Here is a 113,883-nt window from a genome sequence, read left to right as displayed (position 1 = left end):
ACTGTTCCCGGTGCGTTGGGACGGTTTCGGGGCGCCGGACCGGGCATGATCACCTACCGGGTCCGCCTCCCGGACCGGGTGGAAGTGCCGGGAGTGCCGGATTCGTACGGCAGACTTGGGGTGCGAAGACCGAGGCGAAGGATGGGTATGCCGATCACACCTGCCACCACGACGCACAGCTCGTCCGATGGCACCACAGAGGCGATCTTGCTGGAACTGGTCGACGAGAAGGGTGTGACGATCGGCACGGCGGAGAAGCTCGCCGCCCATCAGCCGCCGGGGCAGCTGCACCGCGCGTTCTCCGTGTTCCTCTTCGACGAGCAGGGGCGGCTGCTGCTCCAGCAGCGCGCGCTGGGCAAGTACCACTCCCCCGGTGTGTGGTCCAACACCTGCTGCGGCCACCCCTACCCCGGCGAGGCGCCGTTCGCGGCGGCGGCCCGGCGCACCTTCGAGGAGCTGGGCGTGTCGCCGTCGCTGCTGGCGGAGGCGGGCACCGTCCGCTACAACCACCCGGACCCGGCCTCGGGCCTGGTCGAGCAGGAGTACAACCACCTGTTCGTCGGCCTGGTGCAGGCGCCGCTCGCGCCGGATGCGGAGGAGGTCGGGGCGACCGCCTTCGTGACGGCGGCCGAGCTCGCGGAGCGGCACGCCCGGGACACCTTCTCGGCCTGGTTCATGACCGTGCTGGACGCGGCCCGTCCGGCGGTCAGGGAGCTGACGGGCGCGTCGGCCGGCTGGTGAGGACACCGACCGGCGCGATGACGTTCGGCGGCCGGGCGGCGGCACCGGAGCACTCCGGCTGCCGGCCCGGCCGTATGCCGTTCCGGCAGCTCGGCCGTTTCGGCAGCTCAGGCGCCGGCCAAACGTTTCAGCGCCACACCCGTAGCCGTAGCCGTCGGCTGAACGTTTCCGCAGCCCGCGCGGCCGACCAGCGGCCCGGCGGTGCGCCGCCGTACCTCACGGCAGCCCGGCCGGTTTGAGCGGCAGGGCGGCCCAGATGACCTTGCCGCCGCTCGCCGTGTGCTCCACGTCGACCACCCCGCCCGCCTCCCGGGCCACCTCGCGGACCAGGAGCAGCCCCCGGCCGCCGGTCCGGCCGTGGTCGGCCTCCAGGGCGGTCGGCCGGTAGGGATGGTTGTCCTCCACGGACACCCGCACCCACTCGGCCCCGACGGCGACCTCCACGGCCAGCATCGGCGAGAGCAGCACCGCGTGCCGGACCGCGTTGGTGACCAGTTCGGAGACGATGAGCAGCAACCCGTGGAGCACGTCGTCGCAGACCGGTACGCCCTGGCGCAGCAGCAGGTCCCGTACGGCGTGCCGGGCCTGCGGGACCGAGGAGTCCTCGGCGGCGGCGGTGAACCGCCAGACGCCCTCGTAGGGCAGTGGGTCGGGCGGCGGCCCTGCGGCCCCCGCCGGGCGCGGGCCGTCCCCGCGCCCGTGGTCGTCCATCGTCCGGTCGCCGCCTTCGCGCTCGATTGTCACCACACGTCGAGTGTTGATAACGATCGGCTCCGCTCCACGGAACTGAACACAAGTCAGCCGGTATCGGACGCTTTCTGACCGCCTGGGTATGACGAGGTCATGTGTGGGACCGTTCCTGTCGCCGGAACCGCCGATTCGCGAACTATTCGGGTTGTACGGGTTAGACGTGCGGCTTCTCCGAGACGAGACCGACGACGCGCCGGCCGCCGTAGCCGGTGGCGATCAGGCCGAGGCCGTCGAAGAGCAGCGCGAGCGAGATGAAGGTGCCGATGACGTACTGGCTGCTGCCCGGCCAGGAGCCGAGGACCAGGATCCCGAGCATCAGGTCGAAGGCGCCGAGCAGCAGGGTCAGGCCGAACTGGGGGCCGCGCACCACCAGGCTGCCGACAAGCCGGAAGAACCCGCCCGACAGGAAGAGCAGCGCGGCGAACATGGTGAGCGCGGCGGCTGCCGCGTGGGGCAGCCGGATGACGACGATGCCGGCCGCGACGTTCAGGCCGGCGACGACGACGCCGAGCCAGAAGTAGCTGCTCCCGCGGGCCTGGATCGCGTGCAGCAGGCCGATGATGCCGCCGATCAGCAGCAGCCAGCCGAACAGCAGCATCGAGGTCAGCGTGGCGACGCCGGTGTAGACGAGCCCGACGAGTCCGGCGAGCACGAGGATCACACCGAGCGCCGCGAGCATGCCGAAACTGCGGTGCAGGCTCGTCGCCCTGTTCTTCGCCGCCCCGTCCCGGGGCTTGCCGGACCTGGCCATCGCCACCTCCTCGATAGCCCCCTTTGTGTCGCTTATTCATTTATGTCCCCTCTGTGCGGGGTGTCGTAACTCACCGGGCCCGTCGTGATCACCACGGGTGGCGGGCCGATAGCATCCGGCGCATGGAGCCCCAGCTGTCGCACCAGGTCGCCGACTCCGTCGCCACCGTCGTCATATGCCATCCGGCGAAGCGCAACGCCATGACGGCCGCGATGTGGCGGGCGCTGCCGCCGCTCCTGGCCGAGCTGGCGGGCGATCCGGGAGTGCGGGCGCTGGTGCTGACCGGGGCGGGCGGGACCTTCTGCGCGGGCGCGGACATCTCCACGCTCCGGGAGTCCCGGGAGGAGGCGCAGGGGCTGGCGGTGGCAGCCGAGGAGGCACTGGCCGCGTTCCCCAAGCCGACCCTCGCGGCCGTGCGCGGTCACTGCGTGGGCGGTGGATCCCAGCTCGCGGCGGCCTGCGATCTGCGGCTGGCGGAAGAGGGCGCGCTGTTCGGCGTGACGCCCGCGAAGCTCGGCATCGTCTACGCGGCGTCCTCGACCCGCCGGCTGGTCTCGCTGGTGGGTCCGGCCACCGCCAAGTACCTGCTGTTCAGCGGCGAGTTGATCGACGCGCAGCGGGCATTGCGCACCGGGCTCGTGGACGAGGTGCTGCCGGAGGGCGAACTGGACAAGCGGGTCACCGAGCTGACCCGGATCCTGGTGTCGCGCTCGCAGCTGACGCAGGCCGCCGCGAAGGAGTTCGCCGACGGCCGCACCGACCGGGACGCCTACTGGGCCGGACAGGCGCGCGGCAACGGCGACACCACGGAGGGCGTCGCCGCGTTCCTGGAGCGCAGGCAGCCGCACTTCACCTGGACCGTGCCCGGCACGTCCGTGTCCGGCTGAACCGGCTGCCGGTACGGAACGGCACGCGGCACGCGGCGACGCGGCGCGGCCCTGATCCCCGGTTGTCGGTGCCACCTGCCACAATTGCGGCGCAAGCTGACGTGGAGAAGGCGGTACGGGATCGTGACGACACCCGAGTCCCTCGAAGTAGGGTCCATCGAAGGCAGGATCGCCGAGGAACTCGGCGTACGGGAGCGGCAGGTGAAGGCCGCGGTGGAGCTGCTCGACGGCGGCTCGACGGTGCCCTTCATCGCCCGCTACCGCAAGGAAGCGACCGAGATGCTCGACGACGCGCAGCTGCGCACGATCGAGGAGCGGCTGCGCTACCTGCGGGAGCTGGAGGAGCGGCGGACCGCCGTCCTGGAGTCGGTGCGCGAGCAGGGCAAGCTCACCGAGGAGCTGGAGGCCCGGATCCGCGGCGCCGAGACCAAGGCGCGCCTGGAGGACATCTACCTCCCGTACAAGCCGAAGCGGCGCACCAAGGCGCAGATCGCGCGCGAGGCGGGCCTGGAGCCGCTCGCGGAGGGGCTGCTGGGCGACCCGACGGTGGAGCCGCTGGCCGCTGCCGCCGCCTTCGTCGACGCCGACAAGGGCGTGGCCGATCCGCAGGGCGCACTGGAGGGCGCGCGGGCCATCCTGACCGAGCGGTTCTCGGAGGACGCCGACCTCATCGGCGAGCTGCGCGAGCGCATGTGGGTGCGCGGTCGGCTGGCCGCCAAGGTGCGGGAGGGCAAGGAGGAGGCGGGCGCCAAGTTCGCCGACTACTTCGACTTCGCCGAGCCCTTCACCGAGCTGCCCTCGCACCGGATCCTGGCGATGCTGCGCGGCGAGAAGGAGGAGGTCCTCGACCTCGTCCTGGAGCCGGAGGAGCCCGCCGAGTCCGCACCGGTCCCGTCGTCGTACGAGGGGATCGTCGCCTCGAAGTTCGGCATCGCCGACCGGGGGCGTCCCGCCGACAAGTGGCTGACGGACACGGTCCGCTGGGCCTGGCGCACCCGGATCCTGGTCCATCTCGGCATCGACCTGCGGATGAGGCTGCGTACGGCCGCCGAGGACGAGGCGGTCGACGTCTTCGCCGCGAACCTGCGCGACCTGCTGCTCGCCGCCCCGGCGGGTACGCGCGCGACGCTGGGACTGGATCCCGGTTTCCGTACCGGCGTGAAGGTGGCCGTGGTCGACGCGACGGGCAAGGCGGTGGCGACCGACGTCATCTATCCGCACGTCCCGGCCAACAAGTGGGACGAGGCCCTCGCGAAGCTGGCCCGGCTGGCGAAGGAGCACGCGGTCGAGCTGGTCGCGATCGGCAACGGCACGGCGTCCCGGGAGACCGACAAGCTCGCCGGTGAACTGATCTCCAAGCACCCGGAGTTGAAGCTCACCAAGGTGATGGTGTCCGAGGCGGGCGCGTCCGTGTACTCGGCGTCGCAGTACGCCTCGCAGGAGCTGCCCGGCATGGACGTGTCGCTGCGCGGCGCGGTGTCCATCGCCCGCCGGCTCCAGGACCCGCTGGCCGAGCTGGTGAAGATCGACCCGAAGTCGATCGGTGTCGGCCAGTACCAGCACGACCTGTCCGAGGTGAAGCTGTCCCGCTCGCTGGACGCGGTCGTCGAGGACTGTGTGAACGGCGTCGGCGTGGACGTCAACACCGCGTCCGTGCCGCTGCTTTCGCGGGTGTCGGGCATCTCCTCCGGGCTCGCCGAGAACATCGTGTCGCACCGGGACGCCAACGGACCCTTCAGGTCGCGCTCCGAGCTGAAGAAGGTGTCCCGGCTGGGCCCGAAGGCGTACGAGCAGTGCGCGGGCTTCCTGCGCATCCGGGGCGGCGACGACCCGCTGGACTCGTCCAGCGTGCACCCGGAGGCGTACCCGGTGGTGCGGCGCATGGTGAAGACGTCCGGGCAGGAGGTGGCCGCCCTCATCGGCAACACGGGCGTGCTGCGCTCGCTGCGGCCCGCCGACTTCGTGGACGACAGCTTCGGTCTGCCGACCGTCACGGACATCCTGAAGGAGCTGGAGAAGCCGGGACGCGACCCGCGGCCCGCCTTCAAGACGGCCACCTTCAAGGAGGGGGTGGAGAAGATCTCCGACCTGTCCGCGGGGATGGTGCTGGAGGGCGTGGTGACGAACGTGGCCGCGTTCGGGGCGTTCGTGGACATCGGTGTGCACCAGGACGGGCTGGTGCACGTCTCGGCGATGTCGAAGACGTTCGTCAAGGACCCGCGCGACGTCGTGAAGCCCGGTGACATCGTCAAGGTGAAGGTCCTCGACGTGGACATCCCGCGCAAGCGGATCGCGCTGACGCTGCGCCTGGACGACGAGGCCGCGGGCGCCTCCGGCCAGGGGCAGGGGGGCCAGGGACAGGGCCGCCAGCAGCGTGGTGGCGGGGGCCGGCCGCCCCAGCAGCGCCAAGGCCAGGGGCAGGGGCAGGGGCAGGGGCAGGGGCAGCGTCAGGGCCGCGGTGGCGACCGGGGCGGGCGTCAGGCGCCGCCGCCGGCCAACAGCGCGATGGCCGACGCGTTGCGGCGGGCCGGGCTGCTGGATCCGAAGAAGCGCTGAGAGACGGGGTCCGGGCCGGGCGAGTCGCGTCGTCCGGCCCGGGCGCGCAAAAGCGCGTGCCCGAAGGTCACTTGATTGCCAGACTCACGCCATGGCCATCACTGATCCCAAGCACGACCTCCGGATATACCTCCAGGACGCCCGCGACGTCCTTCTGTGGAAGCTGGAGGGCCTGTCCGAGTACGACGTCCGGCGCCCCCTGACCCCGACGGGGACCAATCTGCTGGGGCTGGTCAAGCATCTCTCCGGCGCCGAAGCCCTGTACTTCGGGGCGACCTACGGGCGGCCCTTCGACGGGACGCCCCTGTGGATCACCGGGGACGCGGAACCCAACGCCGACCTGTGGGCCCGGCCGGACGAGAGCCGGCAGGACATCGTCGGCCTGTACCGCGCGGCCTGCGCGCACTCCGACGAGACCATCGCCGCACTGCCGCTGGACGCGGTCGGCCGGATCCCCGGAGACAGAGGCAGCGAGGTCACGCTGCACAACAGCCTCACCCACATGATCGCCGAGACCCAGCGGCACGCCGGACACGCCGACATCGTGCGGGAGTTGATCGACGGCACGACGGGGCAGCGCCCGGACGGCACCAACATGGCCCCCGGGGACCGGGCCGCCTGGGCGGCGCACCGGGAGCGGGTGGAGCGGGCCGCCAAGGAGGCTTGACGGAAACGTTGGCCGGGAGAACGGTCGGATCACTACTATTCGATCGGTTTCGGCCTCTGCCCTGATTCCGGGCGGACAACTCACCTTTATGGGGACACATGTTCAGACGTTCCGCCGTCGCCGCCCTGTCGGGCGCGCTGGCCCTCTCCGCCCTCACCGTGACGGCCGCCCGGGCCGATTCCGGTGAAGGAGACACCCAGGTCCTGCTGGCCGTCGTCAACGGCGGCCAGCCGGTCGTGCTGGGCGCCATGACGAAGAAGACGGTCACGCTCAGCATCAGCGCGAGCGACGACTCGGGGATCAAGGACGCCTACGGCTGGCTCTGGCACGGCTCGTGGGACAACCCCGACGGCGCCGCCGGTCCCGGATCCGACACTCCGCTGACCTGCACCCCGGTCTCCGGAAGCACCACCACCTCCACCTGCACCGCCGACATCGTCATCGACCCGAACGCGATGCTGATCAACGCCAACGCGGGTACCTGGAACATCTGGACGTCCGTGGACGCCAACGACTTCAACTACGTCAACAAGGAGAGCGCGGGCACCTTCCTGATGAAGCGTGCCGCCAGGCTGACCGCCGACGCCACCCCCGAGCCGGTGGCCAAGGGTGGCGTCCTCACCGTCAAGGGCGCGCTGACCCGCGCCAACTGGGGCAAGGGCGGCACCTACAGCGGCTACGCCGGCCAGCCGGTGAAGCTGCAGTTCCGCAAGGCCGGCAGCACGACGTACACCACCGTGAAGACGGTGACCAGCGGCACCGACGGCGCCCTCACGGCCACCACGACGGCCACCCAGGACGGCTACTGGCGCTGGAGCTTCGCCGGCACCAGCACGACCGGCCCGGCCAAGGCCTCCGGCGACTACGTCGATGTGACGGGGGTCTAGGTCCTGTCGGCCTAGCGTTCGGTCAGCTTGCCGTCCGCCACCTCCAGGCGCCTGGTCACCCGGACCGCGTCCAGCATCCGCCGGTCGTGGGTGACCAGGAGGAGCGTGCCCTCGTAGGAGTCGAGGGCGGACTCCAGCTGCTCGATGGCCGGCAGGTCGAGATGGTTCGTCGGCTCGTCCAGGACGAGGAGGTTCACGCCCCGGCCCTGGAGCAGCGCCAGGGCCGCGCGGGTGCGTTCGCCCGGGGAGAGGGTCGCGGCCGGGCGCAGCACGTGGTCGGACTTCAGGCCGAACTTGGCCAGGAGAGTGCGGACCTCGACCGGCTCGGTGTCGGGGACGTCCGCGCAGAACGCGTCGAGCAGGGTCTCGGGGCCGTGGAAGAGCTTGCGGGCCTGGTCGACCTCGCCGACCAGGACGCCCGAGCCGAGGGCCGCGTGCCCGGAGTCGAGCGGGACGCGGCCGAGCAGCGCGCCCAGCAGGGTGGACTTGCCGGCGCCGTTGGCCCCGGTGACGGCGACCCGGTCCGCCCAGTCGATCTGCAGGGACACCGGGCCGAAGGTGAAGTCGCCGCGCCGGACCTCGGCGTCGCGCAGGGTCGCCACGACCGCGCCCGAGCGCGGGGCCGCCGCGATCTCCATGTGCAGCTCCCACTCCTTGCGCGGCTCCTCGACCACCTCCAGGCGCTCGATCATGCGCTGGGTCTGCCGGGCCTTGGCGGCCTGCTTCTCGCTGGCCTCGCTGCGGAACTTGCGGCCGATCTTGTCGTTGTCGTTGTTCGCCTTGCGCCGGGCGTTCTTCACGCCCTTGTCCATCCAGGAGCGCTGCATCTGCGCGCGGTCCTGGAGGGCGGACTTCTTGTCGGCGTACTCCTCGAACTCATCGCGGGCGTGCCTGCGTGCGACGTCCCGTTCCTCCAGGTAGGCCTCGTAGCCGCCGCCGTAGAGGTTGATCTGCCGCTGGGCGAGGTCGAGTTCGAGGACCTTGGTGACCGTGCGGGTGAGGAACTCGCGGTCGTGGCTGACGACGACCGTGCCCGCGCGCAGGCCGGTGACGAAGCGTTCCAGGCGCTCCAGGCCGTCCAGGTCGAGGTCGTTGGTGGGCTCGTCCAGGAGGAAGACGTCGTAGCGGGAGAGCAGGAGGGAGGCGAGGCCGGCGCGGGCCGCCTGGCCGCCGGAGAGGGCGGTCATCGGCTGGTCCAGGTCCACGGCGAGGCCGAGGGAGTCGGCGACCTCCTCGGCGCGCTCCTCCAGGTCGGCGCCGCCCAGGTTCAGCCAGCGCTCCAGGCTGACCGCGTAGGCGTCGTCGGCGCCGGGTGCGCCGTCCACCAGGGCCTGGGTCGCCTCGTCCATGACCCGCTGGGCCTCGGCCACGCCCGTGCGGCGGGCGAGGAAGTTCCGGACGGTCTCCCCCGGCCTGCGCTCCGGCTCCTGTGGCAGGTGGCCGACGGTCGCGGTCGGCGGGGAGAGCCTGAGCTCGCCCTGCTCGGGCGCGGTGAGCCCGGCGAGCAGGCGCAGCAGGGTGGACTTTCCCGCGCCGTTGGCGCCGACCAGCCCGATCACGTCGCCGGGCGCGACGACGAGGTCCAGCCCGGTGAAGAGGGAGCGGTCGCCGTGTCCGGCGGCGAGATTCTTGGCGACGAGAGTGGCAGTCATCAGAACGCCGATCCTAATGGGCCGCGGGAGTGCCGCTCAGCCGGATTTCCCCCGGTCACCGGTGGCTCTATCGTCCTGACATGGACAGCGAGTCGCGTGACGAAGTGATCGTGGTCGGGGGCGGGGTCGCCGGGCTGACGACGGCCGTGGTGCTGGCCGAGTCCGGGCGGCGGGTCCGCGTGTGGGCGCGGGAGCCCGCCGAGCGCACGACCTCGGCGGTCGCGGGCGGCCTGTGGTGGCCTTACCGCATCGAGCCCGAGCCGCTGGTCGGAGCATGGGCGCTGGCGTCCCTCGCGGTGTACGAGGAGCTGGCGGGCCGTCCCGAGGAGACGGGCGTCCGGCTGGTCGAGGGCGTGCACCGGGGAACGCGGCTCGACGAGCTGGGCGACTGGGCCGGCCGGGTGCCCGGGCTGCGGAAGACGGCCGACGGGCTGGCGGCGCGGCTGCCGCTCATCGACATGCCGGTCCATCTGGCGTGGCTGCGGGAGCGGCTGGCCAAGGCGGGAAGCACGGTCGAGGAGCGTACGGTGACGGATCTTGCCGCCGTGCCCGCGCCCGTCGTGGTCAACTGCACAGGGCTGGGCGCCCGCTCACTCGTGCCCGATCCCGCGGTGCGGCCGGTGCGCGGGCAGCTGGTCGTGGTGGAGAACCCGGGGATCACGACCTGGTACACGTCCGTCGAGCACGTCTCGGCCGCCTCCACCTACTTCATGCCGCAGCCGTACGGGCTGCTCCTGGGCGGTACGGCGGAGGACGACGCCTGGTCGCTGGAGCCGGACCCGGACACGGCCGCCGCGATCGTCGCCCGCTGCGCGGCCGTCCGGCCGGAGATCGCCGGGGCGCGGGTGCTGGCCCACCGGGTGGGGCTGCGGCCGGCCCGCGACGCGGTACGGCTGGAACGGCAGCCCCTGCCGGGCGGCGGGGTGCTGGTGCACAACTACGGGCACGGCGGGGCCGGGGTCACCGTGGCGTGGGGCTGCGCCCGTGAGGCGGCCGGGCTGGTGGACCCGGCCGCCTGAGGGTCAGCCCTGCGGGAGGTGCAGGGCGGTGTGCGGGGCGCGGACGCCGGCCCGGGTCCCCGGCTCGGGAGCGGCGGACGGCGTGCTGCCGGAGGTGGCGCGCTCGAACGCGGGCGCGCCGCCGACCAGCGGCAGGCCGGCCGTCGTACGGGACAGGTCCAGGGTCAGGGTCGGCCGGGTGGACGGAGGATCGATCAGGTCCTTGTCCGTGCCGGCGACGATCAGCGCCAGGCGGTGGCCCTTGGGGACGACGTGGTCGGTGGCCGCCAGGTCCAGGGTGATGGTGTACGCCTTGCCCGGGACGAGCGGGACGCCGTGGCCGAGCGAGGCGTAGTGGCCGAGGTCGGCCCAGCCGCGGCTGAACACCGTGGAGTCGACCTCGGCCGTCTTCGCGCGGGTCTCCTTGAAGCAGGCGCTGTCGCCGGCCGTGCTCTCGCCCCAGCAGGTGCGGTCGGTGAGCGTCGTGATGCCCTCGGCGGCGTCGGCGTAGTCGCGGATGGTGTCCGGGCCGAGGTCCACCAGGACGGCCGACAGGTGGGCCGAGGCGGTGGTCGGGGTGGCGGTCACGGTCACCCGGGCGGAGCCGGACAGGCGCAGGTCGCGGGTGAGCGGCGCGGTGAGGAAGCCGGCCTTCTCCGGGGTGGACGTGGTCAGGTGCGCGGCCCAGTCGGTCTCGCTCAGTCCCGGGTCGTCGGTGAAGGTCTCGGTGCCGGCGGCCGTGCGCGTGCCGAGTGTGCCGACGCCCGCGCCGGTCCCGGGGGCCGGGTGCAGGGTGGTGGTGCGGGTGGTGTGCGGCGGCCAGGCCGTCGAGGTGACCCAGTGGTCGGGGTGGCGTTCGATGTCGGCCATCGGCCGGCGGTCGATGCCGTTGTCGTAGCCGAGGAGTTCGTGGTCGAACCAGCGGTGCAGGGTGTCGACCCAGGCGCCGCGCCGGTAGTCGAAGGGGTCGACGTGGCCGGTCTGGGAGAGCCAGATCTTGCGGTGCACGCCGTGCTTCGCGAGGGCGTCCCACCACTGGCCGAAGTGCTTGGTACGGACGTTGAGGTCCTGCATGCCGTGCACGACGAACACGCTCGCGCGCACCTTGGCCGCGTCCTTGACGTAGTCGCGCTCGGTCCACAGCGGGGTCCAGTCGCCGGAGCGCGGGGAGCCGTCGGCGAGTTGCTTCTGTACGGCCGCGCAGTGGGCCTGCGCGTCGTCGCTCTCGACGTAGCCGGCCAGTTCGTCGGGGCCGCCGTCGTAGAGCGGGGCGCCCTGGGCGAAGTAGTAGTCGTACCAGGAGGAGATCGCGCTGATCGGCACGACGGTCTTCAGGCCCCTGACGCCGGTGGCGGCGACACCGTTGGCGATCGTGCCGTCCCAGCTCTTGCCGATCATGCCCGTTCTGCCGTTGGTCCAGCTCGCCTTGACGGCCGTAGAGCCGGTGCGGCTCGTGTACGCCTTCGCGCGGCCGTTCAGCCAGTCGACGACGGCCTTCGCGGACTGGATGTCGGAGCGTCCGCCGACGTCGACGCAGCCGTCGGAGCGGTTGGTGCCGGCGAGGTCGACGCCGACGAAGGCGTAGCCGCGCGGCACGAAGTAGTTGTCGTAGAACAGCGGCATCTGGACGACGTGGCCGTCCGCGTCGTACGTCTTCAGCTGGTGCTCGTTGCCGCGCCCGCAGCAGGAGTAGTACGGGCTGGCGTCCATGATGACCGGCACCTTGCGGCCCTGCCGGGCGGGTTCGGCGGGCCGGACGATGTCGGCGGCGACGCGGTCGGACCGCCCGTCGCCGTCGGCGTCGAGGCCGGTGTCCACCCACACGGACTCGCGGACGGCGTCCGCGTACGAGTAAATGGGCCGGCTCTCGCGGGGCGCGGCCTGGGCGGAGGCGTGGCCGGCGGCCTGGGCCGAGGCCGGGGTGAGGAGTGCGGCGGTCAGGGTGGCGACGGCCGCGGTCGCGAGCGTTCTCCAGATCGTGAAGCGCGTGCTTATCGGCATGCGCGGACGGTACCCCGGCCAACTCCCGTACAGAAGAGGCCAAACGGAGTCCCAAAGTGTTCATGTCGGCTGAATGGCGTTCGTGTGACAAGCGAGGCCATGGACAAGGCAGGGGCCACAGGGACTGAATAGGCTCCGAACAGACTTCCTGTCCCAGACGACTTGGAGCTGACACGTGCACCGCAGAATCTTCGCGCCGGGCGCACTCGCGGCGGCCTCCCTCCTGCTGGCGATCCCGGCATCGGCCGCGAGCTACGCCCCCGGCGCACCGGGCATCGGCGACCCCTACTACCCGTACTACGGAAACGGCGGCTACGACGTCTCCCACTACGATCTGAGGCTGCGTTACCAGCCGCAGACGGACGAGCTGCAGGGCACGGCGACGATCCTGGCGAAGACCACCGAGGACCTGTCCAGCTTCGACCTGGACTTCCTGCTGGACGTGAGCGAGGTGCGGGTCAACGGCACTAAGGCGTCCTTCGCCACCTCGGGCCAGCACGAACTCGTCGTCACGCCGAAGACGCCGCTCAACAAGGGCCAGGCCATCACCGTGGTGGTCCGCTACAGCGGGGTGCCGTCCACGAAGAGCGCGTACGGCTTCACCACCTGGCACCGCACGCCGGACGGCGCGGTCGCCGCCGACGAGCCCGAGGCCGCCTGGTGGTGGTTCCCGAGCAACGACCACCCGAGCGACAAGGCCAGCTACGACGTCTCCGTCTCCGTCCCGGACGGCACCCAGGCCCTCTCCAACGGCACGCTCCAGTCGACGAGTTCGCGGCTCGGCTGGACCCGCTACAACTGGCGGCAGAACAAGCCGCAGGCGACCTATCTCGCCACCCTCGCGGTCGGCAAGTTCGACATCACCACGAGCACCTCCGAGGGCGGGGTGCCGGTCATCAACGCCTACAGCCAGGACCTCGGCGACAACGACGGGGCCGCGCGGGCGAGCGTGGAGCGCACCGGGGAGCTCGTGGACTGGCTGAGCGGCTACTTCGGGCCGTATCCGTTCAGCACGGCCGGGGGGTACGTGCCGAACACCACCACCGGGTACGCGCTGGAGACGCAGACCCGCGTCTACTACAGCCCGCGGCAGTTCGCGAACGGCGCCAACACCTCGGTGGTCGTGCACGAACTGGCCCACCAGTGGTACGGCGACGACGTGTCGCTGAAGGGCTGGAAGGACATCTGGATCAACGAGGGCTTCGCACGGTACGCGCAGTGGCTGTGGTCGGAGCACGAGGGCGAGGGCACCACGCAGGAACTCGCCGACTACGTGTACGCCTCGCACCCGGCCGACGACCCGTTCTGGACGGTCAAGCCCGGTGACCCGGGCCCGGACGACCAGTTCGAGCTGCCCGTCTACGACCGGGGCGCGCTCGCCATCCAGGCGCTGCGCAACGAGGTCGGCGACGACGCGTTCTTCGCCATCCTGAAGGGCTGGCCGAAGGAGCACGCGTACGGCAACGCGTCGGTGGCCGACTTCCGCGCGTACGCCGAGCAGGTCTCCGGCAAGTCGCTGTCGGCGCTGTTCGACACCTGGCTGTTCCAGCCGTCGAAGCCGGCCGCGCCCGCGGCACGCGCGGCGTCCCTCGTGAAGGCGGGTACGTCCGTCGCCCAGCCGAAGTCGTGGAAGCAGATCGAGGCGACGAACGACATCCACGGGCACTGATCCCCGGGGGCCTCACCGGCTCGGTTCGGCCGCCCGCTCGACCGGCCCGTCCCGGCCTGCCGCCTCCGTGCGGGTGGCCGGGACGGTGCAGGCGCACCCCCCGCGATCGCGCCGTACAGCGCGCACCGCGCGGGCGGGGCGCCCGTCCGGGCCGACGAGGTTCACCGCACGCTTGGTCCCGGCCGGCTGCGGGGTCATCCCCCGCCCTCCCCGTGGTCGTACACCGTGACTGCGATCCCGCGCTTCACCAGCCGTTCGGTGACGAGCGGCTCGATGCGGGACCACTTGCCGCCCGCCAGACCGCAGCCTATGCGGGGCATGTGCACGGACGCGCCGAGTTCGATCACTTCGTCGGCGAGCCGGGCAAGCGCGGAGTCGATGGCCTCGTAGCGCACGGGGACGCCGCTGCTGCGCGCCATCCGGATGCCGCGCTGGCCGATCATGTTCGCGACCCACACGTCCGGGGCGACCTTGACGAGCCGGACCGCGCCCAGGCCGAAGTCGTTCTTGGCGCGGTCGCGGTGCCAGGCGCGGTACGCCGCCTCGGGCTCCGGCCAGCGCCGCGAGAGCGCCAGGACGAAGCCCTTCCCCCAGCCGCCGAGGTCGTTGCAGACGTGGGCGATCACCTTGGCGCCCTTGACAGACGGAACGGTGGCGTCACCCCGGACATACGAGATCTCCGACATGACGCCACCGTAGGCGATGCCACTGACAGTGGCAGTGAGCTGCTACTTCGTGAGCTGCGACAGTTCCTCGTCGGTGCTCTGGTTGACCCGGCGGCGTACCGCGAACCAGCCGGCGACCAGCAGGACGGCGAGGACCGGGATCAGCATGAGGGTCTTGCGCCCGACCTCCGGGTCGTTCCACATCATGCCGAGGCAGAACAGCAGGAAGGCGATCGTGACGATCTCCGTGTACGGGCTGCCCTTGAGCCGGAAGTGCGGCCGGGTGACCAGGCCGGCCTTGGCGCGCCGGACGAAGATCATGTGGCAGAGCATGATGATCACCCAGGTGCTGATGATGCCGAGCGAGGCGACCTCCAGCACGATCTCGAAGGCCTGGCTGGGCATCAGGTAGTTCAGGCCGACGCCGAGCACGCAGACCGCGCAGGTCAGCAGGATGCCGCCGTAGGGGACCTGGTTGCGGTTCATCCGGGCGGTGAACTTCGGCGCGGAGCCGGACATCGCCATGGAGCGCAGGATGCGGCCGGTGGAGTACAGGCCGGAGTTCAGCGAGGACATGGCGGCGGTGAGGACCACCAGGTTCATCACGTCACCGGCGCCGGAGACGCCGATCTTGGACAGGACCGTCACGAACGGGCTCTCGCCGGCCTGGTAGACCGAACCGGGCAGCAGCAGGGCGAGCAGGACGACCGAGCCGACGTAGAACAGGCCCACGCGCCACATGATCGAGTTCACCGCGCGCGGGACGACCTTCTCCGGCTCGGCGGTCTCGCCGGCGGCGACACCGACCAGCTCCAGCGCCGCGTACGCGAAGATCACGCCCTGCATGACCAGGACGACCGGCATCACGCCGTGCGGGAAGAGCCCGCCGTGGTCGGTGATCATGTTCAGGCCGGGAGTGTGGCCGCCGACCTTGTGCTGGGTGGCGACCAGGAAGATGCCGATCAGCATGAAGCCGACGATGGTGGCGACCTTGATGATCGCGAACCAGAACTCCAGCTCACCGAAGATCTTCACGGAGATCAGGTTCACGGCCAGGACCACCGCGAGGGCGATCAGCGCGAGCACCCACTGGGGGACGCTCGTGAACATGCTCCAGTAGTGCGTGTAGAGCGCGATCGCGGTGATGTCGGCGATGCCGGTCGTCGACCAGTTCAGGAAGTACATCCAGCCGGCGACGTAGGCGCCCTTCTCCCCGAGGAACTCGCGCGCGTAGGACACGAAGGAACCGGAGGACGGCCGGTACAGGACCAGCTCGCCGAGGGCCCGGACGACGAAGAAGGCGAAGACGCCGCAGACCAGGTAGGCCAGCGCGAGGGCGGGGCCCGCGTTGTGCAGCCGGCCGCCGGCGCCCAGGAGGAGGCCGGTACCGATGGCGCCGCCGATGGCGATCATGTTGACGTGGCGGGCCTTGAGGTCCTTGCTGTAACCGGCGTCGCCCGCGTCCGCGGGCTTCGCGGTCGCCTGGGGGGAGGCCACGGCCTGTGCCGTGTCCAGGGCGTCCTTGCTCAAAGGTGGTACCACTTTCCTGGTGCGCCCGGACCTCGTGGGCCCGGGTGTCCGTATGTTCTCGGCCCGCACCACCCTGGTGAGTCGCGGTACAGACCAAGCCAGCAGCTTCCCAGAGAGCGCGCCGGATATACGGTGGTCCAGGTCACAGAGCGTTACTTCTCACACGACCTCCCCCGGGTTTCACACTTTTGGTGAGACAGCGATACTGCTGCACATGACGACCGACGCGACGACCGGTACCGAGGAGCCCGCCCTCACCATCGACGAGCTGGCCGCGCAGGCGGGCGTCACGGTCCGCACCGTCCGCTTCTACGGCAGCAAGGGGCTGCTTCCGCCGCCGGTGATCGGTCCGCGGCGGGTGGGGCACTACGGTCCCGGGCACGTGGCGCGGCTGGCCCTCATCGAGGAGCTTCAGCAGCAGGGCATGACCCTGGCGGCCATCGAGCGGTACCTGCGGCAGCTGCCGTCGGACCTCACCCCGCACGACCTGGCCATCCACCGCGCGGTGGTCGCGTCCTGGGCGCCGGACGCGGTGGAGACGGTGTCCCTGCGGGAGCTGGAGCGGCGGGCGGGACGGCCCCTCGCCGCCGAAGACCTGGAGCGGCTGGCGGCGATGAACGTCCTCGTGTCAGGAGACGGGGACGAGGACGAGGTCCGCGTCGACGCCGGGCTGCTCCGCCTCGGTCTCCAGCTCCTCGACGTACCGCTGTCGCAGGAGGCGATCCTCGCGGCGCGCAAGGTGCTCGTGGAGCACTCGCGCGCCGCGGCTCACGAACTGGCCCAGCTCTTCCGCGGCGAGGTGGCGGAGCGTGACGCCCGGGACGTGAAGTCCCTGTCGGCGCACATGCACCCCCTGGTGGTGCAGGCGCTGCTGACGACGTTCCAGCGCTCGCTGCGGGAAGAGCTGAGCGAGTGGCTCACCGGGTCAGGAGCGGGCTGAGTCGCTGAAGGGCTCCCCCTTCTCGGCCTTCTGCACCAGCAGCGCGGGCGGCGTGAACCGCTCGCCGTAGCGCTCGGCGAGTTCCCGCGCGCGGGCCACGAATCCGGGCAGGCCACCTTCGTAGCCATTGATGTACTGGAGCACACCGCCGGTCCAGCCCGGGAAGCCGATGCCGAAGATCGAGCCGATGTTGGCGTCGGCAACGGAGGTCAGGACGCCCTCTTCGAGGAGCCGTACGGTGTCGAGCGCCTCGGCGAAGAGCATCCGCTCCTGCATGTCCCGGAACGGGATCTCGTACCCGGGCTTGGTGAAGTGCTCGCGCAGCCCCGGCCACAGCCCGGCCCGCTTGCCGTCCTCGGCGTAGTCGTAGAAGCCGGCGCCGCCGCTGCGGCCCGGGCGGCCGAACTCGTCGACCATGCGGTCGATGATCGTATCCGCCGGGTGCGCGGTCCAGGTGCCGCCCGCCTCCTCGACGGCCCGCCGGGTCTCGCCCCGGATCTTGCGCGGGAGGGTGAGGGTCAGCTCGTCCATGAGGGAGAGGACCTTCGCCGGGTAGCCGGCCTGGGCGGCGGCCTGCTCCACGGAGGCGGGCTCGATGCCCTCGCCGACCATGGCGACGCCCTCGTTGATGAAGTGGCCGATCACCCGGGAGGTGAAGAAGCCGCGCGAGTCGTTGACGACGATCGGCGTCTTGTTGATCTGCCGGACCAGGTCGAAGGCGCGCGCGAGCGCCTCGTCGCCGGTGCGCTCGCCCTTGATGATCTCGACGAGCGGCATCTTGTCGACGGGCGAGAAGAAGTGCAGTCCGATGAAGTCGGCCTGGCGTTCCACGCCTTCGGCGAGGGTGGTGATGGGGAGCGTGGAGGTGTTGGAGCACAGCAGCGCGTCGGGGTCGACGACGGACTCGATCTCCTGGAAGACCTTGTGCTTGAGGGAGGTGTCCTCGAAAACGGCCTCGATGACCGCGTCGCAGCCCGCGAGGTCGGACGCGTCCCCGGTGGGCGTGATGCGGGCGAGCAGCGCGTCGGCCTTCTCCTGGGTGGTACGGCCCTTGGCGACGGCCTTGGCGCACAGCTTCTCGGAGTAACCCTTGCCCTTGGCGGCGGCCTCCGCGGAGACGTCCTTGAGGACGACGTCGATGCCCGCGCGGGCGCACGAGTAGGCGATGCCCGCGCCCATCATGCCGGCGCCGAGCACGGCGACCTTGCGGACCGGGCGGGGCTCGATGCCCTTGGGCCGGTTGGCGCCGGAGTTGACGGCCTGGAGGTCGAAGAAGAACGCCTGGATCATGTTCTTCGAGGTCTGCCCGGCGGCCAGCTCCACGAAGTAGCGGGCCTCGATGACCTGGGCGGTCTCGAAGTCGACCTGGGCGCCCTCGACGGCCGCGGCGAGGATGTTGCGCGGGGCCGGGTAGGGGGCGCCGTTCGTCTGCTTGCGCAGGGTGGCCGGGAAGGCCGGCAGGTTGGCGGCGAACTTCGGGTTGGCGGGCGTGCCGCCGGGGATCTTGTAGCCGGGCTTGTCCCAGGGCTGCTGCGACTCGGGGTTGGCGTCGATGAAGGCGCGCGCCTTGGCCAGCAGTTCCTCGGGCGTGGCGGCGACCTCGTGGACGAGGCCGTTCTCCTGGGCGCGCCGGGCGTTGTACTGCTGGCCCTGGAGGAGCACCTTCAGCAGGGCGTCCGTGATGCCCAGCAGCCGTACGGTGCGGACGACTCCGCCGCCGCCGGGGAGCAGGCCGAGGGTGACCTCCGGGCAGCCGATCTTGGTGCCGGAGGTGTCGAGGGCGACCCGGTGATGGCAGGCGAGGGCCAGTTCGAAGCCGCCGCCCAGGGCGGCGCCGTTGATCGCGGCGACGACCGGCTTGCCGAGGGTCTCGATGCGGCGCAGGTTGCGCTTGATGGCGAGGCCGCCGTCGAACAGGTCCTGGGCGGTCTCGGGGGTGACCCGGATCAGGTCGCGCAGGTCGCCGCCCGCGAAGAAGGTCTTCTTCGCGGAGGTGAAGATGATGCCGCGGACGGTCTCCTGCTCCGCCTCCAGGCGGTCGGTGATCGCGGCGAGGGAGTCGCGGAACGCCTGGTTCATGGTGTTCGCGGACTGGTTGGGGTCGTCCAGGACGAGGGTGACGACACCGGTGTCGTCCTGCTCCCAGCGGATGGTGGTGCTCTCGGTCATGTCTTCGTCTCCGTTGAAGTCTGAAGTCTCGTGGTTCCGCGGGGAGTTCAGATGCGCTCGACGATGGTGGCGATGCCCATGCCACCGCCCACGCACAGGGTGGCGAGGCCGTAGCGCTTGTCCTGGCGCTCCAGCTCGTCGATGAGCGAGCCGAGGATCATCGCGCCGGTCGCGCCCAGCGGGTGGCCGAGGGCGATGGCGCCGCCGTTGACGTTGACCTTGTCCAGGCTGAGGCCCATGTCCTCCACGAAGCGCAGCACGACCGCGGCGAACGCCTCGTTGATCTCGACCAGGTCGATGTCGTCGATGGTCAGCCCGGCCTTGGCGAGCGCCTTGCGGGTGGCGGGGGCGGGACCGGTGAGCATGATGGTGGGCTCGGAGCCGGAGACGGCGGCGGAGACGATCCGCGCGCGCGGGGTGAGGCCGTAGCGCTCGCCGACCTCCTTGGAGCCGATCGCGACCAGCGAGGCACCGTCCACGATGCCGGAGGAGTTGCCCGCGTGGTGGACGTGGTCGATCTTCTCCACCCAGTGGTACTTCTGCAGCGCGACGGCGTCGAAGCCGCCCAGCTCGCCGATGTCCGCGAACGACGGCTTCAGCTTGGCGAGGGAGTCGGCGGTGGTGCCGGGGCGCAGGTGCTCGTCGTGGTCGAGGACGACCAGGCCGCTGCGGTCCTTGACGGGGACGACGGAGCGGTCGAAGCGGCCCTCCTTCCAGGCGGTCGCGGCGCGCTCCTGGGACAGGGCGGCGTACTCGTCGACATCCCGGCGGGTGAAGCCCCCGATGGTGGCGATCAGGTCGGCGCCGATGCCCTGCGGCACGAAGTTGACGGCGAGGTTCGTCATCGGGTCGTTGAACCAGGCGCCGCCATCAGAGGCCATGGGCACGCGGGACATGGACTCCACGCCGCCGGCCAGGACCAGGTCCTCCCAGCCCGAACGGACCTTGACGGCCGCCAGGTTGACGGCCTCCAGGCCGGAGGCACAGAAGCGGTTCTCCTGGACGCCGGCGACGGTGTCCGGCAGGCCCGCGGCGATCGCGGCGATCCGGGCGATGTCGGAGCCCTGGTCGCCGACCGGGCCGACGACACCGAGCACGATGTCGTCGATCGCGGCCGGGTCGAGGCCCGGGAAGCGGTCCCGGAGCTCGTGGATGAGGCCGACGACCAGGTCGATGGGCTTCGTGCCGTGCAGGGCGCCGTTCGCCTTGCCGCGGCCACGCGGGGTGCGGATCGCGTCGTACACGTACGCTTCGGTGCTCACGGAGGTGCCTTTCGGGAGGGTGGGTGCCGGGCGGATCAGTGGGTGTGCGGGGCTGCGGGGTCCTCGTTCGCCAGTTCCGGTATTCCCCAGTCCCGCGCCACCGTCTCCTCGTCGGCGCCCGGCAGGGCCGGGCCGGTGCGGACGGTGGTCGGGGTCGCCGAGAAGCGGGGGGCGGGGGCCGGCTGGGTGAGGCCGCCGTGGTCGGTGAAGGTGCCGCGCGCGGCCAGGTGCGGGTGGTGCGGGGCCTCGCCCAGGGACAGCACGGGGGCCACGCAGGCGTCCGAGCCCTCGAAGACGGCCGTCCACTCGTCCCGGGTGCGGCACTTGAAACGGGCGGCGACGCGCTCGCGCACTTCACCCCAGCGGGTCCAGTCGTGGTGCGCCGGGGCCAGGTCGTCCAGGTCCATCAGGCGCACGAACTCCGCGTAGAACTGCCCCTCCAGGGCGCCGACCGCCATGTACCGGCCGTCGGCGGTCTCGTAGGTGCCGTAGTACGGGCAGCCGCCGTCCAGGAGGTTGGCGCCGCGCCGGTCCTGCCAGGAGCCGGCGGCCAGCATGCCGTGGATCATCGCGGACAGGTGCGCGGTGCCGTCCACGATGGCCGCGTCCACGACCTGCCCGGCGCCGGTCGCGCGCGCGTGGTGCAGCGCGGCGAGGACGCCGACGACCAGGTAGAGGGAGCCGCCCGCGTAGTCGCCGAGCAGGTTGACGGGAACGGCCGGGGGCTCGTCCGGGCGGCCGATCATGCCGAGGGTGCCGGTCAGGGCGATGTACGCCACGTCGTGCCCGGCGCGGTCGGCGAGGGGGCCTTCCTGGCCCCAGCCGGTCATCCGGCCGTAGACCAGACGGGGGTTGCGGGCGTGGCAGGCGTCGGGGCCGACGCCGAGGCGCTCGGCCACGCCGGGGCGGTAGCCCTCGATGAGGATGTCGGCCCGTTCGGCGAGATCCAGGACGCGCGCGGGGCCGTCCGGTGCCTTGAGGTCGACGATCACGGAGCGCTTGTTGCGGTTCGTCACGTCGTGCGCGGGGTCGATCCCGAGGCCCGGGCCGCCCGGACGGTCCACGCGCACCACGTCGGCGCCCAGGTCGGCGAGGAGCATGGCGGCGAACGGGCCCGGCCCGATGCCGGCCAGCTCCACCACGCGCACGCCGCTGAGCGGGCCGTCGCCCGTCGTGCTCGGCGCCCCTGGCGTCTTTGCCGTGGTCATGCCGTTCAGCCCCCAAACGCGTGTGACACAACTGATGTAACACCGGTGATGCTAAGAACGCGTTCCACCGGACACAAGCCCTAACGAGCAAGCGCTTAGCCAAGTGCCCGGGAAGTGCCTCCGTCGGGTCCGGGGTGGCCGTCCGGCTCCGCACACCTCACGCTAACCTCGGCCACCGACAACGGCGCGGACCGCACGACCAAGGGGTGTCATGAGCAGGCTGAAAAGGACGGACCGTCCCTACGACCTCGTGCTCTTCGGAGCCACCGGCTTCGTCGGCACGCTCACGGCCGAGTACCTCGCGGACCACGCCCCCGAGGGGCTGCGCTGGGCGATCGCGGGCCGTGACGAGCGCAAGCTGGAGCAGCTGCGCGACCGGCTGCCGGGCGGCTCCGGCATCGGGGTGCTGCGGGCCGACGTCGCCGAACCGGCCACCCTGCGCGCCCTCGCCGGGCACGCGCGCGTGGTGGCCACGACCGTGGGGCCGTACATCCTCTACGGCGAGGAACTGGTCGCCGCCTGCGCGGACGCCGGCACCGACTACCTCGATCTGACCGGCGAGCCGGAGTTCGTGGACCTGATGTACGTCCGGCACGACGCACGCGCGCGGGAGACGGGCGCCCGGCTGCTGCACGCCTGCGGCTTCGACTCGGTCCCGCACGACCTGGGCGCGTACTTCACGGTCCAGCAGCTGCCGGAGGGGGTGCCGCTGACCGTGGACGGGTACGTCACCGCCGACGCGGCCTTCTCCGGCGGCACCCTGGCCTCCGCGCTGAACCAGTTCGCGCGCGGGCGGCAGATGGCCGCCGCCGCGCGCGACCGCCGCCGGCACGAGCCGCGCCTGATGGGACGCCGGGCCTCGGCTCCGGCGGGCACGCCGAAGTTCGCCAAGGAGATCGGCGCGTGGGCGCTGCCGCTGCCCACCGTCGACCCGCAGATCGTGCGCCGCTCGGCGGCGGCCCTGGACCGGTACGGCCCGGACTTCCGGTACCGGCACTACGCCGCCGTCCGGCACCTGCCGGTCGCCCTGGGCGGGGTCGCGGCCGTCGGCACGGTGGCGGTGGCAGCACAACTGCCGCCAGCCCGGCGCTGGTTGTCGGACCGGCTCCGGCCCGGGGACGGCCCGAGCGCCGAGAAGCGGGCGAAGAGCTGGTTCACGGTGCGCTTCGTCGGCGAGGGCGGCGGCCGGCGCGTGTTCACGGAGGTCGCGGGCGGCGACCCCGGCTACGACGAGACGGCGAAGATGTTCGCCGAGGCGGCCCTCGCCCTGCTCTGCGACGATCTCCCGCCCACGGCCGGCCAGGTCACCACGGCACAGGCCATGGGCGACGCGCTGACCCGGCGGCTGCGCGCGGCGGGCATCACCTTCCGGGTGGCCGCGACGCACTGACGGCCTGGCGTGTCAGGAGGCCGGCGCCTGGCGCGTCGCCGCCTCCTGAAGCGCCCGCCGGCACAGGGCGTCCGCCCTGCGGGTGGTCTCCGGCAGCCGGTAGCGCGGGGTCAGCGCGAGGGTGTGCGCCAGGGCGTTGCCGAGGCTCACGCGGTGGCCGACGGAGACGAAGACCGGCTTGATGCCGTCCTGGGTGCGCAGGGCGCGGCCGACCTCCTCGGTGCCCGCGAGGAGCGGCGTGGAGCTGCCCCGCGCGGGGTCCGGGTCGTCGTAGGTGAAGGTGAACGGGTTCTTGGCGACGCCGATGGTGGGCAGGCCGGTGAGCACGCCGAGGTGGCTGGCGAGGCCGAAACGGCGCGGGTGGGCCAGGCCGTAGCCGTCGCACACGACGAGGCCGGGCGGGCAGGGCAGCGCGTCCAGGGCGGCCCGGACGGTGGGGAGTTCACGGAAGGCGAGGAGTCCGGGCACGTACGGGAAGGACACCCGGCCGACGGCCGTCGCCTCGGCCACGACCTCCAGGGTCGCCGCGTCCAGCACCACGGCCGCCGCGGCGACGAGGTCGCGCTCGTCGTCGTAGGCGACGTCCACGCCCGTGACCCGGCCCGCCCCGGGCGGCGGTCCCGGCTCGTCGAGCACCACCCGCCCGCGCAGTCCGTCCTGTACGGCGCGGGCCTCTTCCTCGGTCGCGGGCCAGCCCGCGGGTACGCGTACGGTCGTCATGGTGGGCCCGACTGTACGGCCCACGACGGCGCGCGGGGCCCTGGGGGTAGTCTCGTGATCATGTTCGTACTGGAGCTGACCTACACCGCGCCGCTCGACGCCGTGGACGCCGTGCTGCCGGACCATATGACGTGGCTGGAAGAGCAGTACGAGAACGGCTTCTTCCTCGCCTCGGGGCGCAAGAACCCCCGCGACGGCGGGGTGATCCTGGCCGTCGCGGAGGACCGGGCCCGCATCGAGGAGCTCGTCGCGGGCGACCCGTTCGTCGCCGCCGGAGTGTGCGCGTACCGCGTCACGGAGTTCATCGCCACGAAGACGGCCGCCGAGCTGGCACACCACCGGCAGACGCTGGTCTGAGCCCGGCGGGTTCAGCCCTTCTTCGCGTTCAGCGCGCGCTGCAGCTGGGCCTTGTTCATGTCGGAGCGGCCCTCGATGCCGCGCTGCCTGGCCTCGTTGTACAGCTGGTCGTAGGTCGGGCCTCCGGAGCCCTTGCCGGACCTCTGGCCGCCACGCCTGCCGGAGGACATGTCCTGGGTCGAGCTGCGGCTGGCGGTCTTGGCCTCGCCGGAGCGGGCGCGTTCCTTGTTGACCGTCCGGGCCGCGATCTCCTTGGCCCGTTCGGCGCTCTCGCCCCGCTCCTCGGCGCTCTCCTTGATGTGTTCGTACTGGCGCTCCCGTTTGGCGCTGGAACCCGCGGGCATGACCGCTCGCTTCCTTTCGCTGCCTCGTTCTCGTGGTGCGACAGCGGACGAGTACCCGCGGGGCTCGGTCTCAGCGTTCCAGCCGGGCCACTCGCCCCCGCTCGCCCGCCGCCCAGCAGCTCAGGTCGGTTGTGCAGGTGACGGTGTCGTAGGAGCCGGTGTCGATCGTGCGCCAGCTCCGGCCGCCGTCGGTGGTCAGGTCGGTGCCGGTGGGGCCGACGGCGAGCGCGGTGGTGCGGCTGTGCGGGAGCCAGGCGGCGCCGGAGCGGTAGGCGGGCGGGGGTGCGGCGGCGGGCTGCCAGCTGCGACCGCCGTCGGCGCTGACCGCGGCGGCCTGCGGCGAGGGCTGGTCGGCGCGGTAGTCGCCGCCGACGGCGAGGCCGTGGGTGCGGTCGCGGAAGGCGAGCGCGAAGACGCCGCGCGCCGGGTCGCCGGCCGGGACCGGTGTGTCGGCGGCCGTCCAGGTCAGTCCGCGGTCGGCGGAGTGCAGCACGCGCGCGTGGGCGCCGCCGCCGGTGGCCAGCCATGCGTCCGCCGGGCCGGAGGTGACCAGGCACTGGCCGCTGGCCGCGAAGCCCGCCTCGCCGTCCAGGGCGGCCGGCATGCCGTCGGCGGGCAGGACACGCCAGGTGCGCCCGCCGTCGCCGGTCGACAGGATGCGGAACCTGCCGTCCACCGGGTCGCTCACGGCGAGGCCGTGACGGCGGTCGAAGAAGGCTACGCAGTCGTAGAACGCCCGCGGGTCGGTGTTGCGGAAGGACTCCGTCCAGGTCGCTCCGCCGTCGTCGGTGCGGTAGACCCGGGACGCCTCGCCCTCGCCGATGGCCAGCACCACCGCGCGGCGCGCGTCGAACGCCTGGACGTCGCGGAACTGGAGGTCCGCCGCACCTGGCGGAGAGACGTTCCGCCAGCTCGCCCCGCCGTCCGTGGTGCGCAGCACCGTGCCGCCGGTGCCGGCCAGCCAGGCGGTGTCCCGGTCGATGGCGGACAGCCCCCGGAAACGTACCTGCGGCGCGCCGCTGTCCTTCGGCGCCCAGTGCACGCCCTCGTGGCCGGGTGGCCCGGCCGCGGCGGCCGGACCCGTCAGCGCGGCCAGCACCGCCCCGCACGCCGCCCCCGCCGCCACCAGTCTGTTCGCCCGTCCCCTGCGTCGCGTGCTCCCCAAGCGCCTCATGGCGGGCGAAGCTAGCCCACTCCCCCGGCGCCGTCCAGAGCCCCGGCCGCCCCAACTGCCGCGCCCGGCACGGCAGGACAGCCGAGTCGCTTCCGTGCATGAAAACGGTGACCGAGGTCACTCGTCCTGTACGCACGGATCCGGGGATTCCGTCGTCTCATCCAGTACCAGGCCTCACCCGCCCGGAAGCAGTCCAGCCGTCACAAGGGAGCAAGGCGTTGTCCACCGTCATCGAGCAGCCAGTAGAGGCCCGCCTTGTCGCCGCCGCGCCGCGCATGTCACACATTCCGGCCACGCTGTGCTACGACCGGCGCGACCCGTTCGCCGTCCGGATGACGTTCCCGGCGCCGGCCACCCTGGAGGGCGTCGACGTCTGCTGGACCTTCTCCCGGGAACTGCTCGCCGCCGGGCTGGAGGGCCCCGAGGGGCACGGGGACGTCCGGGTGCGGCCGTACGGCTACGACCGCACGGTGCTGGAGTTCCACGCCCCCGAGGGCACCGCGGTCGTGCATGTGCGCTCGGGTGAGATCCGGCGGTTCCTGGAGGCGGCCGGCGCGCTGGTGCCGGTCGGTCTGGAGCACCTCCAGTTCGACCTCGACCGCGATCTGGCCGAGCTGATGCGGGACGCCTGCTGAGAGCCCTTGGGAGCCGGGATCAATTGCGTTGACACCCCTCCCGGCCCCTCCTACGGTGTACATCGGTCCTGTTGCCGTCGATTGGAGAAGGACGTTGCTCGTCTGAGGTCCCGAGACACCGCGTTCACACCGGTGAGGTGTGCGTGGCGTACGACCTCGGCGTCCGAGCCGTCCCCCGACGGGCACAGGCCCTTTTTCATGGCCCTTTTGGCCTGATGTGCCGGCCAACCCGTGCCTCCGGTCCCCGGTTCCCGCCTCGCGGTGTCTCGACACGCACCCGCCCAGACCGCACCCAGCAACCGCGAGGCCTCCATGTCTACTTCGTCTGCTTCCTCTGCGTCCCTCTCCGCCACGTCCCTGTCCTTCGCCTGGCCCGACGGCACGCCCGTCTTCGACGGCCTCGACATCGCCTTCGGACCCGGCAGGACCGGGCTCGTCGGCGTCAACGGGTCGGGGAAGTCAACCCTGTTGAAGCTGCTCGCCGGGGAACTCACCCCCGTCGACGGCACGGTCAAGGCGGCCGGCGAGATCGGCTGCCTCCCGCAGAACGTCACCCTCGACACCGCGCTCCGCGTCGACGAGGCACTCGGCATCGCCGCCCGGCGGGCCGCGCTGCACGCCATCGAGGCGGGCGACGTCGCCGAGGAGCACTTCGAGACGGTCGGCGACGACTGGGACGTCGAGGAGCGCGCCCTGGTCACCCTCGGCGAGCTCGGCCTCGGCCACATCGGCCTGGACCGCACCGTCGGCGAGGTGTCCGGCGGCGAGTCGGTGCTGCTGCGCCTGGCCGCGCTGCTGCTGCGCCGCCCCGACGCGCTGCTCCTCGACGAACCCACCAACAACCTCGACCTGTACGCGCGCCGGCGGCTGTACGCGGCCGTCGCCTCCTGGCCGGGCGTGCTGATCGTGGTCAGCCACGACCGCGAACTCCTCGACCTGGTCGACCAGATCGCGGAACTGCGCACCGGCGAGGTCACCTGGTACGGCGGCAACTTCTCGGCCTACGAGGACGCCCTCGCCGTCGAACAGGAGGCAGCCGAACGGATGGTGCGCGTCGCCGAGGCGGACCTGCGCAAGCAGAAACGCGAACTGGCCGATGCCCAGGTCAAGTTGGCCCGCCGCAAGCGGTACGGGCAGAAGATGTGGGACAACAAGCGCGAGCCGAAGATCGTCATGGGCGAGCGCAAACGCCAGGCCCAGGTCGCGGCCGGCAAGCACCGCATCATGCACGAGGAGAAGCTCGCCGAGGCCAGGGAACGGCTGGACGAGGCGGCGGAGGCCGTACGGGACGACGACGAGATCCGCGTCGACCTGCCGTACACCGCCGTACCGCCCGGCCGGCAGGTGCTCACTCTGGAGAACCTGGAGTTGGCCCACGGGGCGCGCGTGGACGGGGTGTTCGACCTGCGCGGTCCGGAGCGGATCGCGCTGATCGGCCGCAACGGCGCCGGCAAGACCACGCTGCTGCGGACCGTCGCCGGGCAGCTGGCACCGACGGCCGGCGAGGCGACGGCCCACGTCCCGCTGCGGTTCCTGCCCCAGCGGCTCGATGTGCTGGACGACGAACTGACCGTCGCCCAGAACGTCGCCCGGTTCGCGCCGGGCGCCACCAACAACCGGATCCGGGCGCGCCTGGCCCGCTTCCTGTTCCGGGGCACCCGCGCCGACCAGCAGGCGGCCACGCTCTCCGGCGGCGAGCGCTTCCGCGCCGCCCTGGCCGCGCTGATGCTGGCCGAGCCCGCGCCCCAGTTGCTGTTGCTGGACGAGCCGACGAACAACCTGGACATGGCGAGCGTGCGGCAGCTGACCAGCGCCCTGGAGTCGTACGCGGGCGCCCTGATCGTGGCCAGCCACGATCTGCCGTTCCTGGAGTCGGCCGGCATCACGCGCTGGCTGCTGATGGAGGAGGGAGAACTGAGGGAGGTCACGCCCGAGACGATCGCGAGCCTCGAGTAGCCGTATGCGGGCAGGAGTCCGGGCAGGGCGTGGACATGGCTCATCTCAGGAGGGCCACAGCCTGACAACGAGGGTTTTGCCCTGGCCCGGGCGCCCTGCATGATGGCGGACCAGCGGCGCAACACGGGCGCCGTGGCCGTACCACCGATTCGAAAGGCCCCTCGTGCCCAGCAAGAAGGCCCTCGTCCGCCGCCCCGGCCCCCGCCTCGCCGAAGGCCTGGTGACGCACATCGAGCGGGAGAAGGTCGACGTCGAACTCGCCGTCGAGCAGTGGGAGGCGTACGTCGAGGCGCTGCGCGAGCACGACTGGCAGACGATCGAGGTCGAGCCGGAGGACGACTGCCCGGACTCGGTGTTCGTCGAGGACACCGTCGTCATGTACAAGAACGTCGCGCTGATCACCCGGCCCGGCGCGCAGTCCCGGCGGGCGGAGACCGCCGGCGTCGAGGAGGCGGTGGCCAGCCTCGGCTGCTCGGTGAACTGGATCTGGGAGCCGGGCACGCTCGACGGCGGTGACGTCCTGAAGGTCGGCGACACCGTCTACGTCGGCCGGGGCGGGCGCACCAACGCGGAGGGCGTGCGGCAGGTGCGGGCCGCGTTCGAGCCGCTGGGCGCGCGCGTGGTGGCCGTACCGGTGAGCAAGGTGCTGCACCTGAAGTCGGCGGTGACCGCGCTGCCCGACGGGACGGTCATCGGGCACATCCCGAAGGTCGACCGGCCGTCGCTGTTCCCGGGGTTCCTGTCGGTGCCGGAGGAGTCCGGCGCGCACGTGGTGCTGCTCGGCGGTCACAAGCTCCTGATGGCGTCGAGCGCCCCGAAGACGGCGGAGCTGCTGACCGACCTCGGCCACGAGGTGGTCACCGTGGACATCGGTGAGTTCGAGAAACTGGAGGGGTGTGTGACCTGCCTCTCGGTGCGCATGCGCGAGTTGTACTCCTGACCGGGTGATCGTGTCGCCCGTACAGCCCCGGGACCTGCGGGTCCCGGGGCTGTTCTGCATACCCGCAGGCACCTCGCTTGACCGGCCTGATCAGCGATCTTTACGACACCCTTAACCTACGGCTTCGTAACCTACGGATTCGTAGCCTACGATCACGTAGGTTTCCCGGCCCCGCTCGCCGGACCACCCCCTTGCTCCCCCTTAGCACGGCGTCCCCCTGGAGTTCCTGTGACGATCACCTCCCCTCACCTCGGCAGCCCGTCCGTCTGGACCGACGCGCGGCTGCTGTACGCGCTGGAGGAAGTGGTCGAGAAGGAGCTGAACCGGCATCTGAAGGTCGCCAAGGACTGGATGCCGCACGAGTACGTGCCGTGGAGCGACGCCCGCAACTTCCCCGGCCTGTTCGAGGACGGGGAGGCCTGGGCCAAGGACCAGTCCAAGGTGACGGAGATCGGCCGCATCGCCCTCGTGGTCAACCTGCTCACCGAGGACAACCTGCCGAGCTACCACCACGAGATCGCCACGCTCTTCGGCCGCGACGGCGCCTGGGGCACCTGGGTGCACCGCTGGACGGCCGAGGAGGGCCGTCACGGCATCGTCATGCGCGACTACCTGCTCGCCTCGCGCGCGGTGGACCCGGACAAGCTGGAGCAGTTCCGGATGTCGCACATGAGCGAGGGCTTCGAGTCCGACAACCGGCACTCGATGCTCCACTCGATCGCGTACGTCGCCTTCCAGGAGCTGGCGACCCGGATCTCGCACCGCAACACCGGCCACCAGTCCGGCGACCCGGTCTGCGACCGCATGCTGTCCCGCATCGCGACCGACGAGAACCTGCACATGGTCTTCTACCGCAACCTGCTGAAGGCCGCCTTCGAACTCGCCCCCGACCTCACCATGCAGGCGGTGCGGGACGTCGTGGTCAACTTCCGCATGCCCGGCCACGGCATCCCCGGCTTCGAGCGGGCCGCCGCGCAGATGGCCATCGGCGAGGTGTACAACCTGCGCATCCACCACGACGACGTGCTGCAGCCGGTGCTGCGCCACCTGAAGGTCATGGACATCGACGGCCTCGGGCCGGAGGGCCTCCAGGCCCAGGAGGAGCTGGGACTGTTCATGGGCGGCCTCGACGCGGAGGCCCTGAAGTTCGACGAGCGGCTGGCCGCCCGCAAGGCCCGGATGGCGGCACGCGCGGGCGCCTGACGCCCTTCAAGCCCGGCGCGCCTCGGACCCGGGGCGCGCCTCAGTGCGAGGCGCGCCTGAGGGCGAGGCGTTCCTTCTCGGACAGGCCGCCCCACACGCCGAAGCGTTCGTCGTTGGCCAGGGCGTAATCCAGACAGGCCGAGCGCAGCTCGCACATGCCGCAGATGCGCTTCGCCTCGCGCACCGAGCTGCCGGGCTCGGGGAAGAAGAAGTCCGCCCCGGTCTGCGCGCACAGGGCCTGGGCCTGCCAGGCGGAGTCGGCCGGGATGATCGTGTCGATGTGCATGGCCAGGATCCTGCCGGGCGGCGAAAAACGTTCGATCAACGCCGCATCAACGGCGCCGTTGAGGGCCTCCGGCCGCCCCGATCATCCACCGCGGGAACACGAGCGCGCACGGCGGCGCGCGGAACCGTGTGAAAACAGGGAGAACGCGGCCGGTTTCTCTGGGTGACGGCGGGCGCCGCTCCGGCGGGCGGTGTGCTCCGGCGGCGATTGTCAGTGGGCGGTGCCAGACTCGGCTGTGCAGAGAACGGGATCCCTTCCAAGGAGGGCGAGAATGCTCACCACCCGTTTCGTCAACGGCGCCCCGAACTGGCTCGACATCGGCACTCCCGACATCGACGGCGCCCGCACCTTCTACGGCGGCCTCTTCGGCTGGCAGTTCCAGTCGGCGGGACCGGACGCCGGCGGTTACGGCTTCTTCCAGCTGGACGGCAGGACGGTGGCCGGCGGTGTGCAGACCGGCCCCGAGCAGGGCCCTGGGGCCTGGACGGTGTACTTCCAGAGCGAGGACGCGCAGGCCGCGGCCAAGGCGGCCGAACAGGCCCACGGGAGCGTGCTGTTCCAGCCCATGGACGTGATGGGCGAGGGACACATGGCCCTCCTCGCCGACCAGGCCGGCGGGCGGTTCGGGATCTGGCAGCCGGGCCGGACCAAGGGTGTGGACGCGGCGAACGAGCCCGGCGCGCTGTGCTGGGTCGAGCTGTACACGCCGGACGTCGCGGCGGCTGCCGCCTTCTACCAGCGGGTACTCGGCCTGGAGACCTCGGCGGTGCCCTTCCCCGGCGGCACGTACACGTGCGTCAACCCGGGCGGCGGCGGGGCCGAGTCGATGTTCGGCGGGATGGTCCCGCTGGCCGACGACCCGGCGGAGGCGGAGGGCGGCCCGTACTGGCTGCCGTACTTCGAGGTCGAGGACACGGACGCCGTGGTGGCGAAGGCACAGCAGCTCGGCGGAACGGTCTGGGTGCCGGCGACGACGCTGGCGGGCGTGGGCCGCATGGCCAGGCTCGCCGACCCCTCCGGCATCCGCTTCGCGGTGATCAAGAGCGAGGCCCCGCAGGGCTGAACCCCGTCCCCGGCGGCGCTCCGGTGGCGGATGGGGCCGTTTGTCAGCAACGGTCCCGGGAACCCGGGCGGCATGGCTGGTCAGAGCGGCGGATCCCGGACATCCGCACCCTGCCGCTCGCTGGAACATGCGGGGTGGAGCATGCGACTTTCCTTCCTCGAACCCCTGTACAAGCAGCCGGGTCCCTTCGCGTCGGTCTATCTGGACACCTCCCGCGACAGCCTGATCGAGGATCCCGACGCCGCCATAGAACTGCGCTGGCGGCGCCTGCGGGACGCCCTGGCGTCCGAGGGCGCCGATCAGGACTCCCTCACCGCGGCGGCGTCGGCCGTGGGCCGCGACACCGACGTCCCCGGCACCCATGGGCAGGCGGTGTTCACCGCGCACGGCCGGCTGGCCCTGCTGGACGAGCTGCCCGTCCCGCCCGCACGGGACCGCGCGCACTTCGGCACGCTGCCGGACACCTTGCCGCTGGTCGTCCAGCACTCCCCCGGGATCCCTTATGTTGCGGCGTACGTCCACTACAGCGGCCGGCACTCCACGGACGCCCCGGGCATCGTGCGGATCGAGGCCGAGGTCGGCGTGTGGCCCCTGACCAAGGTCGCACCGGGACACCGCCTCGAGGAGGAGATCCCGGTGACCGACTGGCTGAACGCCGCCGAGGTGATCGGCCAGGAGCTGGAGGGCCACGCGCGGCGCATCAACGCCGAGGCGGTCGTCGTGGCCGGGGACGTGTGGGCGCGCGGCATCCTCGTCCGGCGGCTTCCCGTCACCCTGCGCGGGCAGGTCACCACCGTCGAGGGCGCCGGTGAGTCCGAGCCTCGCCGGGCGCTGCTGGAGCACCGGCTCGAAGACCTCTTCAGCGGGCGCATGGCCGCGCACGACCGGTCCCTGCTGGCCGCCTTCCTCGCCCAGCGCGCCCACGACGGAGCGTCGGCCGAGGGCCTCGCCGCGGCCGTGTCAGCCCTGCAACGCAGCCAGGTCAAAGCCCTGTTCCTCAACAACCACCCCGAGTCGCGGCTCCGGCTGTGGAGCGGCCCCGAACCCAGCCAACTCGCCCTCACGGCACATGAGTTGCGCTCCTACGGCATCGAGGACGTCCGCGAGGAGCGTGCCGACGCGGTCCTCACGCGTGCCCTGGTCGGCACCCGGGCCGAACTCGTCCTCGTACCCGAGCGGCAGTTGAGACTGCACGAGGGCGTGGGCGTACTGCTCCGCTACACCGAAGCCGAACCCCCGGTGTGACCACGGCACTTCGGACAGGGCCTAGGCAGAAGCACGTCGTATCAGCAGGGTCGGCAGGATCACACCGCCGGACTCCCCGCCGGCGGTGTCCGTCGTGTCGGCCGTGGGCTCGCCACGCAGCAGGAGGCGGGCCATCAGGCGGCCCATCTCCTCGATGTCCTGACGGACCGTGGTCAGCGGCGGGTCGGCCTGCTCCGCGAGCGGCAGCATGTCGTCGAACCCGATCACGGCCACGTCCTCGGGGACCCGCCGGCCGCTCTCCCGCAGCACGCGCAGCGCGCCGAGCGCCGTGAGGTCGTTGGCGGCGAACACCGCGTCCGTGTCCGGGCAGCGGTCGAGGAGTTCCCGCATGGCACGCTCACCGCCGGCCGGCGTGAAGTCGCTCTCGGCCACGAGTCGCGGATCACCGTCCCCGACGACATCCCGGTAGCCGTCGAGCCGGTCCACCGCCGAGGTCTGGTCCAGGGCGCCGGTGATGTGCGCGATCCGTCTGCGCCCGAGCCCGACGAGATGCCGTACGGCCTGCCGGGCGCCGCCCCGGTTGTCACTGTCGACGTACACCGCGTCCCGGGTGCCGTCGCTCCAGCCGGGCCGCCCGCCGAAGACGGTGGGGACGCCCGCGTCCTGGATCAGGCCGGGCAGCGGGTCGTCCAGGTGCAGGGAGAAGACGAGCGCGCCGTCCACATGCCCGCCGGCGAGATAGCGGGCCACGCGCGCGTGGTCGTCCCGGCCCTCGGTCAGCAGCAGCACCAACTGGTTGTCGTGGGCCGTCAGTTCCTTGCTGATGCCGCGCAGTTGCAGCGCGAAGAAGGGATCGGCGAAGACGCGGGTCTCGGGTTCGGCGATGACGACGGCGACGGCGTCGTGCCGCTTGGTGACGAGGCTGCGTGCCGCCTGGTTGGGGACGTACCCGAGTTCGTCCACGGCCCGCCGGACCCGCTCCACCAGGGACTCCCGCACCCCGTCCCCGCCGTTGACGACCCGCGACACGGTCGCCCGGGACACCCCGGCCCGCGCGGCCACGGCCTCCAGCGTGGGACGCGACACTGCCTCGGACACGGCGGGACTCCTCGGGACTCCTCAGCGGCGGCTGGCGGTCAGGATAACCGCACGGGGAAATCCACAGGCCCGCACGGAGAAATCCACAGGCCCGGCCCGTTGTCAGTGGCGTGCGGCATCCTGTGATCAGTGGCGGAACGCGCGCCATGGACCACGGGGAGGACAGGATGTTCAGGGGGATCGACGACGTCGACTGGGCGTCGATGGGGCATGCCTACACGGATTCGGCGACCGATGTGCCGGAGCTGCTGTGGGAGTTGGCGTCGGACGACCCGGAGCGCCGGGAGATCGCCCTGGACGGCATGTACGGCGCGGTGCACCACCAGGGCGACGTGTACGACAGCACGGTCGCCTGTGTCCCGTTCCTGTTCGAACTGATCGCGAATCCGGCGGTCGGCGACCGGGGTGCCGTGATCGGGCTGCTGTGCAGCTTCGCCCATGCGTCGGACGACGATGAGCTGGACGAGGCCGAGGAGTTCACCGAGTTCGACGAGGACGAACACGAGGAGTGGCTGCGGCACTTCTTCGTGGCGCGTGACCTGATCCGCGAGCGAGCCGGAGTCTTCCTCGATCTGCTCGGGGATCCGGATCCCGGGGTGCGAGCCGCCGTGCCCGGTGCGCTGGCGCGGCTGCACCCGGACCCGGTGCGCGTGTTCGCGGCCCTGTGCGAGCGCGCGCACGCGGAGACCGACCCCGAGGCCACCCGGTCCCTGGCGCGCGCCCTGGGCGCACTGGCCGTGCGGCACCCCGCCGAACTGGGCACCGAGGCGGTCGAGGTGCTGAAGGAACTCGTGTCCGGCACGCCCGATCCGCAGCTGCGGATGACGGCACTGACCCTGCTGGCGCGCTGCGCGCCCGCCGAACTGCCGCCGGACACCGCGGAGATCGCCCTGGACATGATGCGGCTCGCCCGGGAGGCGGACGAGCTGGGCCCGCCGCCCGCCGCCCCCGAACGCCCGCGTACCGACACCCTGATCTCCCACGTGCGCGAGCTGCACGCCGAGCATCGCCGCAGCCTCGACCTGGACGACGCCGCGGAGCTGCTCGAAGAGCTGCACACAAACTTGCGCGATCGCGTCGACGTGCGCTTCCCGCTCCTCGTCGGCCAGTTGCAAAGCCCCAGCCCGCGCGAGCGCAGGCATGCCGTCGAGATGGCGGGACGGCTGCTCACCGGATGGCGGGCTCCCGACGACGAGCCGCTGCTGGCGCTGGCCCGACTGCTCGCCGACGACGATCTGCGACTGCAGAAGGCGGCGCTCTCGGAACTGCGGTATCTGGCACCGGCGGCACACCGCGTGTCCGAGGGACTGGTGGCGTACGTCGAGGACTGGGAGGGCCGCCCGCTGGAGCCCGGCACGGCGTTCCGTGACATGGCCCTCGGCATGGCGTTCGAGGTACTGGCGCTGCAGGGCGACGCCCGGATCGTGCCGGCGCTCACCCACGTCCTGGAAGTGGTCGAGATCCCCGAGAAGCTGCCCCGGTGGATCGAGGCGCTCGGCCCGGAGGCGGCGGCCCCGCTGGGCCCGGTGCTGCACGATCGGCTCGCCGAGCTGGACCACCGCACGCCCTCCGCGGACCTGGACGGCCTCATCGAGTGCCTGGGCACGCTCCGGCACGCGGAGTCGCTGCCCCTGCTGACGCGCATCCTCGCCGACACCGAGCACTTCCGTACGACACGTGAGGTCCTGCACGCCCTGTGCGCCTACGGCCCGCAGGCCGCCGAAGCCACCCCGCTGGTGCTGCGATTGTGGGAGGGCGGCGCTCTCTCCGAGGAGCACCGCATCCATGTCGCCCACGCCCTGTGGGCCCTGACCGGCGACGCGGAGGCCGTGCTGCCCGTCGTCCGCGAAGGCCTGCGGTCGCGGACGTGGAGCCAGTGGTACGCCGCCCTCAACCTGACGGAGGCCCTGGGCCGCTCCGGTGCCGCTCTCGCACCCCGGTTGCGCGAGATGATCGCAGACGGCCACACCCCGGCCCGGGCGGCCATCGGCCTGTGGCAGGTCACCGGAGAGACGGACGAGGTACTCCCCGTGCTCCTGAACGAGTGGTCGGTCACTCCGGCGCAACGCCCCGCCATCGCCGCCTGCCTGGTGGGCTTGGGCCCGACGGCCGCACCGGCGCTGCCGCTGATACGCAGCGAACTGGCCTCGTCCCGCCGCCACAACAACGACGACTCCCGAGGCAACATGCGCTACAACGTCGCCGCCGACGTCGCCCTGCTCACCGACTGCCGGCGCGTGCTGGCCGGATTCGGCGAGCGGATCGACGCCCCCGTGCGCTGAGACCGGGGAGTCAGGGCGTCTGCTCGCGGCGGGCCCGACTCGGCTGGACGCGTTTCGGTTCGCCGGGCATCTTCGGGTACTCCGGCGGGTACGGCAGGTCGCCCAGGCCGTGGTCGTGTTCGTCGCGGCGGGCCAGTTCCAGCAGGGCGTCGAGGGAGTAGGCGTGGTCGTCCATGTCGGCGTGGACGTCGCCGAGTTCGGCGAAGCGGGCCGGCATGGTGGCGAGGTCGAAGTCCTGGGGGTGGGCGCTTCCCACCTCTTCCCAGCGCAGAGGCGCGGAGACGGGCGCGTGGGGGCGGGGCCGTACCGAGTAGGCCGAGGCGATGGTGCGGTCGCGTGCCGTCTGATTGTAATCCAAGAAGATACGGCGCCCTCGTTCCTCCTTCCACCACTTGACGGTCACCTGGTCGGGCATCCGGCGTGCCAGCTCCCGGCCGACGGCGATCGCGGCGCGGCGGACCTGAGTGAAGGTCCAGCGAGGTTCGATGGGCACGAAGACGTGCAGGCCACGTCCGCCGGAGGTCTTGGGCCAGCCGCGCAGTCCGCCGAACTCGTCCAGGACGGCGCGCAGTTCGAAGGCGGCGCGGACGGCGTCTGCGTAGTCGGTGCCGGGCTGCGGGTCGAGGTCGATGCGGAGTTCGTCGGGGTGGTCGACGTCGGCGGCGCGCACCGGCCAGGGGTGGAAGGTGAGCGTGCCGTACTGCGCGGCCCACACCACGGCGGCCTGTTCGGTGGGGCACATCTCGTCGGCGCTGCGCCCGCTGGGGAAGGTGATGTGCGCGGTGGGGATCCAGTCGGGCATGCCCTTGGGGGCGCGCTTCTGGTAGAACCACTCGCCTTCGACGCCGTCCGGGTAGCGCTGGAGGGTGGTGGGCCGTTCGCGCAGGGCGCGCAGGATGCCGGGGCCGACGGCGACGTAGTACTGGGCGAGGTCCAGCTTGGTGAAACCGCGCTCCGGGAAGAAGACCTTGTCCGGGCTGGACAGCCGTACGGTCCGCCCGGCCACCTCCAGTTCCACCGCAGCACCCATGCGGCCACGGTAGGCGCACCGCGCACGCCTCGCATACCGGGCGAAAGCAGGAAGAAGTAGGTGTCGACGGTCGTATGCGAGCAGAATCGGACGCATGGATCTGCCCGTGATGCCGCCCGTGAAGCCGATGCTCGCCAAGTCGGTGGCGAGGATCCCGCCCGGTATGCACTACGAGGCGAAGTGGGACGGGTTCCGCTCGATCGTGTTCCGGGACGGGACGGAGGTCGAGCTGGGCAGCCGTACCGGAAAGCCGCTGACCAGGTACTTCCCCGAGCTGGTGGCGGCGCTTCTGGAGCGGCTGCCCCGACGGTGCGTGCTGGACGGGGAGATCGTGATCGCGCGGGAAGGGCGGCTGGACTTCGACGCGCTGACCGAGCGGATCCACCCGGCGGACTCCCGGGTGCGGACACTCGCCGAGCGGACCCCGGCCTCCTTCGTCGCCTTCGACCTGCTGGCGCTGGACGACGAGTCGCTGCTCGACGTGCCACTGACCGACCGGCGGGCCCTGCTGGACCGGGCCCTGGCCGGGGTGACGGCCCCGGTCCATCTGGCGCCCGCGACGACCGACATCGCGGTGGCCGAGCGGTGGTTCGAGCAGTACGAGGGCGCCGGCCTGGACGGGATCGTGGCAAAGCCGCTCACGCTGCACTATCTCCAGGACGAGCGGGCCATGTTCAAGATCAAGCACGAGCGCACGGCCGATGTCGTCGTCGCCGGCTACCGCCTCCACAAGAGCGGCCCGGTCGTGGGCTCGCTGCTGCTCGGCCTGTACGACGACCGGGGCGCGCTCCAGCATGTGGGCGTGTCGGCCGCATTCTCCATGAAGAAGCGCGCCGAACTGGTCGAGGAGCTGGAGCCGCTGCGTATGGAGGACGTGGCCGGGCATCCGTGGGCGGCCTGGGCGGACGCGAACGCGCACGAGAGCGCCCGGCTGCCGGGTGCGCCGAGCCGCTGGTCGGGCAAGAAGGACCTGTCCTGGGTGCCGCTGCGGCCGGAACGGGTCGCCGAGGTGGCCTACGACCACATGGAGAACGGGCAGCGCTTCCGGCACACGGCCCGCTTCCGCCGCTGGCGCCCGGACCGCACACCGCAGAGCTGCACGTACGCGCAGTTGGAGGAGCCGGTGCGGTACGACCTCGCGGAGATCCTGGGCACCAAGGGCTGAGCCCCCGCCATCGCCCGGGCCACGTCATCGACCCACTCGGCCCACCGAACGCGCGCGACCGGAATGCGACGCCTCGGGGATACCTCCCGGGGCCGCCGGTCGGCTGCATACAGTCGACGCCATACCGCTGTTGTCGGCTGTATGCAGCCGACCGTATGCGCTACCGCAGCCCCCGTCCCGTCTCCAGCGCCTCCCTCGCCTGGGCCACCAGCCCGTCCGCCCCGCAGGAACGCGCCAGCACCAGGCCCCGGTTGATCTCGGCGACCGAGCCGGCGGCGATGCCGTACTCGACGCGGGCCGCCGCGTGTTCGTACTGGCAGGGTGAGGCCTCCAGGTAGGCGACGGCCTGGGCGGAGAGGCGCACCGCGCGCTGGCCCGTCTCCAGGACGGCGGCGCAGCGCAGGACCTCGCCGATGGCGGTGTCGGTGCCGAACCGCTCGGCCTGGCGGCGGGCGTCCGCCGCGAGTCGGGCCGCCCGGGCCGGGTCCTGGGTGGCGAGGGCCTTGGCGAGCTCGATGGACCAGGGTGCGAGGACGGGGTTGTGGCCGCCACGGGAGACCGCGGTCTTCTCGGCGGCCTCCAGTTCGTTGATGCCGTCTTCGGTACGGCCGACGGCGAGCAGGAGCCGGCCGCGGACGGTACGGATGTCGGGCAGCACGATGGTGGACGGGTAGGGCGGGGCGAAGCCGTACTGCTCGGCGATCGCCCAGGCCTCGTCGACGTGGCCGCGCGCGAGCAGGGTGTCGACCAGTCCGCACGTTGCCGACCAGTACAACGGCAGGCCGCGGCCGACGCGTTCGGCCAGGCTCAGGGCCTCGCGGAGATTGGTCTCGGCGTCGCGGAGCCGGCCCTGCCTGCGGTACGCGAGACCGAGGAAGGCATTGGCCAGGGAAAGGTGGCCGCCGCGCCAGCCGGCGCTGGTGTAGGCGCGCAGGGCTTCGGCGAAGAGGCTCTCGGCGCGGTCGAGCCGGTCGGCGTAGGCGTACGAACTGCCGAGCATCATCAGCAGCTCCATGCCCCATTCCTGGTCGGTCCAGCCGAGACCGGGCGCGAGGCGGCCGTTGACGAGGGCGTGGTCGCACAGTTCGAGGACTTCCTGGGCGCTCTCGCCGTGCGTCATCGCGTCGAAGCCGCGCAGGATCAGCAGGGCGCGTTCGGAGTTGTCGCGGCCGGTGCAGGTGGCGGCCAGTTCCGCGAGGCGCTGGGAGCGGGCCGGGGAGACGGTCTCGCCGTGGATGCCCTCCCACATGAACTGCACGGCCCGCAAGCGCATCCGCACGGGTCCGGGCTCGTGCCGGGCGGCCTCGGCCTCGACCGTGCGGACGGCCTCCTCCAACTGGTCGTTGTGGAGCAGCGCCTGGGACAGCCGGACCACGGCGTCCACGCGCCGGTCGCCGTCGAGCCCGGGCATACCGAGCGCGAACTGCAGGTGGTCGATGGTGACGGCGGGCGCGGTCAGCAGCGTGGCACAGCCCAGTTCGTACAGGACGTGCGCGTGGACCTCGGGGCGGGGCGGCTCCTGCAGGGCGCGTTCCAGGCAGCGGCGGGCCGCGTCGGGCGCGCCGACGGCCAGGTGTTCGCGGGCGGCCTCGCGCAGCTGCTCGACGAGTTCCTCGTCGTCGTCCGGGTGGACCTTGAGCAGATGCCGGGAGGCCTCGGCGGCGCCGCGTCCCGTCTCGGTGACGATCTGCGCGGCGACGCCGTGCATCGCGGTTCGCATGCCGGGCGGGATGGAGTTGTAGACGGCGGACGCGATGAGCGGGTGCACGAACTCCAGCTCGCCCGTGCGCCGTTCGGCGCCCGTGGGGCCTGTGGGGCCCGTGGGACCGGTGGGACCGGTGGGTTCGGTGAGGATGCGGGCCGTGCCGAGCAGTTCCGCGCAGTCCTGGGCCACTTCGGGGCTCAGCCCGGCGAGCCGGGCGGCGAGGTCGACGCTGATCCCGGTGCCGAGGATGGCAGCCGCCCAGGCGAACTGGGTGGCCTCCAGGCCGAGTCCCTTGAGACGGTCGACGAGCCCTCCGCCGCGCGCGGACCGGTTCAGGGCACGGAGTTCGGCGGCCTGCGCCTCGACCGGCTGGAGTTCGCTGTCGTGCACTTTGGCGAGGAGTTCGACGGTGTCGTAGGGGTTGCCGCCGGTGACGGCCCACACCTCGCGGCAGAACGGGTCGTCGGCGTACCGGCCGAGGGTGGTGCGGGTGAGTCCGGCGGTGGCGGCCGGGGTGAGGGCGCTGAGGTTGCTGACGCCCGCCGCCGCGGCCACCGTGTCGAGGTGGCGGGCACTGTCGCCGCGCACCTCGCCGGGCCTGCGGGCGACCACGACCAGCACGGAGAGGTCGTCCAGGCGTTCGACGAAGGCGGCGAGCCAGCGCAGCGTCTCCTGGTCGGCCCAGTGGGCGTCGTCGACGAGCAGCACCAGCGGCCACTCCCGCCGGGCGAGCCGGCGTACGGCGGCGACGAGGCCGTCGCACACGTACTGGGGGTCGGCGCTGCGCCCGCCGGGGTCGGCTATGCCGAGCGCGGGGCCGGCGATGTCGTACCAGTCGCCGAGGTACTCGCGGGCCTCCTCGGGGAGTAAGGAGACGAGCGCGGGCTGGAGCAGCTGCCGTACGACGTTGAACGGAACGGACTTCAGGGTCTCGGCGCCGCGCGCGGACCAGACGGTGCAGCCGCGGCGTTCGGCGATGCGGCGCGTCTCGGCCAGCAGCGCGGTCTTGCCGAGTCCGGCCTCGCCGCGCAGGAGCAGCAGGCTGCCCGCGGACGACTGATCGGCGCACAGGACGTCGAGCGCCTGGGAGACGGCCGCGATCTCCGTGTCCCGCTCCCACAGGGAAGCCGAGGCGTCCGCCGGTGGCCGTCCCTCCGTCATCCCGATTCCTCCCCAGGTCGCCCGAATGACGTACAGAGCACGAGCGTAGTCCTCCGGTGGGGTGTGTGGTGGCCCGTCCGGGCAGCTGTTGCCCTGCCGGGTGAAAGAGCGTGCGGGCAGGCGACGCGTATACGGCCGGACCGGCCGCCGCGCGGCCGACGGTCCGTCAGCGGGGCCTGGAATCAAGAGTGATCCGCGGCCGGGCCCGCGGAGGGCGTCGGGGAGGTGCGGCGGCGGGCGTTGCGGGGATGTGACGGAAAATCCTGGGGCGGAATGTGCCGTTCCAGTGGATTGGCGGCGGATGCTCTCATCGCACGTGCACCGATGCCTCATACGGTGGGGACATGACGCAGGTGACTCCTCCCGGGTGGTACCCCGATCCCGGGCAGACGAATGACGGTCCGCCCACCGAGCGCTGGTGGGACGGCACGGCCTGGACGGACCAGACCCGCCCCAGCGGGGCCGCCGCCACGTGGGGTCCCCCGCCGCAGCCGGCTTACCCGGCGCAACCCGCTCCCCCGGCACAGCCCGCTCCCCCGGCGTACGGGGCGCACCCCGGCTATCCGGCGTATCCCGCGCCGCCTCCTGCCGTGCCTCGCCGTGGACTGCGCACCGGCATAGCCGTGGTCGTGGCGGCGGCCGTGCTGGCGAGCATCGGCGTCGGGGTGTACGCCCTGACCAAGGACGACGGCGGCAGCGGGAACCGCGCCGGTTCGCACCAGGGGCCGGGCGGCCAGGACGGCGCGTCCGGCGGAGGCTCGGGCAGCTCAGGCGGCTCCGGAGGGTCCGGCGATCCCGGTGGGTCCGGAGGGCCGGGCGGCTCGGGAGGTTCGGGCGGCGCCTCGCCCTCGCCGAGTGGGCCTCAGGCACCCAGGATCAAGGGCGGCGGTACGGTCCCGGACCCGTTCAACGGGATCAGCCTGCCCGTGCCGCAGGGCTGGAGCGGGCAGCCGATCGCCTTCGGCGCGGCGCTGTCCTCCGACAGCCACTACAAGTGCCCCGGCGCCCCCTCCAAGACGTGCACGCCGGGCGGCGCGTACTCGGCGTCCTCCAAGACGCTGCACATCAGCGGCGCAACCCCGGAGCAGGTCGCCAAGAACGACATCGCGGCCAACGCCAAGCAGTCCTACGGCGGCATCACGTACGGCGGCATCACCTCGCACCAGGTGCTGGCCTCCAAGGCCGTGACGGTGGCCGGACTGAAGGGCTACATGGTGCGCTGGAAGGCGGTCACCAGCAAGGGCGCCGACGGCTATGTGGAGTCGCTGGCCTTCCCCTCGCCCGACGACGTCGGGCAGATCGTCGTGGTCCGCTTCGGCGTCGACGTCGGGCACGAGGTGTCCGTCATCGACGAGATCACCCGGGGCATCAAGGTGTCGTCCGGCGGCGGCAACGGCCAGAACGTGTGACGGACGACGGCCGGGTGGGGCGCCCCTCCGCTCAAGAGGAGCCCCACCCGGCCGGGGTGCGCGCCGCCCCCGTCCCCACGGTGCGGCGCGGGCAGGCCGCCGTTCAGTCATCCCGTGAACGGCGGCCTGAGTCTCAGGTCAGTCCGAGCGCGGGCAGCACGGCCGCCTCCACGAACCGGACGAGGTAGTCGGAGTCGGCGTACCGGCCGCACAGGACCGGCCGGACGCGCAGGACGCCGAACATCATGGCGGGGATGTACTCCAGCGCGGGATGGCCGGCCGGGACCTCGCCCCGCTCCACGCCCCGCCTGAGTATGTCCTGGAGCGCCGCGATCTCGGGCTCGACAAGTGCCTCGCGCAGCGCCTGGGCCAGCTCCTGGTCCACCGTCATCGCGTGCGCGAGCGCCTGGTGCAGCGGGGTGTCCTTGCCGGACCAGTCACCCACGCAGCCTGCGGCCTGCCGCAGGTCCTCGGCCAGCGAGCCGGTGTCGATGCCGCCGATACGCACCCGGCTGCTGGCCCGCAGCGCGGCGGCGACGAACTGGGGCTTGGTCTTCCACTGCCGGTAGAGCGTGGACTTGCTGCACCGGGTGGTCGCGGCGACGCCGTCCATGGTCACGGACTCGTACCCGCACTCGCGGATCTGGTCCAGCACGGCGTCGAAGAACTCCCGCTCACGCTCGGGCGTGATCTTGGAGCGGCGCGAGGCGACGACCGACTCCGGTCCGTCCGCGGCCTGCGACGTCATGTGCTGCTTCCCCTCACTGCTCGTGTACGCCACGTGTGTGTCACAACCGGCTGCTGCTGTTTGTCATTACTCGTGTACGGCCCACTGCCATCCATCAAGGACGGGCGCCCGACTCCAGTGTGTCGCACATCAATCGATACGCCAGTGTACCGGTACTGGGCCGTATCGGTACACTGCCGTATCGGTACGGAAACGTATCGATGACTTCACGACCGTCAGCGAAGGGGCCGGGGGATGACCACCCGAACCGAGCCTGCACAGGCAGAAGCGGCGCCGGACGCGATAGCCCGTCCGCCGCTGCTGCGCGAGTTCCTGCTCGTCGCCGGACTCTTCCTCGTCTACAAGCTCGGCCGGCAGCTGGCCACCGGCCATACCGCGGGCGCATTCCACAACGCGCACCGCGTGTGGGACCTGGAACGGACCCTGCGCCTCCCCCACGAGACGTCCATACAGTCCGCACTGCTGCACGGCCACACCCTCGTCCGCCTGGCGAACACCTACTACGCGACCGTCCACTTCCCGGCCACGCTGGCCTTCCTGGTCTGGATGTACCTGCGGCGCCCCGCGCACTACCTGTGGGCCCGCCGGGTCCTCGCCGTGGTCACCGCCGCCGCCCTGGTGCTGCCGTTCACGTTCCCGCTGGCGCCGCCCCGGATGCTGACCGGGACCGGCCTGGTGGACACCGCCCGGATCTACGGCCCGTCCGTGTACGGCCCGCCGTCCAGCGACCACCTCTCCAACCAGTTCGCGGCCATGCCGTCGCTGCACTTCGGCTGGGCCCTGATGGTGGCGATCGGGCTGATGGCGGCCACCCGGTCGCGGTGGCGCCGGCTGTGGCTGCTGCACCCGCTGATCACCCTGATCGTGATCGTGGGCACCGCGAACCACTACTGGCTCGACGCCATCGTCGCCACGGCCATGCTCGGCGTGACCCTCGCCGTGATCCGCCCGCCGGACCGGACGCCCGGCCCCGCCACGAAGCGCGGAACCGGCCGGCTCACTCCGCGCAAGCCCGCCCTGGCGGGAGCGGGCCGATGAGCGCCGCCACCCTGGCCGCCGTGGCCCTGTCGCTGGTCTCGGCCGTCGCCTACGCCCTCGCCGCCGTCGCCCAGGAGCGCCTCGCCTCCCGCAACGCCGACGCCGGCCTGGTACGGCTGCTGTCCACCGGCGCCTGGTGGTCGGCGGTCGGCCTGAACGCCGTCGCCGCGCTGCTGCACGTGATCGCCCTGAAGTACGGCCCGCTGACCGTGGTGCAGCCGCTGGGCGCGCTCACCCTGGTGGCGGCCGTGCCGCTGGGGGCGCGGGCGGCCGGCCGCCGGGTGACCAGCGCGGAGTGGCGCGGGACCGCGCTCACGCTGCTCGGTCTCGCCGCGCTGCTGGTCTCCGCGTCGGGTCCGGCGCCCGAGCGGGCGCTCACGCTGACCGAGGCGCTGGCCGTCGCCGGTACGACCGCCACACTGGTCGGCCTGCTCGCCCGGCCCGGTGCCCGGCCGGGCCTGCGGCACGCGACCGCCTCCGGATTCGCCTCGGGCGTCGCCTCCGCGCTCACCCAGACGGTCACCGTGGCGGCCACGGACCGCTCCGGTCCGGTGCTGAGCGTCGAGGTGATCGTGGTCGCCGTCCTCGTCGCCGCGTTCGCCACCGGCGGGCTGCTGCTCTCCCAGACCGCCTACCGCGAGGGCCTGGGCGCCCCGCTGGCCCTGGTGACGCTGGCCAACCCGGTGGCCGCGGCGGTCATCGGCCTGACCCTGCTCGGCCAGGGCCTCCAGGGCGGCCCCGCCGGGATACTGCTGGCGCTGGCCGGGGCCGGCCTCGCCTCCTGGGGCGTGATCGTGCTCACCCGCTCGACTCCGGAACCCGACCGCTCCGACGAACACGAGGAGCACCCGGTCGCCGCGGTCCTCGCACTGGAGGCGGAAGCTGCGGCCACGGAATCGGTGCTGGTACCCAAGCAGGCGGAGCCGGGGCACCTCAGCGCGCTGTAGCCGGGCGACTGCATACAGAAGACGGTCGACCGCATACCGCAAAACGGCGGCCGACGCCGTCCCATCGGACGCGTCGGCCGCCGTTTTGCATACGACAGCTGCCGTTTTGCATACGACAGCTGCCGTTTTGCATACGACAGCTGCCGCATTGCGTAGGGCATCTGCCGTATGGCGTATGCCTTGTGCCGTATCTCGTATACGCCGGACCGCCCGGCTCAGCCCAGCCCGCGCGAGTCCTGCTTCAGCGCGGTGTCGACCGTCAGCGCCGTCGCCACGACGAGGCTCAGCAGCGGCTCGGGGAGCTGGTAGTGGATCTGCAGGACGTAGTTGTCCGCCGTCGTGAACAGCGTCTTGGCGAGGCCTTCCCAGGTCTTGGTGATCCGGGCGACCTCGTTGTCCGCGTGGTCGACGATGGCGAAGTTCCACGCCCGCCAGTTCTCCGCCTTGATCGCGCCGACCTGCTGGCCGTTCGCGTTCATCGCGAAGTTGATCTTGCCGATCATGTTCTTCTGGACGATCTCACCGACCGGCGAACCGTCCGGACGCGTCACGATGACGCGGGACTTGAAGAACTTCGCGGGCCGGGTCAGCATCAGCACCGGCTGACCGTAGGCGTCGCGGATCTCCAGCTTGTGGGTCAGGAACTGGTCGATGCTGGAGAGGAAGCGCAGGATCTTCCTCAGCGCGCCCTGGCCGACCTCGGTGACCGAGCCGATCTCGCGGCCGTTCTGATCCATGACCTTGTACTCGTTGGTCAGCTCGATCAGCTTGGCCTTCTGGTTCACCACCAGGACGGGCTCGGTGAAGAGGGTGCCGCCACCGGGGCCGTGCGCCGCGACCCCGGCCTGCTGCTGCACCTGGCGCTGCACCTTGGGGTCGACGGACTGCTGCTGCGGAACGGCGTGCTGCTGCGGAGCGGCCTGCTGCGGAGCCTGCCCGGCGGCCTGCTGCGCCGGGTTCGTGTGCTCGGTCCACTGCGTGCCGTCCCAGTACCGGAGCGTCTGGGGCGCCCCGTGCGGATCGGGGTACCAGCCTGCAGGAGTGTTTGATTGCGTGGTCACCGAGGCACACTATCCTGATGTGACCGGTACCTGACCAGTCCGCACGGAGCGGTGTTCATTGCCCGTTCACTCCGTGATGAGCGCCGGGTCGCTGACGCCGGGAAGCCCGTTCTCCACGTGACCTGCGAAGCCGCGCAGGTAGGCCGGGTCGGCGTCCGAGGTGACGGTGAGGTCGTACCAGCGCTTGCTCGCCGCGAGGGAAACCGTCTTGCGCACGGTCGCGCCGGGCGCCACCGTCACGGCGACGGGGCCGCCTCCGTAGCCGTCGGCCAGCTTCAGCTTCGCGGTGCCGGAACCCTTGTTGGTGAAGGTGAGCTCGATGTCGTCGCCGGCGTGCCGGGCGGTGACCTCGGGCCCGGCGACCCGGTTGCGGCCCTTGAAGACGCGCACGAAGCCGTTCGGGCCGTGCACGGTCAGGTCGTAATTGCCGCCGGAGTAGACCGAGTTCCAGGTGTCGGAGACGGTCTTGCCGGCCTCGGTGGTGTACGTCCAGGGGCCGTCGGTACGGCTGTTGGACGTGACGAGGAAGGCGGCACCCGCCTGCGCGCCGGAGCCGAAGGTGAGCGTGAACCTGCCCTGCCTCGTGTCGGCCGAACCGTCCACCATCGGCGCGTACTTGAGCGGCCGGGTGGGGCGGCTTCCGCGCTCCTGCTTGGGCAGGGAGGGGATTGCGGGCGGGGTGGGGACGTAGTCGGGGTGGCGGTTGTGGTCCGGCGGCTGGTAGCTCGTGGTGGACGGCAGCGCGACCGGCGCGGCATCCTGCCGGGAGAAGTCGAAGGCGCTGGTCAGGTCGCCGCATATGGCGCGCCGCCAGGGCGAGATGTTCGGCTCCTGCACGCCGAAGCGCTTCTCTATGAACCGGATGATGGAGGTGTGGTCGAGGGTCTCGGAGCAGACGTAACCGCCCTTGCTCCACGGGGAGATGACGAGCATCGGCACGCGCTGGCCGAGCCCGTAGGGGCCGGCGACGTGGCCGGCGTCGCCCTTGAACAGGTCGAGCGTGGGGTCGACCGTCGACTTGCCCTGGGCGGCGGAGGCCGGCGGGTAGGGCGGGATGACGTGGTCGAAGAAGCCGTCGTTCTCGTCGTAGGTGATGAACAGCGCCGTCTTGCCCCACACGTCCGGGTTCGAAGTGAGCGCGTCCAGCACCTGGGAGACGTACCAGGCGCCGTAGTTGGCGGGCCAGTTGGGGTGCTCGGTGAAGGCCTCGGGGGCCACGATCCAGGAGACCTGCGGCAGCTTGTCCGCCTGCACGTCGGCCTTCAGCTGGTCGAAGAAGCCCTCGCCCTTGCGCGCGTCGGTGCCGGTGCGGGCCTTGTCGTACAGCGGGTCGCCGGGCTTGGCGCCCCGGTACTGGTTGAAGTAGAGGAGCGAGTTGTCGCCGTAGTTGCCGCGGTAGGCGTCGTTGATCCAGCCCCAGCCGCCGTTCGCGTCGAGGCCGTCACCGACGTCCTGGTAGATCTTCCAGGAGATGCCGGCCTGCTCCAGGCGCTCGGGGTACGTCGTCCAGCCGTAGCCCTTCTCGTCGTTGCCGAGGACCGGCCCGCCGCCCTTGCCGTCGTTGCCGGTGAACCCGGTCCACATGTAGTAGCGGTTGGGGTCGGTGGAGCCGATGAACGAGCAGTGGTAGGCGTCGCAGATGGTGAAGGCGTCGGCGAGCGCGTAGTGGAACGGGATGTCGGGGCGCTGCAGGTACGCCATCGTCGTCGACGACTTGGCGGGCACCCATTTGTCGTACTTGCCCTGGTTGAAGGCGGAGTGACCATCGTTCCAGCCGTGCGGAAGGTCCTGGATGAAGGCCATGCCCAGGTCGTCGGCGTCGGGATGGAAGGGCAGGATGTCCTTCGTGCCGTCGGACTGCTTCCAGACGGACTTGCCGTTCTGCGTGACCGGGCGCGGGTCACCGTAGCCGCGGACGCCGTTCATCGAACCGAAGTAGTGATCGAAGGAACGGTTCTCCTGCATGAGGACGACGATGTGCTCGACGTCCTGCACCGAGCCGGTGGCGTAGCGGGCGGGCAGGGCGGCGGCGCGCTGGATGCTGCTGGACAGCGCCGTGAACGCCGTGGTCGCACCCGCCAGTTGCAGGAACCTGCGCCGGTTGACTTCGGACATGTGTGAGAGACCTCTCATCCTGACGAGCTGCATGGTCTGGAACTTGCGTGAATCTGCGCGGTGCGAGTGTTCCAAGAGCAACAAACGCCAGGGAAGGGTCGGGAGGCGCCCATGTGAAAGCTGTCTGTACAAGTGAGGTTGATGTATGGCGTTGGCGCGACCCTGCGGCCGGTCAGCTCTCCGCTGCGGGGACGACCGTCAGGTGTGCGCCCGCGTCCCGGGACCGGCGCGCGCGGCGAGTGGTGGGCGCGGCGGGGCGGCGGGTGTCGCGCGGGATCATCGTCAGGCGCCGGTGGCCGAGCTCCCGCAGCGTCCTGGTGGTCTCGTCCACGATGCGGCATTCGGTGGGACCCCGCCCCGGGTCGGGCGGGAACAGCAGGCGGACGGCTCCGTCGAGGTCCGTGGCGCCTTCGCCGACCGCGCGGATCCAGTGCGGCAGGCCGCACCGGTAGGCCGCCTCCATGATCGGGTCCTGGGCGATGTCCCGCCGGATCGCCTGGAGTTCGTGGTCGTGGCCGTAGCACTCCAGGGCGGCCCTGAGGTGGGCCAGCATCGGCAGGCACCAGCCGCACTCGTGCTGGCCGAGGACGTCACCGGCGTCCGGATGGAAGAGGACGAACCGGAGGAAGTTGTCCGTGGGCATGGCGCCCGGGTGCGGGCGCATCCCGCGGAAGAGTGTCTCGAAAGCGCGGTTGGCCGCCGCCACGTTCCAGCGGTGGTCGACGATCAGCGACGGGAAGGGGACGGCCTCCAGCAGCGCAGCGTAGTCCTGGAGATACGCATGGGTCTCGCGGGCGTCGGGGACGGGCCGCGGCGCCGGCCGCTGCCCACCTGCCTGATGTGCCATCGGGAGGTCACCCCTCTTGCCTCTGCGGCCTTCACGCGGCGATGCGATCCTGCTGCCCCGACAAGAGTCATGTCAACTATCGTGGCATTTCATGCCTGTTGACGGCCGGAATTCGCCACAGTTGTGGCGGCACCTGGATGTGAGTTCGAGGCACCCGCTACTCTCCGGGAAGTTCGCGACAACCGCTTGTGAGAACCACGGACGCACCCGAAGCCCTTGAGAGACACAGGAGTTCTGTCGGTGACGGATGGCTTTGAGGATCCGGGCGCCACGGGGACCGCTGAGCTTTCGGCCGTCGTCGCCCGCGTCGCCGCGCTCGCCGACCGGCTCGGTGTGCCGCACGCCGAGGTCTTCGCCGTCGGCCGGCTCTCCGTCGCCTGCGGTGTCCCGGAGGCCGTGGTCAAGGCCCTGCTCAGCGGCCGGCCCGCAGGTGAACCGGACGTCCAGGCACGCTTTGTACAGCGGCTCGACCTGCTGCGCCGCACCCGGCTGAAGCCGAACGGCCGCAAGTACACCCAGCAGGAGATCGCCGACGGGGCGGGCATGTCCCGGCAGCAGGCCGGAGCCCTCATCAACGGCGACCGGCGGCCCACCATGGAACACTGCGACGCATTGCAGCGGTTCTTCCGCGTGCACGCCGGCTTCCTCACGGCGGAGGACCCCGAGGCGCTGGCGGGTGCGCTGCAGCGCGCCGAGCAGGAGCTGCTGCACAAGCTCGCCGACCGCGAGCGGGCCGTGGCCGAGGCCGCCGACACGGCCGCGGATCCGCTGGAACGGCTGCTGCAGGACCACGGGGTGCGCGGGATCGCCTGGCGGGCCGCTCAACTCCCCACCGACCAGCACCGGGACAAGGTCGCCGAGTGGCTCGACATGCTCCTGGAGAGCGTCAAGCGGCCAGAGTCGTGATCCGGGATCGGTGGAGAACTGTGGGCATCGGCAGGGACATGCGCCGGCTGTGCGGCGAGCTGGTGGGCGGGCTGGAGCTGCCCGCACCGGCGCCGCCGCAGGAGCTGTACGACGCGCTGTGCGAGGCGATGAGTCACCGCCGCGGCCGGCCGGTCCTCTTCCGTACGGCCGTCTTCCCGCCCGACACGGCCAGCGGAATGTGGCTGGACATGGCCGACCGCGATCTGGTCGTGGTGGAGGAACGCACCGCCCCCGACCACCAGTTGGTGATCCTCGGCCACGAGCTGTGGCATCTGCACGCCGGTCACCACGGCCATCACGTCGACGACGCCGGCGCCGGCGTGGCCACGCGGCTGCTGGGCGACGACACCGACCCGGCGGCGCTGCGGGCCGCGGTGCGCGGCGTGGCCGCCCGCACCCGTCCCAACCACGACGAGGCCGAGGAGCGGCAGGCCGAGACCTTCGGGCTGCTCCTGGCCAGCAAGTGCCGTACCTGGCTGGCCGGTTCGGCGCTGCGCGGGCGCGTGCAGCGGGACGACGTGGCCGGACGCATCGAGGCGTCACTGGGCTATCCGGGGCCGCAGGGCTGATGCGTGCCGGGCGGCACGCCGGTACGACGCTGCCGTCGCCGCCACGGCCGCGGGGTCAGCGCAGCGGCAGGTTCGGCACGCCCTCCGCGGTGGACGACGACCGGTGCCGGGATTCGGGCCCGCCCCGCCCCGCGCCGTGCCGTGGAAGCCGCGCCGGTGGCCGGGCGGCGTACGCCGGGCGCACGTCGCACTCCGTCAGCCCTTCTTCGCGCCGCCCACGGGGGTCGCGGGGGGCGCGGGAGCGTTTTCGCCTGCGCTGAGCGGGGGAACCGGGGCAGCGCGCAACGGCGTTGTCAGTGGTGGGCGGCAAGCTGAGGGTGTGCGCCGTGCGACGCGGCGCGCGGCGCCGCAGGGCGCGTGACCGTGACGCCGACTCGGGGAGAGCCGACCGATGCCCACCGCCGTAATGACCGACCGTGAGCGTGCCGCCGTACAGGCCTATCTGCGGCTGCTGCATACCGTGCGCGCAGCCTTCGACGGGCCACCGGACGGCGGCCGGCCCGTCGTGGTGCCGCCCGCCGTGCTCGCCGAGGCCGAACAGGCCCTGGACCGGGCGGGGCTGGCGGGAAACGAGGCGGAGTTCTTCCGGTTGCTGCGCGGCTGGTGCCCGCCCGCCTGAGCCGGCCGCGGGTGATCGTGCGGGAGCGTGCGCCGGGCCGACGCCGTCGTCGTCAGGAGTGCGGGACGACGACGGTGGTGGTCACCACTCCGTCGCGCACGCCCCACCGGCCGTCGAAGGCCTGGAGCCGACGGCCGCCGACCTCGGGGCCGGGGACGAGGAGTTCGGCGCGCAGGGTACCGTGGCGCGCGCCGTCGGGAGCGGCGTGCAGGGTGATGTCGGCCTCGGAGAAGTCCAGCCACTTGCCGGTCAGCGGGAACCACGCCTTGTAGACGGACTCCTTGGCGCTGAACAGGATGCGGTCCCAGTGCACGGCGGGCCACTGCGCGGCGAGCCGGGCGAGCCGCTGGGCCTCGGCGGGCAGGAACACGGCGTCGCCGACGCCCTCCGGGAGCGGCCCGTGCGGTTCGGCGTCGATGCCGAGGGAAGCCAGGTCGGTGGCGCGGACCAGGGCGGCGGCGCAGTAGCCGTCGCTGTGGGTCATGCTGCCGATGACCCCGGCGGGCCAGCGCGGTGCGCCCCGCACGCCGCTGACGACGGGCTGCGGGGGCACGCCGAGCTTCTCCATGGCGCGCCGGGCGCAGGCACGTACGGCGGCGAACTCGCGGCGCCGCTTGGGCACCGCGCGCGCTACGAGCGCCTCCTCCTCCGGGTAGAGCGGGGCGTCCTCCCACAGCGGGTCGTCACGGTGTGCCGCCACGGCCACGACCGACGCGGGCAGCAGTTCCTCGATCACCGGTTTCGTCCTCCGTCGGCAGGATGCGGCGCGGTCGTCCCGGGGGCCCGGGGCGCTTGCGCCACTCTCGCGGGTATCCCACGGAGACCTCTTCGAAGCGGACTCCGTCGTGCCAGGTGGTGCGGCGGATGTGCAGATGGCCGTAGACCATCGTGGCGACGCGGAACCGGCGGTGCCAGTCGGCGGTCAGCTCGGTGCCGCACCACATGGCGAACTCCGGGTACCACAGCACGTCCATCGGGTGCCGGTCCAGCGGATAGTGGTTGGCCAGCACGGTCGGCAGATCCGCGGGCAGCTCGGCGAGCCTGCGCTCGGTCTCGGCGACCCGGGCCCGGCACCAGTCCTCGCGGGTCGGGTAGGGGTCGGGGTGCAGCAGGTACTCGTCGTTGCAGACGATCCCGGTGCCGTGCGCGTAGGCCAGGCCCTCTTCCTTGGTGGCGCAGCCGGCCGGCAGGAAGGAGTAGTCGTACCCCAGGAAGAGCGGGGCGACGGCGACCGGGCCGCCCGCTCCCTGCCACACCGGGTACGGGTCCTCGGGCGTGACCACGCCCAGTTCCCGGCACACTTCGACCAGGTGTTCGTAGCGGGCGACGCCGCGGAGGGTGACCGGGTCTGCCGGGTGGGTCCACAGGTCGTGGTTGCCGGGCGTCCACAGGACCTTGCGGAAGCGGCCGGCGAGGGTGGCGAGGGTCCAGCGGATGTCGGCGACGCTGTCGGCGACGTCACCGGCGACGATCAGCCAGTCGTCGTCCGTGCCGGGACGCAGCTCCTCGACGAGGGCGCGGTTCTCCTGATAGGTGATGTGCAGGTCACTGATGGCCAACAGCTGTCCGGCCCCGGCCGCAGGCTCCACCCCGCACCCCTTTCGATCATGTCGTCCGCACCACAAGAACACACGTTCCCAAACAGGGCAAGGGGATTCGAGGCCGTGTCGAGCGGCGATCGAAAGCGTTGCCGCACCCCGGGAATTCCGTAACACACGCGTTGCACGCGGGTCTCTTGAAAGCCGTATGATCGCCCCATCATCGGCGCCCCAACCTCCCCTCGCACAGGGCCGTTTGGTGACCCTTCCTTCCTTCTGCCCGGGCACGGGCCGCTGCGCCGTGCCCGAAAACCCCCGAAAGGCGGCTTGCATGCTCTCTCGCGTACGCGTCTGGCTCAACCGCACGTACGCGGAGAACGTGTTCTTCATGGATCAGCTGCGTCGAAACCCCAGCGACCGTGCGGTGGAGATCCATGCGACGCACGGCGACGCCGACTCCCCCGTGCTGGCCGCCGCCGACACCGCCGACCTGGAACCGGGGGGCCTGTCCCCGGCCGGCTATGTGGAGTACGCCCTCGACCAGTGCGCCCGGCGCGGCATCGACGTGTTCGTGCCCCGGCTGCACCAGGCGGCGATCGTCGCGCACCGCGCGGAGTTCGCGGCGGCCGGTACGGCGCTGCTGGCGCCGACCCCGCAGGCGGTGGCCGTGTTCGAGGACAAGGCGACCGCGTACGAGGCGGTGCGCTCGGCCGGCGTCCCGGTGCCGCCCTGGTGGCGGGTGCGCACTGCGGACGAACTCGTCGCGGCCGTTGAGGAGTTGGAGGCAGGCGGGCACTGCGCGTGCTTCAAGCCGGCCTCCGGCGCGGGTGGGGTCGGCTTCCGGGTGATCACGCGCGCCCCGTTCTCGCTCACCCATCTGGACGGCTTCCCGGGCCCGTACGTACAGCTGGACCTGGTCGTCGAGGCGCTGCGGCGGGCCGAGCAGCCCGTGGACTGGCTGGTGATGCCGCGCCTGGAGCAGCCGGAGGTGTCCGTCGACTGCCTGACCGGCCCGGACAACCGGGTCCGGCTCGCGGTGGGCCGCACCAAGAACGGCCGCCGCCGCGGCTTCACGCTGCACGAGCAGTGGCTGGAGCCGGCCCGGCTGATCGCGGAGGGCTTCGGGCTGCACCACCTGTCCAACATCCAGTTCCGCATGTACGGCGACCGTCCGGTGCTGCTCGACGTCAACACCCGGCCCGCCGGAGGCCTGCACCAGCTGTCGCTGTGCGGAATCAACGCCCCTTGGGCGGCAGTGCAGTTGGCGCTCGGCGAGGACCCGGGGGTGATCGAGCCGCCGTTCCTGGGCCAGGACTACACGGTGGTGTCCGGCCCGCGCCCGCTGCTGCCCGCGACGCTTCCGCGGCAGCGGGCCGAGGAGGCGGAGGTCGTACTGCCGGCGGTTCCTGCACAGACGGCCGGGGTGGCGACCGAGGCTCTGCCGCTCTAGACCCTGCTGCTCCAGGCCGTACGCGCGCGCGAAGCGCATCCCGTTTCCGGTATGGACCAATCCGGCTCTACTCCTTGACAGTTGGATTGGTCCATACCACCTTGGTTGGCGCACCACTCAGTACTTCTCCGCACTCCCCGCACTCCCCCACACCCTGGTGCACCCCACGCACCGCAACGCACCCTCACGCACCCCCGTGCACTCCCGAACACCCCCATCCCCACAGGGAGATCGCGTGCGCCATACATCCGGGCGTCCCAGACGCCGGCTCCTCGCCCTCCTCGGCTCCGCCGCTCTCGCGCTCGGCGGGGCCATCGCCCTGCCGGGCACGGCCGAGGCCGCCGACATCCTCACCAACCCCGGCTTCGAGTCGGGCAGCCTCTCCCCCTGGACCTGCACCGGCAACCTCGGTTCGGTCGTCTCCTCCCCCGTGCACGGCGGCACCAAGGCGCTCCAGGGCGCGGTGACGTCGAGCGACAACGCACAGTGCAGCCAGACCGTTTCGGTGCAGCCGAACACGACGTACACCCTCAGCGGCTGGGTACGCGGCTCGTACGTGTACCTCGGCGTCAACGGCGGCGCCTCCACCTGGACGACGTCCCCCTCGGCGTACAGCCGGCTCAGCGTCTCCTTCACCACCGGGGCCACCCAGACGAGCGCCACGATCTACGTGCACGGCTGGTACGCCCAGGGCACCTACTACGCCGACGACATCAGCCTCGACGGACCGGGCGGCGGCGGAGGCGGCGACACCCAGGCGCCGACCGCGCCCAGCGGGCTCGCCTCGACCGGCAAGACGTCCTCCAGCGTGTCGCTGAAGTGGAACGCCTCCACGGACAACGTGGGCGTGACGGCGTACGACATCTACAGCGGCTCCAGCCAGGTGCTCAGCGTCTCCGGTACGACGGCCACGGTCAGCGGGCTCTCGCCGAGCACGGGTTACACCTTCACCGTGAAGGCGCGGGACGCGGCCGGGAACGTGTCGCCCGCCTCCAACGCCGTGACCGTCACGACGGACGCCGGCAGCGGCGGCGGCACCGGTTTCAAGCAGGCGGCGCCGTACCTGTACGAGGGCTGGGGCGATCCGCCGAGCCCGACGACGGTGATGAGCGCGACCGGCATCAAGTGGTTCACGATGGCGTTCGTGCTGGACTCGGGCGGCTGCACCCCTGCCTGGGACGGCAGCCGGGCGCTGACCGGCGGCGTGGACCAGTCCACCATCAACGCCGTCCGCTCCGCAGGCGGCGATGTCGTCCCGTCGTTCGGCGGGTGGCAGGGCAGCAAGCTCGGCGCCAACTGCTCCTCCGCGAGCGCCCTCTCGGGGGCGATCCAGAAAGTGATCGACGCCTACGGCCTGAAGGCCGTCGACATGGACATCGAGAACACGGACGAGTTCGAGAACGAGGCCGTGCAGGCGAAGATCCTCACCGCGCTGAAGACCGTCAAGGCCAACAACCCCGGTCTGAAGACCATCGTCACCTTCGGCACGTCGACCACCGGTCCGACCTACTACGGCAACCGGCTGATCGAACAGGCGCAGTCACTCGGCGCGAACATCGACGTCTTCACCATCATGCCGTTCGACTTCGGCGGCGGCTCGGACATGTACGGCAACACCGTGAACGCGGCGGAGGGCCTGAAGGCCAAGCTCAAGTCGGCCTTCGGCTGGGACGACGCGACCGCGTACTCCCACATCGGCATCTCCGGCATGAACGGCCTGTCCGACCAGCAGGAGAACACCACCCCGGCGATCTGGACCCAGATCCGCGACTGGGCGAACACGCACCACATCGCACGGCTCGCCTTCTGGTCCGTCAACCGCGACCGGCCGTGCCCCGGCGGCGGCGTCGTGAGCAACTGCTCCGGGATCAGCCAGAACAACTGGCAGTTCACGTCCATCACTTCCGGCTTCACCGGCTGAGCACACCCCGCACCACGTCTCGACGTCCCTCCGGCTTCCGGGCCGGGGGGACGTCTCGTCGCTGCCCCGTTTTCCCTGCCCCCCTTTTTTTCATTTCTTTCCGCCGGGGGTGTATCAGGGGCCGTCCCGCGGGCTCTACATGGTGAGGCACAACGGGGGAGCCACGGGGGAACGCACGGGGAAACGGGGGAGCCACGGGGGAACGGGGGATCGGGCCGGCCGGCCGCTGTCACGGGGAGCGGCCGGCCGGCCCGAGGAGCGTGCCGCAGCTGCCGGAACCTACGTGAGGTAGGCCAGACCCGGGTGGACGGCGGTGTAGTCCTCGACCAGGCGCCGGGCCACGTTCACCGAGTCGACGAGCGGGTGCAGCGCGAAGGCCTTCACGGCCGCCGCACGGGAGCCGGACGCGGCGGCGGCGAGGACCTCCCGCTCGACCGCCTTGACCGCGCAGACCAGGCCGGTGGCATGGCCTGGCAGCGGGTCGACCGCGACCGGGTGGGCGCCGTTGGCGTCGACCAGGCAGGGCACCTCGATGACGGCCTCGGAGTCCAGGACGGAGAGCGTGCCGCGGTTGCGGACGTTGAGGATCAGGGTCGTCCGCTCGTCGCGCGCGATGGCCCGCATCAGCGCGAGCGCCACCTTCTCGTAGCCGCCGGAGAGGTCGTCCGCCGCGCGTTCGCCGGCGCCCGCCGTCTCCCGGTTCTCGGCCATGTACGTCGCCTCGCGCTCGGCGCGGGTGCGGTCCCAGACGTCGAGGGCGGAGACGTCCGGGCGCCGGGCCTGCGCGTAGAAGTCCGCCTGCTGGTCGCGCAGGAAGGCGCCGCGGGTCTTCTCGGCCTCCTGGTAGGCGCGGAGGGTCTCCCGGTTGAAGTAGTAGTAGTGCAGGTACTCGTTGGGGATCGCGCCGAGCGACTGCAGCCAGTCGACGCCGAAGAGCTTGCCCTCCTCGAACGAGCCGAGCAGGCGTGGGTCGGCCAGCAGGCGCGGGAGTTCGTCCCGCCCGTCGACGTGCAGCCCGCGCACCCAGCCGAGGTGGTTGAGGCCGACGTAGTCGATCCACGCCTCCCGCGGGTCGGCGCCGAGCACCCGGGCGATACGGCGGCCCAGCCCGACCGGCGAGTCGCAGATGCCGAGGACGCGGTCGCCGAGGTGGCGGGACATCGCCTCGGTGACCAGGCCGGCGGGGTTGGTGAAGTTGATGACCCAGGCGTCGGGGGCGAGGCGGGCGACACGCCGCGCGATGTCGACGGCGACGGGAACGGTCCGCAGTCCGTATGCGACGCCTCCCGCGCCGACGGTCTCCTGCCCGAGGACGCCCTGCGCCAGCGCGATGCGCTCGTCGTCCGCCCGGCCCTCCAGGCCTCCGACGCGGATCGCGGAGAAGACGAAGTCGGCGCCGCGCAGGGCCTCGTCGAGGTCGGTGGTGGTGGTCACCCGGGGGGCGTCGGGCACGGCCGACGCCTGCTCATCCAGTACACGGGAGACTGCATACAGTCGACTGTCGTCCGTATCGTGCAGAACGACGTCCGTCACCCGCCCCTCACCCCGGTCGGTCAACAGCGCACCGTACACAAGCGGCACCCTGAATCCGCCGCCGCCCAGAATCGTCAGTCTCACGCCTGCACCTTTCGCTCACCCAGACACTCGATTCTGCTCACCCGACGCCCCGTCCGGGCAGCGGCGCACGACTCCGGTCGCCGAATGGAAGATCTCTCTGGAAGATCTCCTCGAAGCGGTCACGAGCCGATACCGGCAGCTTCACCGCGTGAACTCCCTTACGAGCAAAGGACTTTCCTTGCTTCAAGCCTTGACGGCCGCAGGCCCGGGGAGCACATTGGCGGCACCCTGAGAGCGCTCTCAGACCCACGGAGGGCACTCTGCCGGGGCTCCCGCACCTCACCCCGTAACCGAGAGGCTCCCCCCATGCGTGATTCCTCCGGCACATCGAGACCCGGACCCCGCTCCCGTCCCCTGCGGCGCGCGCTCGTCGCCGTCGTCGCCTCGTTCGGCCTGGCCGCGGCCGTCGCCGGCGCCGTCACCGCGCCCGCGCACGCCTTTGCGCCCACACCCCCCGCCGGCTGGACGCAGGTCTTCGCGGACGACTTCGACGGCGCGGCCGGCTCCCCGGTCAACGCGGCCGACTGGCAGTACGACACCGGGACTTCGTACCCCGGCGGGGCCGCGAACTGGGGCACCGGTGAGGTCGAGTCGATGACGTCGAGCACCAGTAACGTGGCGCTGGACGGCAACGGAAACCTGCTCATCACCCCGCGCCGCGACGCCTCCGGCAACTGGACCTCCGGCCGGATCGAGAGCACGCGCACCGACTTCCAGCCCCCGGCCGGCGGCAAGCTGCGCGTGCAGGCCCGGATCCAGATGCCGAACGTCACGGGCGCCGCCGCCAAGGGCTACTGGCCGGCGTTCTGGATGCTGGGCGCGCCGTTCCGCGGCAACTACTGGAACTGGCCGAGCATCGGTGAGCTGGACATCATGGAGAACGTCCAGGGCCTGAACACCGACTGGGCGACGATGCACTGCGGCACCAACCCGGGCGGCCCGTGCAACGAGACGTCCGGCATCGGCGGTTCGACCGCGTGCGCCGGGACGACATGTCAGGCCGGTTTCCACACCTACGCGATGGAGTGGGACCGCTCGACCAGCCCCGAGGAGATCCGCTTCTGCCTCGACGGCGTCAACTTCCACACCGTGAAGGCGACCCAGGTCGACGCGACGACATGGGCGAACGCCACCGATCACGGCTACTTCCTCATCCTGAACGTGGCGATGGGCGGCGGCTTCCCGGGCGCGTTCGGCGGCGGCCCGGACAGCGGGACCGAGCCGAACCACCCGATGGCCGTCGACTACGTACAGGTACTGCAGTCCTCGGGCGGCGGGGGCAGCACCACTCCCCCGCCGTCCGGCGGCCGGAACGCCTACAGCGCGATCCAGGCCGAGTCCTACGACGGCCAGTCCGGAGTGAGCACCGAGACCACGACGGACGTCGGCGGTGGACTGGATATCGGATACATCGCGGGCGGCGACTGGGCTCTGTACAAGGGGGTCGACTTCGGGTCGACGCCGGCCACGCAGTTCTACGCGCGGGTGGCGAGCGGGGCCGCGTCCGGGGTGAGCGGACTGGTCGAGGTGCGCCTGGACAGCCGGAGCAACCCACCCGTCGGCAGCTTCGCGGTGGGCAACACCGGCGGCTGGCAGACGTGGCGGACGGTCCCGGCCAACATCAGCTCGGTGACGGGCACGCACGACGTCTACCTGACCTTCACCAGCGGCCAGCCGGCCGACTTCGTGAACGTGAACTGGTTCGACTTCGGCCACTGAGCACCGCGGCCGGGGTCGCCCCTCAACTCCGGGGCGACCCCGGTTCGTCACCGGACGGACGCGCTGATCTGCCCGCCCATGGAGAGCACGACGAACATGCCGTTGCCGTCCACGCCCGCGTCGTGCTGGTTCGCCTCCAGCTGGGCGTAGACCTCACCCCTGTAGACGATCTTCGCACGGTAGTGGCCGAGGCCGACCTTCGTGACCACGGCGGTCGAACCGTCGGGGAGCCGGAAGCTTCCGGGCCCCTGGTGGGCGCCGCCGGTCCAGGAGTGCACCTTCCCGTCGAGGGTGAGCACGACGAACATGCCGTTGCCGTCCACGCCCGCGTCGTGCTGGTTCGCCTCGAGCCGGGCGTAGACGGAGCCCCTGTTGACGATCTCCATGCGGTAGTGGTGGGCGCCGAGCTTGTAGATCTTCGCCGTGCTGCCGTCCACCAGCTTCTCGGTGCGCACCGGGGACGTGACAGCGGCGCGGTGCGCGGCCGGCGTCGCGGCGACCGCGCTCGCGGCCGGCGCCACCAGAGCGGCCGTCAGAATCGTTCCTGCCAGGGCGCGAAGGGCGGCCCGGCGGGGCGCCTTCCCAATCGACATGCGGGTCTCCTGGGTTGAAGAGTGAGTGAAGAATCGGCGTCTTGCCCGATCGAATCTATTGATCGTTTTCGCCGGATTCACCCATTCCCTGTCACAGCGGAGCAACAAGGACCGCCGAACCGTCACCGCCTCGTGCCGCTACCGCAGCTCCGCCCGGAAGGCGATCGGGGTCTGCCCGGTGTGCAGGTGGAAGAACTTGGAGAAGTTCGCCGCGTCGGGGAAGCCCACGGCCACGCCGACGCGGCCGATCGGCAGGTCGGTGTGGGCGAGGAGGCGCTTGGCCTCCAGGATCACGCGTTTGTCGATGAAGCCCTTGGGGGTCTCGCCGGTGGCCGCACGGACCGCGCGGACGAGGGTGCGGCGGGAGTAGCCGAGCGCGTCGGCGTAGGAGCTGACGCTGTGGTTGGTGGCGAAGCTCTGCTCGACGGCATCCCGGAACAGGGTGAACGTGGTGTCGGTCTGCTGCTGGGAGGCCTCGGCCGAGCTGGCCGCGAGGTGGGCGAGGCGCAGCAGGAACGCGGTCAGGCTATGCCTGAGGACGGCCGTGTGCAGGCTCAGCGGGAGCGTGGCGGTGTCCTCGTACTCGCGGCGCAGTTGTTCGAGGGACGCGCGCAGCGCGGTGAGCTGACCCGGATCGGGGTGCAGCAGGGGCGGCTGGTCGTAGCGGTAGAGCCCGGCGGCCTCGACGGTGGCGCGGGGCAGGAAGCCGGGCTGCATGGTCAGGACGGTTCCGCGGTACTCGCACTCGCGCGAGAAGCGGTGGACCTGTCCGGGGCGGATCCACAGCAGGTCACCGGCGGCGGCCTCGCACTCGGTAAAGTCGATCATATGTCGCACGGGGCCCTCGGTGAAGAGCATGACGACGTGGAACTCGATGCGGTGGACGCGGTCCAGCGGGGCGTCGGCGTGCCAGGTGTGGTCGGTCCCCATGGTGCTGACCTGCATGCCGACGCCGCCGACGGCCAGCTCGACGGGGAAGGGGAAGGTCCTGATCCCGTCGCCGCCCGTGCCGCTGCTGTCCCCGGCTTGAGGTGTTCTGCCAGCCATGTCCTGATCGTGCCATCCCTGCCGCGCGCCCGGTGTCCCAGATTCACCACAGGCTGACACACCCCACCCTTCCTTCAGAAAAGTCAGACTTTTAATTTTGAACGCGCCCGGCCAGCCACTGCACACTGAACGAGGACTTCTTGAAGATGAGCACGCAGACTTCCGACGGCTTCGAGTGGACCGATCTCGACCGGCGGGCCGTGGACACCGCCCGTCTTCTCGCGGCCGACGCCGTGCAGAAGGTCGGGAACGGGCACCCGGGCACCGCGATGAGCCTGGCTCCTGCCGCGTACACGATCTTTCAGAAGGTGATGCGTCATGACCCCGCCGACCCGGAGTGGGCCGGCCGCGACCGCTTCGTGCTGTCCCCCGGTCACACCTCGCTGACCCTCTACACCCAGCTGTTCCTCGCCGGCTACGAGCTGGAGCTGGACGACCTGAAGGCGTTCCGCACGCACGGCTCCAAGACGCCCGGCCACCCCGAGTACGGGCACACGGCAGGCGTCGAGACGACCACCGGCCCGCTCGGCCAGGGCGTGGCCAACGCGGTGGGCATGGCGATGGCCGCCCGCTACGAGCGCGGCCTGTTCGACCCGGACGCCCCCGAGGCCATCTCCCCCTTCGACCACACCGTCTGGGCGATCGTCTCCGACGGCGACCTGGAGGAGGGCGTCTCCGCCGAGGCCTCCTCCCTCGCGGGCCACCAGAAGCTCGGCAACCTGGTCTTCCTCTACGACGACAACCACATCTCCATCGAGGGCGACACCGCGACCGCGTTCTCCGAGGACGTGCTGAAGCGGTACGAGGCCTACGGCTGGCACACCCAGCGGATCGAGCCCACCGCCGACGGCGACGTCGACGTCCCCGCCCTGTACGCGGCGCTGAGGGCCGCGCAGGCCGAGACCGGGCGGCCCTCGATCATCGCGATGCGCACGATCATCGCCTGGCCCGCCCCGAACGCGCAGAACACCGAGGCCTCCCACGGCTCGGCGCTCGGCGAGGACGAGATCGCCGCCACCAAGCGCGTCCTCGGCTTCGACCCGGAGCAGACCTTCGAGGTCACGGACGAGGTCCTGAAGCACACCCGCCGGGCCCTGGACCGGGGCGCGGAGGCACACGCGGCCTGGGACCAGCGGATCGCCGAGTGGCGCGCCGCCGGCCCCGAGCGGGCCGCGCTCTTCGACCGGATCGGCAGGGGCGAGCTGCCCGAGGGCTGGGAGGACGCCCTGCCGGTGTTCGAGGAGGGTAAGTCCGTCGCGACGCGTGCCGCCTCCGGCAAGGTGCTCCAGGCGCTCGGCGCGGTGCTCCCGGAGCTGTGGGGCGGCTCCGCCGACCTGGCCGGCTCGAACAACACGACCATCGACAAGAACAGCTCGTTCCTGCCGAAGGGCAACCCGCTGCCCGAGGCGAACCCGTACGGTCGTACCGTGCACTTCGGCATCCGCGAGTTCTCGATGGCAGCGGAGATGAACGGCATCGCCCTGCACGGCAACACCCGCGTCTACGGCGGAACGTTCCTCGTGTTCTCCGACTACATGCGCAACGCGGTACGGATGTCCGCGCTGATGCAGCTGCCGGTGACGTACGTGTGGACGCACGACTCCATCGGCCTCGGCGAGGACGGCCCCACCCACCAGCCGGTCGAGCACCTGGCCTCGCTGCGCGCGATCCCGGGCCTGAACATCGTCCGCCCGGCGGACGCCAACGAGACCGCGATCGCCTGGGCCGAGATCCTGAAGAGGCACGCCACCAGCCCCGCCCCGCACGGGCTCGCGCTCACCCGCCAGGGCGTGCCGGTGTACGCGCCTAACGAGGACGCGGCCAAGGGCGGCTACGTACTGCGCGAGTCCTCGACCGGGACCCCGGAGGTGATCATCATCGCGACCGGCTCCGAGGTGCAGCTCGCGGTGGCCGCGCGGGAGCAGCTGGAGGCCGAGGGGATCGGCACACGCGTGGTGTCGATGCCGTCGGTGGAGTGGTTCGAGGAGCAGGACCGGGCGTACCGGGACTCCGTGCTGCCGCCGTCCGTGAAGGCGCGGGTCGCGGTCGAGGCCGGCATCGGTCTGACCTGGTACCGGTACGTGGGCGACGCCGGACGGATCGTCTCCCTCGAGCACTTCGGTGCCTCCGCCGACGCCAAGACCCTGTTCGCCGAGTTCGGCTTCACCCCCGAGAACGTCGCCGCCGCTGCCCGCGAGTCGCTGGCCGCCGCGCGCGCCTGATCCCTACGCGACGAGAAATCAGAGAGATGAGCACTGTGACCGAAGCAATCGCCACCCCCGGTTCCCTCAAGCGCCTCGCCGACGAGGGTGTCTCGATCTGGCTGGACGACCTGTCGCGGAGGCGGATCACCTCGGGCAGCCTGGCCGAGCTGGTGCAGAGCGGGGGCGTCGTCGGCGTCACCACCAACCCGTCGATCTTCCAGGCGGCCATCGGCTCCGGCGAGGGTTACGAGGAGCAGCTCACCGACCTGGCCGTGCGCGGGGTGACGGTGGACGAGGCGGTGCGGATGATGACGACCGCCGACGTGCGGGCAGCCGCCGACATTCTGGATTCTGTATACACCGCCACGGACGGCCGCGACGGCCGCGTCTCCATCGAGGTCGACCCCCGCCTGGCGCACGACACGGCGGCCACGGTCGCCGAGGCCAAGCAGCTGGCCTGGCTGGTCGACCGGCCCGGCGTGATGGTCAAGATCCCGGCGACGAAGGCCGGTCTCCCGGCGATCACCGAGGTCATCGGCCTCGGCATCAGCGTCAACGTGACCCTGATCTTCTCCCTGGAACGCTACCGCGAGGTCATGGACGCCTACCTGGCCGGCCTGGAGAAGGCCCAGGAGCGCGGCCTGGACCTGTCGGAGATCCACTCGGTCGCGTCCTTCTTCGTCTCCCGCGTGGACTCCGAGATAGACAAGCGGCTGATCGCCCTCGGCACCGAGGAGGCCCTCGCGCTCAAGGGCCGCGCGGCCCTCGCCAACGCGCGGCTCGCCTACGCCGCGTACGAGGAGGTGTTCGGCTCTGCCGACAATTCGGCACAGCCCGACGACCGCTGGCTGGCGCTGGCCGGGACCAAGGCGAACAAGCAGCGTCCGCTGTGGGCGTCCACCGGTGTGAAGGATCCTGCGTACAAGGACACGCTGTACGTGGACGAGCTGGTCGCACCCGGCACCGTCAACACCATGCCGGAGGCCACCCTGAGCGCCACCGCCGACCACGGCGAGATCACCGGCGACACGGTGACCGGCGGCTACGCCCAGGCCCGTGCGGACCTGGCCGCCGTCGAGCGGCTCGGCATCTCCTACGACGAGGTCGTCCAGCAGCTGGAGGACGAGGGCGTCGCCAAGTTCGAGGCGGCCTGGCAGCAGCTGCTGGACGCCGTCACCGAGTCCCTGAGGAGCAAGGGAGTTGACGCGCGATGACGACCGACGCGGCTGAGCCGCAGACATCCCCCGCCGAACAGGCGCCCGTTCCGCCGGCCCTGGACGCCGACTGGGCGAACCCGCTGCGCGACGACCGGGACCGCCGGCTGCCGCGCATCGCGGGGCCCTCCGGCCTGGTCATCTTCGGGGTGACCGGCGACCTGTCCCGCAAGAAGCTGATGCCGGCCGTGTACGACCTGGCCAACCGGGGCCTGCTGCCGCCGGGCTTCTCCCTCGTCGGCTTCGCCCGTCGCGAGTGGGAGGACCAGGACTTCGCGCAGGTCGTCCACGACGCCGTACGCGAACACGCCCGCACCCCGTTCCGGGAGGAGGTGTGGCAGCAGCTCGCCGAGGGCATGCGGTTCATCCCCGGCGACTTCGGCGACGACACCGCCTTCAAGCAGCTGAAGGAGGCCGTCGACGAGCTGGACTCCTCCCGCGGCACCGGCGGCAACTTCGCGTTCTACCTCTCCGTGCCGCCGAAGTTCTTCCCGAAGGTCGTCCAGCAGCTGAAGAAGCACGGCCTGGCGAGCCCGCCCGCGGGTTCCTGGCGGCGCGCGGTCATCGAGAAGCCGTTCGGCCACGACCTGGCCAGCGCACGCGAGCTGAACGCGATCGTGCACGACGTGTTCGAGCCGGACCAGGTGTTCCGCATCGACCACTACCTCGGCAAGGAGACCGTCCAGAACATCCTGGCGCTGCGCTTCGCCAACCAGATGTACGAGCCGATCTGGAACCGGTCGTACGTCGACCACGTGCAGATCACCATGGCCGAGGACATCGGCATCGGCGGCCGGGCCGGCTACTACGACGGCATCGGCGCCGCCCGGGACGTCATCCAGAACCACCTGCTCCAGCTGCTGGCGCTCACCGCCATGGAGGAGCCGATCGCCTTCGACGCGGAGGCGCTGCTCACCGAGAAGCTGAAGGTGCTGAAGTCGGCGCGGCTGCCGGAGGACCTCGGCCACAGCACCGTGCGCGGGCAGTACGCGGCCGGCTGGCAGGGCGGTGAGAAGGTCGCCGGCTACCTCCAGGAGGAGGGCATCGACCCCAACTCGAAGACCGACACCTTTGCCGCGATCAAGCTGGAGATCGACAACCGCCGCTGGGCGGGCGTCCCCTTCTACCTGCGCACCGGCAAGCGGCTCGGCCGCCGGGTCACCGAGATCGCGGTGGTCTTCAAGCGGGCCCCGCACTCCCCCTTCGACTCCACCGCGACGGAGGAGCTGGGCCAGAACGCGATCGTCATCCGCGTCCAGCCCGACGAGGGCATGACCGTGCGGTTCGGCTCCAAGGTGCCGGGCACCTCGATGGAGATCCGGGACGTGTCGATGGACTTCGCCTACGGCGAGTCGTTCACCGAGTCGAGCCCGGAGGCGTATGAGCGGCTCATCCTGGACGTGCTGCTCGGTGACGCCAACCTGTTCCCCCGTCACCAGGAAGTGGAAGAGTCCTGGAAGTTCCTCGACCCGATCGAGGACTACTGGGCGACGCACGGCAGGCCGGCGCAGTACGCGTCCGGCAGTTGGGGACCGAGCGAAGCGGACGAGATGCTCGCACGAGACGGACGGAGCTGGCGCAGGCCATGAAGATCGACCTGACCGACACCACGGCAAGCAAGATCAACAAGGCGCTGGTGCAGGGCCGCCGCGCCATCGGCTCCCCGGCCGTGGGCATGGTCCTGACGATGGTGATCGTCACGGACGAGGAGAACGCCTACGACTCGATCAGGGCGGCCGAGGAAGCCTCCCACGAGCACCCCATGCGGACCCTCGTCGTCATCAAGCGGCACGCCCGCACCCTGCGCGACCGCACCACCTCGCGGCTGGACGCCGACGTGCGGGTGGGCGCCGACGCGGGCACCGGCGAGACGGTCGTGCTCCGCCTGTACGGCGAGGTCTCCGACCACGCCGACTCGGTGGTGCTGCCGCTGCTGCTGCCGGACGCCCCGGTCGTGGTGTGGTGGCCCGTGGACGCGCCCGACGCCCCGGCCAGGGACCCGCTCGGCGCGCTCGCCCAGCGCCGTATCACCGACCTGTACGCGGTCGAGCGCCCGCTGGAGGTCCTGCAGACCCGGGTGCGCAACTACGCGCCCGGCGACACCGACCTCGCCTGGACCCGGCTGACCCTGTGGCGCTCCATGCTGGCCGCGGCCCTCGACCAGTCCCGGGAGAAGGTGACGTCCGGGGCCGTGGAGGCCGAGCAGGACAACCCCAGCGCCGAGCTGCTCGCCCGCTGGCTGGAGGCCCGCCTGAACGTCCCGGTGGACCGGGTGGTGACCGGCGGCCCGTTCGTCACGGCCGTACGCCTCGGCACCGCCAACGGCGAGATCGTCATCGACCGCCCCGCGGGCCCCCTCGCCACCCTGTCGCTGCCGGGCCAGCCCTCGCGCACCCTCGCCCTGAAGGTCCGCGCCACCTCCGAACTCATCGCCGAGGAGCTGCGCCGCCTCGACGCCGACGAGATGTACGCCATCGCCCTCAAGGGCGAGGCCGCCAAGGAGAACGCCTGACATGTCCGACACCCCGTCAGACACCCCCGAGACCGCCCGCCGGCCCGAGTGGACGGCCCTGGCCGACCACCGCGCCCAGGGCCGGCCGCACCTGCGCGACCTGTTCGCCGCGGACCCCGGCCGCGCCGAGCGGTACGTCGTGCGGGTCGGTGACCTGCACATCGACTACAGCAAGCACCTGATCACCGACGAGACCCTGGCCCTGCTCCAGGAACTCGCCGCCGCCACGGGCGTGTTCGGCCTGCGGGACGCCATGTTCCGCGGCGAGAAGATCAACATCACCGAGCGGCGGGCCGTGCTGCACACCGCGCTGCGTGCCCCGCGCGACGCGGTGATCGAGGTCGACGGCGAGAACGTCGTCCCGGCCGTGCATGCCGTGCTCGACAAGATGGCCGGCTTCGCCGACCGCGTCCGCTCCGGCGAGTGGACGGGCCACACCGGCAAGCCGATCAAGAACGTCGTCAACATCGGCATCGGCGGCTCCGACCTCGGCCCGGCGATGGCGTACGAGGCGCTGTGCCCGTACACGGCACGGGAGTTGACGTTCCGCTTCGTGTCCAACGTGGACGGCGCCGACCTGCACGAGGCCACCCGCGACCTGGACCCGGCCGAGACACTGTTCGTCGTCGCGTCCAAGACCTTCACCACGATCGAGACGATCACCAACGCCACCTCGGCGCGGTCCTGGCTGCTTCAGGCTTTCGAAGGCGACGAGAAGGCCGTGGCGAAGCACTTCGTGGCGCTGTCCACGAACGCGGAGAAGGTCACCGAGTTCGGCATCGACCCGGACAACATGTTCGAGTTCTGGGACTGGGTCGGCGGCCGGTACTCGTACGACTCCGCGATCGGCCTGTCGTTGATGATCGCCATCGGCCCGGACCGCTTCCGCGAGATGCTCGACGGCTTCCACCTGGTCGACGAGCACTTCCGCACCGCACCCGCCGAGGCCAACGCCCCGCTGCTGCTCGGCCTGTTGGGCATCTGGTACGGCAACTTCCACGACGCCCAGTCGCACGCCGTGCTGCCCTACAGCCACTATCTGTCCAAGTTCACCGCGTACTTGCAGCAGCTGGACATGGAGTCCAACGGCAAGTCGGTGGACCGCGCCGGACGCCCCGTGACCTGGCAGACCGGTCCGGTGGTCTGGGGCACTCCGGGCACCAACGGGCAGCACGCCTACTACCAGTTGATCCACCAGGGCACGAAGCTGATCCCGGCGGACTTCATCGGCTTCGCCCGGCCGGTCGCCGAGCTGAGCGGTGAACTGAAGGCTCAGCACGACCTGTTGATGGCCAACTTCTTCGCCCAGACCCAGGCCCTCGCCTTCGGCAAAACGGCCGACGAGGTCCGCGCCGAGGGAGTGCCCGAGGAGCAGGTGGCGCACCGCACCTTCCGCGGCGACCACCCGACCACGACGATCCTCGCGACGGAACTGACCCCGTCCGTCCTCGGCCAGCTGGTCGCCCTCTACGAGCACAAGGTGTTCGTCCAGGGCGCCGCCTGGAACATCGACTCCTTCGACCAGTGGGGCGTCGAACTGGGCAAGGTCCTGGCCAAGCGCGTCGAACCCGCCCTGACCCAGGGCGCAGACGTGCCCGGTCTCGACGCGTCCACCACGGCCCTCGTCGCCGCCTACCGCACTCTCAAGAACGCTCAGGAGAACTGATCATGCAGCTCGGACTCATCGGTCTCGGCAAGATGGGCGGCAACATGCGCGAGCGCATCCGCCGCGCCGGCCACACCGTCATCGGCTACGACCGCAACCCCGAAATCTCCGACGTCAAGAGCCTCGAAGAACTCGTCGAGAAGCTCGACGCGCCGCGTACCGTCTGGGTGATGGTGCCGGCCGGCACTGCCACCCAGACCGTCGTCGACGAGCTGAAGGACCTGCTCTCCCCCGGTGACACGGTGGTCGACGGCGGCAACTCCCGCTGGACGGACGACGAGAAGCACGCCGCCGAACTCGGCATCAAGGGCATCGGCTTCGTCGACGCGGGCGTCTCGGGCGGCGTGTGGGGTCTGCAGAACGGCTACGCGCTCATGGTCGGCGGCGAGAAGGAGAACGTGGACCGGCTGCGGCCGATCTTCGAGGCGCTCAAGCCGGAGGGCCCGTACGGCTATGTCCACGCGGGCCGGGTCGGCGCCGGGCACTTCTCGAAGATGGTCCACAACGGCATCGAGTACGCCATGATGCAGGCCTACGCCGAGGGCTGGGAGCTGCTGGAGAAGGTCCACTCGGTGGAGAACGTCCGCGAGGTCTTCCGCTCCTGGCAGGAGGGCACCGTCATCCGCTCCTGGCTGCTCGACCTCGCGGTCAACGCCCTGGACGAGGACGAGCACCTGGAGAAGCTGCGCGGCTACGCGGAGGACTCCGGTGAGGGCCGCTGGACCGTCGAGGCGGCCATCGACAACGCGGTCCCGCTGCCCGCGATCACCGCGTCCCTGTTCGCCCGGTTCGCCTCGCGGCAGGACGACTCCCCGCAGATGAAGATGATCGCGGCGCTGCGCAACCAGTTCGGCGGGCACGCCGTGGAGAAGAAGGACTGAGCACCGTGGGTGACCTTCTGCTGGTCCGCCACGGCGAGACGGAGTGGAGCCTGTCGGGACAGCACACCAGCTTCACCGACCTGCCCCTGACCACGCACGGCGAGGAACAGGCCAAGTCCCTCGCCCCGCTGCTCACCGGACGGACCTACGCCCTCGCCCTGACCAGCCCGCTGGGACGCGCGATACGCACCGCCGAACTGGCGGGCCTGGCCGGGGCCGTGCCCGACGCCGACCTGCACGAGTGGGACTACGGCGGCTACGAGGGCATCACCACCGCCGAGATCCACCGGACCCGGCCCAGCTGGAACCTGTGGACCGACGGGGTGCCGCCCGGCCCCGAGGGGCACCCGGGCGAGTCGCCGGAGCAGGCCGGGGCACGCGCCGACCGGGTCCTCGCCCGCGTGGACGCGGCCCTGGCCGAGGGGGACGTCGTCCTCGTCGCCCACGCCCACTTCCTGCGGGTGCTCACCGCCCGCCGGCTGGGCCTGCCGCCCGCCGAGGGCAAGCTGTTCCAGCTCGCCACCGGCACGGTCAGCCGGCTGTCCACGGAGCACGGGCGGCCCGTGATCGCCGAGTGGAACAGGCGCCCGTAACCGCGCTTGCCCCGCGGCAACACCCCTGCCCCGCGGCCCGGTTCACCCCGTGTGAGCCGGGCCGCAGCGGTACACCAGCCGGGTCGTCCGGCCGTCGGGGTCGTAGGCGGCGGGCGGGACGCGCGTGCAGTGGGCGGCGGTCCAGCGCAGCAGCTGCCCGGCCGGGGTGTGGGCCCGTCGCGAGTGGGGCTTCAGATCGGCGCGCGCCATGACGACGTAGTGCAGCCGCCCGGAGTCGATCAGCTGCCGGAAGGCCTGGGGGGTGGGGTACGGGACCTGGCCGGTGTAGCCGCCCATCGGCAGGACGGGGGCGTTCGCGGCGATGATGTAGGGCGCGGCGGCCTGCCAGCTGGGGACGGCCGCCAGATAGCGGGCGCCGTCCCGGTGCGCGGTCAGATACGCGAGCAGTCGCCGGTGTTCGGAGCCGAGCCGGGACAGGGCGGTGCGGTTGCGCACGCTGGTCGGGCCGACGCGGCCGAAGCCGCCGGGCTCGTTGTAGCGCGGGGAGAGCGCCGAGGCGGACCACACGGCGGGGATCAGCAGCACGGCGGCCAGGCCGATGGCGAGAGCGGCGCGGTGGCGCGCGGCGAACAGGCACAGGGCGAGCAGGCCGAGAACGACGGCGGCGGGCGCCGTCCAGGCGAAGAAGTGCGGGTACCACAGGGCCAGGGCCGCGCACCAGGCGACGTCGACGGCCAGGACCGCGGGCAGCGCCCAGGTCCGCCGGGCGCCCTGGACGACCCCGGCGGCGGCGAGCGCGGACAGGGCCACCGCGACGACGCCCAGGTAGTAGGTGTGGCCGGTCACGCTGCCGAAGCTGAACGCCGCGAAGAACGTCGCCAGCCACACCCCCCACAGCAGGTGCCCGGCGAGCAGCCGGTCGGTGCGCGGCGCCCGGCGCCGGTACAGCGCCAGCAGACCGGCCGCCAGGCCGAACGCCGCCAGCGGATACAGCCAGCCCGTCTGGGTGGCGAGGCCCGGGCTGAACATCTTCCCGGCGCCGTCACCCATGCCGGCCGCCAGCGGCCCGCTCGGGTGGGCCGAGGAGTCGGCCACGATGCTGCCGCTGCCGGCCGCGTCGACGCCGACGGCGTGAAAGCGGGTCAGGAAGTTGTAGCCGACGACCATCGCGTACGGCGAGTCGTTGCTGGTGCCGTCGATGTACGGGCGGCTCCCGGCCGGGGCGAGGGCCGCCACCAGCATCCACGACGCCGACACGACCACGGTCACCGCGCCGGCCAGGGCGACGTGGCCGATCCGGCGCCGCAGCGCGGCGGGGGCGGTGGCGAGGTAGGTCACGGCCAGCGCGGGCAGCACCGCCCACGCCTCCAGCATCTTGCACTGGAAGGCCACGCCCACCCAGGCGCCCGCGAGCAGCAGCGGGCGCAGACGGGCCCGTTCGGCGGCCCGCCAGGTGGCCTCGGCGGCCAGCAGCAGGAGCAGCACGAACGGCGCGTCCTCGGTGATCGAACGGCCGAGGCCCACCGTGACCGGCGTGAGGGTGAAGAAGGCGGCGGCCAGCAGTCCGGCCCGGACTCCGGCCCAGCGGCGCACGAGCAGGTGCAGCAGCACGACGCAGCCGGCCATCTCCAGCGCCTGCGGCAGCACCAGCGCCCACGGGTGGAAACCGAAGACCAGCGCCGACAGCGCCTGCGGCCACAGGAAGCCGGGCAGCTTGTCCAGGGTGATGGAGTTCGCCGGGTCGAAGGAGCCGTAGAAGAAGGCGCTCGGGCTGTCGGTCATGCTGCGCACGGCCGCCGCGTAGAACGCGTGGTACGTGCTGTGGTCGAGGCCCCACAGGCACAGCACGGCGGCGAGCGCGGCGAGACCGGCGAGCACCGGGCGCTCGTAGCTGTCGGCGGGGTTACGGGGCGCTCGGGCACGGGCCGCGTGCGTGCGGGCCCCTGAGGTGCGGGCGGGGGACGGTGGCACGGACGGTGGTGCGGGCGACGGCGCGCCGAGGCTCAGGTGCGGCTCGTGGGCAGGACTCGGCATGGACGGACTTCCAGACATCACGGGGATCTCACGTCCGCGACGCAGGGCGCACCCGGACCGTGGTGAGTATCGGCCGCCGCGCGAGTGCCCGGCCACTGCCGCGGCCACGTCTCACCGAGGTCTCACCGGCACCACACCGTCCCCTTCACCAGGGACTTCACCGGCTTGGACCCCGGCGGCGGGGCTCCTCCTACAATCACGGGCACGCGTGCGGGCGCTCCGGCCCGCACACTTCTTCCGGCCGAAGGAACCCGATGACCAGCGTCGACGAACCGGTACGTCCCGGCGGACGGGTGCGCGACGCCGCCCGCACGAAGGCCGAGATCCTCGACGTGGCGACCCAGGAGTTCGCGCGGGCCGGCTACGACGGGGCCCGGGTCGACGAGATCGCGGCCCTCACCCGCACCACGAAGCGGATGATCTACTACTACTTCGGCGGCAAGGAACAGCTGTTCACCGCGGTGCTGGAGCGGGCGTACGGGGTGATCCGCGAGGCCGAGCAGCAGCTGGACCTCGACCATCTGGACCCGGTCGCGGCGATCCGGCGGCTGGCCGAGCTGACCTTCGACCACCACGAACGGCACCCGGACTTCATCCGCCTGGTCAGCATCGAGAACATCCACGGAGCCGTGCACATCACGGCCTCCGGGAAGCTGGGGAAGATCGGCTCCCCGACACTGGAGGTGATCCGCCGCATTCTGGCCGCCGGGCAGGAGTCCGGGCTGTTCAGGGCGGACGTGGACGCGGTCGACCTGCAGGCGATGATCAGCTCGTTCTGCTTCTTCCGGGTCACGGGCCGGCACACCTTCGGCGCCCTGTTCGGCCGGGACCTGCTGCACCCGGCACAGCGCGGGCGCTACCGGGCCATGCTCGGCGACATGGTGATCGCCTACCTCACGGCTGAGCGCGCCACGGACTGACGTCAGCTCGCGGTGTCCACGGCGGCGTCCAGGAGCGGCCCGAGTTCACGGACCACGGTGTTCAGGGGCCGTACGTCGCGTTCGGCTCGGGCCATCACGATCGCGCCCTCCAGGGTGCTGATCATCAGCGTGGCGAGGGAGCCGGCGCGGGCGGCCGGTACGCCCATGCCGGTGAGGGCCTCGGCGAGCGGGCCGAGCCAGGCGGCGAAGGCGGAGGCGGCGGCCTCGCGGGTGGAGGCGCCTGCGTTCGCGCAGTCCACGGTCGCGGCGGCGACGGGGCAGCCCCCGGCGAACCCCTCCATCTCGTACTCGTCGCTCCACTGGGCGGCCATGGCGGCGAACAGGCCGCTCGGGGACGGCTCCTCCAGTCCCGCCAGGAATCGCGCGATCCGCCGTCCCGCGTACCGACCCGCCCACTCCACGGCCTCGTTGACCAGCTGTTCCTTGCCACCCGGGAAGTAGTGCTGGAGGGAGCCGCGCGGGGCGTCGGCATGGGCGGCGACGTCGCGCATGCCGGTCGCGGTGACTCCGTCGCGCCGGATGAGCTGGGCCGCGCTGAAGACCATCCGCTCGCGCGGTCCGTGCCGCGGCTGTGCCATGGCCGACCTCCGATCCTTGCCCGCCCCACTCTATGACCGGCGTCATAACGCCCGCTACTATGACCGCTGTCATAGTCGGTCCGTCGGGTGAAGGGCGGCCCCCGTGAACGTCGACAATGCCGGAGACATCGGAAACGTCGGTTTCATCGGTCTCGGAGTGATGGGTCAGCCGATGGCGCTGCGGCTGGCCGCCGCCGGCACACCGCTCGTGGTGTGGAACCGGACCCCGCAGCGCGCGGAGCCGTTGCGTGCGGCCGGCGCGGCGGTGGCGGCGGACGCCGACGAGGTGTTCGCGCGGGCCGGCACGGTGCTGCTGATGCTCGCCGACGAGGCGGCGGTCGACGCCGTCCTCGGCCGTGGCACCCCGGCGCCGGCCGGTCGGCTCGCCGGGCGTGTCGTCGTCCATATGGGCACCACTTCGCCGGAGTACTCCCGCGCGCTGGAGGCCGACGTCCGCGCGGCGGGCGGGAGGTACGTCGAGGCGCCCGTCTCCGGGTCGCGGGTTCCGGCGGAACAGGGGCGGCTGGTGGCATTGCTCGCGGGCGAAGACGCCGCCGTGGCCGCCGTACGGCCGCTGCTCGCACCGCTGTGCCGGAAGACGTTCGGGTGCGGGCCCGCGCCGAACGCCCTGCTGATGAAGCTGGCCGTCAACCTGTTCCTGATCACCCAGGTGACCGGGCTGACCGAGGCGTTCCACTTCGCCGAGCGGCAGGGCCTGGACCCGCGGCTGTTCCTGGACGTGCTGGACGCGGGCCCCATGGCCAGCGACGTCTCGCGGATGAAGGCGCCCAAGCTGCGGGACGGGGACTACGGGGTGCAGGCCGCCGCCCTCGACGTCCTGAAGAACAACCGGCTCATCGCCGAGGCCGCCCGCGAGGCCCGTCTCGCCTCGCCGCTCCTCGACGTCTGCCACGCCCTGTTCGAGGAGACCGTGGCGCAGGGGCACGGCGGCGAGGACATGGTCGCCGTGCTCCGCGCGATCGAGACGCGGACCGCCGGGGCGCCGTAGCTCAGCTCCGGGGCACCCCGTAGGCCCGCTCGACGTGCAGGCGCAGCACCAGCCGGCGGTCGCGGACCATGGCGGCCCGGTAGTCGTCCCAGTCCGGGTGCTCACCGACGATGTCCCGGTACAGCCGGACCAGTTCCTCCACGGTGTCGTCGTACGGGTCCTGGGCGACCGCAGACAGCTCGGCCGTCCCCTCCGCGACGGTGTACGCCCAGCGGTCGGCGCTGGTCACGTGGTACGAGGCCCGGGGGTCGCGGCGCAGGTTGCGGGTCTTGGCGCGGTCGTCCGTGACGGAGACGCGGATGATCCGCTCGTCGGGGTAGTAGGCGTGGCCGACATTGGACAACTGGGGGCGGCCGTCACGCTTCAGGGTGACCAGCACACCGCCGTGACCTTCGGAGAGCAACTTCAGCAGGATGTCCTGCGTCGGGTCCTGACTCATACTCGGGTCAACTCGCGGGGGCGGGCCGCGCATTCCCGCAGGCGGCAGCCGATGGACTGTATGCAGTGGGCGAGCGACAGGCGACCGGCGATCGCATACAGGACGCGAAATACGGCATACGACATACGGCGTCCCCGCGTGCGGCGTCGCGTCGATCACACACACCGTGATGAACCGTCGACTCCCGGTGTGCCTGGGGCACGATGAGCGCCGGGTCGTCCCGGCCGAGCCTGCCGGACCGCACCCGTACGACGAGACCGGAGGAGAGCGATGGCACGGCTGAGGCAGGAAGTCGACCCGGGCGAGGCCGGGCTGGACGCGCAGGCGCTGGACCGCCTCGACCAGCACTTCGCCCGGTACGTCGACGAGGGCCGGCTGCCCGGCTACCTGGTGGCTGTGACCCGGGGCGGCAAGGTCGCCCATCTCACCACGTACGGGCAGCGCGATGTCGCCGCGGGTCTGCCGGTGGCGGCGGACACGCTGTGGCGGATCTACTCCATGACCAAGCCGGTCACCGCCGTCGCGGTGCTGCTGCTGGTGGAGCAGGGCGCGCTGTCTCTGGACGACCCGGTCGGCCGGTACCTGCCCGCCTTCGCCAACCCACGTGTGTACGAGGGTGGTTCGGGAGCCGAGGTACGCACCCGCGCGGCGGACGGTCCGATCCTGGTCCGGCATCTGCTCACCCACACCGTGGGGTTGACCTTCGCGTTCTACCATCACCACCCCGTCGACGCCCTGTACCGGGAGGCGGGCCTGGAGTACTCGGTACGGCCGGGGGCCGATCTCGCCGAGACGACCGACGCGTACGCGAGCCTGCCGCTGCAGTTCGAGCCGGGCACGCAGTGGAACTACTCGGTCGCCTCCAATGTGCTGGGCCGGCTCGTCGAGGTGGTGTCCGGGGTGCCGCTGGACACGTTCTTCGCCGAGCGGATCTTCCGTCCGCTCGGCATGAACGACACCGGCTTCCACATCCTCCCCGAACAGGCCGGGCGGCTGGCCGAGTTGTACCGGGAGACCGACGACGGCGGGATCGAGCCGGTGGCCGGGCTGCCGGTGCACCGCAGGCCGCGGTTCCTGTCCGGCAGCGGCGGGCTGGTCTCCACGGCGTACGACTTCCACCGGTTCATGGAAATGCTGCGCCGGGGCGGCGAGTTGGACGGCACCCGGCTGCTGTCGCCGGGCACGGTCGCCCTGATGACCCGCAACCAGCTGCCCGGCGGCGCGATCCTGCCCTCCTTCGGCGCCCCGGTCCACCGCGAACCGGCCTACGGAGGCCTCGGCTTCGGCTTCAACGTCTCCGTGGTGGTCGACCCGGCCCGCACCCTCGCCCCGTCCGGCCTGGGCACCTACGGGTGGACCGGAGCCGCCACCACCGCCTTCTGGATCAACCCGAGCCACGGTGTGACCGTCCAGTTCATGACCCAGGTACGGCCGAAGAAGCTGAAGGTCTTCCCGGAGCTGCGGCGGCTGGTGCACGAGGCGCTGACGGAGTGAAGGCCGGCCACGGCCCGAAGGTCCACTCGGCTGCCTCCTTCACTCCTCATGAACCACGAGCCGCTCAGGAGCCATGAGCCACGGCGTCCAGATGGGGCAGATGGTGGTCGAGGCGCTCCCGCTTGGTCCGAAGATAGGTGATGTTGCTCTCGCACGGCTCGATCAGCAGCGGCACCTGTTCGGCCACCTGGATGCCGTGCCGGACCAGCGCCTCCCGTTTGCGGGGGTTGTTGGACATCAGCCGTACCGAGCGCACCCCGAGGTCGTGCAGGATCTCGGCGGCGACGCCGTAGTCGCGGGCGTCGACGGGCAGGCCGAGCGCGAGGTTCGCCTCCACCGTGTCCAGGCCCTCCGCCTGCAGGGCCATCGCACGCAGCTTGGCGAGCAGCCCGATGCCGCGGCCCTCGTGGCCCCTCAAGTAGACGACGATGCCGCTGCCTTCGGCGACGACCGCACGCAGGGCGGACGCCAGCTGGTCGCCGCACTCGCAGTGCCGGGAGCCGAACGCGTCCCCGGTCAGGCACTCCGAGTGCAGCCGGGTCAGCACGTTCTCGGTGCCGATGTCCCCGTGGACGAGGGCCACTTGCTCGTCACCGCGGTCGTGGTCCAGGTAGCCGATCGCCTGGAATTTCCCGTACACGGTGGGCAGCGGCGCATTCACGACGCGTTCCGCGCCCGATCGCCGTGGGGTCTTCTTGCGGAGTGCGACGCTGTTTTCTGTCATGATCTGATTCCTAAAACAGAGACGAAAGGCCGGAAAGTGATGAGTGGTTCGGGCTCGCGGACGACCGCCTTCGGAGTAATCCCGGCGGACACGACGGAGGACGTACGGGCGCGTGGAGCGGCAGCGGCCGGTTCACCTCAGGTCGCCGTCCTTCCCGTAGGGAGCTTCGAACAGCACGGTCCCTTCCTGCCGTTGGCGACCGACACGCTCGTCGCGTGTGCCGTGGCGCGGGAGCTCGCCGCCGCGTACCCGGTGCACCTCCTCCCTCCGGTGACGGTCTCCTGCTCGCACGAGCACGCGGCCTGGCCGGGGACCGTCAGCATCTCCGCCGTGACCCTCCACGCGGTGGTCGGTGACATCGCGGCCTCGCTGCGCCGCTCCGGCGTCGACGCGCTCGTCGTGGTCAACGGGCACGGCGGCAACTACGTCCTGGGCAACGTCGTCCAGGAGGCCTCCGCGCGCGGGGAGCGGATGGCGCTGTTCCCGGCGGCCGAGGACTGGGAGGCCGCCGTTCGCCGGGCCGGGGTGGTCACTTCGCTGCTCTCCGACATGCACGCGGGGGAAATCGAGACCTCGATTCTGCTGCACGCTCATCCCGAATTCGTCCGCTCTGGTTACGAGTCCGCGGATTTCACCGCCGACGACCGCCGTCATCTGCTCACCCTGGGAATGTCCGCCTATACCGAATCGGGTGTCATCGGCCGGCCTTCCCTCGGCTCGGCGGAAAAGGGCAGGGAACTGCTGGCGAGCCTGGTGGAATCCTTCGGAGCGTACGCCCGGCTGCTCACCTCGGGCGACGGCCCGGAGCGGGCCGGAGGGCCGGCGCAGGGGTGATCAGGGGTGCGGGCAAGGGGGTCGGCGCGCAGCCCGGCCCCCCAGCGGGCGACGAGAACGACCGCGCCGGGCAGGCTCGCCACGAAGCTGAGCACCCCGTACACCACGGCGACCGCGACCCCGTTGCCCGCGCCGAGCCCCGCCGCGCCGAACGCCCAGGCGGTGACTCCCTCGCGGGGGCCGAAACCGCCCACGTTCAGCGGCAGTCCCATGGCGAGCAGGGCGAGGACCGCGAGCGGCAGCAGTACGGCGACGGAGGCGGCGGATCCGGCGACCCGGGCCGCGACCACGAACATGGCGAGGTGCCCGGCCAGTACGACGACGGAGGACAGCCAGATGCCCGGCCCGCCCCGGCGGGACAGCAGACCCCGGCGGGCATCACCGAAGGCCGAGCGCAGGGCCCCGCCCCCTGAGGAGGACGCCCGGTTCATACGGACGGCGACGACGACGGCGAGCGCGCCCGCCGCGCCGAGCGCCACCAGTGGGGCGGCATCGCGCACGGTGTCCCGGACCGGGGACGGCAGTACGAGCAGCAGCACGGCCCCGCACACGGCCAGCGCGATCTGCCCGGCGACCCGCTCCAGGACGACTGCGTTCACGCCGCGCCGCATGTCACCGGCGCTCCGACCGTGCCGTACCGCACGGTGCACGTCGCCGACCACCCCTCCGGGCAGGGCCGCGTTCAGGAACAGCGCCCGGTAGTAGTCCGCGACGGCGGGCCCGAGCGGCAGCCGGATCCCCAGCTCCCGGGCCACCAACTGCCAACGCCACGCGCTGCACACGGTGGTGACCCCGCCGATGCCCGACGCCACGAGCAGCGTTGCGAGGTCGATCCGCCGCAGCCCGTCCAGGAGGACACCGGTACCCAGCCGCCACAGGACCAAGGCGAGGATCACAACACCGGCGACGGTCCCGAAGTGGGAACGCAGGGCCGAGAGTTGTGCGCGGGCGGAGGGCCGCGGGGATGCCGGAACGGCATCGCGCAACGGCTGCTTCGGCAGGGGCCCGGCCTGTGCCGCTCGCGTGCTCATGACGCGCCGTCCGCCGGCCGGGCCAGCGCCAGCAGGTCGCTGTGGTGGACCACCACCCGCAACTCCCCCGCCTCGCAGGCGGCCAGCCGCTCCCGCAGGTAGCGCTCGGCGGGCTCGGCCAGTGCGGGCCGCTGTTCGACGGCCGCGCCCACCCAGCCGCGCAGCCACTGCGCGGTCAGCGCGGACTGCTCGGGACCGAGCCGCCAGGGGCTCGGGTGCACCCGTACCGTCGCCCCGCGCTCGGCGAACGCCTCCCCCGCCACCGCCACCGCGTCCGGGCCGAGCATTCCGGTGCGCCGTTGGTGGGCGTTGAACGCCTCGGCGATCTCGGCGTCCAGCGGGTCGGACGGGGTGAGTTCGACGCGGCCCGCGACGGACAGGGTGAGCAAGGCGGGGCAGCCGGCCCCGGCGCAGGCGTCGGCGAGGGTGACGACCTCCTCGCGGGTGAGTACGTCGAGCAGCGCGGAGGCGGTCACCAGGGAAGCCCCGGTCAGCGCCTGCGCGGTCAGCCGGCCGAGGTCACCGCGGCGCGTCTCGACCGTGACCCGGGCGCCGTCGGCGGCGGACCGGGGGGACCCGGCTGCGGCGAAGTGCAGCAGGTAGGGGTCACGGTCGTGCAGGATCCAGTGCTGGGCGCCGTCCAGACGGGGAGCCAGCCAGCGGCCCATCGAGCCGGTGCCGCAGCCCAGGTCGTGCACGACCAGACCGCCGGCCCGGCCCGCCGGTCCGGCCGGCCCCCTGCGCAGCGGGTCGAGCAGCTCGTGCGCCCGCGCCGCCGCGTCGGCCGGCTCCCGCAGCCGCAGCCACTCGGGCGCGTACCGCGGCGGCTCCTCGGGGCCACGGCCGCCGTCGCGCAGGCGTACGGTGGCCCGCTCACCGGGCGGGGCGACGGGGCCGGCACCGGCGATGACCGGGGAGGCGTGCTCGCCTGGTCCGCCACGGGCAGCCGTACCATGTCCGCCGCCGTCCATATCCTGCCTCTCCACCTGCATCTCCGCCTGCATCTCCGCCTGCATCTCCGCCTGCATCTCCGTCCCGCCGCTCATGCCGCCCTCCCCGCCGTGCCGGAGAGCCGTTGCAGGACCGCGGCCAGGCTGCGGGCGGTCGTCGCCCAGCCGTCGAGGGCCGAACGGCGGCTCCGCGCGGCGGACTTCAGGCGGCGCCGTACGCCGGTCTCGCCGAACCAGTCGCGCAGCTCCGCGGCGAGCGCGGCGGGGTCCTGCGGCGGGACCAGGATGCCGGGCACGCCGCCGTCGGGGGCGCGGCCGAGCGCTTCCGGCAGGCCGCCGACGTCGGTCGCGAGGACGGGGATGCCGCGGGCGAGGGCCTCGGTGACCGCCATGCCGTACGTCTCGGCACTGGAGGCGAGGACCGTCAGGTCGGCGGCGGCGTAGGCGGCGTCGAGGGCGGCGCCGGAGCGCGGCCCGGTCAGGTGCAGCCGGTCCGTCAGCCCGTGCTCGGCGATCAGGGCGCGCACCCGCGCGACGTACGCGGGATCGTGGGCGAGTCCGCCGACGCACTCGCAGGTCCAGGGCAGGTCCCGTACCGCGGCGAGGGCCTCGACCAGTCGGTGCTGGCCCTTGCGCGGGGTCACGGATGCCACGCACAGCAGGCGGGAGACGCCGTCGGTACCGGGCGCGAGGGGGGCGATGTCGGCGCCGGGGGCGGCGACGTGCACCCGTTCGGGGGCGAGTCCGTGGTGGGAGACCAGGCGGCGGACGGCCCACTCGCTGGTGGCGATCACCGCGGGCACCGCCCGCAGCACGTCCCGCTCGCGGGCGTCGAGGCGGGCGGCCAGGGCCGGGCCGAGACCGGTCTCATCGCCGAGGGGCAGGTGCACCAGCACCGCGAGCCGCAGCCGCCCGGCCTCGGGGACGACAATCTCCGGGACCGCGCAGGCGACCAGGCCGTCGAGCAGGACGACGGAGTCGTCCGGCAGGCCCGCCAGGGTGCGGGCGAGGCCCTCGCGGTCGGCCCGGGCGGGGCGCGGCCAGTCGCCGGGCGCGGTGTGCCGCTCGGCCCGCCAGCCGAAGCCGGGCAGGTCGAGGCAGACCCGGCGGTCGTAGGCGTTGCCGCCGCTGGGCGCGGCCGGGTCGTCGACGCCGCCCGGCATGACGAAGTGCACGGTGCGCAGGCACATGGGGACGCTTCTGACGGCCAGGCCGGCCGACTCGGTCAGGGCGGTCACGTCGCCGAGGTCGCTCACGTCGGTCACAGGCCACGCTCATAACTCGCCCAGGCGATGTGCGACTCGTGCAGGGTGACGGTGATGCCCGCGAGGCCCTTGGCACCTTCGCCGAGGGCGCCCTTGTGGACGCGTTCGGCGAGCCTGTCGGCGATGACCTTGGCGAGGTACTCGGTGGAGGTGTTGATCCCCGCGAATTCGGGCTCGTCGTCGAGGTTGCGGTAGTTCATCTCGCCGACGACGGTGCCCAGTTCCCGGGTGGCCAGGCCGATGTCGACGACGATGTTGTCCTCGTCCAGCTGTTCGCGGCGGAACGTGGCGTCCACGAGGAACGTGGCGCCGTGCAGGCGCTGTGCGGGCCCGAACACCTCGCCGCGGAAGCTGTGGGCGATCATGAGGTGATCGCGGACGGTGATGCTGAACAACGGACGGCCCTCCAGGTGCGCGGCGTCTGGTGCCCCCGCGGTTGCTGAACCGGTTCCTGACGGGGGCTGACGAGTAGTACGGCTCTTCGCTTCCCCGTGTTCAGCCCTCTCTCACTCCTTTCCCGACTCGGTCCGTGCCCTTTTTCTCAGGTCAGGGCCGCATCGCCGTACTTGATGCGGTGGCACAGGGCCGGGATCTCACCGGACGCGAGCTTCGGCATGACCTCGGGGAGTTCCTCGAAGGCGCTCTCCCCGGTGACGAGCGCGTCCAGCGCCGGATCGGCGAGCAGGTCGAGTGCGAGGGCCATCCGGTCGGCGTAGGTGCGGCCGGGGCGGGCGGCCGGGGAGACGGTGCCGACCTGGCTGGCGCGCACGGTGAGCCGGCGGGAGTGGAAGGCCTCGCCGAGCGGCAGGGCGACGCGCCGGTCGCCATACCAGCTCAGTTCCACGACCGTGCCCTCGGCGGCGAGGAGTTCGAGGGAGCGGGCCAGGCCCGCTTCGGTGGCGCTGGCGTGGACGACGAGGTCGCAGCCGCCGAGGGCGTTTGCGGGAGTGGCGAAGTCGACGCCGAGCGCTGCGGCGGTCCGCGCGCGGGCCGGGTCGGCGTCGACGAGCTGCAGTCGTACGCCCGGGAAGCGGGCGAGCAGCGCGGCCACCGAGCAGCCGACCATGCCGCCGCCGATCACCGCGATCCGGTCTCCTGCCAGCGGCGCGGCGTCCCACAGGGCGTTGACGGCGGTCTCCACGGTACCGGCGAGCACGGCCCGCCCGGCGGGCACCCGTTCCGGCACGACGGTCACCGCGCTCACCGGAACGACGTAACGGCTCTGATGCGGATACAGGCAGAAGACCGTACGGCCGATCAGCGCATCCGGCCCCTCCTCGACGACCCCGACGTTCAGGTAGCCGTACTTCACGGGACCGGGGAAGTCGCCCTCCTGGAAAGGTGCCCGCATCAGGGTGTGCTGGGACTGCGGAACCCCGCCGCGGAACACCAGTGTCTCCGTGCCCCGGCTGATCCCGGAGTACAGGGCGCGCACCAGCACCTCCCCGTCGGCGGGCTCCGGCAGGGTGAGGTCACGCAGCTCGCCGTGGCCGGGCGAGCGGAGCCAGAACGCGCGAGCCGGGCGGTTCATCGGCATCCTCCTGAACGATGGGGTAGTTGTCCACGTACCGAGAAGTGCACAGGCCGCGCACAGTACGCGGCGTTGATCGACTCTGTCACTCGGCCGGAGGGTGAGCGGTGGCCCTGAACAACACGTACGACGCGAGGCCGGTCCAGCAGGAGACCGCGGTGGGAGCGGGCGTGCAGATCCTGCTGCTCGCCCTGCTGGGCGCGGCGATCGGCCTTGGGCCTGCGGGCTGGCTGACGGGCCTCGCGTTCGCGTTCGCCACCTGGGCGGTCCTCTCCCGCGCCCTGCGCCGCTCCCGGCCGCGCTCGTTCGGGCCCGCCAACCGGGTCACGCTCGGCCGGGCCACCCTGGTCGGCGGGGTGACGGCGCTGGTCGCGGACTCCTTCGCGAGCTCGCCGCCGGTCACCGTGCTGGTCGCCCTGACGACGGTGGCGCTGCTGCTGGACGGTGTCGACGGCAAGGTGGCCCGGCGCACCGGTACCTCCACCGCGCTCGGGGCCCGCTTCGACATGGAGGTGGACGCTTTCCTGATCCTGGTGCTGAGCGTGTACGTGTCGATGCGGCTGGGCCCGTGGGTGCTGCTGATCGGCGGTATGCGGTATGCATTCGTCGCGGCGGCCCGTGTCGCCCCCTGGCTGAACGCTCCGCTGCCGCCGTCCTTCGCCCGTAAGACGGTCGCCGCGATCCAGGGTGTCTGCCTCCTGGTGGCGGGCTCCGAACTGCTGCCGCCCATGGCCGACGTGGCGATCGTGGCGCTGGCCCTGGGCTCGCTGGTGTGGTCCTTCGGCCGGGACGTGCTGTGGCTGTCGCGCAGCTCCCGTGCGGGCGCGGACGAGGCGCCGGCGGAGCGGAGGCTGCTGGAGCAAGCGGCGCGCTGAGGACACACGAGGGCCCGGACCGGCTGCCGGTCCGGGCCCTCGGTCTGTCGTCCGTGGGCGGGGTTACGACCGCGCGGAGCGGCTGCGTACGACGGCGAAGGCCCCCGCCGCCAGACCCAGTACGCCGACCACGAGCCCGGCGATGCCCAGCCCGCGGGCCGTGGAGTCGCTGGTGTCGGCGGCCTTGGTGGTGCTGTTGCTCTGGGCGGGGGCCGGTGCGGCGGTCTCCGCGCCCGCCGTGAGCTTGAGCACCGGCGCCGGGTTCTCCGGCTCCTCCCCACCGTCCGGCGCCTCGATCCAGCGGGCGACCTTGCCGTCGGAGTAGGTCTGCAGCGTCTTGAACGTCAGCTGGTCGGTGTCGTCCGGCAGTTGCCCGAAGGCGACGTCGAAGTCCTCGTACTGTCCGGCGCCGATCTTCCCGCCCGTGAAGGTGATCTCGGAGACGGCCTCGGTGATGGTGCCGTCGTCGGTCTTGACCGGCGTCTTGAGCTTGGTGGTGGTCACCTTGGGGGTCCAGCCGTCCTGCGGGTGGACGAGGACGCCGAGGACCGGGTGGTCGGTGGGCAGGAAGACCTGCACCTTGGTGGTGGAGGCGCTGTCCTCTTCGCCCGGGACGCGGAAGGTGAGCACGCCGTCCGTGGCTCCCTTGGCGTAGCTCTCCGGGTGGACGGTGACGTGCGCGGAGGCGACGCCGGCCGCGGCGAGGACTCCGGCGGCGGTCAGGGCGGTGACGGTTGCGGCGCGGCGCAGCACCGTGCGGGTCGTGGACATGGGTGAGTGGATCTCCGTACGAGTGAAGGAAGTTGACAGGTCAGCTCGGGTACGGGATCGGGGCCGGGGGTCCGCGGCGGCTCACGGCGTGCCGCAGCCGGAGCATGCGCGCCGGCGGGGGGTCGGCGGGGACCTGTGGACCGCGGCCGGCGGGCGCGGGCAGTGGGGCGTCCCGCCACCAGGCGGCCAGGCCGGGTACGAGGGCGGCGGTGCGGCGCAGCAACGACCACAGCGCGGCCTCGCCCCGACGCAGCCACCAGGCGGCGGCGAGGGCGGCGAGGAGGTGGGCGGGCAGTGCGTGCAGGTGGGCGTCCGCGCCGGACGCCTCGGCCGTGCCGCCGCCGGGCGAGGTCGCCAAGCGCACCGTGGTGGCGGGGACGGCCGCGTCGAAGGCGAGGTGCAGGCCCGCCTGGACGGCGAGCATCGCCCCGCCGATGCCCGGCAGGGACCGCTCCCGCCCGCCCAGCGCCCAGCTGCACGCGAACACGGCGAGGAATCCGGCGCCGTCGGCCCACAGGGGCGGCAGCACGCCCATGCCCAGCCCGTGTCCGGCGACGGCCAGCAGCACGCACACCGCGGCGAACACCGCGGCACGCAGCCCCCGTACCGCCGCCGACGCACTCATCGTGGGGAATCTTCCCACGCCGCGGCACGCGCCACGACGGCCAGACCGGGCGGTTGCGCTCCGCCCGGCCGGCCGTCCCCCGTGGTGTTACGGGCATCCGGCCGTGCCGGTCAGCCCTTCTGCTCCACCCGCACCCAGTCGATCTCGGCCTGCGCGCCCTGGGCCGCGATCCTGTCGACGCTCGACTGCGGCAGGCCCCAGTAGGGGCTGGTGACGTGGTTCCAGCCGGCCGGGTAGGCGCCGCCGAGGGCGAGGTTCAGGATGACGTACTGGTCGTGGTCGAAGACCCACTTGCCCCGGGTGGACTCCAGCTTGTTGCGGGTCGTCTCCTGCACCAGGCGGTCGTCGACGTGGAAACGCATCGCCGTCGGGGTCCATTCGACGGCGTACGTGTGCCACTGGTCGGCGGTGCCGCCGTTCGGATAGGTCTGGCGGGCGCCGATGTTGCCGTCCGCCGCATAGCCGGGGCCGTGCAGCGAGGTGCTCGTCCAGTCCGGGTATCCGATGTTCTCCATGATGTCGGTCTCGCCGGACGCGGGCCAGGACACGGACGGGTCGTCCACGTTGCTGCCCAGCAGCCAGAAGGCGGGCCAGAAGCCGTCACCGACGGGCAGTTTCATCCGGGCGCTGACGCGGCCGTAGGTGAAGTCGAGGTGGGTGTGGGTGTCGATGCGGCCGGAGGTGAAGTCGTAGGTGCCGCCGCCCGCCCGGGTGCAGCCCTTGCAGTAGTTCGCCTTGAGGATCAGGCTGCCGCCCTGCGTGCGGACGGTGTCGGTGGAGTCGGTGTACGCCTGCGACTCGCCGTTGACCGATCCGAGCTCCGTACCGGTGCGCACCACCCGCCACTTGGACCGGTCGAGCGCGGCGCCGGTGAAGTCGTCGAAGAACGTCGTGCGGTAGGTGCCCGACTGGTCGGCGGGGAGCGCCGGATAGGCGGCAAGGTCGCTGCCGCCGGTGCCCCATACCTGGAACTCGTAGAGGGAGTAGCCGAATTGGGCGGTGGCGGGTGCCGGGTTGTAGAAGGAGCGGCGCTCCTTGCCGAGCATGCGGACGTAGCGGCCGGTCACGGGCGAGGGCAGTTTGACGGTGTCGTGCAGGCCGGCCGCGTCGGACGGGGAGGTGACGTCGGCGCGGCGGGCGGCGATCTCGGCCGGCGACGGTTCGTAGACCGTACGCCAGGTGCGGTTGTCGTCGGACACCTGTAGCTGATAGTCGACTGCGTACGCCGCCTCCCAGTACAGGTCCATACTGTCGATCGTCGACTGTGTACCGAGGTCCACCGACACCCACCGGTCCGTGTTCCAGTCGCTGGACCACCGGCTCGTGTCGCCCTTGAGGTCGGCCGGCCAGCCCCCGTCCGTGAGGAACGCCGGTGAGTGGCCCGCGTCCTGGTAGTAGTCGGAGTAGGCCGGGTGGTTCAGGGCGAGGTCGGTGCGGGACGTCGACGCGGGTGCGGGTTCGCCGCCGTAGACCTTGAAGCTCCACAGCGAGTAGCCGAAGGGCGTGCCCCGTTCGAGGCCGCGCAGGCGGACGTAGCGGCCGGTGACCTCCTGCGGGTAGGTGTGCGCGGTGACGGAACCGCCGGTGCCGGCGGTCTCGGTGTAGAAGGGGGTCCAGTCGGTGCCGTTGTCCGACACCTCCAGGACGTACCGCTTGCCGTAGGCGGCCTCCCAGTCGAGGCTGACCCGGTCGACGCGGATCCTGCTGCCCAGGTCGATGCGGATCCAGGCATCGTCGGCGAAGTTGCTGGACCAGCGGGTGGAGCCGTTGCCGTCGACGGCGAGGTTCGGGGTGAGGCCCGCGTTCTCGCTGCCGGAGGCGGTGACGGCAGCCGGGTTCACGGCGTAGGCGGCAGCCGCGCGGTCGGTGTCCCAGCTGACCGCGGCGGCGGAGGAAGCGGCGGCGACGGGGGCGGGGGCGGCCAGGGCCGGCCCGGAGGCGAGCAGGACCGCGGCGGCCATGACGGCTGCGGCGGTGAATGCGGTATGCGATGTGGGGAACATCGTATGCGGCATACGGAATGACATGAGCGGATCTCTCCTTGTGGGGTGGGAGGTGCTCCGGGGTGCTGCTCCTTGTGCTGCCTCCGGGCCGGCCCAGGCTCAGGCGGCCCGGCGGGTCTGGCCGCGGTGGACGCGGACGAGGTCCGCGTACCGGTGCCCGCTGCCCTTGATCGTGCGGACCTGGGTGCGGTAGTCGACGTGGACCAGGCCGAACCGCTTGGCGTAGCCGTACGCCCACTCGAAGTTGTCCAGCAGGGACCAGGCGAAGTACCCGGCGAGCGGGGCGCCCTTGCGGGCCGCCGCGGCGCAGGCGGCGAGGTGCGCCTCCAGGTAGTCCTGGCGCTCGGGGTCGTCGATGCTGCCGTCGGGGCGGACCCCGTCCGGGAAGGCGGAGCCGTTCTCGGTGACGTAGATCTTCCGTGCCCCGTACTCCTCGGTGAGCCTCAGCAGCAGCGTCTCGATGCCGCTCGCGTCGATCTCCCAGTCCATGCCGGTGCGCGAAACGCCCGGCCGGCGCACGGAACGCGCGCGCGGGGCGGGCCCCGCGGGGTCGTCGGCGACGTACGCGGGGAAGTAGTAGTTCAGGCCCAGCCAGTCCAGCGGTGCCGCGATGGCCTCCAAGTCACCGGCCTGTTCCGGGAGTTCGATGCCGTACACCTCGCGCATGTCGGCGGGGAAGCCGCGGCCGTGCACCGGGTCCAGCCACCAGCGGTTGACGTGCCCGTCGTGGCGGCGGGCGGCGGCCACGTCCTCGGGACGGCCGGTGGCGGGGTGCACGGTGGAGAGGTTGTTGACGATGCCGACCTGTGCGCCGGGGGCGGCGGCGCGGATCGCCTGCGTGGCCAGCCCGTGGCCGAGCAGCAGGTGGTAGGAGGCGCGCACGGCGGCGGTCAGGTCGGTCACGCCGGGGGCCATCGTGCCCTCCAGGTGGCCGATCCAGGCCGAGCAGGAGGGCTCGTTGAGCGTGGCGAAGTGGGTGACTCGGTCGCCCAGGCGGGCGGCGACGACCGAGGCGTATTCGGCGAACGCGAGGGCGGTCTCGCGCGCGGGCCAGCCGCCGCGGTCCTGGAGCACCTGCGGGAGGTCCCAGTGGTAGAGCGTGACGGACGGGGTGATGCCGGCCTCCAGCAGGGCGTCCACCAGCCGGTCGTAGAAGGCGAGACCCCCGGGGTTGACCGGGCCGTCGCCACCGGGCCGCACGCGCGGCCAGGCGACCGACAACCGGTAGGCGTTGACGCCCAGTTGGCGCATCAGGCCGATGTCCTCGCGCCAGCGGTGGTAGTGGTCGCAGGCGACGTCGCCGTTGTCGTCGTTCGCGATCTTGCCCGGGGTGTGCGAGAAGGTGTCCCAGATCGACGGCGACCTGCCGTCCTCGGCGACGGCCCCTTCGATCTGGTACGCCGCTGTGGCCGTGCCCCACAGGAAGTCGTGCGGGAAGGCGGCGAGGTCGATACGTTCGGACACAGAAGTCCCTTCGGGATCAGGGGTGTTGGTCGTCAGGGTCACTTGACGGCGCCCGCCGTGAGGCCTGCGACGAGGTAGCGCTGGAGGAGCAGGAATCCCGCGACCACGGGCACGCTGACGACCAGCGAGGCGGCCATGATCTGGTTCCAGTACACGTCGTTGAGCGTGGAGTAGCCCTGGAGGCCGACGGCGAGGGTGCGGGTGGTGTCGTTGGTCATGACGGAGGCGAAGAGCACTTCGCCCCAGGCGGTCATGAAGGCGTAGACGGCGACCGCGACGATGCCGGGGATCGCGGCCGGCACGACGATCCTGAGCAGCGCGCCGAGCGGCCCGCAGCCGTCCACCAGCGCCGCCTCGTCCAGGTCGCGCGGCACCGAGTCGAAGTACCCGATCAGCATCCAGATGGAGAACGGCAGGGAGAAGGTGAGGTACGTCAGGATGAGCCCGCCGCGGGAGCCGAACAGGGCGATACCGGTGGCGTTGCCGATGTTGACGTAGAGGAGGAACAGCGGGAGGAGGAAGAGGATGCCGGGGAACATCTGCGTCGACAGCACGGTCACCGTGAACACCCGCTTGCCGCGGAAGTCGTAGCGGCTGACCGCGTAGGCGGCGAACACCGCGATGACGACCGAGCACAGGGTCGCCGAGCCCGCCACGATCAGCGAGTTCACGAAGTACCTGGCGAGCGGGACCGTCGACCAGATGTCGATGTACGGGCGGATGGTCACGGTGCTGGGCAGCCAGCGGAACTTGCCGGTGACGTCGGCGAGGGGCTTCAGCGAGCTGGAGACCATCACGTACACCGGCACCAGCACGAACGCGGTGAGCAGCGTCAGGAAGATCCGCCGCGACCACAGGAACGAACGGGGCGGCGCCATGGGCGAGTTACGCATCAGATGCCCTCCGTCCGCGCGAGGTCAGCAGCAGATATCCGCCGGTCACGAGCAGCAGGAAGAGCAGCAGCAGGACGGACATGGCGGATCCGGTGCCGAAGTTCCAGGTGACGAAGGAGGCTTGGTAGATGTGCACCGAGATCAGGTCGGCGGCCTCGGGAGCGGCCTTGCCGAAGAGCACGTACGGCGTGTTGAAGTCGTTGAACGTCCACAGGAACAGCACCAGTACGAGCACCTGGTTGACCGGACGCAGTGACGGCAGGGTGATGCGGCGGATCTGCTGCCACATGCCGGCTCCGTCCAGGGCTGCTGCCTCGTACAACTCGCCGGGGATGTTCTGGAGTCCGGCCGTCACGATGAGGAAGGCGAACGGCCAGCCCTTCCACACCGACACGGTCAGCAGGGCGTAGAAGCTGTTGTCGCCGATGAGCCAGAACGACGGCTTGCCGGTGAGGTGCAGCTGGTCGTGCAGGACGTGGTTCACCAGGCCGTTGTCGTGCTGGAACATGAACACCCAGGTGATGACGGCCGCGTACACGGGCAGCGCGTACGGCACCAGGAACAGGGCGCGCAGCAGGCCGCGCCCGCGGAAGGTGTCCTGCATGCAGATCGCGGCGGCGGTGCCGATCAGCCAGCACAGGGCGACGGACAGCAGGGTGAAGCCGACGGTGACGAAGAAGGAGTGCAGCAGGGCTTCGCCGACGGGGGCGTCGAAGTCCACCGACACCTTGTAGTTGCCGAGACCGGACCAGGGGGCGGTGCCCCAGTCACGGATGTAGAACTGGGTGAGTTCCTTGAAGCTCATCACGATGCCGATCACCATCGGCACCAGGTGGACGAGGAGTTCGAGGAGCAGGGCGGGCAGGAGCAGCAGGTACGGGAGCGAGACGCGGCGCATCCGCCCGGTGCGGCGGCGGGGTTCGCGCGTCGCACCGGGGGAGGTCGTGCCTGCCGGCTCCTTGAGAGCGGTGGTGGTCATCGCGTTCAGGCCGCCGGCATCTGCTGCTGGGCCTTCTCCAGCTTCGCCTTGACGGAGTCGGCGGTGACCGCGCGTCCGGCGGCGGCGTCGGCGAACAGCTCCTTCACGGCCGTACCGACCGTCGTCTCGAACTGCGACTCGGCGGGCACCTGGGGCAGGGCGGCGGCGCTGGTGGCGAGGGTGCTCTTCAGTACGGCGCTGGCCGGGGAGTTGAACGCCGGATCACCTTGGGCGGCCTTGACCGGCGGGATGGTGGAGTAGGCCTTGTTGAGGACGGTCTGCTCGGCGTCGCCGGTCATGAACTTCACGAACTTCGTCGCGCCGTCGAGGTTGTGGCTGTTCTTGAAGACGGCGATGTTGATGCCGGCGACCATCGAGTTGACCTGGGTGCCGGTGCCGGGGGTGCCGGACTGCACGGGCACGGGGGCGATGCCGTAGGCGTCCTGGTTCATGCCCTGGGACTTGAGGTTGGCGGAGGCGGACTGCCACAGCAGCATGGCCTGCTTGCCCTTGGCGAAGTCGCTGACCGACTGGTTCTGCGCGTACTCGGCGTCACCGGCCGGGATGGCCTTGTCCGTGGCCATCAGGTCGACGTACTGCTTGACCGCGTCGACGACCTTCGGGTTGGTGAAGTCGGGCTTGCCGTCGGCGGTGAAGAAGTCGGCGCCGTGCTGCTTGGCGAAGACGAAGACATGGTGGATGTTCTCCGACACGTTGGCGCCCTCGGCGCCGAGCACCGACGCGCCCTTCGCCCTGATCTTCTTTCCGTCGGCGACCAACTCGTCCCAGGTGGCGGGGGGTTGGCTGATGCCTGCGTCGGCGAAGAGCTTCTTGTTGTAGTAGAGCGCGTACGCCATCGAGTACAGCGGCACCGCCGCCGGGTCCTTGCCCTGAGCGCCCGTCGAGCCGAGCGCGGAGTCCACGAAGCGGTCCTTGCCGCCTATCTTCGCGAAGTTCTTCGCGTCCCACGGCAGCAGCGCGCCGGTCGCCTGCAGGGAGGCGCTCCAGGTGTTGCCGATGTTCAGCACGTCCGGGCCCTGGCCGGAGGTGGTCGCCGTGAGGATCCGGTTGAGCAGGTCGGACCAGGGCACGACCTCCAGCTTCACCTTGATGCCGGTCTGCTTCTCGAACTTGTCGAGTTCGGGCTGCAGGACCTGCTTGTCGACCGCGATGCTGGCGCCCTGGTTGGAGGCCCAGTAAGTCAGCGTTTTCGGCGAGTCGTTGGATCCGCCGCCGCTGGACGAACCTCCTCCGCAGGCCGTGGCCGCGAGGGCGAGAGACATGACGACGGCGCCTGTGGCCGCGGCTCGGATGCTGCGCATGGCTCCTGGTGTCCCTTTCCGGGAGTCGAGAACCCCGGGGGGCTGCTGCGTGGAGACCGGCACCCCGTTCACCACCCGAAGGTTCTCATCACTTAATTTAGGACGTGAGTTAAACCTCAAGAGAATCGCTCGTCAAGGGATCCGGCAGCGGCCGTGGGCCCAGAAGGCCGGAAAACCGCGCGAAACAGGGAGGCCAGATGGCAGAGCTGAGCGGCCGTACGGTACGTGACCTGCGGCGGGAGAGCCGCAGCGCCGTTCTGCAACGGTTGTATTTCGACGGGCCGATGAGCCGTCTCGCCCTCGGCCCGGCCACGGGGCTGAGTTCGGGCTCCGTCAGCACCGTCGTGGCCGAACTGCTCGCCGACGGCCTCGTGGAAGAGGCGGGCGTCGTCGACTCCGAGGTCGGCCGGCCGCGCCGCCTGCTGCGGGTACGGCCCGACGGCGGACGGCTGATCGGCGTGGATGTCGGCGAAACCCGGGTGCGGGTGGCGCTGTTCGACCTGGCGCTTAATGAACTTGCATGTGCGGAACGCCTGTTGGGCCCGGCCGGATACGAGGTCGATGCCGTGGTCGGCCATGTGCGCGATGCGATCGCGGAGGTGCTCCGCACCACCGCGGCATCCGCCGGATCCGCCGCCGGTGATCTGCTCGGTGTCGGTATCGGGGTGCCCGGCATCATCGACGACGCCGGTGCGGACGGCGCCGTCGTCCACGGCCAGACCATCGGCTGGGACGCGGTACCGCTCGAACGCCTGCTGCGCATGACCGGTGAACTCCCGTCGCAGGTCCCGTACTTCATCGACAACGGTGCCAAGACCCTGGGACAGGCGGAGATGTGGTTCGGCGCGGGACGCGGAGCGCGCAACGCCGTCGTGGTGCTCTTCGGCTCCGGCGTCGGCGCCTGCGTGGTCACCGAGGAGGCGGCGCAGGGGCGGGCGGTGGAGTGGGGGCATGTGACGGTGCGGGTCGCGGGACGCCGGTGCCGGTGCGGGGCGTACGGCTGCCTGGAGGCGTACGCGGGCGCGGAAGCGCTCGTGGCACGCTGGCGGGAGGCGGGAGGGAGGCCTGCGGTCGGGGCCGGAGAGGAGGCCGCGCTCGCGGAGCTGCTCACCGCCGCGCGGCCCGGCTCGGGACGGGAACCGGATCCGGTGGCCGCGGCCGTCCTCGCCGAGACCGCCGAATACCTCGGGGCCGGCCTGTCCGACCTGATCAACCTCTTCCAGCCCGAACGCGTCCTGATAGGCGGCTGGGCGGGCCTCCGGCTCGGCGGCGGCTTCCTCGACCGCGTCCGTGAACACGCCCTCGCGCACGCCCTGCGCTACCCCGCCGGCCGGGTGCGCATCGAGCTGGGCAGGCTCGGCCCGGACGCCGTCACCATGGGCGCGGCGGTCCTCCCGCTGGCGGGGTTCTTCGCACGCGGCGCCGCCCGCCCCCGGCCGCGCCCGAACCCGTCCCCCGCGTGGCGGGCGGCACTGGACGGAAGGCTGGCGTGAAGGACAGGTGGAACATTCTCCGCGAACTTTCCCTTTCCCTCTCCGGGCACATCCCAACGAAATGCCGTCGACACGCGTGAACTTACCGGCGATTCCGTTTGCACCCCATTTCGCCGACGCGTCAGGGCAGCACCCGCGCTGACGAGTTGAGCCCTTCCTTTTCGGACATTCATGCATGAGGAATCCACATCTCCGATCCCGTCGCAGCATGTAATACGCCGGGCTGGGCAGGATGCTCCGACTGCCTGCGCTCTCCCGTGAGTTGGCCGAAAAACATCGCACGTTCTCCCTGGTCGGAGCCCACTGGAAGGCACCGTTCAGAAGTCCTCGGAAGTGCGGGGGCGTTGCCGAAGCGAGGAGTACGGTGTGAAAGTTGCCGCTTACCTTCGCTCTCCCGGTCCGGCGGGCCTAATCTGTTCTGCACGCAGCGTGAATGGGCGCGGCAGACGGATGGATTGGACTCGATTGGACACGCAAAAGGGGCGAACGCCGAGGTTCGCCGTGCTGCGCCGGAGTACGACGATCCCGACCGCGGCCCTGATATTGATCGCGGGCACGCTGTTCTCCCGGATCGGTGACTCCCTCGCTTCCCTCGGCCTGGTGCTGGACGCCGCGGACAAGGGCATCGACTTCGGCGTGACCGAGGTGTTCCTGGCGGACCTGGTGCCCACGGTCGTCGCCGCGCCCGTCATCGGCATGGTCGTGGACCGGTTCAGCGCGCGGTCGGTGTGCCTGTGGTCGCTGCTGGCCCAGGCCCTGTGCCTCGGTACGGCCACGGGGCTGCCCGGTTTCCATCTGCGGGTGGCACTGATCGCGCTGTCGGGTCTGGCCGGGGTGGCGTCGGTGGCCGCGGGATTCAAGATGCTGCCCGCCGTCGCCGGTGAGCAGCACACCGGCCGGGCCAACAGCCTGCTCACGGCGGGCCTGTCGGCGGCGGGTCTGATCGGGCCGGCGCTGGCCGGCTTCCTGCACTCCGTGTGGAACACGGCCGTACTGCTCGGCGTCGACGGCGTGTCCTTCCTGGTCCTCGCCTGGTGTACGGCGCTGGCGGTGCCCCGGGCCGTGGACGTCGCGATCGGCCGCAAGCCGGCGTCGAAGCTGTCGGACGGCTACCGGGCGCTCCGCGACGCGCCGGTCGTCGGCCCGCTGATGCCCGCGCTCGCGGCGGCGATGCTGGCCACCAGCATCGAGGTCGTCGCCGGAGTCTTCTATCTGCGGGACGTGGCGAACGGCAACGACACCGTCTTCGGCCTGTTCCTGGCGACCTGGGCGCTGGGCAGCATCCCGGGCGCGCTGCTCGCGGGCCGTGCGGGCTGGGCGAACCGGCACACCGCGCTGATCCTCGGCGGCGTGCTCGGCATCTCGCTGGGCCTGCTGTTCGCCGGGCTGATCCCGGTGGCCTGGGTGCTGTTCCCGCTGTTCCTGCTGGGCGGGTTCGGCAACGGCGCGTGCAATGTGGGCCTGCGCAACGCGGTGCACGCCCATGTGCCGTCCGAGGTGCACGGAAGCGCCTGGGCCTGCTTCCAGGCGCTGTCCCGCTCCTGCATAGGCCTCGGCTATCTGCTCGGCACCCCGAACAGCCTGGTCTCCAGCCGGGGCCAGGTGATCGTCTCCGGGGCGATTCCGCTGGCGTCCGTGATCTGGGCGGCGCTGGTCACTCTGCGCCGCAGGCAGCCCACCCTTGGGGAGGCGTCCGGCTGATCCGGCCGGGGCGGCCAGTGGCGTGGTGTCGAGGCAGCGCACCTCATAGGTCCGCTCGGTGAACTCCACATGGGCCTCGGGGATCCGCCACACGCCGTCGTGTGCGAACAGAGACGCAAAGCGGTCGTAGTCGCGCATCATCACGGCATCAGTGAACTCGGCACGCACTGCCTCGACCTCGATTCGGTCGGCGATGGCCTCAAAGTCGCCCGGCACCCGGCCGACAAGGGTCGCCAGCCGCATCTGCCTGGACCTGCACGACGTCTTCCACTACTCCTTCGCCGAGATCGCCGGCATCACCGGCCGCACCCCTGCTTCAAACAGGCTTGGGAGGCAAGGGACATCGACACCGTCATCGGCCTCAAGTGTCCCCGAATCGGTCAATTGTGGGCTTGGCAACGGCCGTTGAACGGCGAGACACTTCATCTTCCGTCACCTCCGGACAACGAGCGCGAACCCAGCCGAAACGCACGTCACGACTGCTAGACATACCCCCTCAGAGGGATGCGTCAGGCATGTGTGCGACAGGTCAAGGGGTGTGATGTCGGGTTCTCGGTTCGCCCTCGACCGTGCCGGATACGGACTGCTGTCCCACACCCTCACAGAGTGCGCACGGAACGCGGTCACCGGAGCTTTACGGGTCTCCGGACGGCCCGGCGGCTCCTTCCACCTGCGGGACGGACTCGTCGTCGCCGTCGAGAGCCCCGGCGCCCCCGGACCCGAGGCGCTCCTGCTGCGCTCCGGGCGGGTCAGCCCCGAGCAGTGGGACGCACTGCTGCGCGAGCCCGGTGCCGGACGCTGGCCGGAGGCGGGACTCGTCGCCCACGGGTACGCCGGGGCCGCCCAGCTCAGGGTCGTGCGCCTGATGGCTCTGCAGGACGCCGTGTTCGCGGTCGTCGCGGGCCGGGTGGAGGGTGTCGAGCTGCTCGCCGAGCGGACCGGCCCGCCCGCGGCGGTCGCCGGTGAGACGCCCCTGCGGCTGCTCCAGGAGGCGAGGCGCAAGCTCACCGCCCTCGCCGTGCTGCCCTGCCCCGTCCTGCCCGAGCGCGAACGCCCCGTCCCCGCGCCCGGAACCGCCCCGGACGACGAGCGACTGCCGCCCATTCGACGGGAGTTGCTCACCCGCGTCAACGGCCGCCGTACCGCCCGCGACGTCGCCTTCCTCACCGGCCGCGGCGTCTACACCACCACCGTCGAACTCGCCCGCATGCTCGCCGACGGCCTCCTGACCTGCGCGGACGCGACGACGGCCACGTTGACGTTCCCGGTGCGCACCCCGCCGACGGGCGTGCTGCGTCCGGTACGACCGCGCAGGGCCATCGGGCAGGTCGTACGGCTGGGAGAAGACGTACGGCCGGCAGAGAACATGCGGCCGGGAGAAGGCGTGCCGCCGAAGCCGCCTCAACCACCGCCATCGCCAAGCGAGTTGCCCCAGCGTGAGCCCGGGGCCAGTGGCATCACCGAGTCTCTCGCCGGCGCGAAGCGCGAGGCGAGCTGGAAAGGGTTCTTCCGCCTGCGTCACCGGATCTGGTCCCCGGATTCCGGCAACTGACGCACGCGGCGAACCACGAGAACGTCAGGGAGTTCAGCAATGAATCACGAGGCCTTGGCCATGGAGATGCGCGGACTGCGCGAACAGGTCACCGGCATCACCGACACGGCGGTGGCAGCCGCCGACGGACTGCTCATCGCCGCGGACACCGCGGACTCGATCGACCCGGAGGGCCTCGCCGCGATCGCCGCCGCGGGGCTGGGCCTCGCCCGTCGCACGGCCGAGGTGACCAGACGCGGCACGCTGCGCCAGACGGTCGCGTACGGCAGCCACGGCTGCGCCGCCTTCTACGCGGTGGGGGAGACCGCGTTGATGGTGGTCCTGGGCGACGAGGGCATCGACATGAACCGGCTCCACGAGGAGGCACGACCCACCCTCGCCCGTATCGACTCGATCCTGACCGCGCCCGCGACGGCGCCGGCCGCGTCCGCGCCGAAGACCGGGGCGGTGTGAGCCGATGGCGTCCAAACACATGACAGCCGGTTTCTCCGACCAGGTGATGAGCCTGGTCAAGACGCTGCGCTCCGAGGCGCCCGACTGCGTCGCCTCGGGCGTGGTCGACATGGCGACCGGAATGCTGCTGTCGTACGAGACCGTCGACAACCACCCGCCCGAGGTCCTCGACCTGCTCGCGGGCGCCACCCTCGACCTGTTCCAGGGCCGCACGGTCGTGATGATCGAGGACGTGTTCAAGGAGCGCCGGGGCATAGCCAGCGACCAGCACTTCTTCCAGGAGATCCTGGTCAACAGCGACAACCTCACCCATCTGTTCATCCGCATGAACGAGCAGCAGGACGTCGTGGCCGTCATCGTCTGCCGTAAGTCCGTGAACGTGGGCATGCTCTTCGCCCAGGCCAGGCGGGTGGTGCAGAGCCACAGCCTCTGAGTACGCGCCCAGCCGCGGGCCCCTTCCGGTGCGGAAGGGGCCCGCCCCGGGCCGTCCCGGTCAGCCGGATACGGCCTTCGACCAGCCCTGGACGACCGTCTTCCGCGCCTTCTCCAGTTGCGCGTCCGTCGGGAACTGCGGTGTTCCCTCGACCGTCGGCAGTCGTGCGGCAGCGGCCTTGTCGAGGGTGCCGTCCTGTTTCATGGCGTCCATGAGCACCGGGCGGGCGTAGCCGGCCAGCCGGAGGTTCTGGCCCTCCGGGCTGAAGAGGTACTCCTGCCACAGGCGGGCAGCCGCCGGGTGCGGAGCCCTCTTGTTGACGGCCAGCGCGTAGTACTGGGCGAAGCTGCCGTCGAAGGGGATCGCGACCTGCCAGTTCACGCCCTTGTCGCGGAGCAGGCCGGCGTAGTCGAGATTGATGTAGTCCCAGTTGATGCTGATGGGGGTCCGGCCGTCCGCGACCGTCGTCGAGGTGGAATTGAGGGGGTTGAAGTTGCCGGCCTTCTTGAGGGCGGCGAAGTAGTCGAGACCGGGCCGGATGTTCCCGAACGACCCGTTGTTCGCCAGCGCGGCGGCGTAGACGCTGGCGAAGGCGGTGGCCGAGCGGGTCGGGTCGCCCTCGAGCGCGACCTTGCCCTTGTAGGCGGGCTTCAGCAGATCGGCGAAGGTCTCCGGACAGACCTTGACCCGGTTGGCGTCGCAGCCGATGGAGATGTAGCCCCCGTAGTTGTTGTACCAGCGGGCCTTGGTGTCCTTCTGGTTGTGGGGGATCGAGTCGTAGTCGGCGACCTTGTACGGCGCGAGCAGATTCTGCGCCGCCGCGCTGCGCGCGAACGTGTCACCCACGTCGATCACGTCGGGGGCCGTCGACTGGTCCCCTTTCCTCTTGAGGGCGTCGATCTCGTCCTCGCTGTGGCCGTACGGATTGTCGACCGTGACCTTGATCCCGTACTTCTTCTGGAAGCCGTCGATCAGGCCGCCGTAGTCGGCCCAGTCGCGCGGCACCGCGATCGCTCGCAGCGCGCCCTCCTGCTTCGCCGCGGCGATCAGTGCGCGCATGCCGCCCACGTTCTCGGCGGAGGTGGCCACCGACGGCTTCTGGAGCCGGGCGGTCGGCGGGTTCCCGCAGGCGCTCAGGCCCAGTGCCGCAAGAGTGAAGCAGCCGAGGACGGCCGCTGCTCTGGCACGGGGTGTGGTCACGGCTGCTCCAGGGAGTTCGACCGGCCGTCGGCAGCGCCACCGGGTCCGGGGTGGCGGGCCTTGCGCTGTGTCTCCTGGCTTCCTCGGGGCCACTGCGCCGGCGTAGTGGTCATCGAGGCCAGGGTACCCGGCCGCCTCGACGGCGGAATGTCGCCGGGAAAGCCCGCGCCCAGCGCCTGTCCCCCGGCGGAAGGCGGACTCCGTACGCACGCAGCACATACGCACACGGCACAGAGGAAGAGGACGTACTCGCTCTCCTCACAGTGTCGTGTCGTCCCATTCGCCGAGCAGGATCTCGCCGAGTCCTTCCATCTCCGGCGTGGCGCCGTCGCGGAGGGACTGTTCGGCCCAGATGACCTTGCCGGTGGACGTGTAGCGGGTCCCCCAGCGTTCGGAGAGCCGGGCGACGAGGAAGAGTCCGCGCCCGCCTTCGTCGGTGACCTTCGCCCGGCGCAGCCGGGGCGAGGTGCTGCTGCCGTCGGAGACCTCGAAGATGAGGGTGCCCGGGTCGGGGCCGCCGGCCGGCCCCGTGCGGAGCAGCCGGAGGGCGATGGGCTCGGTGCCGTAGCGGATGGCGTTGGTGATCAGTTCGCTCACGATGAGTTCGGCGTTGAAGGCGATGTTCTCCAGGCCCCACTCCGTCAGCCGGAGGGTGCAGGCAGTGCGTACCGGGGCCACCGCCGCCGGGTCGCGGGGCACCTCCCACTCGGCGGCCTGCTCTGGTCCGAGCCGGCGCGTGCGGGCCACCAGCAGCGCGATGTCGTCCCTGGGCCGTTCGGACAGCATGGCTTCCGTCACCGCCGCGCAGGTGGCCTCCGGCGTGCGGTCGGGCCCGGTCAGAGCCTCGCGCAGGGCCTCCAGACCGACGTCCAGGTCGCGGGTGCGGTCCTCGATCAGTCCGTCGGTGTAGAGCACCAGCCGGGAGCCCTCGGGCACGGTGAGCTCGACGGTCTCGACCGGCAGGCCGGCACCGAGCCCCAGGGGCGGGGAGACGGGCACCTGGGGGAAGTCGACGCTTCCGTCGGGCCGGACCATCGCCGGTCCCGGATGGCCGGCGGTGGCGAGGGCCAGTTGCCCGGAGGTGGGGTCGTAGACGGCGTACAGGCAGGTCGCCCCGGTGATCATCCCCTGCCCGTCCTCCGCGGCGGCGGCCTCCTCGGCGTCGATCTGGGCCACCAGCTCGTCCAGCCGGCCCAGCAGCTCCTCCACGGGCATGTCCAGGGTGGCGAAGTTGTGAACGGCGGTGCGCAGCCGGCCCATGGTCGCCGCGGCGTGCAGACCATGGCCGACGACATCGCCGACGACCAGCGCGACCCGGGTGCCGGACAGCGGGATGACGTCGAACCAGTCCCCGCCGACCCCGGCCTGGGCCGGCAGGTAGCGATAGGCCACGTCGAGGGCGCACTGCTTGGGCAGCGCGCGGGGCAGCAGGCTGTGCTGGAGGGTGACGGCCATGGTGTGCTCGCGGGTGTAGCGGCGGGCGTTGTCGATGCACACCGCCGCCCGGGCGGCCAGCTCCTCGGCGAAGGACACGTCGTCGTCCTCGAAAGGCGGGGAGCCCTCGGCGCGCCAGAAGGCCACCGCTCCCAGCACCACGCCGCGGGCTCGCAGCGGGACCACGAGCAGAGAGCAGATGCCGTGGTCGAGGATCCGCCGGGCGCGTTCGGGGTGCTGGGCCAGCCAGCCGTCGGAGGCGCTCAGGTCCCCGACCAGGACCGGGCGGCCGTCGGCCATGGCCCTGGAGACGGGGTGGTCCGGGACGAACTGGATCAGCTTGCCGGCGGGGTGGAGGAGATGGTCCGCGTCCAGACCGGCGACGGCGCTGCGGCGCAGCTCGTTGATGCGGGCGTTCGCACCGGCGGACTCCTCGCCGCGCAGGACCGGGTCCAGCAGTTCGACGGTGACGATGTCGGCGAACCGGGGCACCGAGACCTCGGCCAGTTCCTCGGCCGTGCGCTTCACGTCGAGCGTGGTGCCGATCCGCAGCCCGGCGTCGTACAGCGAATTCAGCCGTTCGCGCGCCACCTCCGCCCGGCCGGTGAGAGCCTGCAGCTCGGTGGTGTCGCGGAGCGTGACCACGCTGCCGGCCGGTCCGTGGGGTGCGGTGAGCCGCTTGTTGACCGCGAGCAGCCGGTCGCCCGCCAGATGCACCTCGTCGGTGGCGGGTCGGTCGGAGGCCAGCAGCCCGGCGAGGTCCTCGGGCAGCCGCAGATCGGTGACGTGCCGCCGCTCCGCGTCGGCCGGCAGGTCCAGCAGCCGCCGTGCCTCGTCGTTGGCCAGCAGCAGATGGCCGTCACCGCCGACGATCAGCACCCCTTCCCGTACGGAGTGCAGGACCGCGTCGTGGTGCTCGTACATCCGGGTCATCTCGCTCGGCCCCAGGCCATGGGTCTGCCGGCGCAACCGGCGGCTCACCAGGGCCGACCCGCCCCCGGCGACGGCGAGGGCCGCGGCGGCGCCGCCGACGAGGACCGGCAGCTGCCGGTGCACCCTGTGCTGCACGTTCTCGACCGTGACGGGCACGGCGACGATGGCGATGACCGAGCCGTCGGGATCTCTGACGGGGACCGCCGAGACCACGGAGAGCCCCAGGGCCCCCTGGAAGGTGCTCGTGAACGGCTTGCCGGTCGCCGCCTGCGCGTACGGCCCGATGACGTGCTTCCCGAGCTGGCGCGGGTCGCTGTGGGTGAGGGTGATCCCGTTCAGCTTGTACACGATGATGGCGTCGACGCCCGCGGCCTTCCGGGCCGCCTCGGCGTGCGGCTGCAGCACCGCGCTCGGGTTCGCACTGTGCAGCGTCGCCACGACCCCCGGGGCGTTGGCGAACGCCTGCGCCGTGGTGAGCGTCCGGGTCCGGGCGTCCGCCATGATGTCGCGTCGGCCCTGCACCACGAGTGCCAGCAAGGTGGCGGCGACGAGCAGCGCCACGACCGCCAGCTGCAGCAGGAAGACCTGGCCGGCGAGGCTGCGCACACTCAGCAGCGAGCGCGGCGACCGCCACGCCCGTCGCCTACGACGCGGCCTGGACGCATCAGCCCCACCGCGCCCGGATCGTCCCGAAACATCACCCATATCACCTTTCTATCGTTTCTTGGCGTCTATCGTTTCCGGACGGCCGGACCGGCCATGCAGGGGCGGCAGGTGTGCCCGCCGTACCGCGGAGCGTTGGGCAAGCGGGCCAAGCCCTCCGTCACACACCACACCTGAGGGGTCGCGGTACGTGATGGACAACCATCGAGGGCAGGGTGGGCGGCACCCTGGAGGAGGAGGTGTGACGGCGGGAGTGGAGGCGTCATGCGAACCAGCGACGAGATCTATCACCGGGTCCGCTGGGACCAGCGGTTCGACCCGGCCCGGTTCGTGCTGGGGATCAGGCAGCGCGGGGGTGCCTTCAAACGCATCCCGCTGTCTTCCTTCGTGCCCGGGGGCGACATCCCGTGGCACCGGGTGGTGTTCATCGAGGCGGACGGCGAGGTGGTCTGGGACCGGGCCACGGGTGTGGACCGCATCGACGCGTCGGGCGCCGGCCGGGTGCGGGATCCACAAGCGGACCTGAGCTTCGACACGAACTGGGGCAGGGGCGAGCCCGTCGGCGTTCTCGATGTGTCCCCGACAGCCCGCACGGCGCTGGCCTGGATCCCGCCTGCGGAGCTGTGGCCGCCGATCCAGGACATCCGCCGGGATTACGATCCGCAGATCCACCGCTGGCCGCCGCACGTCAATGTGCTGTTCGGCTTCGTACCGGAGTCCGGCTTCGAGCGGGCCGCCCCGCTGCTCGCCGCGGCGACGGCCGAGGCGCCGGTCTTCACCGCCCGACTGGACGGGGTGTGCACCTTCCGGCACAAGGCGTACTTCACCGTGTGGCTCGACCCGACGGCGGCCGGCAAGGCGCCGTGGACGGACCTGCACCGCGTACTGCAGCAGCGGTTCCCGCGCTGCCGTGGGCCCGCCAAGGACTTCACCCCGCATCTGTCCCTGGGCCGGACCCAGGATCCGCGGGGAGTCAGCACCGACTGCGCCACCCGGCTCGACGCCATGACGGCGACAGTCTGGGAACTCGTCCTGCTCTCACGCAGGGGCGACGGGCCGATGCGGCCACGGGCCACGATCGCCCTGCGCACGGGCGAGATCCACTGGCTGCCCGCACCCGGCCTCGAAGCGCCGGACCCGCAGGACACGGCATGGCTCTCCGAGATCACCGGCAGGTGAGGCCATAGCCAGGCGGGGCAAGCGCCGCCAGGGATTCAGGTCGCATGGGCGGAGTGTTCGAGCCTCCGCTGACGAGCATGCCGTGCTCGCGGATCCACCCCACCAGCCCGCGCTCGCCGAGCAGTCGGCCCTATGACTGAGCCGCCGTAGTCGCTGTCAGGCACGCACGCACGGGCTCCCAGCCGGTGTGCCGTGCACCGCGCGCATATTCGAGCGCTTGGGCGGTGGCGGGACGCCGAGCACGCTGCCAACGGCGCCTTCCATGACGAGAACGGCGGCGTGCACACCGTTCACGAAGGCGGTGCCGCTGCCCTCGGCGACGCTCTCGCCACGCGTGGAATTCACCACAATTTGTCCACTTCAGGACGGATGCATGCATAAATGTGGTTCTGCAGAGCTGGTTGCACTCCTCCGGTAACCAGCTCCAGGGATTCAACGACCAGTGGTATGGGAGAAGCGTTTGATCACGGTACGTAAGCGACGCATCGGGCTGATGGCTCCGGCCGGCGTACTCGGCGGTGTACTCGCACTCACGGCCCTCGGCGGCACCAGCAACGCTGCCACCAGCGGCAACGACACCGGGAATCACCCGAAATCGCAGGCGCAGGCAGATCAGGCGGGCGCCCAGGATGCTTCCGACGCCCGAATAAAGATCACGTCCGGGCAGGGTGCCTACAACGTCGGGATCAACGACCCCATCAAGGTCACCGTCAGCAACGGCAAGCTCACCAAGGTGACCATGACCGCCGTCGCGACCGGTGCCGAGATTCCGGGCACCCTGTCCGCGGACGGCACGTCCTGGAAGCCGAACGGCCAGCTGGAGCGGGCCACCAAGTATCAGGTCGCCGCAGAGGCCGAGGACGCCAAGGGCCGCTCCGCCACCGGGAACGCCACGATCACCACGGTCTCCCCGGCCAACGACTTCATCGGGCACCTCTCCCCCGAGAGCGGCTCGACCGTCGGCGTGGGCATGCCGGTGACGGTCAACTTCGGCAGGGCGATCAGCGACAAGGCCGCCGTGGAGTCGAAGATCCAGGTGAGCTCCAGCAGCGGCCAGCGGGTCGTCGGTCACTGGCTCAACGACCACCGCCTGGACTTCCGTCCCCAGAACTACTGGCAGCCCGGCTCCACCGTCACCGTCAACCTCACCCTCCACGGCATCCAGAAGACGGCCACGTTCAAGATCGGCCGGAGCCAGATCAGCACGGTCGACGCCAAGACGAAGCAGATGACCGTCGTACGGGACGGCAAGACGATCAGGACCATCCCGATCTCGTCCGGCAGCCCCGAGCACCCGACGTACAACGGTCAGATGGTCATCTCCGAGAAGTTCCGGCACATCCACATGAACGGTGCGACCGTCGGCCTCATGGAGAAGGACGGCAAGCCCTCGTACGACATCAAGGCCGTACCGCACGCCATGCGCCTGACCGACTCCGGCACGTTCATCCACGGCAACTACTGGGGTGCCGACTCGGTCTTCGGCAAGGTCAACACCAGCCACGGCTGCGTGGGTCTGAAGGACGTCAGGGGCGGCGGCGACGGCACGCAGCCCGCCGCGTGGTTCTTCGACCACTCGATGATCGGTGACGTCGTGATCATCAAGAACTCCGCGGACAAGACCATGTTGGCCCCGGACAACGGCCTCAGCGACTGGAACATGCCGTGGAGCGAGTGGGTCGCGGGGAGCGCGACCAGCTGACGCCACGTCACTCCGTACGCATCTGAACCTGAATCCCTCCCGCCAGGCGGCGGCCGACACCATGCCGGCCGCCGCCTGCGGCGTCGGGGCGCTCGAACAGCCCTCGCCCTTCCGTGAATGCCGACACGCCCAGGAGCACCACCACGCCGTCGATGAACAGGGATGCCAGGCCCAGGGCCTCCGGCCGGTTGCCCATGTCGTCTGTCGCCCCAGGCGGCCCGATGGACCGGCTGACCACGCAGCCGAGCCCGCCCACGCCGTACACCTCGGCGAACTGGTGGACGCGCCGGCCTGGTGGCGCTCCAGCGGCACTTCGGCTGCTGACCTGCCAGCGCGGCGAATGCGCGGGGCTCAGCGCCGCCCCTCCCAGAGCGCCCGCTCCACCGGGCGCGGGTCGGCCTCCGGGACCGGCTCGGTGCCGAACATCATGGTGGTGCGGGTGGCCGTGTCGTACGCGGGCCAGCCGGGGTCGCCCGTCCTGGCGAAGGAGACCCACGCCCCGTGCATCGCGTCGGCGAGGGCCTGGGGCGGCTGGGAGGGGCCGAGCAGCGCGGCATAGCGCGGGTCGTGCAGGCGGTCGAAGACAAAGGGCAGGTCCAGGGCGTGGCAGGCGCCGAGCTGGCCGCCGTACTGCGGGGAGCGCCAGCCGAACTCGTAGAGGTACGAGCCGGGGACGGCCTCGGCGAGACGGATCGCGGGAACGCGGAAGAACCAGTCGGTGGCCAGCGCCTCCAGGAGTTCGCCCGGGGTGGCGGTGGGGCGGGTGGCACGGTAGACCGGGAGGGCCTGGTCCGGGTCGAGGCCGTAGGCGGCTGCCAAGGCGTGCAGACGGTCTTCGGAGATGGCGTCCATGCGCTTGGTGGGGACCAGGAAGAAGCGGTACTCCTCGCGGGTGCTGCCGATCAGCAGCTCCACGCCGAGGTCGGGGCCGGGCAGGGACAGACCGGGCTTCACCGGTTCGAAGGGCATGATGTTGAGCACCGCCTCGCCCCATACCGCCGGGTCCGGACGGGTGTTCAGCTCGGTGCGGAGTTCGCCCTGGGCGGGGATGAGTTCGGCGAGCGGGACCTCGGCGAAGGCATCCGGGGTCGGCTCGATACCGAGCTTGGCCGCCAGACGGGCCGCGATCCTGGTCGCCGTGGCGGGGGGCAGGAAGTGGTGGCAGGCGCCGCTCTGCAGGATCGCCCGGCGGAACAGTCCGCGCGCCTCGTCCAGCAGGAGCAGCTGGCCGATGCTCATCGCGCCGGCCGACTCGCCGAAGACCGTCACCTGGTCGGGGTCACCGCCGAAGGCGGCGATGTTCTCGCGCACCCAGCGCAGGGCGGCCACCTGGTCCAGCAGACCGCGGTTGTCGGGGGCACCGGGCAGGTGCAGGAAGCCGTCCGTCCCCAGACGGTAGTCGAAGGTGACGCAGACGACCCCGTCGCAGGCGAAGGCGCCGCCGTCGTACGCCGCGGTCGAGCCGGAGCCGTTCTGGAACGCCCCACCGTGCACCCACACCATCACGGGCAGCCCGGCCCCCGGCTCCGGGGCGGGCGTCCAGATGTTGAGGTTCAGGCAGTCCTCACCGGGCCGGACGTCCTCCGGGACCAGGGCGTCGAAGGGCGGCGGGTACGGGGCCCGCGGCGGCGTCGGCCCGTACGACAGGGCGTCACGCACGCCCGTCCACGGCTCGGGCGGGGCCGGCGGGCGGAACCGCAGCTCGCCGAACGGCGGGGCGGCGTAGGGTATGCCCAGGAAGGACGCCACCCCGTCCGCGGAGAGGCTGCCGCGGCTGGCGCCCTGCCGAGTGATGCACACCGTCATACCAGGGCCTCCAGCAGTGCCGAGCCGAACTCCTTGGGACGTTCCAGGTGCACCGCGTGTCCGGCGCCGGGTATGCAGACCTCCCGCACCGCGCCGCCCGACGCCGCATAGCGCCCCAGGACATGGCGGGTCTGCGCCACCATCGGCTGGGCGGGGGTGCCGTCCCAGCCCGGCACCGCGCCGATCGCGCCCAGATGCGCCAGGTCGAACATCGAGGTGTCCGACACGATGACATCATCTTCGCCGCGGATCCAGAGCACCGGCGGCTTGGGGTCGATCAGATGCAGGTCGTCGACCCGGAAGTGGAGCGGGGAGAGGGAGTTGAGCACGCCCCGGGCGCCGGGGGCCATGCCCGGCCAGGCCGTGGTGGCCTTGGTGTCGCCCGGATAGTGGTCCGCTCCGGTGCGGGTGGTGAGCATGGCCTCCACATACTCGTCCTCGCGGTCGGGGCGCAGCGGCGGCTTGACGTAGCAGCTCGCCAGTACCGCGCGAGGGGACAGCGGGGAGTCCTCGCCGCGGTCGCCCTCGGCGAGGCGGGCGACGAACTCCGGGTTGGCGGTGCCGCCGCCGGAGCCGGCCCCGTCCGCGGAGTTGAGGGTTCCGTCCGCCCCGCGGGTGCCGCCGAAGCCGTAGGGGGAGACCGGGTTGACCAGGGTCAGCGAGCGCACCGCGGACGGGTGTTCGCGCAGGTACTGCATGACCACTCCGCCGCCCATGGACCAGCCCACCAGATGCGCCCGCGCTACCCCGAGGGCGGCCAGCAGCGCGGCGAGGTCGTCCACATGGTCGCGCAGCCCGCGGGTGGCGTCGATGGGCAGCGGGTCGGTGCCGCCGAAGCCGCGCAGATCCGGCGCGACGGGCCGGTAGCGCTCCGGGAGCAGGGGCAGGGTGGTGCGCCAGAAGGCGGCCGAGGACACATTGCCGTGGACGAAGACGACCGGCTCGCCCTCCTCCCGTACCTCGGTGATCTGCATGGTCAGCCGGTCTGTGGGCACCCGGCGGGTACGGACTGGATTGGCGTTCATGTGTGGTCCCTTTATGCGAGCCAGTCGGCGATCTGTACGGCGGCCGAGCTGTTCCAGCCCAGCTCCAGGTGGTTGGCGCCGGAGATGGTGGCCTTGCCGCCGACCGTCGCGATGCCGGTGGTGTCGAGCGCGCTGGAGATGAAGACCACCCCGTCGCTGGGCCCGCGGTTCTCGTTGAAGATCCCCAGCACGTCCGGGGAGCCGCCGGCCAGCAGATAGGTGGTGACGGAGGCGGGTACCCCGGCGTCGTGCAGCGGTTTGATCAGCGACCCGGCGTCGATGGCGGCCTGGATGCCGCTGCCCGCGGTGTAGAAGCCCTGGCCGCCGTAGTAGGTCGTGTACCAGTCCTGCGCGGCGCCGTCGACTCCGTACACCCCGTCCCAGCGGGCCAGCATCTGCCGCTGCCCGGGGTAGTTGTCGTAGCCGCCGGAGGGTGTCATGGAGAACTCGGGGTGTGCGGTGTACAGGCCGTAGCAGGTCATTTGGGAGTGCGGGGAAGGGGCGTTGACCTTGCCGCCGCACTCCGGCCAGATAGAGAAGTCATGCGCCCAGCCGTGCGCGTACGGATAGTCGTAGCCGCCGTTGGGGCCGCCCACGGTGATCAGCCGGCGTACGTCCCCGGGGTATGCCCGCCCCCAACTCGGCTTGACCGAGGAGACATACGCCCGGGTCGACATCTCGCCCTTGCTCCAGCCCACCAGGTCGACCTTGCTGACGCCCAGCTTCGCCTTGATCACCGCGATCGCGTCGCCGACGATCTGCGCCTGCATCAGGTTGTCGCCCTGCTTGTGCGCGAAGCCGACGGCGAAGACGCGGTGCCCGCGCTCGGACAGGTACTGCATCAGCCCGGTGGACGGACAGGACGCGGCGCCGCACCCGTAGCCGCCCGCCTCGCCCGGGTTGGCCCAGGCGCGGTCCGCGGTGTCATTCGCACCGTGCACCAGCAGCACCGGTGTGGTGCTGCTGCCGGTGTCCCAGCCGGGCGCCGAGTAGAGCAGGAACCGGCCGGAGTACGGGCGCGAGACCCCGCCGAAGTAGGTGACCCGCTTCCCGTCCTGGTCGCCCCTGCCGTCCTGCGGAAAGCCCTCGGCGCGGAACCCGCTGGTGGTGTCGAGGTAACGCTCCACCCGCTCCCAGCCGTTGCTGACGGTGCCGGCGCCATAGCTCGCCTCCAGGGTGAGGTACGAGGGCAGCCCGGCGGCTGCCGCCCTCCCACCGGCGGCCGGCAGCCCGACCGCCACCGAGACCAGCAACGCGAGCAGCAGCCGCCGCCACCACCCCCGGCGGTTTCCTCCGTACCGCATCTCCTGGACCTCCTTAGGCCGCAAACCGTGAGACTTCGTTGTCTACTCGGCGCACACGCTAGGCAAGGGTCGCCCGGAAGGGGCATGTGTGCGGGCCCCACAAGAGGGATAGACGGTATGGGGTCTTCGGCCACTGACGCCCGCCGACGGGGCCTGCGGGGGGGGCCGCCACGCCCTTCTCCCGCCGCACCACCTGGTTCCGTCTCACGTCTACGCGGAGGCCGGCCGGACGGTGAGGCCGGAGCTCCTGAAGGTCGCCCACATCCGTGGCGCGTGGGGACCATATCCACGGCGCCTGGGGGCCAGACCCACGGCGCCTGCGAGTCACTTAGTTTCAGGCGATACCGTATCGAATGACGTAGTCTGGCCTCATGGCCGCTGACGTTTCTCACCGAACCCCCGCCTCGCATGCGACCGATCGCCCCGGCGATACGTCGCCCTTCGCTCTCGGTCTGCTGCTGCGCCGGGCGCACTGGCGTGCGGCCGCGGTCATGGGGGAGGCGCTTCGGCCGCTCGGCATCGAGTTGCGGCATTTCGCGGTGCTGATCGAGCTGGTCAATCACGGACCCACGGTGCAGCGGGATCTGGCGGCGGCGACGGGGTCGGACAAGGCCGGAATCATGCGGGTCGTGGACGACCTGGAACGGAAGGGGCTGGCCGTACGCAAGGCCGTTCCGGGGGACCGGCGGGTGCGGGCAGTGGAGATCACCCCTCAGGGGCGGGAGCTCTTCGACACAGTCCATGTGGCGGCGGAGCCGCTGGCCGAGCGTCTGGTTGCCGAACTGGGGCCCGGCGAGCCCGAGAAGCTGACGGATCTGCTGACCCGGCTTGCCCATCCGGCAGACGACGAGGCGTGACGGCGCGGGCACACCGGTCGTCGGCCGCCCGCCCGCGCCCTCGGTCTCTGCCGCGCCCTCGGTTCCGCCCACGCCCTTGGTCTCGGCCACACCCTTGCTCTCGGGTGCGCCCATGCTTGGCCTCATACGGCATGCGGCGTCCGCGGCCCGGCGCTACGCGGCCAGGCGCTCCGCGAGTTCCTTGGCCTTGCTGGTCGCGTCCTCGAAGGCGCGCTTGCGTGAAGCCTCATAGAGGGGGATCAGGTCCGACATGGCCGCGTTGCGCGGGGCCATGGTGAGTTCCGGGACGATGAAGTCGAGGGCCAGGCCGAGGGTGCCCTTGAGGACGGCCTCCAGGTAGTTCTGTACGAACTCGAAGCCCTCGCGCGGGGTGCCCGGCGCATAGGAGCCGCCGCGGCTGGCGACGACGATGACCGGGGTGCCTTGGGCGGAGGGGGTCTCGCCGGCGGTGCGGCCGAGCAGGAGCACGTTGTCCAGCCACGCCTTGAGGGTCGACGGGATCGAGAAGTTGTACATGGGGGCGCCGATCAGGACGGCATCCGCCCGCTCCAACTCCTCCATGAGCTCCACGCGCGCGGCGAACGCGGCGGACTGCTCCGGGGTGCGCTCGGACGGGGCGGCGTAACCGGCAGACCAGGCGTCGGCGGTGATGTGCGGGACAGGGTCCGTGGCGAGGTCGCGGTAGATCACCGTGCCCTCCGGGTGCTGCTCCTGCCATGCCTTGCGGAAGGCGGCCGTGACCGAACGGGACGAGGACGCCTCGCCGTGGAACACGGACGAGTCGATGTGCAGCAGCGTGGTCATGGGCTTTCTCCAAGGTGCAGTGCCCGAGGCGGGGAACCAAGGGGCGGGGATTCGTGGAGCGAGTTAGTTTCACTCGATACGGTATTGAGTGATACCATAGCGAGTGCGACGAAGATAGGTCCATTGGCCCGAGAGGGAGGCGGACGATCATGGACGTCTATGAGGCGGTCACGAGCCGACGGGCGGTGCGCGCGTTCACCGACCGGCCCGTCCCGAAGCAGACGCTGGAACGGGTGCTGTCCGCCGCAGGCTGGGCGCCGTCCGCATCGAACATCCAGCCGTGGCACGCCTACGTGCTGACCGGCGCCCCGCTGGCCGAACTCAAGAAACGCGCCGGCGAGCGCCTGGCCTCGGGCGACCCCTGGGACGAGCCGGAGTACCGGCAGTACCCGCCCGACCTGAAGTCCCCGTACCGCGAGCGCCGGTCCGCCTTCGGTGAGCAGCGCTACGGTGCACTCGGCATCCCGCGTGAGGACCTGGAGGCGCGCCAGCGGGCCGCAGCGGCGAACTGGGACTGTTTCGGTGCGCCCGCCGCCCTGTTCTGCTACCTCGACAAGGACATGGGTTCGCCCCAATGGGCCGACGTCGGCATGTATCTGCAGACCGTCATGCTGCTGCTCCGTACCGAAGGGCTGCACAGCTGCACGCAGATGGCCTGGGCGAAGTTCCACAGGACCGTCGCGGAGGTCCTGTCACCCCCGGACGGACTCATCCTCTTCTGCGGCATGTCGATCGGGTTCGAAGACGTCACGGCGGGTGACGCCCGCATGGGCAGGGCGCCGCTCGACGAGACGGTCACGTTCGTCGACGGACTCTGACGCCACCCTTCCTTGGCCGACCGGCGAACTTGGTCGATCAGCGAACTCGGTCGATCAGCGAGCCGTTTCATGCCCCGCCCACATAGCGTTGCATATGCCATATTGCGCAGTAATCCCGATGAAAGGCACGTCATGAAGATCGCAGTCATCGGCGGTACCGGACTGATCGGTTCGCGGGTCGTCAAGAACCTGAACGCCGCCGGACACGAGGCCGTACCGCACTCGAAGTCCACCGGAGTCGACATCATCAGCGGTCAGGGACTGGACGAGGCGGTGGCGGGAGCCGACGTCGTCGTCAACCTGACGAACTCCCCGACCTTCGACGAAGCCTCCCTGGCCTTCTTCCAGACCTCGATGGACAACCTCCTGGCCGCGGCCCACAAGGGCGGCGTCGGCCACTTCGTCATCCTCTCGATCGTCGGCGTGGACCAGGTGCCGGAGCTGGACTACTACCGCGCCAAGGCGCTCCAGGAGAAGATCCTCGCGGCCGGGCCGATCCCCTACTCGATCGTCCGGGCCACGCAGTTCATGGACTTCATGGACGCAGTCCTGTCCTGGACCGCCGACGCCGACACCGTCCGGCTGCCCGCCACACCTATCCAGCCCATCGCTTCCAAGGACGTGGCCGAGGCGGTGGCGGAGGTCGCCGCCGGGGCTCCGCTGAACGGCATCCGCAACATCGCAGGACCCGAGGTCTTCCCCCTGGACGAGCTGGGCCGGATCACCCTGTCCCGCAAGGGCGACAGCCGTACCGTCGTCACCGACCCCACCGCCGGCATGTTCGCCGTCGTCAAGGGCGACGTCCTCACCGACAAGAACGCCCGCCTCGCCCCCACCCGCTACACCGACTGGCTCTCCTGACATCCCCGCCTCCTGCGTGTCCATGGAGCAGTTGAGAGCGGTAGATGATCGAGGGACGTAGATGATCGTGGATGTCTATGAGGCGGTCACGAGCCGACGGGCGGTGCGCGGGTTCACCGACCGGCCCGTCCCGCGACGGGTGCTGGAGCGGGTGCTGTCGGCTGCGGCCTGGGCGCCGTCCGGATCGAACCTCCAGCCGTGGCGCTCCTACGTGGTGACCGGTGGGCCGCTGGCCGAGCTCAAGAAGCGCGCCGGCGAGCGGGTGGCCGCATGCGACCCCTGGGACGAGCGGGAGTACGAGATGTACCCGCCCGCACTGAAGTCTCCGTACCACGAGCGCCGATCTGCCTTCGGCCATGAGCGCTACAGCGCACTCGGTATCGAGCGCGAGGACTGGGAGGCGCGCCAGCGGGCCGCTGCGGCGAACTGGGACTGTTTCGGTGCGCCCGCCGCCCTGTTCTGCTACATCGACCGCGACATGGGCCGGCCTCAGTGGTCCGACGTCGGCATGTATCTGCAGACGGTCATGCTGCTGCTGCGCGCCGAAGGGCTGCACAGTTGCCCGCAGATGGCGTGGTCGGTGTACCGCAGGACTGTCGCGGAGATCCTGTCGCCCCCGGACGAGCTCATCCTCTTCTGCGGCATGTCGATCGGCTTCGAGGACCGCACGGTGGGCTACGTCCGTACGGGCCGGGCGCCGCTCGACGAGACCGTCACGTTCGTCGGGGGATAGATACGGGTAGATCAGCGACTGCGTGACGATCACGGCCGGCCGGGCGGCCGGGCGGCCGGGACGGAAGAGCTTCGCCGCGGATGTCCCACCTGCTCGGGGCAGGCCGGCTGACTAGGCCGTGTTCTAGACCCTGCCGGCCTTCATGTCTGGCGGCCCGGGAAATCTCGGGCGGCCATCCAGATGGTGAGGTCGCGGGCAATCCGGCTGATGTCGGTGTCGGTGGTGACCTCGTGCTCATGGCGTGTGGTGTCGCGGCGGACGATCTCGTAGCCGCCTTCATCCTGGACGGCGACGGAGGTGAACCAGGCCGGGCCGTCATCGTCGGGTTGGATGACGACGAAGGTGTTGTCCGTGTCGTTGAGGTCGCCGATCAGCATGAACAGGGCGTCCTCGGAGGGGGCATCGATGTGGTCGCCGTTCTCACTGTCGGCGCAGTAGTACCGAGCCCCCATCGGATCTGTCTCCCCTCGACCTGCCGACTGGTCGCCGACGGCCAGCATGGCATGCAGCTGTGACACCAGGGCCGGATCACAGCCAAACGCTGATGGCGGCGATGTGCAGGGTGGCTTCGAAGCGAACGGCGAGCTTGTCGAAGCGGGTGGCCACCGCACGGTTGCGTTTGAGCCGATTGATACCGCACTCGACCGCGTGGCGGGCCTTGTAGTCCCCACGGTCGAAGGCGGGAGGGCGCCCGCCGGTACTGCCGCGGCGCTTGCGGTGGCTGGCCTGGTCGGCTGGCTCCGGGATGGTGCTGCGGATCCCGCGCCTGCGTAAGTAGGCGCGGTTGGCGCGGGAGGAATACGCCTAATAGGCGTGTGAGTTGGCCGCGCTGCCGGCTGCCTGGCGGGTGCGGGCGCGGGTGCTCAAGACGTCCCGCACATCCTCACCTGCTGTGGACGCTGACGGCATAGCCACCGCCGTCGTAA

99 protein-coding genes and 3 pseudogenes are annotated in these 113,883 nt (G+C 71.4%); 50 read left to right on the top strand and 52 right to left on the bottom strand.

Annotation, left to right across the window (positions count from 1 at the left end; translation table 11 throughout):
* The first annotated feature begins 147 nt into the window (after window positions 1-147).
* Complete coding sequence (idi, locus tag ACWD35_RS29535; protein ID WP_451354365.1) at window positions 148-741, top strand: isopentenyl-diphosphate Delta-isomerase; 594 nt, start codon at window positions 148-150, stop codon at window positions 739-741.
* 216 nt (window positions 742-957) lie between these two features.
* Here the strand turns inward: idi and ACWD35_RS29530 are convergent, their stop codons facing one another.
* Together ACWD35_RS29530 and ACWD35_RS29525 are read right to left on the bottom strand one after the other, a co-directional pair.
* Entirely contained in the window at window positions 958-1,452 is a 495-nt protein-coding gene (locus ACWD35_RS29530; protein ID WP_451354427.1) for an ATP-binding protein, read from the bottom strand.
* A gap of 193 nt (window positions 1,453-1,645) precedes the next feature.
* A complete protein-coding gene (locus ACWD35_RS29525) occupies window positions 1,646-2,242 on the bottom strand; it encodes an HdeD family acid-resistance protein (RefSeq protein ID WP_451354364.1) in 597 nt (198 codons plus the stop codon).
* 122 nt (window positions 2,243-2,364) lie between these two features.
* On the opposite strand from ACWD35_RS29525, the gene ACWD35_RS29520 reads away from it, so the two are divergent.
* The 4 genes from ACWD35_RS29520 (at window position 2,365) to ACWD35_RS29505 (ending at window position 7,239) form a co-directional block, all read left to right on the top strand.
* Complete coding sequence (locus ACWD35_RS29520) at window positions 2,365-3,129, top strand: enoyl-CoA hydratase/isomerase family protein (protein ID WP_451354363.1); 765 nt, start codon at window positions 2,365-2,367, stop codon at window positions 3,127-3,129.
* A 123-nt stretch (window positions 3,130-3,252) separates the two neighbouring features.
* Window positions 3,253-5,685: a Tex family protein gene (locus ACWD35_RS29515; RefSeq protein WP_451354362.1), complete on the top strand. Its 2,433-nt coding sequence runs from the start codon at window positions 3,253-3,255 to the stop codon at window positions 5,683-5,685.
* A 91-nt stretch (window positions 5,686-5,776) separates the two neighbouring features.
* Entirely contained in the window at window positions 5,777-6,352 is a 576-nt protein-coding gene (locus ACWD35_RS29510; protein WP_451354361.1) for a DinB family protein, read from the top strand.
* 98 nt (window positions 6,353-6,450) lie between these two features.
* Window positions 6,451-7,239: a calcium-binding protein gene (locus ACWD35_RS29505; RefSeq protein WP_451354360.1), complete on the top strand. Its 789-nt coding sequence runs from the start codon at window positions 6,451-6,453 to the stop codon at window positions 7,237-7,239.
* Window positions 7,240-7,250: 11 nt separating this feature from the next.
* Here the strand turns inward: ACWD35_RS29505 and ACWD35_RS29500 are convergent, their stop codons facing one another.
* Window positions 7,251-8,891 (bottom strand): ABC-F family ATP-binding cassette domain-containing protein, encoded by a 1,641-nt coding sequence (locus ACWD35_RS29500; RefSeq protein WP_451354359.1) that lies wholly within the window; start codon window positions 8,889-8,891, stop codon window positions 7,251-7,253.
* Window positions 8,892-8,971: 80 nt separating this feature from the next.
* Between ACWD35_RS29500 and ACWD35_RS29495 the strand changes: the two genes are divergently transcribed.
* Entirely contained in the window at window positions 8,972-9,910 is a 939-nt protein-coding gene (locus ACWD35_RS29495; RefSeq protein WP_451354358.1) for an FAD-dependent oxidoreductase, read from the top strand.
* A 3-nt stretch (window positions 9,911-9,913) separates the two neighbouring features.
* Here the strand turns inward: ACWD35_RS29495 and ACWD35_RS29490 are convergent, their stop codons facing one another.
* On the bottom strand, window positions 9,914-11,890 hold the full coding sequence (locus tag ACWD35_RS29490) for a Xaa-Pro dipeptidyl-peptidase (RefSeq protein ID WP_451354357.1): 1,977 nt from the start codon (window positions 11,888-11,890) through the stop codon (window positions 9,914-9,916).
* Window positions 11,891-12,065: 175 nt separating this feature from the next.
* Here ACWD35_RS29490 and ACWD35_RS29485 point away from each other — a divergent pair, with 175 nt between their 5' ends.
* The gene (locus ACWD35_RS29485) at window positions 12,066-13,559 is read left to right on the top strand and encodes a M1 family metallopeptidase (RefSeq protein ID WP_451354356.1); all 1,494 of its coding nucleotides are present in this window, start codon (window positions 12,066-12,068) and stop codon (window positions 13,557-13,559) included.
* Between the two features lie 12 nt (window positions 13,560-13,571).
* On the opposite strand, the gene ACWD35_RS29480 is transcribed toward ACWD35_RS29485, so the two are convergent.
* From ACWD35_RS29480 to ACWD35_RS29470, 3 genes are read right to left on the bottom strand one after another with little or no spacing between them, the layout of a single operon-like run.
* Window positions 13,572-13,757: a hypothetical protein gene (locus tag ACWD35_RS29480; protein ID WP_451354355.1), complete on the bottom strand. Its 186-nt coding sequence runs from the start codon at window positions 13,755-13,757 to the stop codon at window positions 13,572-13,574.
* On the bottom strand, window positions 13,754-14,245 hold the full coding sequence (locus tag ACWD35_RS29475) for a macro domain-containing protein (protein WP_451354354.1): 492 nt from the start codon (window positions 14,243-14,245) through the stop codon (window positions 13,754-13,756). The genes ACWD35_RS29480 and ACWD35_RS29475 overlap by 4 nt, the downstream gene beginning before the upstream one ends.
* 42 nt (window positions 14,246-14,287) lie before the next feature.
* Window positions 14,288-15,754: an amino acid permease gene (locus ACWD35_RS29470; RefSeq protein ID WP_451354353.1), complete on the bottom strand. Its 1,467-nt coding sequence runs from the start codon at window positions 15,752-15,754 to the stop codon at window positions 14,288-14,290.
* 214 nt (window positions 15,755-15,968) lie between these two features.
* Here ACWD35_RS29470 and ACWD35_RS29465 point away from each other — a divergent pair, with 214 nt between their 5' ends.
* On the top strand, window positions 15,969-16,694 hold the full coding sequence (locus ACWD35_RS29465) for a MerR family transcriptional regulator (protein WP_451354352.1): 726 nt from the start codon (window positions 15,969-15,971) through the stop codon (window positions 16,692-16,694).
* Here ACWD35_RS29465 and ACWD35_RS29460 read toward each other — a convergent pair.
* From ACWD35_RS29460 to ACWD35_RS29450, 3 genes are read right to left on the bottom strand one after another with little or no spacing between them, the layout of a single operon-like run.
* Window positions 16,680-18,863: a 3-hydroxyacyl-CoA dehydrogenase NAD-binding domain-containing protein gene (locus tag ACWD35_RS29460; protein ID WP_451354351.1), complete on the bottom strand. Its 2,184-nt coding sequence runs from the start codon at window positions 18,861-18,863 to the stop codon at window positions 16,680-16,682. The genes ACWD35_RS29465 and ACWD35_RS29460 overlap by 15 nt on opposite strands.
* 47 nt (window positions 18,864-18,910) lie before the next feature.
* Window positions 18,911-20,125, bottom strand: a complete 1,215-nt coding sequence (locus ACWD35_RS29455; protein WP_451354350.1) for an acetyl-CoA C-acetyltransferase — start codon at window positions 20,123-20,125, stop codon at window positions 18,911-18,913.
* Between the two features lie 35 nt (window positions 20,126-20,160).
* Window positions 20,161-21,333, bottom strand: coding sequence for a CaiB/BaiF CoA transferase family protein (locus tag ACWD35_RS29450; RefSeq protein ID WP_451354349.1), 1,173 nt, complete (start codon window positions 21,331-21,333; stop codon window positions 20,161-20,163).
* Between the two features lie 211 nt (window positions 21,334-21,544).
* Here ACWD35_RS29450 and ACWD35_RS29445 point away from each other — a divergent pair, with 211 nt between their 5' ends.
* Complete coding sequence (locus ACWD35_RS29445; RefSeq protein WP_451354348.1) at window positions 21,545-22,723, top strand: saccharopine dehydrogenase family protein; 1,179 nt, start codon at window positions 21,545-21,547, stop codon at window positions 22,721-22,723.
* 12 nt (window positions 22,724-22,735) lie between these two features.
* Here ACWD35_RS29445 and ACWD35_RS29440 read toward each other — a convergent pair whose 3' ends face one another.
* Window positions 22,736-23,443, bottom strand: a complete 708-nt coding sequence (locus ACWD35_RS29440; RefSeq protein WP_451354347.1) for an endonuclease V — start codon at window positions 23,441-23,443, stop codon at window positions 22,736-22,738.
* A 60-nt stretch (window positions 23,444-23,503) separates the two neighbouring features.
* Here ACWD35_RS29440 and ACWD35_RS29435 point away from each other — a divergent pair, with 60 nt between their 5' ends.
* Window positions 23,504-23,800: a YciI family protein gene (locus ACWD35_RS29435; RefSeq protein ID WP_451354346.1), complete on the top strand. Its 297-nt coding sequence runs from the start codon at window positions 23,504-23,506 to the stop codon at window positions 23,798-23,800.
* Window positions 23,801-23,811: 11 nt separating this feature from the next.
* Here ACWD35_RS29435 and ACWD35_RS29430 read toward each other — a convergent pair whose 3' ends face one another.
* A complete protein-coding gene (locus ACWD35_RS29430) occupies window positions 23,812-24,144 on the bottom strand; it encodes a plasmid stabilization protein (RefSeq protein WP_451354345.1) in 333 nt (110 codons plus the stop codon).
* Window positions 24,145-24,214: 70 nt separating this feature from the next.
* Window positions 24,215-25,318, bottom strand: coding sequence for a WD40/YVTN/BNR-like repeat-containing protein (locus ACWD35_RS29425; protein WP_451354344.1), 1,104 nt, complete (start codon window positions 25,316-25,318; stop codon window positions 24,215-24,217).
* A 218-nt stretch (window positions 25,319-25,536) separates the two neighbouring features.
* Between ACWD35_RS29425 and ACWD35_RS29420 the strand changes: the two genes are divergently transcribed.
* From ACWD35_RS29420 to ACWD35_RS29405, 4 genes are all read left to right on the top strand, one after another.
* Window positions 25,537-25,953, top strand: coding sequence for an SsgA family sporulation/cell division regulator (locus tag ACWD35_RS29420; protein ID WP_451354343.1), 417 nt, complete (start codon window positions 25,537-25,539; stop codon window positions 25,951-25,953).
* Between the two features lie 312 nt (window positions 25,954-26,265).
* Window positions 26,266-27,909, top strand: coding sequence for an ABC-F family ATP-binding cassette domain-containing protein (locus tag ACWD35_RS29415; RefSeq protein WP_451354342.1), 1,644 nt, complete (start codon window positions 26,266-26,268; stop codon window positions 27,907-27,909).
* Between the two features lie 163 nt (window positions 27,910-28,072).
* Complete coding sequence (ddaH, locus tag ACWD35_RS29410) at window positions 28,073-28,849, top strand: dimethylargininase (protein ID WP_451354341.1); 777 nt, start codon at window positions 28,073-28,075, stop codon at window positions 28,847-28,849.
* A 228-nt stretch (window positions 28,850-29,077) separates the two neighbouring features.
* Window positions 29,078-30,052 (top strand): acyl-ACP desaturase, encoded by a 975-nt coding sequence (locus ACWD35_RS29405; RefSeq protein ID WP_451354340.1) that lies wholly within the window; start codon window positions 29,078-29,080, stop codon window positions 30,050-30,052.
* A 40-nt stretch (window positions 30,053-30,092) separates the two neighbouring features.
* On the opposite strand, the gene ACWD35_RS29400 is transcribed toward ACWD35_RS29405, so the two are convergent.
* Window positions 30,093-30,338, bottom strand: a complete 246-nt coding sequence (locus ACWD35_RS29400) for a WhiB family transcriptional regulator (RefSeq protein ID WP_451354339.1) — start codon at window positions 30,336-30,338, stop codon at window positions 30,093-30,095.
* 271 nt (window positions 30,339-30,609) lie between these two features.
* Here ACWD35_RS29400 and ACWD35_RS29395 point away from each other — a divergent pair, with 271 nt between their 5' ends.
* Entirely contained in the window at window positions 30,610-31,401 is a 792-nt protein-coding gene (locus tag ACWD35_RS29395) for a VOC family protein (RefSeq protein WP_451354338.1), read from the top strand.
* Window positions 31,402-31,542: 141 nt separating this feature from the next.
* The gene (locus ACWD35_RS29390; protein ID WP_451354337.1) at window positions 31,543-32,646 is read left to right on the top strand and encodes a baeRF2 domain-containing protein; all 1,104 of its coding nucleotides are present in this window, start codon (window positions 31,543-31,545) and stop codon (window positions 32,644-32,646) included.
* A gap of 21 nt (window positions 32,647-32,667) precedes the next feature.
* Here ACWD35_RS29390 and ACWD35_RS29385 read toward each other — a convergent pair whose 3' ends face one another.
* Window positions 32,668-33,705 carry a LacI family DNA-binding transcriptional regulator gene (locus ACWD35_RS29385; protein ID WP_451354336.1) on the bottom strand — a complete coding sequence of 346 codons (1,038 nt, stop codon included), beginning with the start codon at window positions 33,703-33,705 and terminating at the stop codon, window positions 32,668-32,670.
* Window positions 33,706-33,872: 167 nt separating this feature from the next.
* Between ACWD35_RS29385 and ACWD35_RS29380 the strand changes: the two genes are divergently transcribed.
* On the top strand, window positions 33,873-35,987 hold the full coding sequence (locus ACWD35_RS29380) for a HEAT repeat domain-containing protein (RefSeq protein WP_451354335.1): 2,115 nt from the start codon (window positions 33,873-33,875) through the stop codon (window positions 35,985-35,987).
* A gap of 10 nt (window positions 35,988-35,997) precedes the next feature.
* Here ACWD35_RS29380 and ligD read toward each other — a convergent pair whose 3' ends face one another.
* Window positions 35,998-37,017, bottom strand: a complete 1,020-nt coding sequence (ligD, locus tag ACWD35_RS29375) for a non-homologous end-joining DNA ligase (protein WP_451354334.1) — start codon at window positions 37,015-37,017, stop codon at window positions 35,998-36,000.
* A gap of 94 nt (window positions 37,018-37,111) precedes the next feature.
* On the opposite strand from ligD, the gene ACWD35_RS29370 reads away from it, so the two are divergent.
* Window positions 37,112-38,182 carry an ATP-dependent DNA ligase gene (locus tag ACWD35_RS29370; RefSeq protein WP_451354333.1) on the top strand — a complete coding sequence of 357 codons (1,071 nt, stop codon included), beginning with the start codon at window positions 37,112-37,114 and terminating at the stop codon, window positions 38,180-38,182.
* 160 nt (window positions 38,183-38,342) lie between these two features.
* On the opposite strand, the gene ACWD35_RS29365 is transcribed toward ACWD35_RS29370, so the two are convergent.
* Window positions 38,343-41,048, bottom strand: coding sequence for an ATP-binding protein (locus ACWD35_RS29365; protein ID WP_451354332.1), 2,706 nt, complete (start codon window positions 41,046-41,048; stop codon window positions 38,343-38,345).
* Between the two features lie 344 nt (window positions 41,049-41,392).
* On the opposite strand from ACWD35_RS29365, the gene ACWD35_RS29360 reads away from it, so the two are divergent.
* The gene (locus ACWD35_RS29360; protein ID WP_451354331.1) at window positions 41,393-42,457 is read left to right on the top strand and encodes a DUF2510 domain-containing protein; all 1,065 of its coding nucleotides are present in this window, start codon (window positions 41,393-41,395) and stop codon (window positions 42,455-42,457) included.
* A gap of 133 nt (window positions 42,458-42,590) precedes the next feature.
* On the opposite strand, the gene ACWD35_RS29355 is transcribed toward ACWD35_RS29360, so the two are convergent.
* Window positions 42,591-43,205 carry a TetR/AcrR family transcriptional regulator C-terminal ligand-binding domain-containing protein gene (locus tag ACWD35_RS29355; protein WP_451354330.1) on the bottom strand — a complete coding sequence of 205 codons (615 nt, stop codon included), beginning with the start codon at window positions 43,203-43,205 and terminating at the stop codon, window positions 42,591-42,593.
* Between the two features lie 234 nt (window positions 43,206-43,439).
* Here ACWD35_RS29355 and ACWD35_RS29350 point away from each other — a divergent pair, with 234 nt between their 5' ends.
* Complete coding sequence (locus ACWD35_RS29350) at window positions 43,440-44,243, top strand: phosphatase PAP2 family protein (protein ID WP_451354329.1); 804 nt, start codon at window positions 43,440-43,442, stop codon at window positions 44,241-44,243.
* Window positions 44,240-45,190: a hypothetical protein gene (locus ACWD35_RS29345; RefSeq protein WP_451354328.1), complete on the top strand. Its 951-nt coding sequence runs from the start codon at window positions 44,240-44,242 to the stop codon at window positions 45,188-45,190. The genes ACWD35_RS29350 and ACWD35_RS29345 overlap by 4 nt, the downstream gene beginning before the upstream one ends.
* Window positions 45,191-45,405: 215 nt before the next feature.
* Here the strand turns inward: ACWD35_RS29345 and ACWD35_RS29340 are convergent, their stop codons facing one another.
* From ACWD35_RS29340 to ACWD35_RS29330, 3 genes are all read right to left on the bottom strand, one after another.
* Window positions 45,406-46,251 carry a phospholipid scramblase-related protein gene (locus ACWD35_RS29340; RefSeq protein ID WP_451354327.1) on the bottom strand — a complete coding sequence of 282 codons (846 nt, stop codon included), beginning with the start codon at window positions 46,249-46,251 and terminating at the stop codon, window positions 45,406-45,408.
* Between the two features lie 66 nt (window positions 46,252-46,317).
* The gene (locus ACWD35_RS29335; RefSeq protein WP_451354326.1) at window positions 46,318-48,366 is read right to left on the bottom strand and encodes a phosphocholine-specific phospholipase C; all 2,049 of its coding nucleotides are present in this window, start codon (window positions 48,364-48,366) and stop codon (window positions 46,318-46,320) included.
* Window positions 48,367-48,538: 172 nt separating this feature from the next.
* The gene (locus tag ACWD35_RS29330; protein WP_451354325.1) at window positions 48,539-49,213 is read right to left on the bottom strand and encodes an MmyB family transcriptional regulator; all 675 of its coding nucleotides are present in this window, start codon (window positions 49,211-49,213) and stop codon (window positions 48,539-48,541) included.
* 240 nt (window positions 49,214-49,453) lie between these two features.
* Between ACWD35_RS29330 and ACWD35_RS29325 the strand changes: the two genes are divergently transcribed.
* From ACWD35_RS29325 to ACWD35_RS29315, 3 genes are all read left to right on the top strand, one after another.
* Window positions 49,454-50,119 (top strand): helix-turn-helix domain-containing protein, encoded by a 666-nt coding sequence (locus ACWD35_RS29325; protein WP_451354324.1) that lies wholly within the window; start codon window positions 49,454-49,456, stop codon window positions 50,117-50,119.
* Window positions 50,120-50,139: 20 nt separating this feature from the next.
* Window positions 50,140-50,709, top strand: coding sequence for a toxin-antitoxin system, toxin component (locus tag ACWD35_RS29320; protein ID WP_451354323.1), 570 nt, complete (start codon window positions 50,140-50,142; stop codon window positions 50,707-50,709).
* Between the two features lie 391 nt (window positions 50,710-51,100).
* Complete coding sequence (locus ACWD35_RS29315) at window positions 51,101-51,328, top strand: hypothetical protein (RefSeq protein WP_451354322.1); 228 nt, start codon at window positions 51,101-51,103, stop codon at window positions 51,326-51,328.
* Between the two features lie 52 nt (window positions 51,329-51,380).
* On the opposite strand, the gene ACWD35_RS29310 is transcribed toward ACWD35_RS29315, so the two are convergent.
* Together ACWD35_RS29310 and ACWD35_RS29305 are read right to left on the bottom strand one after the other, a co-directional pair.
* Entirely contained in the window at window positions 51,381-52,064 is a 684-nt protein-coding gene (locus ACWD35_RS29310) for a 4'-phosphopantetheinyl transferase family protein (RefSeq protein WP_451354321.1), read from the bottom strand.
* Window positions 52,012-52,917, bottom strand: coding sequence for a metallophosphoesterase family protein (locus ACWD35_RS29305; RefSeq protein ID WP_451354320.1), 906 nt, complete (start codon window positions 52,915-52,917; stop codon window positions 52,012-52,014). The genes ACWD35_RS29310 and ACWD35_RS29305 overlap by 53 nt, the downstream gene beginning before the upstream one ends.
* Before the next feature lie 280 nt (window positions 52,918-53,197).
* Here ACWD35_RS29305 and ACWD35_RS29300 point away from each other — a divergent pair, with 280 nt between their 5' ends.
* Together ACWD35_RS29300 and ACWD35_RS29295 are read left to right on the top strand one after the other, a co-directional pair.
* Entirely contained in the window at window positions 53,198-54,316 is a 1,119-nt protein-coding gene (locus ACWD35_RS29300) for an ATP-grasp domain-containing protein (RefSeq protein ID WP_451354319.1), read from the top strand.
* A gap of 235 nt (window positions 54,317-54,551) precedes the next feature.
* Window positions 54,552-56,237 (top strand): carbohydrate binding domain-containing protein, encoded by a 1,686-nt coding sequence (locus tag ACWD35_RS29295; protein WP_451354318.1) that lies wholly within the window; start codon window positions 54,552-54,554, stop codon window positions 56,235-56,237.
* Between the two features lie 279 nt (window positions 56,238-56,516).
* Here ACWD35_RS29295 and ACWD35_RS29290 read toward each other — a convergent pair whose 3' ends face one another.
* On the bottom strand, window positions 56,517-57,854 hold the full coding sequence (locus ACWD35_RS29290) for a 6-phospho-beta-glucosidase (protein WP_451354317.1): 1,338 nt from the start codon (window positions 57,852-57,854) through the stop codon (window positions 56,517-56,519).
* 306 nt (window positions 57,855-58,160) lie between these two features.
* Between ACWD35_RS29290 and ACWD35_RS29285 the strand changes: the two genes are divergently transcribed.
* Window positions 58,161-59,573, top strand: coding sequence for a glycoside hydrolase family 16 protein (locus ACWD35_RS29285; protein ID WP_451354316.1), 1,413 nt, complete (start codon window positions 58,161-58,163; stop codon window positions 59,571-59,573).
* A 47-nt stretch (window positions 59,574-59,620) separates the two neighbouring features.
* On the opposite strand, the gene ACWD35_RS29280 is transcribed toward ACWD35_RS29285, so the two are convergent.
* Window positions 59,621-60,166, bottom strand: a complete 546-nt coding sequence (locus tag ACWD35_RS29280) for a hypothetical protein (protein WP_451354315.1) — start codon at window positions 60,164-60,166, stop codon at window positions 59,621-59,623.
* A gap of 138 nt (window positions 60,167-60,304) precedes the next feature.
* Window positions 60,305-61,213: a helix-turn-helix domain-containing protein gene (locus ACWD35_RS29275; RefSeq protein ID WP_451354314.1), complete on the bottom strand. Its 909-nt coding sequence runs from the start codon at window positions 61,211-61,213 to the stop codon at window positions 60,305-60,307.
* A gap of 146 nt (window positions 61,214-61,359) precedes the next feature.
* Between ACWD35_RS29275 and tkt the strand changes: the two genes are divergently transcribed.
* Genes tkt through ACWD35_RS29240 form a run of 7 tightly spaced genes read left to right on the top strand, consistent with a single transcriptional unit; the run spans window position 61,360 to window position 70,283 of the window.
* A complete protein-coding gene (tkt, locus tag ACWD35_RS29270) occupies window positions 61,360-63,435 on the top strand; it encodes a transketolase (protein ID WP_451354313.1) in 2,076 nt (691 codons plus the stop codon).
* 26 nt (window positions 63,436-63,461) lie between these two features.
* The gene (gene tal / locus ACWD35_RS29265; protein ID WP_451354312.1) at window positions 63,462-64,631 is read left to right on the top strand and encodes a transaldolase; all 1,170 of its coding nucleotides are present in this window, start codon (window positions 63,462-63,464) and stop codon (window positions 64,629-64,631) included.
* Entirely contained in the window at window positions 64,628-66,220 is a 1,593-nt protein-coding gene (gene zwf, locus ACWD35_RS29260; protein WP_451354311.1) for a glucose-6-phosphate dehydrogenase, read from the top strand. The genes tal and zwf overlap by 4 nt, the downstream gene beginning before the upstream one ends.
* Window positions 66,217-67,143 (top strand): glucose-6-phosphate dehydrogenase assembly protein OpcA, encoded by a 927-nt coding sequence (gene opcA / locus ACWD35_RS29255; protein WP_451354310.1) that lies wholly within the window; start codon window positions 66,217-66,219, stop codon window positions 67,141-67,143. Before zwf ends, opcA begins: the two co-directional genes overlap by 4 nt.
* Window position 67,144: 1 nt before the next feature.
* Window positions 67,145-68,809, top strand: a complete 1,665-nt coding sequence (gene pgi, locus ACWD35_RS29250) for a glucose-6-phosphate isomerase (RefSeq protein ID WP_451354309.1) — start codon at window positions 67,145-67,147, stop codon at window positions 68,807-68,809.
* Window positions 68,810-68,811: 2 nt separating this feature from the next.
* Window positions 68,812-69,690 (top strand): phosphogluconate dehydrogenase (NAD(+)-dependent, decarboxylating), encoded by an 879-nt coding sequence (gnd, locus tag ACWD35_RS29245; protein ID WP_451354308.1) that lies wholly within the window; start codon window positions 68,812-68,814, stop codon window positions 69,688-69,690.
* A 5-nt stretch (window positions 69,691-69,695) separates the two neighbouring features.
* Window positions 69,696-70,283 carry a histidine phosphatase family protein gene (locus tag ACWD35_RS29240; protein WP_451354307.1) on the top strand — a complete coding sequence of 196 codons (588 nt, stop codon included), beginning with the start codon at window positions 69,696-69,698 and terminating at the stop codon, window positions 70,281-70,283.
* A 42-nt stretch (window positions 70,284-70,325) separates the two neighbouring features.
* Here the strand turns inward: ACWD35_RS29240 and ACWD35_RS29235 are convergent, their stop codons facing one another.
* Entirely contained in the window at window positions 70,326-72,278 is a 1,953-nt protein-coding gene (locus ACWD35_RS29235) for an ArnT family glycosyltransferase (RefSeq protein ID WP_451354306.1), read from the bottom strand.
* 254 nt (window positions 72,279-72,532) lie between these two features.
* Between ACWD35_RS29235 and ACWD35_RS29230 the strand changes: the two genes are divergently transcribed.
* A complete protein-coding gene (locus ACWD35_RS29230) occupies window positions 72,533-73,198 on the top strand; it encodes a TetR/AcrR family transcriptional regulator (protein ID WP_451354305.1) in 666 nt (221 codons plus the stop codon).
* A gap of 2 nt (window positions 73,199-73,200) precedes the next feature.
* Here ACWD35_RS29230 and ACWD35_RS29225 read toward each other — a convergent pair whose 3' ends face one another.
* Window positions 73,201-73,797 carry a TetR/AcrR family transcriptional regulator gene (locus tag ACWD35_RS29225; protein WP_451354304.1) on the bottom strand — a complete coding sequence of 199 codons (597 nt, stop codon included), beginning with the start codon at window positions 73,795-73,797 and terminating at the stop codon, window positions 73,201-73,203.
* 127 nt (window positions 73,798-73,924) lie between these two features.
* Here ACWD35_RS29225 and ACWD35_RS29220 point away from each other — a divergent pair, with 127 nt between their 5' ends.
* Window positions 73,925-74,806: an NAD(P)-dependent oxidoreductase gene (locus ACWD35_RS29220; protein ID WP_451354426.1), complete on the top strand. Its 882-nt coding sequence runs from the start codon at window positions 73,925-73,927 to the stop codon at window positions 74,804-74,806.
* A gap of 1 nt (window position 74,807) precedes the next feature.
* Here ACWD35_RS29220 and ACWD35_RS29215 read toward each other — a convergent pair whose 3' ends face one another.
* Window positions 74,808-75,245 (bottom strand): PPOX class F420-dependent oxidoreductase, encoded by a 438-nt coding sequence (locus ACWD35_RS29215; RefSeq protein WP_451354303.1) that lies wholly within the window; start codon window positions 75,243-75,245, stop codon window positions 74,808-74,810.
* Between the two features lie 270 nt (window positions 75,246-75,515).
* On the opposite strand from ACWD35_RS29215, the gene ACWD35_RS29210 reads away from it, so the two are divergent.
* Window positions 75,516-76,739, top strand: a complete 1,224-nt coding sequence (locus tag ACWD35_RS29210; protein WP_451354302.1) for a serine hydrolase domain-containing protein — start codon at window positions 75,516-75,518, stop codon at window positions 76,737-76,739.
* Between the two features lie 64 nt (window positions 76,740-76,803).
* Here the strand turns inward: ACWD35_RS29210 and ribA are convergent, their stop codons facing one another.
* Entirely contained in the window at window positions 76,804-77,463 is a 660-nt protein-coding gene (gene ribA, locus ACWD35_RS29205) for a GTP cyclohydrolase II (RefSeq protein ID WP_451354301.1), read from the bottom strand.
* Between the two features lie 39 nt (window positions 77,464-77,502).
* Between ribA and ACWD35_RS29200 the strand changes: the two genes are divergently transcribed.
* Complete coding sequence (locus ACWD35_RS29200) at window positions 77,503-78,297, top strand: creatininase family protein (protein ID WP_451354300.1); 795 nt, start codon at window positions 77,503-77,505, stop codon at window positions 78,295-78,297.
* Window positions 78,298-78,374: 77 nt separating this feature from the next.
* Here the strand turns inward: ACWD35_RS29200 and ACWD35_RS29195 are convergent.
* The 5 genes and pseudogenes from ACWD35_RS29195 to ACWD35_RS29175 form a co-directional block, all read right to left on the bottom strand.
* Window positions 78,375-79,328 (bottom strand): annotated as a pseudogene (locus ACWD35_RS29195) (lysylphosphatidylglycerol synthase transmembrane domain-containing protein); the annotation flags it as partial.
* Window positions 79,325-80,299, bottom strand: coding sequence for a class I SAM-dependent methyltransferase (locus ACWD35_RS29190; RefSeq protein ID WP_451354425.1), 975 nt, complete (start codon window positions 80,297-80,299; stop codon window positions 79,325-79,327). The gene ACWD35_RS29190 and the pseudogene ACWD35_RS29195, both read right to left, overlap by 4 nt.
* Before the next feature lie 71 nt (window positions 80,300-80,370).
* Complete coding sequence (locus tag ACWD35_RS29185) at window positions 80,371-81,534, bottom strand: glycosyltransferase family 4 protein (RefSeq protein WP_451354424.1); 1,164 nt, start codon at window positions 81,532-81,534, stop codon at window positions 80,371-80,373.
* Window positions 81,535-81,539: 5 nt separating this feature from the next.
* Window positions 81,540-81,938: a 6-pyruvoyl trahydropterin synthase family protein gene (locus ACWD35_RS29180; RefSeq protein WP_451354299.1), complete on the bottom strand. Its 399-nt coding sequence runs from the start codon at window positions 81,936-81,938 to the stop codon at window positions 81,540-81,542.
* Between the two features lie 146 nt (window positions 81,939-82,084).
* Entirely contained in the window at window positions 82,085-83,074 is a 990-nt protein-coding gene (locus ACWD35_RS29175) for a dehydrogenase (protein WP_451354298.1), read from the bottom strand.
* 107 nt (window positions 83,075-83,181) lie between these two features.
* On the opposite strand from ACWD35_RS29175, the gene ACWD35_RS29170 reads away from it, so the two are divergent.
* A complete protein-coding gene (locus ACWD35_RS29170) occupies window positions 83,182-83,949 on the top strand; it encodes a CDP-alcohol phosphatidyltransferase family protein (protein WP_451354297.1) in 768 nt (255 codons plus the stop codon).
* 63 nt (window positions 83,950-84,012) lie between these two features.
* Here the strand turns inward: ACWD35_RS29170 and ACWD35_RS29165 are convergent, their stop codons facing one another.
* From ACWD35_RS29165 to ACWD35_RS29135, 7 genes are all read right to left on the bottom strand, one after another.
* Window positions 84,013-84,720: a YcnI family protein gene (locus tag ACWD35_RS29165; RefSeq protein ID WP_451354296.1), complete on the bottom strand. Its 708-nt coding sequence runs from the start codon at window positions 84,718-84,720 to the stop codon at window positions 84,013-84,015.
* Between the two features lie 40 nt (window positions 84,721-84,760).
* Window positions 84,761-85,345, bottom strand: coding sequence for a hypothetical protein (locus ACWD35_RS29160; RefSeq protein WP_451354295.1), 585 nt, complete (start codon window positions 85,343-85,345; stop codon window positions 84,761-84,763).
* Between the two features lie 110 nt (window positions 85,346-85,455).
* On the bottom strand, window positions 85,456-87,348 hold the full coding sequence (locus ACWD35_RS29155; protein WP_451354294.1) for a discoidin domain-containing protein: 1,893 nt from the start codon (window positions 87,346-87,348) through the stop codon (window positions 85,456-85,458).
* Window positions 87,349-87,447: 99 nt separating this feature from the next.
* Window positions 87,448-88,812 (bottom strand): GH1 family beta-glucosidase, encoded by a 1,365-nt coding sequence (locus ACWD35_RS29150; RefSeq protein ID WP_451354293.1) that lies wholly within the window; start codon window positions 88,810-88,812, stop codon window positions 87,448-87,450.
* Between the two features lie 38 nt (window positions 88,813-88,850).
* Window positions 88,851-89,690, bottom strand: coding sequence for a carbohydrate ABC transporter permease (locus ACWD35_RS29145; protein ID WP_451354423.1), 840 nt, complete (start codon window positions 89,688-89,690; stop codon window positions 88,851-88,853).
* Between the two features lie 7 nt (window positions 89,691-89,697).
* Complete coding sequence (locus ACWD35_RS29140; RefSeq protein WP_451354292.1) at window positions 89,698-90,684, bottom strand: carbohydrate ABC transporter permease; 987 nt, start codon at window positions 90,682-90,684, stop codon at window positions 89,698-89,700.
* 5 nt (window positions 90,685-90,689) lie between these two features.
* Entirely contained in the window at window positions 90,690-92,006 is a 1,317-nt protein-coding gene (locus tag ACWD35_RS29135) for an ABC transporter substrate-binding protein (RefSeq protein ID WP_451354291.1), read from the bottom strand.
* Window positions 92,007-92,203: 197 nt separating this feature from the next.
* Here ACWD35_RS29135 and ACWD35_RS29130 point away from each other — a divergent pair, with 197 nt between their 5' ends.
* The 5 genes from ACWD35_RS29130 (at window position 92,204) to ACWD35_RS29110 (ending at window position 97,638) form a co-directional block, all read left to right on the top strand.
* Complete coding sequence (locus ACWD35_RS29130; protein WP_451354290.1) at window positions 92,204-93,499, top strand: ROK family protein; 1,296 nt, start codon at window positions 92,204-92,206, stop codon at window positions 93,497-93,499.
* Between the two features lie 501 nt (window positions 93,500-94,000).
* Window positions 94,001-95,200 (top strand): MFS transporter, encoded by a 1,200-nt coding sequence (locus tag ACWD35_RS29125; protein ID WP_451354289.1) that lies wholly within the window; start codon window positions 94,001-94,003, stop codon window positions 95,198-95,200.
* Window positions 95,201-95,741: 541 nt separating this feature from the next.
* Window positions 95,742-96,752: a MarR family transcriptional regulator gene (locus ACWD35_RS29120; RefSeq protein WP_451354288.1), complete on the top strand. Its 1,011-nt coding sequence runs from the start codon at window positions 95,742-95,744 to the stop codon at window positions 96,750-96,752.
* Between the two features lie 39 nt (window positions 96,753-96,791).
* Window positions 96,792-97,205 carry a roadblock/LC7 domain-containing protein gene (locus ACWD35_RS29115; RefSeq protein WP_451354287.1) on the top strand — a complete coding sequence of 138 codons (414 nt, stop codon included), beginning with the start codon at window positions 96,792-96,794 and terminating at the stop codon, window positions 97,203-97,205.
* A 4-nt stretch (window positions 97,206-97,209) separates the two neighbouring features.
* On the top strand, window positions 97,210-97,638 hold the full coding sequence (locus ACWD35_RS29110) for a hypothetical protein (protein ID WP_451354286.1): 429 nt from the start codon (window positions 97,210-97,212) through the stop codon (window positions 97,636-97,638).
* 60 nt (window positions 97,639-97,698) lie between these two features.
* Here the strand turns inward: ACWD35_RS29110 and ACWD35_RS29105 are convergent, their stop codons facing one another.
* Window positions 97,699-98,838: an ABC transporter substrate-binding protein gene (locus ACWD35_RS29105; RefSeq protein WP_451354285.1), complete on the bottom strand. Its 1,140-nt coding sequence runs from the start codon at window positions 98,836-98,838 to the stop codon at window positions 97,699-97,701.
* A 258-nt stretch (window positions 98,839-99,096) separates the two neighbouring features.
* Window positions 99,097-101,910, bottom strand: coding sequence for a SpoIIE family protein phosphatase (locus ACWD35_RS29100; RefSeq protein WP_451354284.1), 2,814 nt, complete (start codon window positions 101,908-101,910; stop codon window positions 99,097-99,099).
* Between the two features lie 222 nt (window positions 101,911-102,132).
* On the opposite strand from ACWD35_RS29100, the pseudogene ACWD35_RS29095 reads away from it, so the two are divergent.
* Window positions 102,133-102,975, top strand: a pseudogene (locus ACWD35_RS29095) (RNA repair domain-containing protein); the annotation flags it as partial.
* A gap of 228 nt (window positions 102,976-103,203) precedes the next feature.
* On the opposite strand, the gene ACWD35_RS29090 reads toward ACWD35_RS29095, so the two are convergent.
* Window positions 103,204-103,392, bottom strand: coding sequence for a hypothetical protein (locus ACWD35_RS29090; RefSeq protein ID WP_451354283.1), 189 nt, complete (start codon window positions 103,390-103,392; stop codon window positions 103,204-103,206).
* Between the two features lie 148 nt (window positions 103,393-103,540).
* Between ACWD35_RS29090 and ACWD35_RS29085 the strand changes: the two genes are divergently transcribed.
* On the top strand, window positions 103,541-104,749 hold the full coding sequence (locus ACWD35_RS29085) for an Ig-like domain-containing protein (RefSeq protein WP_451354422.1): 1,209 nt from the start codon (window positions 103,541-103,543) through the stop codon (window positions 104,747-104,749).
* Window positions 104,750-104,756: 7 nt separating this feature from the next.
* Here the strand turns inward: ACWD35_RS29085 and ACWD35_RS29080 are convergent, their stop codons facing one another.
* From ACWD35_RS29080 to ACWD35_RS29065, 4 genes are all read right to left on the bottom strand, one after another.
* A complete protein-coding gene (locus ACWD35_RS29080; RefSeq protein WP_451354282.1) occupies window positions 104,757-105,005 on the bottom strand; it encodes a hypothetical protein in 249 nt (82 codons plus the stop codon).
* Window positions 105,006-105,100: 95 nt separating this feature from the next.
* Window positions 105,101-106,555 (bottom strand): carboxylesterase/lipase family protein, encoded by a 1,455-nt coding sequence (locus ACWD35_RS29075; protein WP_451354281.1) that lies wholly within the window; start codon window positions 106,553-106,555, stop codon window positions 105,101-105,103.
* A complete protein-coding gene (locus tag ACWD35_RS29070; RefSeq protein ID WP_451354280.1) occupies window positions 106,552-107,580 on the bottom strand; it encodes an alpha/beta fold hydrolase in 1,029 nt (342 codons plus the stop codon). The genes ACWD35_RS29075 and ACWD35_RS29070 overlap by 4 nt, the downstream gene beginning before the upstream one ends.
* An 11-nt stretch (window positions 107,581-107,591) precedes the next feature.
* A complete protein-coding gene (locus ACWD35_RS29065) occupies window positions 107,592-108,884 on the bottom strand; it encodes an esterase/lipase family protein (protein WP_451354279.1) in 1,293 nt (430 codons plus the stop codon).
* Between the two features lie 371 nt (window positions 108,885-109,255).
* On the opposite strand from ACWD35_RS29065, the gene ACWD35_RS29060 reads away from it, so the two are divergent.
* A complete protein-coding gene (locus ACWD35_RS29060) occupies window positions 109,256-109,741 on the top strand; it encodes a MarR family winged helix-turn-helix transcriptional regulator (protein WP_451354278.1) in 486 nt (161 codons plus the stop codon).
* A gap of 153 nt (window positions 109,742-109,894) precedes the next feature.
* Here the strand turns inward: ACWD35_RS29060 and ACWD35_RS29055 are convergent, their stop codons facing one another.
* A complete protein-coding gene (locus tag ACWD35_RS29055) occupies window positions 109,895-110,545 on the bottom strand; it encodes an FMN-dependent NADH-azoreductase (RefSeq protein WP_451354277.1) in 651 nt (216 codons plus the stop codon).
* Window positions 110,546-110,694: 149 nt separating this feature from the next.
* On the opposite strand from ACWD35_RS29055, the gene ACWD35_RS29050 reads away from it, so the two are divergent.
* The 3 genes from ACWD35_RS29050 to ACWD35_RS29040 all read left to right on the top strand — a co-directional run bounded on the left by ACWD35_RS29050 (window position 110,695) and on the right by ACWD35_RS29040 (window position 112,957).
* Complete coding sequence (locus tag ACWD35_RS29050; RefSeq protein ID WP_451354276.1) at window positions 110,695-111,363, top strand: nitroreductase; 669 nt, start codon at window positions 110,695-110,697, stop codon at window positions 111,361-111,363.
* 132 nt (window positions 111,364-111,495) lie between these two features.
* Window positions 111,496-112,224, top strand: coding sequence for an SDR family oxidoreductase (locus ACWD35_RS29045; protein ID WP_451354275.1), 729 nt, complete (start codon window positions 111,496-111,498; stop codon window positions 112,222-112,224).
* 67 nt (window positions 112,225-112,291) lie between these two features.
* Window positions 112,292-112,957, top strand: coding sequence for a nitroreductase (locus ACWD35_RS29040; RefSeq protein WP_451354421.1), 666 nt, complete (start codon window positions 112,292-112,294; stop codon window positions 112,955-112,957).
* Between the two features lie 140 nt (window positions 112,958-113,097).
* Here ACWD35_RS29040 and ACWD35_RS29035 read toward each other — a convergent pair whose 3' ends face one another.
* Window positions 113,098-113,409 (bottom strand): hypothetical protein, encoded by a 312-nt coding sequence (locus tag ACWD35_RS29035; RefSeq protein WP_451354274.1) that lies wholly within the window; start codon window positions 113,407-113,409, stop codon window positions 113,098-113,100.
* Window positions 113,410-113,485: 76 nt separating this feature from the next.
* Window positions 113,486-113,761, bottom strand: a pseudogene (locus ACWD35_RS29030) (transposase); the annotation flags it as partial.
* Window positions 113,762-113,883 lie beyond the last annotated feature (122 nt).

This window comes from Streptomyces sp. NPDC002671, assembly GCF_053592475.1.
Note: the sequence above shows the minus strand (reverse complement) of the source record. Positions and strands in the feature narration are given on the sequence as shown.

Coding starts and splice junctions, on each gene's coding strand:
- ACWD35_RS29505 (WP_451354360.1), top strand. CDS start 6,451: ATGTTCAGACGTTCCGCCGTCGCCGCCCTGTCGGGCGCGCTGGCCCTC.
- ACWD35_RS29460 (WP_451354351.1), bottom strand. CDS start 18,863: ATGACCGAGAGCACCACCATCCGCTGGGAGCAGGACGACACCGGTGTC.
- ACWD35_RS29350 (WP_451354329.1), top strand. CDS start 43,440: ATGACCACCCGAACCGAGCCTGCACAGGCAGAAGCGGCGCCGGACGCG.
- ACWD35_RS29225 (WP_451354304.1), bottom strand. CDS start 73,797: ATGGCACAGCCGCGGCACGGACCGCGCGAGCGGATGGTCTTCAGCGCG.
- ACWD35_RS29345 (WP_451354328.1), top strand. CDS start 44,240: ATGAGCGCCGCCACCCTGGCCGCCGTGGCCCTGTCGCTGGTCTCGGCC.
- ACWD35_RS29365 (WP_451354332.1), bottom strand. CDS start 41,048: ATGACGGAGGGACGGCCACCGGCGGACGCCTCGGCTTCCCTGTGGGAG.
- ACWD35_RS29145 (WP_451354423.1), bottom strand. CDS start 89,690: ATGGCGCCGCCCCGTTCGTTCCTGTGGTCGCGGCGGATCTTCCTGACG.
- ACWD35_RS29335 (WP_451354326.1), bottom strand. CDS start 48,366: ATGTCCGAAGTCAACCGGCGCAGGTTCCTGCAACTGGCGGGTGCGACC.
- idi (WP_451354365.1), top strand. CDS start 148: ATGCCGATCACACCTGCCACCACGACGCACAGCTCGTCCGATGGCACC.
- ACWD35_RS29200 (WP_451354300.1), top strand. CDS start 77,503: ATGAGTGGTTCGGGCTCGCGGACGACCGCCTTCGGAGTAATCCCGGCG.
- ACWD35_RS29520 (WP_451354363.1), top strand. CDS start 2,365: ATGGAGCCCCAGCTGTCGCACCAGGTCGCCGACTCCGTCGCCACCGTC.
- ACWD35_RS29275 (WP_451354314.1), bottom strand. CDS start 61,213: ATGGCTGGCAGAACACCTCAAGCCGGGGACAGCAGCGGCACGGGCGGC.
- ACWD35_RS29060 (WP_451354278.1), top strand. CDS start 109,256: ATGGCCGCTGACGTTTCTCACCGAACCCCCGCCTCGCATGCGACCGAT.
- ACWD35_RS29360 (WP_451354331.1), top strand. CDS start 41,393: ATGACGCAGGTGACTCCTCCCGGGTGGTACCCCGATCCCGGGCAGACG.
- ACWD35_RS29370 (WP_451354333.1), top strand. CDS start 37,112: ATGGATCTGCCCGTGATGCCGCCCGTGAAGCCGATGCTCGCCAAGTCG.
- ACWD35_RS29355 (WP_451354330.1), bottom strand. CDS start 43,205: ATGACGTCGCAGGCCGCGGACGGACCGGAGTCGGTCGTCGCCTCGCGC.
- ACWD35_RS29045 (WP_451354275.1), top strand. CDS start 111,496: ATGAAGATCGCAGTCATCGGCGGTACCGGACTGATCGGTTCGCGGGTC.
- tal (WP_451354312.1), top strand. CDS start 63,462: ATGAGCACTGTGACCGAAGCAATCGCCACCCCCGGTTCCCTCAAGCGC.
- pgi (WP_451354309.1), top strand. CDS start 67,145: ATGTCCGACACCCCGTCAGACACCCCCGAGACCGCCCGCCGGCCCGAG.
- ACWD35_RS29130 (WP_451354290.1), top strand. CDS start 92,204: ATGGCAGAGCTGAGCGGCCGTACGGTACGTGACCTGCGGCGGGAGAGC.
- ACWD35_RS29110 (WP_451354286.1), top strand. CDS start 97,210: ATGGCGTCCAAACACATGACAGCCGGTTTCTCCGACCAGGTGATGAGC.
- ACWD35_RS29510 (WP_451354361.1), top strand. CDS start 5,777: ATGGCCATCACTGATCCCAAGCACGACCTCCGGATATACCTCCAGGAC.
- ACWD35_RS29135 (WP_451354291.1), bottom strand. CDS start 92,006: ATGCGCAGCATCCGAGCCGCGGCCACAGGCGCCGTCGTCATGTCTCTC.
- ACWD35_RS29075 (WP_451354281.1), bottom strand. CDS start 106,555: ATGACGGTGTGCATCACTCGGCAGGGCGCCAGCCGCGGCAGCCTCTCC.
- ACWD35_RS29315 (WP_451354322.1), top strand. CDS start 51,101: ATGCCCACCGCCGTAATGACCGACCGTGAGCGTGCCGCCGTACAGGCC.
- ACWD35_RS29480 (WP_451354355.1), bottom strand. CDS start 13,757: ATGACCCCGCAGCCGGCCGGGACCAAGCGTGCGGTGAACCTCGTCGGC.
- ACWD35_RS29165 (WP_451354296.1), bottom strand. CDS start 84,720: ATGTCCACGACCCGCACGGTGCTGCGCCGCGCCGCAACCGTCACCGCC.
- ACWD35_RS29450 (WP_451354349.1), bottom strand. CDS start 21,333: ATGACCACGGCAAAGACGCCAGGGGCGCCGAGCACGACGGGCGACGGC.
- ACWD35_RS29395 (WP_451354338.1), top strand. CDS start 30,610: ATGCTCACCACCCGTTTCGTCAACGGCGCCCCGAACTGGCTCGACATC.
- ACWD35_RS29280 (WP_451354315.1), bottom strand. CDS start 60,166: ATGTCGATTGGGAAGGCGCCCCGCCGGGCCGCCCTTCGCGCCCTGGCA.
- ACWD35_RS29055 (WP_451354277.1), bottom strand. CDS start 110,545: ATGACCACGCTGCTGCACATCGACTCGTCCGTGTTCCACGGCGAGGCG.
- ACWD35_RS29160 (WP_451354295.1), bottom strand. CDS start 85,345: ATGAGTGCGTCGGCGGCGGTACGGGGGCTGCGTGCCGCGGTGTTCGCC.
- ACWD35_RS29065 (WP_451354279.1), bottom strand. CDS start 108,884: ATGCGGTACGGAGGAAACCGCCGGGGGTGGTGGCGGCGGCTGCTGCTC.
- ACWD35_RS29425 (WP_451354344.1), bottom strand. CDS start 25,318: ATGAGGCGCTTGGGGAGCACGCGACGCAGGGGACGGGCGAACAGACTG.
- ACWD35_RS29495 (WP_451354358.1), top strand. CDS start 8,972: ATGGACAGCGAGTCGCGTGACGAAGTGATCGTGGTCGGGGGCGGGGTC.
- ACWD35_RS29050 (WP_451354276.1), top strand. CDS start 110,695: ATGGACGTCTATGAGGCGGTCACGAGCCGACGGGCGGTGCGCGCGTTC.
- ACWD35_RS29435 (WP_451354346.1), top strand. CDS start 23,504: ATGTTCGTACTGGAGCTGACCTACACCGCGCCGCTCGACGCCGTGGAC.
- ACWD35_RS29100 (WP_451354284.1), bottom strand. CDS start 101,910: ATGGGTGATGTTTCGGGACGATCCGGGCGCGGTGGGGCTGATGCGTCC.
- gnd (WP_451354308.1), top strand. CDS start 68,812: ATGCAGCTCGGACTCATCGGTCTCGGCAAGATGGGCGGCAACATGCGC.
- ACWD35_RS29190 (WP_451354425.1), bottom strand. CDS start 80,299: ATGGACGGCGGCGGACATGGTACGGCTGCCCGTGGCGGACCAGGCGAG.
- ribA (WP_451354301.1), bottom strand. CDS start 77,463: ATGACAGAAAACAGCGTCGCACTCCGCAAGAAGACCCCACGGCGATCG.
- ACWD35_RS29530 (WP_451354427.1), bottom strand. CDS start 1,452: ATGGACGACCACGGGCGCGGGGACGGCCCGCGCCCGGCGGGGGCCGCA.
- ACWD35_RS29330 (WP_451354325.1), bottom strand. CDS start 49,213: ATGGCACATCAGGCAGGTGGGCAGCGGCCGGCGCCGCGGCCCGTCCCC.
- ACWD35_RS29215 (WP_451354303.1), bottom strand. CDS start 75,245: ATGAGTCAGGACCCGACGCAGGACATCCTGCTGAAGTTGCTCTCCGAA.
- ACWD35_RS29300 (WP_451354319.1), top strand. CDS start 53,198: ATGCTCTCTCGCGTACGCGTCTGGCTCAACCGCACGTACGCGGAGAAC.
- ACWD35_RS29400 (WP_451354339.1), bottom strand. CDS start 30,338: ATGCACATCGACACGATCATCCCGGCCGACTCCGCCTGGCAGGCCCAG.
- ACWD35_RS29285 (WP_451354316.1), top strand. CDS start 58,161: ATGCGTGATTCCTCCGGCACATCGAGACCCGGACCCCGCTCCCGTCCC.
- ACWD35_RS29140 (WP_451354292.1), bottom strand. CDS start 90,684: ATGACCACCACCGCTCTCAAGGAGCCGGCAGGCACGACCTCCCCCGGT.
- zwf (WP_451354311.1), top strand. CDS start 64,628: ATGACGACCGACGCGGCTGAGCCGCAGACATCCCCCGCCGAACAGGCG.
- ACWD35_RS29465 (WP_451354352.1), top strand. CDS start 15,969: ATGACGACCGACGCGACGACCGGTACCGAGGAGCCCGCCCTCACCATC.
- ACWD35_RS29070 (WP_451354280.1), bottom strand. CDS start 107,580: ATGAACGCCAATCCAGTCCGTACCCGCCGGGTGCCCACAGACCGGCTG.
- ACWD35_RS29490 (WP_451354357.1), bottom strand. CDS start 11,890: ATGCCGATAAGCACGCGCTTCACGATCTGGAGAACGCTCGCGACCGCG.
- ligD (WP_451354334.1), bottom strand. CDS start 37,017: ATGGGTGCTGCGGTGGAACTGGAGGTGGCCGGGCGGACCGTACGGCTG.
- ACWD35_RS29085 (WP_451354422.1), top strand. CDS start 103,541: ATGGCTCCGGCCGGCGTACTCGGCGGTGTACTCGCACTCACGGCCCTC.
- ACWD35_RS29500 (WP_451354359.1), bottom strand. CDS start 8,891: ATGACTGCCACTCTCGTCGCCAAGAATCTCGCCGCCGGACACGGCGAC.
- ACWD35_RS29035 (WP_451354274.1), bottom strand. CDS start 113,409: ATGGGGGCTCGGTACTACTGCGCCGACAGTGAGAACGGCGACCACATC.
- ACWD35_RS29415 (WP_451354342.1), top strand. CDS start 26,266: ATGTCTACTTCGTCTGCTTCCTCTGCGTCCCTCTCCGCCACGTCCCTG.
- ACWD35_RS29210 (WP_451354302.1), top strand. CDS start 75,516: ATGGCACGGCTGAGGCAGGAAGTCGACCCGGGCGAGGCCGGGCTGGAC.
- ACWD35_RS29525 (WP_451354364.1), bottom strand. CDS start 2,242: ATGGCCAGGTCCGGCAAGCCCCGGGACGGGGCGGCGAAGAACAGGGCG.
- ACWD35_RS29475 (WP_451354354.1), bottom strand. CDS start 14,245: ATGTCGGAGATCTCGTATGTCCGGGGTGACGCCACCGTTCCGTCTGTC.
- opcA (WP_451354310.1), top strand. CDS start 66,217: ATGAAGATCGACCTGACCGACACCACGGCAAGCAAGATCAACAAGGCG.
- ACWD35_RS29115 (WP_451354287.1), top strand. CDS start 96,792: ATGAATCACGAGGCCTTGGCCATGGAGATGCGCGGACTGCGCGAACAG.
- ACWD35_RS29175 (WP_451354298.1), bottom strand. CDS start 83,074: ATGAACCGCCCGGCTCGCGCGTTCTGGCTCCGCTCGCCCGGCCACGGC.
- ACWD35_RS29445 (WP_451354348.1), top strand. CDS start 21,545: ATGAGCAGGCTGAAAAGGACGGACCGTCCCTACGACCTCGTGCTCTTC.
- ACWD35_RS29440 (WP_451354347.1), bottom strand. CDS start 23,443: ATGACGACCGTACGCGTACCCGCGGGCTGGCCCGCGACCGAGGAAGAG.
- ACWD35_RS29390 (WP_451354337.1), top strand. CDS start 31,543: ATGCGACTTTCCTTCCTCGAACCCCTGTACAAGCAGCCGGGTCCCTTC.
- ACWD35_RS29235 (WP_451354306.1), bottom strand. CDS start 72,278: ATGCCGAGTCCTGCCCACGAGCCGCACCTGAGCCTCGGCGCGCCGTCG.
- tkt (WP_451354313.1), top strand. CDS start 61,360: ATGAGCACGCAGACTTCCGACGGCTTCGAGTGGACCGATCTCGACCGG.
- ACWD35_RS29120 (WP_451354288.1), top strand. CDS start 95,742: ATGTCGGGTTCTCGGTTCGCCCTCGACCGTGCCGGATACGGACTGCTG.
- ACWD35_RS29155 (WP_451354294.1), bottom strand. CDS start 87,348: ATGTTCCCCACATCGCATACCGCATTCACCGCCGCAGCCGTCATGGCC.
- ACWD35_RS29430 (WP_451354345.1), bottom strand. CDS start 24,144: ATGCCCGCGGGTTCCAGCGCCAAACGGGAGCGCCAGTACGAACACATC.
- ACWD35_RS29380 (WP_451354335.1), top strand. CDS start 33,873: ATGTTCAGGGGGATCGACGACGTCGACTGGGCGTCGATGGGGCATGCC.
- ACWD35_RS29230 (WP_451354305.1), top strand. CDS start 72,533: ATGACCAGCGTCGACGAACCGGTACGTCCCGGCGGACGGGTGCGCGAC.